The organism is Trinickia sp. LjRoot230, from assembly GCF_964253315.1.
Lineage (GTDB): Bacteria > Pseudomonadota > Gammaproteobacteria > Burkholderiales > Burkholderiaceae > Trinickia.
The window spans coordinates 3,931,031-4,042,707 of the sequence record NZ_CAXUQX020000001.1 but is presented as its reverse complement, the minus strand read 5'-3'; the positions used below and the strand labels follow the sequence as shown (position 1 = coordinate 4,042,707).

General features: G+C 62.2%; 107 protein-coding genes, 3 pseudogenes and 1 riboswitch (2 of these 111 running past the window's edge). Of the genes and pseudogenes, 43 read left to right on the top strand and 67 right to left on the bottom strand.

Annotated elements, in window-relative coordinates; genetic code table 11:
• From hslU to ACSQ20_RS18425, 10 genes and pseudogenes are all read right to left on the bottom strand, one after another.
• A protein-coding gene (hslU, locus tag ACSQ20_RS18470) for an ATP-dependent protease ATPase subunit HslU (protein ID WP_436022496.1) crosses the window boundary here: on the bottom strand, positions 1–1,040 show its 5' portion. Its footprint begins 298 nt before the window's first position; 1,040 of the gene's 1,338 nt are visible here — the first part of the coding sequence; it begins with the start codon at positions 1,038–1,040; its stop codon lies off the left edge, out of view.
• Positions 1,041–1,047: 7 nt separating this feature from the next.
• A complete protein-coding gene (gene hslV, locus ACSQ20_RS18465; RefSeq protein ID WP_436022494.1) occupies positions 1,048–1,584 on the bottom strand; it encodes an ATP-dependent protease subunit HslV in 537 nt (178 codons plus the stop codon).
• A gap of 253 nt (positions 1,585–1,837) precedes the next feature.
• Entirely contained in the window at positions 1,838–2,257 is a 420-nt protein-coding gene (gene dksA / locus ACSQ20_RS18460) for an RNA polymerase-binding protein DksA (RefSeq protein WP_028203189.1), read from the bottom strand.
• A 302-nt stretch (positions 2,258–2,559) separates the two neighbouring features.
• Positions 2,560–3,660: a CobW family GTP-binding protein gene (locus tag ACSQ20_RS18455; protein WP_436022492.1), complete on the bottom strand. Its 1,101-nt coding sequence runs from the start codon at positions 3,658–3,660 to the stop codon at positions 2,560–2,562.
• 150 nt (positions 3,661–3,810) lie between these two features.
• Positions 3,811–4,641: pseudogene (locus ACSQ20_RS18450) on the bottom strand (class I SAM-dependent rRNA methyltransferase); the annotation flags it as partial.
• A gap of 71 nt (positions 4,642–4,712) precedes the next feature.
• Positions 4,713–5,085: pseudogene (locus ACSQ20_RS18445) on the bottom strand (23S rRNA (cytosine(1962)-C(5))-methyltransferase RlmI); the annotation flags it as partial.
• Positions 5,086–5,149: 64 nt separating this feature from the next.
• Positions 5,150–6,079: a tyrosine recombinase XerC gene (gene xerC / locus ACSQ20_RS18440; RefSeq protein ID WP_436022490.1), complete on the bottom strand. Its 930-nt coding sequence runs from the start codon at positions 6,077–6,079 to the stop codon at positions 5,150–5,152.
• Between the two features lie 52 nt (positions 6,080–6,131).
• Positions 6,132–6,884, bottom strand: coding sequence for a DUF484 family protein (locus ACSQ20_RS18435; RefSeq protein ID WP_436022488.1), 753 nt, complete (start codon positions 6,882–6,884; stop codon positions 6,132–6,134).
• 76 nt (positions 6,885–6,960) lie between these two features.
• The gene (gene dapF / locus ACSQ20_RS18430) at positions 6,961–7,827 is read right to left on the bottom strand and encodes a diaminopimelate epimerase (protein WP_436022486.1); all 867 of its coding nucleotides are present in this window, start codon (positions 7,825–7,827) and stop codon (positions 6,961–6,963) included.
• Between the two features lie 76 nt (positions 7,828–7,903).
• A complete protein-coding gene (locus ACSQ20_RS18425) occupies positions 7,904–8,788 on the bottom strand; it encodes a lipid A biosynthesis lauroyl acyltransferase (protein WP_436022484.1) in 885 nt (294 codons plus the stop codon).
• Positions 8,789–9,062: 274 nt separating this feature from the next.
• On the opposite strand from ACSQ20_RS18425, the gene metK reads away from it, so the two are divergent.
• The 3 genes from metK to ACSQ20_RS18410 all read left to right on the top strand — a co-directional run bounded on the left by metK (position 9,063) and on the right by ACSQ20_RS18410 (position 11,928).
• Positions 9,063–10,250, top strand: a complete 1,188-nt coding sequence (gene metK / locus ACSQ20_RS18420) for a methionine adenosyltransferase (protein ID WP_436022482.1) — start codon at positions 9,063–9,065, stop codon at positions 10,248–10,250.
• Positions 10,251–10,879: 629 nt separating this feature from the next.
• On the top strand, positions 10,880–11,341 hold the full coding sequence (locus tag ACSQ20_RS18415) for a mobile mystery protein A (protein ID WP_436022480.1): 462 nt from the start codon (positions 10,880–10,882) through the stop codon (positions 11,339–11,341).
• Positions 11,332–11,928 (top strand): mobile mystery protein B, encoded by a 597-nt coding sequence (locus ACSQ20_RS18410; protein ID WP_436022478.1) that lies wholly within the window; start codon positions 11,332–11,334, stop codon positions 11,926–11,928. The genes ACSQ20_RS18415 and ACSQ20_RS18410 overlap by 10 nt, the downstream gene beginning before the upstream one ends.
• 53 nt (positions 11,929–11,981) lie before the next feature.
• Here ACSQ20_RS18410 and ACSQ20_RS18405 read toward each other — a convergent pair whose 3' ends face one another.
• The 5 genes from ACSQ20_RS18405 to ACSQ20_RS18385 all read right to left on the bottom strand — a co-directional run bounded on the left by ACSQ20_RS18405 (position 11,982) and on the right by ACSQ20_RS18385 (position 14,596).
• A complete protein-coding gene (locus tag ACSQ20_RS18405; protein WP_436022476.1) occupies positions 11,982–12,614 on the bottom strand; it encodes a LysE family translocator in 633 nt (210 codons plus the stop codon).
• A 135-nt stretch (positions 12,615–12,749) separates the two neighbouring features.
• The gene (locus ACSQ20_RS18400; RefSeq protein WP_436022474.1) at positions 12,750–12,938 is read right to left on the bottom strand and encodes a hypothetical protein; all 189 of its coding nucleotides are present in this window, start codon (positions 12,936–12,938) and stop codon (positions 12,750–12,752) included.
• Positions 12,939–13,020: 82 nt separating this feature from the next.
• Positions 13,021–13,680 carry a glutathione S-transferase family protein gene (locus ACSQ20_RS18395; RefSeq protein ID WP_436022472.1) on the bottom strand — a complete coding sequence of 220 codons (660 nt, stop codon included), beginning with the start codon at positions 13,678–13,680 and terminating at the stop codon, positions 13,021–13,023.
• 162 nt (positions 13,681–13,842) lie between these two features.
• The gene (locus tag ACSQ20_RS18390; protein WP_436022470.1) at positions 13,843–14,070 is read right to left on the bottom strand and encodes a hypothetical protein; all 228 of its coding nucleotides are present in this window, start codon (positions 14,068–14,070) and stop codon (positions 13,843–13,845) included.
• Between the two features lie 163 nt (positions 14,071–14,233).
• The gene (locus ACSQ20_RS18385; RefSeq protein ID WP_436022468.1) at positions 14,234–14,596 is read right to left on the bottom strand and encodes a hypothetical protein; all 363 of its coding nucleotides are present in this window, start codon (positions 14,594–14,596) and stop codon (positions 14,234–14,236) included.
• Between the two features lie 320 nt (positions 14,597–14,916).
• On the opposite strand from ACSQ20_RS18385, the gene ACSQ20_RS18380 reads away from it, so the two are divergent.
• Positions 14,917–15,678, top strand: a complete 762-nt coding sequence (locus ACSQ20_RS18380; RefSeq protein ID WP_436022466.1) for a phytanoyl-CoA dioxygenase family protein — start codon at positions 14,917–14,919, stop codon at positions 15,676–15,678.
• A 15-nt stretch (positions 15,679–15,693) separates the two neighbouring features.
• Here the strand turns inward: ACSQ20_RS18380 and ACSQ20_RS18375 are convergent, their stop codons facing one another.
• The gene (locus tag ACSQ20_RS18375) at positions 15,694–15,909 is read right to left on the bottom strand and encodes a DUF3185 family protein (protein ID WP_436022465.1); all 216 of its coding nucleotides are present in this window, start codon (positions 15,907–15,909) and stop codon (positions 15,694–15,696) included.
• 159 nt (positions 15,910–16,068) lie between these two features.
• Here ACSQ20_RS18375 and mgrA point away from each other — a divergent pair, with 159 nt between their 5' ends.
• On the top strand, positions 16,069–17,112 hold the full coding sequence (gene mgrA, locus ACSQ20_RS18370) for an L-glyceraldehyde 3-phosphate reductase (RefSeq protein WP_436022463.1): 1,044 nt from the start codon (positions 16,069–16,071) through the stop codon (positions 17,110–17,112).
• Positions 17,113–17,161: 49 nt separating this feature from the next.
• Here mgrA and ACSQ20_RS18365 read toward each other — a convergent pair whose 3' ends face one another.
• The 3 genes from ACSQ20_RS18365 to ACSQ20_RS18355 form a co-directional block, all read right to left on the bottom strand.
• Entirely contained in the window at positions 17,162–17,347 is a 186-nt protein-coding gene (locus ACSQ20_RS18365; protein WP_436022461.1) for a hypothetical protein, read from the bottom strand.
• Between the two features lie 120 nt (positions 17,348–17,467).
• Positions 17,468–18,676, bottom strand: coding sequence for an MFS transporter (locus ACSQ20_RS18360; RefSeq protein WP_436022459.1), 1,209 nt, complete (start codon positions 18,674–18,676; stop codon positions 17,468–17,470).
• 35 nt (positions 18,677–18,711) lie between these two features.
• Positions 18,712–18,963 (bottom strand): hypothetical protein, encoded by a 252-nt coding sequence (locus ACSQ20_RS18355; RefSeq protein ID WP_436022457.1) that lies wholly within the window; start codon positions 18,961–18,963, stop codon positions 18,712–18,714.
• A gap of 268 nt (positions 18,964–19,231) precedes the next feature.
• On the opposite strand from ACSQ20_RS18355, the gene ACSQ20_RS18350 reads away from it, so the two are divergent.
• Positions 19,232–19,447 carry a hypothetical protein gene (locus tag ACSQ20_RS18350; protein ID WP_436022455.1) on the top strand — a complete coding sequence of 72 codons (216 nt, stop codon included), beginning with the start codon at positions 19,232–19,234 and terminating at the stop codon, positions 19,445–19,447.
• A gap of 107 nt (positions 19,448–19,554) precedes the next feature.
• The gene (locus ACSQ20_RS18345) at positions 19,555–20,610 is read left to right on the top strand and encodes a serine/threonine protein kinase (RefSeq protein WP_436022453.1); all 1,056 of its coding nucleotides are present in this window, start codon (positions 19,555–19,557) and stop codon (positions 20,608–20,610) included.
• A gap of 30 nt (positions 20,611–20,640) precedes the next feature.
• Here ACSQ20_RS18345 and ACSQ20_RS18340 read toward each other — a convergent pair whose 3' ends face one another.
• From ACSQ20_RS18340 to ACSQ20_RS18330, 3 genes are all read right to left on the bottom strand, one after another.
• On the bottom strand, positions 20,641–22,059 hold the full coding sequence (locus ACSQ20_RS18340; protein WP_436022451.1) for a coniferyl aldehyde dehydrogenase: 1,419 nt from the start codon (positions 22,057–22,059) through the stop codon (positions 20,641–20,643).
• A gap of 26 nt (positions 22,060–22,085) precedes the next feature.
• Positions 22,086–23,825, bottom strand: coding sequence for an isovaleryl-CoA dehydrogenase (locus ACSQ20_RS18335; RefSeq protein WP_436023216.1), 1,740 nt, complete (start codon positions 23,823–23,825; stop codon positions 22,086–22,088).
• 153 nt (positions 23,826–23,978) lie between these two features.
• On the bottom strand, positions 23,979–24,893 hold the full coding sequence (locus ACSQ20_RS18330; RefSeq protein ID WP_436022449.1) for a LysR family transcriptional regulator: 915 nt from the start codon (positions 24,891–24,893) through the stop codon (positions 23,979–23,981).
• A 113-nt stretch (positions 24,894–25,006) separates the two neighbouring features.
• Between ACSQ20_RS18330 and ACSQ20_RS18325 the strand changes: the two genes are divergently transcribed.
• The 13 genes from ACSQ20_RS18325 to ACSQ20_RS18265 all read left to right on the top strand — a co-directional run bounded on the left by ACSQ20_RS18325 (position 25,007) and on the right by ACSQ20_RS18265 (position 38,451).
• A complete protein-coding gene (locus tag ACSQ20_RS18325) occupies positions 25,007–25,426 on the top strand; it encodes a CidA/LrgA family protein (protein ID WP_436022447.1) in 420 nt (139 codons plus the stop codon).
• Positions 25,427–25,468: 42 nt separating this feature from the next.
• Positions 25,469–26,206, top strand: a complete 738-nt coding sequence (locus tag ACSQ20_RS18320) for an LrgB family protein (RefSeq protein WP_436022445.1) — start codon at positions 25,469–25,471, stop codon at positions 26,204–26,206.
• A 56-nt stretch (positions 26,207–26,262) separates the two neighbouring features.
• Positions 26,263–26,375: riboswitch (S-adenosyl-L-homocysteine riboswitch) on the top strand.
• Between the two features lie 32 nt (positions 26,376–26,407).
• A complete protein-coding gene (gene ahcY / locus ACSQ20_RS18315; protein ID WP_436022443.1) occupies positions 26,408–27,829 on the top strand; it encodes an adenosylhomocysteinase in 1,422 nt (473 codons plus the stop codon).
• Between the two features lie 74 nt (positions 27,830–27,903).
• The gene (locus ACSQ20_RS18310; protein ID WP_436022441.1) at positions 27,904–28,257 is read left to right on the top strand and encodes a phage holin family protein; all 354 of its coding nucleotides are present in this window, start codon (positions 27,904–27,906) and stop codon (positions 28,255–28,257) included.
• Between the two features lie 21 nt (positions 28,258–28,278).
• The gene (gene metF, locus ACSQ20_RS18305) at positions 28,279–29,121 is read left to right on the top strand and encodes a methylenetetrahydrofolate reductase [NAD(P)H] (RefSeq protein WP_436022439.1); all 843 of its coding nucleotides are present in this window, start codon (positions 28,279–28,281) and stop codon (positions 29,119–29,121) included.
• Between the two features lie 158 nt (positions 29,122–29,279).
• The gene (locus tag ACSQ20_RS18300) at positions 29,280–30,941 is read left to right on the top strand and encodes an ABC transporter substrate-binding protein (protein ID WP_436022437.1); all 1,662 of its coding nucleotides are present in this window, start codon (positions 29,280–29,282) and stop codon (positions 30,939–30,941) included.
• Between the two features lie 325 nt (positions 30,942–31,266).
• Positions 31,267–31,461, top strand: coding sequence for a hypothetical protein (locus ACSQ20_RS18295; RefSeq protein ID WP_436022435.1), 195 nt, complete (start codon positions 31,267–31,269; stop codon positions 31,459–31,461).
• Positions 31,462–31,551: 90 nt separating this feature from the next.
• Positions 31,552–33,186 (top strand): ABC transporter substrate-binding protein, encoded by a 1,635-nt coding sequence (locus ACSQ20_RS18290; protein ID WP_436022433.1) that lies wholly within the window; start codon positions 31,552–31,554, stop codon positions 33,184–33,186.
• 125 nt (positions 33,187–33,311) lie between these two features.
• Entirely contained in the window at positions 33,312–34,322 is a 1,011-nt protein-coding gene (locus tag ACSQ20_RS18285) for an ABC transporter permease subunit (RefSeq protein ID WP_436022431.1), read from the top strand.
• An 11-nt stretch (positions 34,323–34,333) separates the two neighbouring features.
• Positions 34,334–35,251, top strand: a complete 918-nt coding sequence (locus tag ACSQ20_RS18280) for an ABC transporter permease subunit (protein WP_436022429.1) — start codon at positions 34,334–34,336, stop codon at positions 35,249–35,251.
• A 2-nt stretch (positions 35,252–35,253) separates the two neighbouring features.
• Positions 35,254–36,276 carry an ABC transporter ATP-binding protein gene (locus ACSQ20_RS18275; RefSeq protein ID WP_436022427.1) on the top strand — a complete coding sequence of 341 codons (1,023 nt, stop codon included), beginning with the start codon at positions 35,254–35,256 and terminating at the stop codon, positions 36,274–36,276.
• Positions 36,273–37,289, top strand: a complete 1,017-nt coding sequence (locus ACSQ20_RS18270; RefSeq protein ID WP_436022425.1) for a peptide ABC transporter ATP-binding protein — start codon at positions 36,273–36,275, stop codon at positions 37,287–37,289. The genes ACSQ20_RS18275 and ACSQ20_RS18270 overlap by 4 nt, the downstream gene beginning before the upstream one ends.
• Positions 37,282–38,451: a TraB/GumN family protein gene (locus tag ACSQ20_RS18265; RefSeq protein ID WP_436022423.1), complete on the top strand. Its 1,170-nt coding sequence runs from the start codon at positions 37,282–37,284 to the stop codon at positions 38,449–38,451. The genes ACSQ20_RS18270 and ACSQ20_RS18265 overlap by 8 nt, the downstream gene beginning before the upstream one ends.
• Positions 38,452–38,477: 26 nt before the next feature.
• On the opposite strand, the gene pxpA is transcribed toward ACSQ20_RS18265, so the two are convergent.
• The 3 genes from pxpA to pxpB are packed head-to-tail and all read right to left on the bottom strand — an operon-like array spanning position 38,478 to position 40,946.
• Positions 38,478–39,230 (bottom strand): 5-oxoprolinase subunit PxpA, encoded by a 753-nt coding sequence (gene pxpA / locus ACSQ20_RS18260; RefSeq protein WP_436022421.1) that lies wholly within the window; start codon positions 39,228–39,230, stop codon positions 38,478–38,480.
• Positions 39,231–39,252: 22 nt separating this feature from the next.
• Complete coding sequence (locus ACSQ20_RS18255) at positions 39,253–40,296, bottom strand: biotin-dependent carboxyltransferase family protein (protein WP_436022419.1); 1,044 nt, start codon at positions 40,294–40,296, stop codon at positions 39,253–39,255.
• Positions 40,293–40,946 carry a 5-oxoprolinase subunit PxpB gene (gene pxpB / locus ACSQ20_RS18250; protein ID WP_436022417.1) on the bottom strand — a complete coding sequence of 218 codons (654 nt, stop codon included), beginning with the start codon at positions 40,944–40,946 and terminating at the stop codon, positions 40,293–40,295. Before pxpB ends, ACSQ20_RS18255 begins: the two co-directional genes overlap by 4 nt.
• Positions 40,947–41,119: 173 nt before the next feature.
• Here pxpB and ACSQ20_RS18245 point away from each other — a divergent pair, with 173 nt between their 5' ends.
• Positions 41,120–41,632, top strand: a complete 513-nt coding sequence (locus ACSQ20_RS18245) for a winged helix DNA-binding protein (protein WP_436022415.1) — start codon at positions 41,120–41,122, stop codon at positions 41,630–41,632.
• Positions 41,633–41,680: 48 nt separating this feature from the next.
• Here the strand turns inward: ACSQ20_RS18245 and ACSQ20_RS18240 are convergent, their stop codons facing one another.
• Positions 41,681–42,280 (bottom strand): 5-formyltetrahydrofolate cyclo-ligase, encoded by a 600-nt coding sequence (locus tag ACSQ20_RS18240; protein ID WP_436022413.1) that lies wholly within the window; start codon positions 42,278–42,280, stop codon positions 41,681–41,683.
• Between the two features lie 20 nt (positions 42,281–42,300).
• On the opposite strand from ACSQ20_RS18240, the gene ACSQ20_RS18235 reads away from it, so the two are divergent.
• The 4 genes from ACSQ20_RS18235 to ACSQ20_RS18220 all read left to right on the top strand — a co-directional run bounded on the left by ACSQ20_RS18235 (position 42,301) and on the right by ACSQ20_RS18220 (position 47,321).
• Positions 42,301–44,271: a transglycosylase SLT domain-containing protein gene (locus tag ACSQ20_RS18235; RefSeq protein ID WP_436022411.1), complete on the top strand. Its 1,971-nt coding sequence runs from the start codon at positions 42,301–42,303 to the stop codon at positions 44,269–44,271.
• A gap of 59 nt (positions 44,272–44,330) precedes the next feature.
• Positions 44,331–45,287 (top strand): complex I NDUFA9 subunit family protein, encoded by a 957-nt coding sequence (locus ACSQ20_RS18230; RefSeq protein ID WP_436022409.1) that lies wholly within the window; start codon positions 44,331–44,333, stop codon positions 45,285–45,287.
• Positions 45,288–45,381: 94 nt separating this feature from the next.
• Complete coding sequence (locus tag ACSQ20_RS18225; protein WP_436022407.1) at positions 45,382–46,032, top strand: glutathione S-transferase family protein; 651 nt, start codon at positions 45,382–45,384, stop codon at positions 46,030–46,032.
• Entirely contained in the window at positions 46,029–47,321 is a 1,293-nt protein-coding gene (locus ACSQ20_RS18220; RefSeq protein ID WP_436022405.1) for a multifunctional CCA addition/repair protein, read from the top strand. Before ACSQ20_RS18225 ends, ACSQ20_RS18220 begins: the two co-directional genes overlap by 4 nt.
• Here the strand turns inward: ACSQ20_RS18220 and ACSQ20_RS18215 are convergent.
• Complete coding sequence (locus ACSQ20_RS18215; RefSeq protein WP_436022403.1) at positions 47,316–48,536, bottom strand: class I SAM-dependent methyltransferase; 1,221 nt, start codon at positions 48,534–48,536, stop codon at positions 47,316–47,318. The genes ACSQ20_RS18220 and ACSQ20_RS18215 overlap by 6 nt on opposite strands.
• 13 nt (positions 48,537–48,549) lie before the next feature.
• On the opposite strand from ACSQ20_RS18215, the gene ACSQ20_RS18210 reads away from it, so the two are divergent.
• From ACSQ20_RS18210 to glmS, 5 genes are all read left to right on the top strand, one after another.
• Positions 48,550–49,326: an SDR family NAD(P)-dependent oxidoreductase gene (locus ACSQ20_RS18210; RefSeq protein ID WP_436022401.1), complete on the top strand. Its 777-nt coding sequence runs from the start codon at positions 48,550–48,552 to the stop codon at positions 49,324–49,326.
• A gap of 34 nt (positions 49,327–49,360) precedes the next feature.
• A complete protein-coding gene (locus tag ACSQ20_RS18205; protein WP_436022399.1) occupies positions 49,361–49,762 on the top strand; it encodes a dihydroneopterin aldolase in 402 nt (133 codons plus the stop codon).
• On the top strand, positions 49,759–50,766 hold the full coding sequence (ttcA, locus tag ACSQ20_RS18200) for a tRNA 2-thiocytidine(32) synthetase TtcA (RefSeq protein ID WP_436022397.1): 1,008 nt from the start codon (positions 49,759–49,761) through the stop codon (positions 50,764–50,766). The genes ACSQ20_RS18205 and ttcA overlap by 4 nt, the downstream gene beginning before the upstream one ends.
• A 67-nt stretch (positions 50,767–50,833) precedes the next feature.
• Complete coding sequence (gene glmU, locus ACSQ20_RS18195) at positions 50,834–52,195, top strand: bifunctional UDP-N-acetylglucosamine diphosphorylase/glucosamine-1-phosphate N-acetyltransferase GlmU (protein ID WP_436022395.1); 1,362 nt, start codon at positions 50,834–50,836, stop codon at positions 52,193–52,195.
• A 53-nt stretch (positions 52,196–52,248) separates the two neighbouring features.
• The gene (glmS, locus tag ACSQ20_RS18190) at positions 52,249–54,069 is read left to right on the top strand and encodes a glutamine--fructose-6-phosphate transaminase (isomerizing) (protein WP_436022393.1); all 1,821 of its coding nucleotides are present in this window, start codon (positions 52,249–52,251) and stop codon (positions 54,067–54,069) included.
• Between the two features lie 75 nt (positions 54,070–54,144).
• Here glmS and ACSQ20_RS18185 read toward each other — a convergent pair whose 3' ends face one another.
• From ACSQ20_RS18185 to ACSQ20_RS18135, 11 genes are all read right to left on the bottom strand, one after another.
• Entirely contained in the window at positions 54,145–54,429 is a 285-nt protein-coding gene (locus ACSQ20_RS18185; protein WP_436022391.1) for a PAAR domain-containing protein, read from the bottom strand.
• Positions 54,426–55,394 (bottom strand): DUF6708 domain-containing protein, encoded by a 969-nt coding sequence (locus ACSQ20_RS18180; RefSeq protein ID WP_436022389.1) that lies wholly within the window; start codon positions 55,392–55,394, stop codon positions 54,426–54,428. The genes ACSQ20_RS18185 and ACSQ20_RS18180 overlap by 4 nt, the downstream gene beginning before the upstream one ends.
• Before the next feature lie 12 nt (positions 55,395–55,406).
• Positions 55,407–57,977 carry a T6SS effector BTH_I2691 family protein gene (locus tag ACSQ20_RS18175; RefSeq protein WP_436022387.1) on the bottom strand — a complete coding sequence of 857 codons (2,571 nt, stop codon included), beginning with the start codon at positions 57,975–57,977 and terminating at the stop codon, positions 55,407–55,409.
• 40 nt (positions 57,978–58,017) lie between these two features.
• Positions 58,018–58,821: a DUF4123 domain-containing protein gene (locus tag ACSQ20_RS18170; RefSeq protein WP_436022385.1), complete on the bottom strand. Its 804-nt coding sequence runs from the start codon at positions 58,819–58,821 to the stop codon at positions 58,018–58,020.
• Between the two features lie 7 nt (positions 58,822–58,828).
• Positions 58,829–61,381: a type VI secretion system Vgr family protein gene (locus tag ACSQ20_RS18165; RefSeq protein ID WP_436022383.1), complete on the bottom strand. Its 2,553-nt coding sequence runs from the start codon at positions 61,379–61,381 to the stop codon at positions 58,829–58,831.
• Between the two features lie 271 nt (positions 61,382–61,652).
• Complete coding sequence (locus ACSQ20_RS18160) at positions 61,653–61,994, bottom strand: hypothetical protein (protein ID WP_436022381.1); 342 nt, start codon at positions 61,992–61,994, stop codon at positions 61,653–61,655.
• 401 nt (positions 61,995–62,395) lie between these two features.
• Complete coding sequence (locus ACSQ20_RS18155; RefSeq protein WP_436022379.1) at positions 62,396–62,734, bottom strand: hypothetical protein; 339 nt, start codon at positions 62,732–62,734, stop codon at positions 62,396–62,398.
• Positions 62,735–62,817: 83 nt separating this feature from the next.
• Positions 62,818–63,711: a fatty acid desaturase gene (locus ACSQ20_RS18150; RefSeq protein ID WP_436022377.1), complete on the bottom strand. Its 894-nt coding sequence runs from the start codon at positions 63,709–63,711 to the stop codon at positions 62,818–62,820.
• 409 nt (positions 63,712–64,120) lie between these two features.
• Positions 64,121–64,807, bottom strand: a complete 687-nt coding sequence (locus ACSQ20_RS18145) for a Vgb family protein (RefSeq protein ID WP_436022375.1) — start codon at positions 64,805–64,807, stop codon at positions 64,121–64,123.
• A 51-nt stretch (positions 64,808–64,858) separates the two neighbouring features.
• The gene (locus tag ACSQ20_RS18140; protein WP_436022373.1) at positions 64,859–66,079 is read right to left on the bottom strand and encodes a helix-turn-helix domain-containing protein; all 1,221 of its coding nucleotides are present in this window, start codon (positions 66,077–66,079) and stop codon (positions 64,859–64,861) included.
• 192 nt (positions 66,080–66,271) lie between these two features.
• Positions 66,272–68,341: a hypothetical protein gene (locus tag ACSQ20_RS18135; RefSeq protein ID WP_436023214.1), complete on the bottom strand. Its 2,070-nt coding sequence runs from the start codon at positions 68,339–68,341 to the stop codon at positions 66,272–66,274.
• 557 nt (positions 68,342–68,898) lie between these two features.
• Here ACSQ20_RS18135 and ACSQ20_RS18130 point away from each other — a divergent pair.
• Together ACSQ20_RS18130 and infA are read left to right on the top strand one after the other, a co-directional pair.
• The gene (locus tag ACSQ20_RS18130; RefSeq protein ID WP_436022371.1) at positions 68,899–69,102 is read left to right on the top strand and encodes a cold-shock protein; all 204 of its coding nucleotides are present in this window, start codon (positions 68,899–68,901) and stop codon (positions 69,100–69,102) included.
• Positions 69,103–69,400: 298 nt separating this feature from the next.
• Positions 69,401–69,673 (top strand): translation initiation factor IF-1, encoded by a 273-nt coding sequence (gene infA / locus ACSQ20_RS18125; protein ID WP_436022369.1) that lies wholly within the window; start codon positions 69,401–69,403, stop codon positions 69,671–69,673.
• On the opposite strand, the gene ACSQ20_RS18120 is transcribed toward infA, so the two are convergent.
• The 5 genes from ACSQ20_RS18120 to ACSQ20_RS18100 form a co-directional block, all read right to left on the bottom strand.
• Complete coding sequence (locus ACSQ20_RS18120) at positions 69,660–69,782, bottom strand: hypothetical protein (protein WP_436022367.1); 123 nt, start codon at positions 69,780–69,782, stop codon at positions 69,660–69,662. The genes infA and ACSQ20_RS18120 overlap by 14 nt on opposite strands.
• Before the next feature lie 17 nt (positions 69,783–69,799).
• Positions 69,800–70,615, bottom strand: a complete 816-nt coding sequence (locus ACSQ20_RS18115; protein ID WP_436022365.1) for an alpha/beta fold hydrolase — start codon at positions 70,613–70,615, stop codon at positions 69,800–69,802.
• Positions 70,612–71,517, bottom strand: a complete 906-nt coding sequence (locus ACSQ20_RS18110) for a dienelactone hydrolase family protein (protein WP_436022363.1) — start codon at positions 71,515–71,517, stop codon at positions 70,612–70,614. The genes ACSQ20_RS18115 and ACSQ20_RS18110 overlap by 4 nt, the downstream gene beginning before the upstream one ends.
• A 238-nt stretch (positions 71,518–71,755) precedes the next feature.
• Positions 71,756–72,139 carry a hypothetical protein gene (locus ACSQ20_RS18105; RefSeq protein ID WP_436022361.1) on the bottom strand — a complete coding sequence of 128 codons (384 nt, stop codon included), beginning with the start codon at positions 72,137–72,139 and terminating at the stop codon, positions 71,756–71,758.
• 148 nt (positions 72,140–72,287) lie between these two features.
• Positions 72,288–72,707: a polyketide cyclase gene (locus ACSQ20_RS18100; RefSeq protein ID WP_436022359.1), complete on the bottom strand. Its 420-nt coding sequence runs from the start codon at positions 72,705–72,707 to the stop codon at positions 72,288–72,290.
• 191 nt (positions 72,708–72,898) lie between these two features.
• On the opposite strand from ACSQ20_RS18100, the gene ACSQ20_RS18095 reads away from it, so the two are divergent.
• Positions 72,899–73,210: a putative quinol monooxygenase gene (locus ACSQ20_RS18095; protein WP_436022357.1), complete on the top strand. Its 312-nt coding sequence runs from the start codon at positions 72,899–72,901 to the stop codon at positions 73,208–73,210.
• A gap of 105 nt (positions 73,211–73,315) precedes the next feature.
• Here ACSQ20_RS18095 and ACSQ20_RS18090 read toward each other — a convergent pair whose 3' ends face one another.
• Positions 73,316–74,755, bottom strand: a complete 1,440-nt coding sequence (locus ACSQ20_RS18090) for a PLP-dependent aminotransferase family protein (protein ID WP_436022355.1) — start codon at positions 74,753–74,755, stop codon at positions 73,316–73,318.
• A gap of 181 nt (positions 74,756–74,936) precedes the next feature.
• Between ACSQ20_RS18090 and ACSQ20_RS18085 the strand changes: the two genes are divergently transcribed.
• From ACSQ20_RS18085 to ACSQ20_RS18070, 4 genes are all read left to right on the top strand, one after another.
• Positions 74,937–75,353: a cupin domain-containing protein gene (locus ACSQ20_RS18085; protein WP_436022353.1), complete on the top strand. Its 417-nt coding sequence runs from the start codon at positions 74,937–74,939 to the stop codon at positions 75,351–75,353.
• A 147-nt stretch (positions 75,354–75,500) separates the two neighbouring features.
• Positions 75,501–76,808, top strand: coding sequence for a solute carrier family 23 protein (locus ACSQ20_RS18080; protein WP_436022351.1), 1,308 nt, complete (start codon positions 75,501–75,503; stop codon positions 76,806–76,808).
• Between the two features lie 241 nt (positions 76,809–77,049).
• On the top strand, positions 77,050–78,327 hold the full coding sequence (locus tag ACSQ20_RS18075) for a sensor domain-containing phosphodiesterase (RefSeq protein WP_436022349.1): 1,278 nt from the start codon (positions 77,050–77,052) through the stop codon (positions 78,325–78,327).
• A gap of 100 nt (positions 78,328–78,427) precedes the next feature.
• Positions 78,428–79,618, top strand: coding sequence for a branched-chain amino acid ABC transporter substrate-binding protein (locus ACSQ20_RS18070; protein ID WP_436022347.1), 1,191 nt, complete (start codon positions 78,428–78,430; stop codon positions 79,616–79,618).
• Positions 79,619–79,653: 35 nt separating this feature from the next.
• Here ACSQ20_RS18070 and ACSQ20_RS18065 read toward each other — a convergent pair.
• The 11 genes and pseudogenes from ACSQ20_RS18065 to ACSQ20_RS18015 form a co-directional block, all read right to left on the bottom strand.
• Positions 79,654–79,945 (bottom strand): annotated as a pseudogene (locus tag ACSQ20_RS18065) (type II toxin-antitoxin system RelE family toxin).
• Complete coding sequence (locus ACSQ20_RS18060; RefSeq protein WP_436022345.1) at positions 79,932–80,174, bottom strand: type II toxin-antitoxin system Phd/YefM family antitoxin; 243 nt, start codon at positions 80,172–80,174, stop codon at positions 79,932–79,934. The pseudogene ACSQ20_RS18065 and the gene ACSQ20_RS18060 overlap by 14 nt, the downstream one beginning before the upstream one ends.
• 201 nt (positions 80,175–80,375) lie before the next feature.
• The gene (locus ACSQ20_RS18055) at positions 80,376–83,984 is read right to left on the bottom strand and encodes an indolepyruvate ferredoxin oxidoreductase family protein (RefSeq protein ID WP_436022343.1); all 3,609 of its coding nucleotides are present in this window, start codon (positions 83,982–83,984) and stop codon (positions 80,376–80,378) included.
• A 156-nt stretch (positions 83,985–84,140) separates the two neighbouring features.
• On the bottom strand, positions 84,141–84,974 hold the full coding sequence (locus tag ACSQ20_RS18050; protein ID WP_436023212.1) for an ion channel: 834 nt from the start codon (positions 84,972–84,974) through the stop codon (positions 84,141–84,143).
• Between the two features lie 177 nt (positions 84,975–85,151).
• A complete protein-coding gene (locus tag ACSQ20_RS18045; protein WP_436022341.1) occupies positions 85,152–85,397 on the bottom strand; it encodes a hypothetical protein in 246 nt (81 codons plus the stop codon).
• Between the two features lie 20 nt (positions 85,398–85,417).
• Complete coding sequence (locus ACSQ20_RS18040) at positions 85,418–85,642, bottom strand: hypothetical protein (protein WP_436022339.1); 225 nt, start codon at positions 85,640–85,642, stop codon at positions 85,418–85,420.
• A 78-nt stretch (positions 85,643–85,720) separates the two neighbouring features.
• Positions 85,721–86,668, bottom strand: a complete 948-nt coding sequence (locus tag ACSQ20_RS18035) for a carbohydrate kinase family protein (protein WP_436022337.1) — start codon at positions 86,666–86,668, stop codon at positions 85,721–85,723.
• Complete coding sequence (locus ACSQ20_RS18030) at positions 86,665–87,972, bottom strand: AGE family epimerase/isomerase (RefSeq protein WP_436022335.1); 1,308 nt, start codon at positions 87,970–87,972, stop codon at positions 86,665–86,667. Before ACSQ20_RS18030 ends, ACSQ20_RS18035 begins: the two co-directional genes overlap by 4 nt.
• Positions 87,969–89,018, bottom strand: coding sequence for a LacI family DNA-binding transcriptional regulator (locus ACSQ20_RS18025; RefSeq protein ID WP_436022333.1), 1,050 nt, complete (start codon positions 89,016–89,018; stop codon positions 87,969–87,971). The genes ACSQ20_RS18030 and ACSQ20_RS18025 overlap by 4 nt, the downstream gene beginning before the upstream one ends.
• A 178-nt stretch (positions 89,019–89,196) precedes the next feature.
• Positions 89,197–90,495 carry a GGDEF domain-containing protein gene (locus ACSQ20_RS18020; RefSeq protein WP_436022331.1) on the bottom strand — a complete coding sequence of 433 codons (1,299 nt, stop codon included), beginning with the start codon at positions 90,493–90,495 and terminating at the stop codon, positions 89,197–89,199.
• A gap of 233 nt (positions 90,496–90,728) precedes the next feature.
• Positions 90,729–91,724 carry a bile acid:sodium symporter family protein gene (locus ACSQ20_RS18015; RefSeq protein WP_436022329.1) on the bottom strand — a complete coding sequence of 332 codons (996 nt, stop codon included), beginning with the start codon at positions 91,722–91,724 and terminating at the stop codon, positions 90,729–90,731.
• A 292-nt stretch (positions 91,725–92,016) separates the two neighbouring features.
• On the opposite strand from ACSQ20_RS18015, the gene ACSQ20_RS18010 reads away from it, so the two are divergent.
• The 3 genes from ACSQ20_RS18010 (at position 92,017) to icmF (ending at position 97,393) form a co-directional block, all read left to right on the top strand.
• Positions 92,017–92,502: a hypothetical protein gene (locus ACSQ20_RS18010; RefSeq protein ID WP_436022327.1), complete on the top strand. Its 486-nt coding sequence runs from the start codon at positions 92,017–92,019 to the stop codon at positions 92,500–92,502.
• Between the two features lie 271 nt (positions 92,503–92,773).
• The gene (locus ACSQ20_RS18005; protein WP_436022325.1) at positions 92,774–93,904 is read left to right on the top strand and encodes a porin; all 1,131 of its coding nucleotides are present in this window, start codon (positions 92,774–92,776) and stop codon (positions 93,902–93,904) included.
• 114 nt (positions 93,905–94,018) lie between these two features.
• Positions 94,019–97,393, top strand: a complete 3,375-nt coding sequence (gene icmF / locus ACSQ20_RS18000; RefSeq protein ID WP_436022323.1) for a fused isobutyryl-CoA mutase/GTPase IcmF — start codon at positions 94,019–94,021, stop codon at positions 97,391–97,393.
• 12 nt (positions 97,394–97,405) lie between these two features.
• Here the strand turns inward: icmF and ACSQ20_RS17995 are convergent, their stop codons facing one another.
• Positions 97,406–98,365 (bottom strand): NAD(P)H-dependent flavin oxidoreductase, encoded by a 960-nt coding sequence (locus tag ACSQ20_RS17995; protein ID WP_436022321.1) that lies wholly within the window; start codon positions 98,363–98,365, stop codon positions 97,406–97,408.
• 191 nt (positions 98,366–98,556) lie between these two features.
• Between ACSQ20_RS17995 and ACSQ20_RS17990 the strand changes: the two genes are divergently transcribed.
• On the top strand, positions 98,557–99,483 hold the full coding sequence (locus tag ACSQ20_RS17990; RefSeq protein WP_436022319.1) for an alpha/beta fold hydrolase: 927 nt from the start codon (positions 98,557–98,559) through the stop codon (positions 99,481–99,483).
• Between the two features lie 34 nt (positions 99,484–99,517).
• Here the strand turns inward: ACSQ20_RS17990 and ACSQ20_RS17985 are convergent, their stop codons facing one another.
• Entirely contained in the window at positions 99,518–100,054 is a 537-nt protein-coding gene (locus ACSQ20_RS17985) for an Lrp/AsnC family transcriptional regulator (protein ID WP_436022317.1), read from the bottom strand.
• 144 nt (positions 100,055–100,198) lie between these two features.
• Between ACSQ20_RS17985 and ACSQ20_RS17980 the strand changes: the two genes are divergently transcribed.
• Entirely contained in the window at positions 100,199–101,131 is a 933-nt protein-coding gene (locus tag ACSQ20_RS17980; protein WP_436022315.1) for a DMT family transporter, read from the top strand.
• A gap of 163 nt (positions 101,132–101,294) precedes the next feature.
• Here ACSQ20_RS17980 and ACSQ20_RS17975 read toward each other — a convergent pair whose 3' ends face one another.
• The 3 genes from ACSQ20_RS17975 to ACSQ20_RS17965 are packed head-to-tail and all read right to left on the bottom strand — an operon-like array spanning position 101,295 to position 103,803.
• Positions 101,295–101,855 (bottom strand): YbaK/EbsC family protein, encoded by a 561-nt coding sequence (locus ACSQ20_RS17975; protein ID WP_436022313.1) that lies wholly within the window; start codon positions 101,853–101,855, stop codon positions 101,295–101,297.
• Between the two features lie 40 nt (positions 101,856–101,895).
• Complete coding sequence (locus ACSQ20_RS17970) at positions 101,896–102,801, bottom strand: hydroxymethylglutaryl-CoA lyase (protein ID WP_436022311.1); 906 nt, start codon at positions 102,799–102,801, stop codon at positions 101,896–101,898.
• A 57-nt stretch (positions 102,802–102,858) separates the two neighbouring features.
• Positions 102,859–103,803: a 2-hydroxyacid dehydrogenase gene (locus ACSQ20_RS17965; protein WP_436022309.1), complete on the bottom strand. Its 945-nt coding sequence runs from the start codon at positions 103,801–103,803 to the stop codon at positions 102,859–102,861.
• Positions 103,804–104,014: 211 nt separating this feature from the next.
• Between ACSQ20_RS17965 and ACSQ20_RS17960 the strand changes: the two genes are divergently transcribed.
• Entirely contained in the window at positions 104,015–104,434 is a 420-nt protein-coding gene (locus ACSQ20_RS17960) for a fascin domain-containing protein (protein WP_436022307.1), read from the top strand.
• A 49-nt stretch (positions 104,435–104,483) separates the two neighbouring features.
• Here ACSQ20_RS17960 and bioB read toward each other — a convergent pair whose 3' ends face one another.
• From bioB to ACSQ20_RS17925, 7 genes are all read right to left on the bottom strand, one after another.
• Positions 104,484–105,512 (bottom strand): biotin synthase BioB, encoded by a 1,029-nt coding sequence (gene bioB, locus ACSQ20_RS17955; protein WP_436022305.1) that lies wholly within the window; start codon positions 105,510–105,512, stop codon positions 104,484–104,486.
• 69 nt (positions 105,513–105,581) lie between these two features.
• A complete protein-coding gene (bioD, locus tag ACSQ20_RS17950; protein WP_436022303.1) occupies positions 105,582–106,301 on the bottom strand; it encodes a dethiobiotin synthase in 720 nt (239 codons plus the stop codon).
• Positions 106,298–107,485, bottom strand: a complete 1,188-nt coding sequence (gene bioF, locus ACSQ20_RS17945) for an 8-amino-7-oxononanoate synthase (RefSeq protein ID WP_436022301.1) — start codon at positions 107,483–107,485, stop codon at positions 106,298–106,300. The genes bioD and bioF overlap by 4 nt, the downstream gene beginning before the upstream one ends.
• On the bottom strand, positions 107,485–108,849 hold the full coding sequence (gene bioA / locus ACSQ20_RS17940) for an adenosylmethionine--8-amino-7-oxononanoate transaminase (protein WP_436022299.1): 1,365 nt from the start codon (positions 108,847–108,849) through the stop codon (positions 107,485–107,487). Before bioA ends, bioF begins: the two co-directional genes overlap by 1 nt.
• A gap of 354 nt (positions 108,850–109,203) precedes the next feature.
• Positions 109,204–110,544 (bottom strand): dienelactone hydrolase family protein, encoded by a 1,341-nt coding sequence (locus ACSQ20_RS17935; protein ID WP_436022297.1) that lies wholly within the window; start codon positions 110,542–110,544, stop codon positions 109,204–109,206.
• Positions 110,545–110,927: 383 nt separating this feature from the next.
• Complete coding sequence (locus ACSQ20_RS17930; protein ID WP_436022295.1) at positions 110,928–111,383, bottom strand: YchJ family protein; 456 nt, start codon at positions 111,381–111,383, stop codon at positions 110,928–110,930.
• Positions 111,384–111,393: 10 nt separating this feature from the next.
• A protein-coding gene (locus tag ACSQ20_RS17925; RefSeq protein ID WP_436022293.1) for an acyl-CoA dehydrogenase family protein crosses the window boundary here: on the bottom strand, positions 111,394–111,677 show its end. It continues 847 nt past the right edge of the window; only the last 284 of its 1,131 coding nucleotides appear in the window; the start codon falls outside the window, past its right edge; it ends in the stop codon at positions 111,394–111,396.

Below are 111,677 nucleotides of genomic sequence, written 5' to 3'. Positions count from 1 at the left end.
ACCAGAATCGATTCGAAATCCTGCACGGAGAGCGAATCGAGTTCGACGCGAATCGGAAAACGTCCTTGCAACTCGGGAATCAAATCGCTCGGCTTCGATAGATGGAATGCCCCGCTGGCGATGAACAGGATGTGATCCGTCTTCACCATGCCGTAACGCGTATTGATCGTCGTGCCCTCGACGAGCGGCAGCAAATCGCGCTGCACGCCTTGACGCGAAACCTCGCCGCCGCCGACGTCGCCGCGCGAAGCAATCTTGTCGATTTCGTCGAGAAAGACAATGCCGTTTTGCTCGACATTTTGGACGGCCTTCGCCTTCACTTCTTCCTCGTTGAGCATCTTGGCAGCCTCTTCATCGGCCAACACCTTCAGCGCTTCCTTCACTTTCATCTTGCGGCGCGCCTTTTTCCCGCCGCCGAGATTCGCGAACATCGAGCGGATCTGTTCGGTCATGTCCTCCATGCCGGGCGGCCCCATGATGTCCATGCCGACCTGAGGCAGTTCCACGTCGAGCTCGATCTCTTTATCGTCAAGCAGCCCTTCGCGCAGCCGCTTGCGGAAGGTCTGCCGTGTGGTGTTGCCTTCCGCAGATTCGCTTCCCGGCGAGCCGAAACCGACGGGACGCGGACTGGGCAGCAAGATGTCGAGAATGCGGTCTTCGGCCTGGTCTTCCGCCTGCGAGCGCACCTTGCGCATTTCGGTTTCGCGAGTTTGCTTCAGCGAAATTTCGATCAAATCGCGCACGATGCTATCGACATCGCGTCCCACATAGCCGACCTCGGTAAACTTCGTCGCCTCGATCTTGATGAACGGCGCATCGGCAAGTTTCGCAAGCCGCCGCGCGATTTCCGTTTTGCCGACGCCAGTCGGCCCGATCATCAAAATGTTCTTCGGCGTGATTTCCTGGCGCAACGGTTCGGCCACCTGTTGCCTGCGCCAGCGGTTGCGCAGCGCAACCGCCACAGCCTTCTTCGCGTTGCCTTGCCCGATGATGTGCTTATCGAGTTCAGAGACGATCTCTGCCGGGGTCATGGTACTCATCGTGTCCTCACTCGATCGTTTCGATGATGCGGTTATGGTTGGTGTAAATGCACATGTCGCCGGCAATCGAGAGCGATTTCTCGACGATCTCACGCGGGGACAGATCGGTGTTGTCGACCAGCGCCCGGGCCGCAGCCTGCGCGTAGGCGCCGCCCGAACCGATCGCGCAGAGGCCGCCCTCCGGGTCGAGCACGTCGCCGTTGCCGGTGATGACGAGCGTCGTCACCGCATCTGCCGCGATCAGCATGGCTTCGAGGCGGCGCAGCATGCGGTCGGTGCGCCAATCTTTGGCGAGTTCGACGGCCGCACGGGTGAGATTGCCCTGATGTTTCTCGAGTTTCGCCTCGAAACGGTCGAGCAGCGAGAACGCATCGGCCGTGCCGCCCGCGAAGCCGACGAGCACGTTGTCGTGATAGATCCGCCGGACTTTCTTCGCACCGCCTTTCATGACGATGTTGCCAAGCGTGACCTGGCCGTCTCCGCCCAGCGCGACCTGGCTGCCGCGCCGCACGGAAACGATTGTCGTGCCGTGAAATTGCTCCATGCTTCGTTCCTTCAAAAAACGTCAAAAGCGCCGGCCGCGCCAAAGGGCGCCGCGCGGGCGAATTGGGGGGGGGCGGGCGACTCGGGCGTGCCCGTTCGACGCGCGTCGAATTCATTTTAGGGCGCACGCGGGTTTATCAAGGGCGAAGCGCGCTTTGCGCGCGCAAAAACAAAAAGCGCGCGGTAATCCGCGCGCCTCGTGATGAAGCAGCGTCAAGACGCGCGGCCGTTACCGCCGCGCATCGTCTGGTGGTTCAGTCGCCGAACAGCTTCTGGCGCAATTCCCGGCGTTCCTGCGCTTCGAGCGACAGCGTGGCCGTGGGGCGCGCGAGCAGACGCGGAATGCCGATCGGCTCGCCCGTTTCCTCGCACCAGCCGTAATCGCCCGAATCGATGCGCGCGAGCGATTGCTGCACCTTCTTGAGCAGCTTGCGTTCGCGGTCGCGCGTGCGCAGCTCGAGCGCGTGCTCTTCCTCGATCGTCGCGCGATCGGCCGGATCGGGCACGATCACCGTTTCGCGCAGGTTCTCGGTCGTTTGGCCGGCATTGCGGAGAATTTCCGCCTGCAACTGTTCGAGCCGGTTCTTGAAGAAGGCGAGCTGATCTTCATTCATGTAATCCTTGTCGCTCATCTTCAGGATTTCGGCTTCGGTCAAGAGTCGTTTGGTCGTCATCTGCGTGCTTCTTCATATGTGAGGCAAAACCCATACATATTGCCTGCACTTTCGTATTACCCGCAACCAGCGCACCGAGGGCGCAGATGCGGGGCCGAACTCCTCTGGAAACCGATGATGCCTGGGATGCTCGTTCCCGTTTCCTTCTCATTCTCCAGCGGGCACGTATTGTAACTGAATCGCCATTTCGCGCCGCAACAGAGAAAACCCTGTTGTAAAGGCCTCTTAGCACGAAAATATACCGCTGGAATTCATAAAAAGCGAACCTCCGACGCGTAGCAGGTGGGCGTTATCGCACGCAATCAGGCCAAGCACGCGTCCAAGCCGTCGGTAATCAGGTCCTGCGGCAAATCGATGCCGATAAACACCATCTTGTTCGTCTTCTTCTCCACGGGCAGCCATTTCGCGGCCAGATCGCTGCCCATCATCTGATGCACGCCCTGGAACACGACCTTGCGGTCGACGCCCTTCATATAGAGCACGCCCTTGTAGCGCAGCAGCCGCTCGCCGTAAATCTGCAGCACACCGCCGAGAAAATCCTCGAGCTTGTTCGGATCGAACGGCCGGTCGTTACGGTAGACGAATGACTTGATCCGGTCATCGTGATGCGCATGGTGATGGTGGTGTTCATGTCCATGCCCATGTTCGTGCCCATGTTCGTGCCCATGTTCGTGCCCGTGTTCGCCGTGTTCGCAATGGCCGTGATCGTGGTCGCATTGCGCATGGTCGTGTGCTTCGTGCGCGTGGTCGTCTTCGGCCAGGAAGTCAGGGTCGATCTCGAGCTTCGCATTGAGGTTGAAGCCGCGCAGATCGAAGATTTCCTTGATGTCGGTTTCACCGAAATTCACGACCTTGATTGTGGCTCTCGGGTTCATATGCACGAGCCGATGGCGCAAATCTGAAAGCGTTGCCTCGTCGACGAGGTCGGCCTTCGTCACAAAGAGCCGATCGGCAAAACCGACCTGGCGCTGCACCACTTCGTGCTGGTCGAGCTGCGCATTCGCGTGTTTGGCGTCAACGAGTGTGATGATCGCGTCGAGCAGGAATTCGTCGGCGATCTCGTTATCCATGAAGAACGTCTGGGCGACCGGGCCGGGATTCGCCAAGCCGGTGGTTTCGATCACCACGCGGTCGAACGCGATTTCGCCGGCGCGCTTTCGCGTTGCCAGGTCGCCGAGCGCGCGTGCGAGGTCACCGCGGATCGTGCAGCAAATGCAGCCGTTGCTCATCTGCACGATTTGCTCGGCTTCGCTCTGTACGAGGATTTCGTTGTCGATGTTCTCTTCGCCGAACTCATTTTCGATCACGGCGATCTTCATGCCGTGTTTTTCGCCCAGGATGCGCTTGAGCAGCGTAGTCTTGCCGCTGCCGAGAAAGCCGGTCAGGATGGTGACGGGAATCATGGAGTTAGCCTGTTGATCTGTCGATCTGATGATCGGGAAAATCGGGGCCGGTGCAAAACCGGCCGCTCAACTAGATATTGAAGCATACCTGTCAAGGCCCCCGCCGCGCTCGGCGCGCGAAAAGCCTGTCGGGCTCGCAAATGAGGGCGCTCACACGATTTGCAACAGCAGCCCTTTCAAATACTCGCCCTCGGGAAACGACGCTAGCAGCGGGTGATCGACGCCGGCCCCAAGCCGCTTGAGAATGCGGGCCTCGACGCGCGCATCGGCCGCCGCCGCGGCGACGATCGCCTGGAAGTGTTCCGCATCGATCGCGCCCGAGCACGAATAGGTGAAGAGCAACCCGCCCGGGCGCAGCAGGCGAAACCCCGACAGATTGATGTCCTTGTAGGCCCGCGCCGCCCGATCCACATGCTCGCGCGCCGGTGCGAATTTCGGCGGATCGAGCACGACGAGATCGAATTGCTCGCCATTGTCGACCAGGCGGCGTAGCGTGCGAAAGGCGTCGGCGTCGAGCCATTCGGCCCGCGCGGCGTCAAAACCGTTGGCGCTGACGTTCGCCTGCGCCAATGCGAGCGCCTCGCCCGAGGAGTCGATCGATACCACGCGCCGTGCGCCACCCGCCAGCGCGGCGAGCGAGAACCCGCCCGTGTAGCAAAAGCAATTGAGTACGTCGCGATTGGCCGCGTACGCCTGCACGAGGGCACGGTTGTCGCGCTGATCCACGTAAAAGCCCGTTTTATGTCCGCCGCGAACGTCGACGTGGTAGCGCACGCCGTTTTCGCGCGTGACGAACGTTTCGGTCGGTGCGGCGCCCGCCAGCACGCCTGTCGTTTGCTCAAGCCCTTCTTTTGCGCGGATCGACACGTCCGAGCGCTCGTAGACGTTCGGGCAGCCCGTCGCGCCTACGAGCGCGGCCACGATTGGCTCTTTCCATGCTTCGACGCCGGCCGCCATGAATTGGCAGACGAGCTGTCCGGACGCGGCGGCGGGTTCGCCCGGCTCGGGCAGCTGATCCTCGTTTGCAGGTTGGCTTGCCGATGAAGCGAAGCCCGCTGCCGCCGGGGCGGCGACGTAGTAGTCGACGACGAGCCCCGGCAGCCCATCAGCTTCGCCGAATATCAGCCGCACCGCGCCGGTATTGCGCACGAACGATCGCCGGTGTGCGAGCGCGCGCTGCACGCGGCGCTTGAAGAACGCGTGGTCGATGGGCTGCGCTTCATCGAAGCTCCATACGCGCAGGCGGATCTGCGAGTGCGGGCTGTAGGCGGCGCGCGCAAGAAAACGGCCGTCGTGGCTGCGCACGATGACGGTGGCGCCCAGCGCGGGCTTGCCCTCGACGTGCTCGATCGCGTTCGCATAAACCCACGGATGGCGGCGCAGCAACGATTTTTCTTTGGACGGCTTAAGCGTGACGGTATGCATGGGAAGTCGAGAAACGGATGGGCCAGCGGGCGCTGACGGTAGATCGGCTGACGGAGCTCAGTCCTCACTCGCGCTTTTTCGCGCGCGGGTGCGCCTTGTCGTAGATTTGCGCGAGGTGCTGAAAATCGAGCGAAGTATAGATTTGCGTCGCAGAGACGCTTGCATGCCCGAGCAGCTCTTGCACGGCCCGCAGGTCGCCGCTCGATTGCAGCAGGTGCGTCGCGAACGAGTGGCGCAGCACGTGCGGATGGACGTTGGTGGGAATGCCGGCGACGAGCGCCGCCCGCTTGACGCGCTCGCGCACGACGTTCGGCGACATCCGCGCGCCGCGCACGGAGATAAAGAGTGGATGCGGATCGAGCTTCACCCATTGCTCGCGCACCGCGAGCCAGGCTCTAAGCGCGTCGATGGCTTTGCGGCCGACCGGGACCGTACGCTGTCGCTTGCCCTTGCCGAGCACCCTGACCTCGGCGGCAGTCAGATCGAGCCAGCCGGCCGAGCGATAGCCATCGCTCTGTGCGAAGGCGACATCGAGCCCGACCAACTCGGCAAGCCGCAGCCCCGACGAGTAAAACAACTCGAGGATCGCGTGATCGCGCAGCCCTTCCGTGTTCGCGGGCGTGCCGGCTTCCATCAAGGCGGTAGCGTCGTCGACGGACAACGCCTTGGGCAGACGCTTGGGTTGCTTCGGTGCCCGTACGGTCGCCACCGGGTTGGCCGGCAGATCGACGCGCTCGGCGAGCCACCGATAAAACGCGCGCCAGGCCGACAGGCGATGCGCGATCGAGCGCGGCCCCAGCCCGCTCGCATGGGCGCGCGCCACGGCGGCGCGGATGTCGCTTGCCGTGAGGCTTGCCAGCGCGCGTTCGCCGGGTAGCGCCGCAAGCACCTCGAGCTCATGAGCGTAGCTGCGCAGTGTGTGCTCCGAGAGCCGTCGTCCGTGCGTAAGGCTCGTCAGATAGGCGGCGATCAGTTCGGTGTCGGCGGGCTGCACGGAAGCGGTCGCGAGCGGTGAGGGTGATGTAGGCGGCGTAGGCGGCCGATGCTCAACGCGCGAGCAAGCGGCTGAGCGCGGCGCTTGCGAGCGTGCCGATTTGCATCAGGAAGTCCGTCGCCATGCCTTCGTGAAAGCGACGCGCATCGGGCGAGCCCATCACGAGCAAGCCGAAACTTGGCGCGCCTTCGCCTGCCTGCGGATCGCGCAACGCCAGCAGCGCCACCGATTGAACGCCGCCTTGCGTTTCGCTCTGAGCGCCGGCCGCCGTTTCGCTGCCGCGGTCGCCGGCGCCGCCTGCCTGCGCAGGCACGGCGGCAACCGCGACGGCGCCAAGCCATTGCGCTGCTTCGAAGCCAGTGTTGGCACCGCAATACGGCGCCGTCAGACTATTGGCGAAGATGCGGACTTCCCCGCCGACTTGCCGCGCGAATTCCGCGTTCGCGTACGGTTCGGCCACGTCCCACAGGCGCAGCGCCGCATGCGGCACATCGAATATGTCAGTGAGGCCGTGCGTCACCGTGCGCGGCAATGCGTAAGCGTCGCGCTCGGCGATCACGCGCGCGGTCCAACGGTTGAATTTCGCTGCGATGCTGTCGTTTTCGTGACCATAGCGCACGAGCTCGGCCAGGCGCCGTTCGAGCAATTTATTCTTCTCGCGCAGCATTTCCATCTGTCGTTCTTGCAGCGAGACGGCAGCTTTGCCATGCGGGTTGGCGAGCCGCACCGCGGCAAGCAGTTCCGCATGCTGCGAGAAGAACTCGGGATGGGCGAGCAAATATTCGACGACTTCGCGATCGGTCATGGTTCGGCAGTTAAGGTCAAAGAAGTGCGGACAGAAAAAGCGCGGACCCCACGGCCGTGCCACCTTTGTTCATTCTTTAATCGGCCAGCTCGATCTCGCCCCGAAAGACGGTGACCGCCGGGCCGGACATCATCAGCGGGGCCGCCTCGTCGCGCGCGCCGTCCCAGGCGACAGTCAACGGGCCGCCGTGCGTGTGAACGGTCACCGGCGAATCGAGTCGCCCGCGCCGGATGCCCGCGGCGACCGCGGCGCAGGCGCCCGTGCCGCAGGCAAGCGTTTCGCCGGCCCCGCGTTCGAACACGCGCAGCTTGATCTCGCGACGCGAAACGATCTGCATGAAGCCGGCGTTCACGCGCTGCGCAAAACGAGGGTGGCGCTCGATTGCAGGGCCGACCGCCGCGACGGGATACGCCTCTACGTCGTCGACGAGCGCCACCGCATGCGGGTTGCCCATCGAGACCACCGAGATGTCGAGCGCATGCTCGGCCGCGCTCAAGGCCCACAGCGTGTCGGCGCCGTCGGGGCGGCCGTCAAGCCCGCTTGCGTCGAACGGCACGCGCGCCGGATCGAAGATGGGCCGGCCCATGTCGACGACGACTTCGCCGTTGTCTTGCATCGTCAGCGTGATCAGGCCGCCGTGCACTTCCACTCGCACGCTGCGTTTGTCGGTAAGCCCTGCGTCGCGCACGAACTTGACGAAGCAGCGCGCACCGTTGCCGCAGTGCTCCACTTCGCCGCCGTCGCAGTTGAAGATGCGGTATTTGAAGTCGGCGTCGGGACGTTGCGGCCGCTCGACGAGCAGCAGTTGATCGGCGCCGACGCCGAAATGGCGGTCGGCCAGGGCGCGCACCTGCTCAGCCGTCAATGAAAGCGCATGCGTGTAGCCGTCGAGCACGACGAAATCGTTGCCCGCGCCCTGCATCTTGGTGAATTCAAGTCTCATGATGGACGCTATTGTAGGCGAGACGGGGCGCATTCCCGAGTAAGGGCTTCGCCCAACTCTGGGCCGGCGAGCTGCATCAATAAACGCTCGGCATGCCGGGCGGACGGGTTTTGAAGCGCTTGTGAATCCAGTAATACTGCTCGGGTATGCGCGGAATCTGCTCTTCGAGGAAGGTGTTCATGCGACGCGCGTCGGTGTCGTCGTCGCCGCTCGGATAGTCGGGCCAGGGCTTGAAGACCTTGAGCCGGTAGCCTCGGTAGTTCGGCAGCACTTCGCCGATGAATGGCACGACCTGCGCGTGCCCGACTTTCGCGAAGCGGCCTACGGCGGTCAGCGTGCAAGCCGGCACGCCGAAGAACGGCACGAAGGTCGAATTGCGCATGCCATAGTCCATGTCGGCGCCGAGCATGACGGGCTTGCGATCGTGCAGCCAGCGCAGCACGATGCGCGCGCTGTCGGCGCGGCTCGCCATATCGGCGCCGAAACGACCGCGCGCTGCTTTCGCGACATCGTCGAGCAACGGGTTCGAGATCGGCTGATACAACGCACCGCAGCGTCGCCGCAAAGCGTGGTTGAGAAACACCGAACCGGCTTCGATGCCGACGAAATGCAGACCGAGCAGCAGCGTAGGCGGCATGTCGGGATCGGTCAGATCGATCTCGCTATCGACTTGCACGATTTTTTCGAGCTTTTCGACCGATCCGAACCATTGCACGCTGCGCTCGACATAACTGCGAATCGCATGGCGGAAGTGCTTTTGCGCAATGTCGTTGCGTTTTTCTTCGCTCCATTGCGGAAAACAGAGAGCGAGATTCGTATGTACGACGCGGCGGCGCCCGCTTGGAACTTGATAAAGCAGCCAACCGAGGGCGTCGCCGACGCGTGCGACGAAACCGTACGGCAAAATCGCGAAAAACTTGAGCAATCCGATGGCGAATAGTGTGCCGGCGCGGCTCAGCATGGGTGCTCCCACTGAAATGCGGGGCGGGCGTTATCGATATCGTAGGAAAGCATTGAAAAAACCGGACAGTGAAGAGGGTGAATCACGGCCGAACTCTGTGATATTTGAACAAAGCCGTTATAATACGACCTTCGCCGAGTTAATAGACAACTTGCGGGGCGAAGCCACAGCGCGCTACCAGCGTCGCTGCGGTGTGGAAATCCGCTAAAGCGTCGCCGCTTCAGGCTCCCGAAGCTGGCTACGTGAAAACAACCGTAACCATGGAGTCTGAAAAGTGGCAAACGACTATCTCTTTACTTCCGAATCCGTCTCCGAAGGCCATCCCGACAAGGTCGCCGATCAAATCTCGGACGCGATTCTCGACGCAATCTTCACTCAAGACAAATACTCGCGCGTCGCGGCGGAAACGCTCTGCAACACGGGTCTCGTCGTGCTGGCCGGCGAAATCACGACGACGGCCAACGTCGACTACATCCAGATCGCCCGCAATACCATCAAGCGCATCGGCTACGACAACACCGAGTACGGCATCGACTACCGCGGCTGCGCGGTGCTCGTCGCCTATGACAAGCAGTCGCCCGATATCGCACAAGGCGTCGACCGCGCGCATGACAACAATCTCGATCAAGGCGCGGGCGATCAAGGCTTGATGTTTGGCTACGCTTGCGACGAAACGCCCGAGTTGATGCCGCTGCCGATTCACCTTTCGCACCGTCTGGTCGAGCGTCAGGCGAGCCTGCGCCGCGACGGCCGTCTGCCCTGGCTGCGCCCCGACGCGAAGTCGCAGGTGACCGTCCGTTATGTCGACGGCAAACCGCATTCGATCGATACGGTCGTGCTCTCGACGCAGCACTCGCCCGATATCGATTTATCGGTGCTGCGCGAAGCCGTGATTGAGGAAGTGATCAAGCCGACGCTGCCGGCCGAGCTCGTGAAGGGCGACATCAAGTTTCTCGTGAATCCGACCGGCCGCTTCGTTATCGGCGGCCCGCAAGGCGATTGCGGCCTGACGGGGCGCAAGATCATCGTCGATACGTACGGCGGTGCCGCGCCTCACGGCGGCGGCGCATTCTCGGGCAAAGATCCCTCGAAGGTGGATCGCTCGGCGGCCTATGCGGGCAGGTACGTGGCGAAGAACATCGTGGCGGCGGGGCTCGCGTCGCGCTGCTTGATTCAGGTGTCTTATGCGATCGGCGTCGCGCAGCCGACCTCGGTCATGGTCAATACCTTCGGTACGGGCCGCGTTTCGGACACGACAATCACACAGCTCGTGCGCGAGCATTTCGATCTGCGTCCGAAGGGCATCATTCAGATGCTTGACCTGCTGCGCCCGATTTACGAAAAGACCGCGGCTTATGGTCACTTCGGCCGTGAAGAGCCGGAATTCTCGTGGGAAGCAACCGACAAGGCGCTTTCGCTGGCGCAAGCGGCGGGTACCGAGGCGGTGGCGGCGGTGGCCTAAAGGCTGCGCAGCACTGACGCGTGAAGGACTAGCAACCCCCGTTGCGGCGCGTCGCTATCCGTACCACAAAGGTGTTGGTTTTTGAGCTAATTAATGCTGAGACCCGCGTCCCAAAGGGGATTGCGGGTCTTTTTCTTGCCGGAGATATTTCCGGGAGATGGCGGCGCACGATTTCTCGACGTTGAGTCCGAGCATGGCGGGCCCGGAAAATGAGCTTCGAGACCAGACTCGCTTCCGAAAGACAGAGCAAACCGGCCGAGGGTGAAAGAATTTCGGCGGAGGAAATCCAGAGCTATGACCAAGTGCTACATGTGCAAAGCGTCAATGTTCGGGCGTTCTTATATCGGACCGGGCGACCGACATTCGAAGCAACTTGCCTAGGAAGCCGCTGGCTTGCAGTGCAGCAAATCAGAGGGATTTGCTTCTGCAAAATGAAGTAATTGTGTGAAATTTGATGTTGTATAGCGAATTCTTTGCTTTCTTATGATAAACCAAGTGATTCCGCCCTGCGTCACTATGTCGACGCAATACACAACCTACTTGCTTCACTTTAGTGAATCGGTATATTGATATTAGCTTCACTATAGGCTATCATTTGTTTCGTTCTTGATAGCCTATAGGCTGGCAAAATGGATTCCAGAATGAGGCAGCTGCGGCTTGAGCAGGTCCAGGCGTCGGTCGCAGCGTACTCGGATTTGGCCAACCGTCGGCCCCCGCCGCGTGGATGGCTGAAAGCCATCCGAGAGTCGTTAGGGCTCACCGAGCGACAGCAAGCCGACAGGTTAGGCATTACCGGTTCGACCCTGCACAAATCGGAGTTGGCGGAAGCTGAGGAACGAATCTCGCTCGGACAACTGCGCAAGTTGGCTGACGGGCTGAACTGCGAACTGGTCTATGCTCTGGTGCCCAGAAAGCCACTGACTCAAGTGGTCGAAGACCGGGCGCGCTCAATCGCCCTACAGGAAGTGAGTGGAGTGGCGCACACCATGAGTCTAGAAGACCAACGTCCGGCAACCGACCGACTTCGCAAACAGGTTGAGCAGCGAACGGCGGAACTACTCCGGGGCCGCTGGTCCGACCTATGGCGATAGATTTAGACGAACAGGACGGCCAGACACCGCTCGACCCTGACGAGCTTGCAGGGCTGATACCGACGCACCTGGCCACCAAGGGCGACCTGAATGACTGGGAGCAGGAGAACATCCTGCAAGCCGTGCAATGGGCTCGCCGTCAACGCAAGGTCGATGTCCTCAGTGAAGCGTTCTGTCGCAAGCTTCACAAGAAAATGTTCGACCAGACCTGGTCGTGGGCAGGCACCTTCCGTAAGTCCGACAAGAATATCGGATGTGACTGGACGCAAGTCAGCGTCAAACTGAGAAACCTTTTCGATAACATGCAGTGGTGGGTCGACAACGGCACATTCCCGCCCGATGAGATTGCCGCACGATTTCACCACGAGCTAGTGTGGATTCATCCCTTTCCAAATGGCAATGGTCGACACTCACGAATGATGGCCGATGCGCTCTTACGCAGCATGAAACAAGAGCCGTTTTCGTGGGGCGGCGGCGGGACATTGGTTAAAGCGGATAACGCCCGGTCGGATTACTTAACCGCCTTGCGTGCGGCGGATAAAGGTGACTACAGTTTGCTCTTAGTCTTCGTGCGCAGTACTGCTTAGCCGTCGCATTTTGTGGTGCGGGTAGGGCGCGCCTTGGCGGGGATGTTATGCATTCATGCGCTGTGACGACGATAAAGCGCGAGCGAGCCGGCCAGCGCGATCAGCATGCCGCCGCAGGCGCGTTCGAGCCACCGCGCGCCAGATTGCCGCAGCACGCGGATGGCCCGCGCGCCGAAAAGCGCATAGCCAAACATGACCGAAAGATCGAGTAGCGCGAACGTGACGGCGAGCGTCAGATATTGCGGTGCAAGTGGTGTCGACGGTGCAATGAACTGTGGCAAAAACGCCGAGAAAAACAAATAGCCCTTCGGGTTCGTCACGGCGGTCAGGAAACTCTTGAGAAAGATGGCACGATTGCGCTCGCCTGCGTGCGTCGGCCCCGTTTGCGCCATCTCGAACGTACCCTCGGACATCAACAGCCGCACCCCGACGTAGGCCAGATAGGCTGCGCCGACCCACTTGACGACGGCAAACCAGAACGCCGAGGCGGCGAGCAACGCACCCAGCCCGAGCGCCACGGCGAAGATCAGCACGAAGTCAGATGCGACAGCCCCCGCGAACCCGTAAGCTGCGCGGCGCAACCCATAGCGCGAGCCATTCGTCAGCGCGAGCAGCACAGTCGGCCCCGGCGTGGCAATGCCGACGAACGCGACTGCGGCGAAAATGAGCAGCGTGGTTTCATGCATGGTGGTCCGCCTTGGAGATACAAACGAGCGAACCAGTATAGGGCGAGCCCTTCAGCGAGCTGCGCGGCGATGCGGAACTCGTGCGGCTGCTGCGGCGCTCCGACTACGGAGAGCCGCGCACTGGGCGTGAGATGTTCAGCCGTCTTCGCCGACTTCGGCCGGGTCCGGCAACTCGGGCTGCTTCGGACGGTCGCGTTGCTGCTCGGGGTCCTCCGGCGGCCGGGTGGGCGCTTTGCGCGGCGGGGTTTCATCGTCGGACCCGGCGCCGCGGGGAAAGCGCCATACGGCGTCGGTTTCGGATAGAGGGGATGATGGCACGGGCATAGTCGGCTCCTCGGTCTCGATGTTGCCTGCAGTGGCGCATCGCACGTGCCGGAGCCCCCCGATCGATCTTGATCAATTGTGATCAATCGCGATCAGGCGCGCCGAGCGGGAAAAGCGGCCGATAGGGGCGCGCTTCGTCGACGGCCCGTGCGAACGAAGGGCGCGCCAGCAACCGTTTCCGGTACGCGATGACATGCGCGAACGATGGATCGATACGATGCGTCCAGTCGGCGTAAAAGAGGAATGGTGCGGCGCCACAATCAGCTAGGCTGAACGTGTCGCCGGCCGCCCATTCCCGTTGGGCCATCCTTTTGTCGAGCCAGGCATAAGCGGTTTCGAGTTGTTCGCGTGCATCGGCCACGCCGCGGGCGTCGTGCTCGCCGTCGGGGCGCAGCGAATCGAACACGATTTTCTGCTGCGGAGTGGAAATGTAATTATCGAAGAAGCGATCCATCTGGCGCACTTCGAGTGCCGCGCGCGGATCGGCCGGCAAAAGCCGCACCGGCCCCGGATGATGGAGACCAAGATATTCGATGACGATACTGGCCTCCGTCACGACCTGTTCGCCGTCGACGAGCAAAGGAAAGCGTTTGATCGGCCAAAGCGCAGCGAATTCCTGCAGAACTTGCGGCGCTTCTTGCGTCAGGGCTCGCCATTCGAACGGCGTGCCGTTCTCGTACAGCGCGACGAGGACCTTTTGCGAATACGAAGAAAACGGATGGGCGTAGAGTTTCAAAGACATTGCTGTACCTCGGATAGCGGATGAACGGTGCGGCTTCGCACTGCGGCAACGACATGTGCCGCTCGATCGTTCAATGTGACGACGATCGGCGCCGGCCGAAATCGACATCTATCGGCATCCGAGGTGTCACCGCATCCGGGCGAGCTTCTTTTTACTGGGGTTTCAGTCCCACAAATTGCGAAACGCGACGGCCACGATGACAGGCACGCAAAGCACAAGCGGAATGGCGAAGTACGGCACTTCGAGATCGACTTTCCAGGTATAGACAAGCCAGCCGATCCCGAGGCCGAGCGTGGCGAAGCCGACGAGGAAGGTCAAGATGGTGAGCGTCCGCTTCGAGGGCCCTGCGTGGCGCGGGTGCTTCGGCGGACCGGAAGGAGTCGTGTTCATGGCCACATTAAACCGCGTTCGCCCTCGGGGTACCAGGGTGGCTATGTGCGCATTGATACAGATGACCCCTTTGGTCCGATACCCGCTGCTGCGACAGGCGCTGCCGCAAGGAAAGCGCAAGCGGCAAGCCGGGCCGTCAGCCCCGGCTCGCCATCACCATCACTCAGCGAGCGGCAAAAGCAAACCAACCCGCGCTGGCCGCGAGCCTGCGCGGACGCCGCTCGAGCGCTCGTGGCGCAAACCGTGCTCGCGCAGCATGTACGCGGCGTACCGCCGGTTTCACGAACAACGCACGCAGCGAAAAGCGCCGGCTGGCGTTGCGTGCTTGCAGTGTCGCAAGCAGCGTCTGGAGCCACCCGCGCAGCATTCCACCGGCCGCTTGCGCCCGTCCGGCGGGTGCGAGGGGGCGTGCGATACGGCGTGCACGCGCCGCATGGTGCCGCAGCGCGCGGATAACGCCGCGCCGCGCGGGACGCGCCGCTTTGAGTGCAGCGTGTTTGAGGCGAATAGCAAATCGTCTGTACATGGCGGGGATATACGAGGAGGCAGGCAGGCAACAGTGCCGCAGGCGACACGGGCGCTGCGTTCAATGCAGCAAACGTGCCATCGCGCTGAAAGAGGCCTGCGAAAATCGAGCCGGGTGAAGGAAAGGCCGCAGCCGCCGTCTCGCGAGCTGGGAGGCATTGCAATCGACATGCGAGAGAGCCTACACGCGAATCGTGACGCGTGTAAGTCGGTATCCACCCGAGCGCAAAAATGCGCTGCGCTGGTGCGTGGGCACGCGATTGGCGTGCGCTTTACAATAAAACGTTTCGACCCACCGCTTTTCGGCGAACGGACCGTTTCATGTCAGAGCATTCAAAAAAAGAACAGGTGCAAGCGCTGCGCGAACGCGGCTTCGTTGTCGTGCCCGGGCTCGTCTCGGCCGAGCGATGCGCGGCGCTCAAGGCTATTGCGGTGCAACAGTTGGCCGAGGCCGCGGCACCGCTCGAGTACGAGGCCGACTTGCGCTATCCGGGCGCACCGGAATCGCGGGGCGCGCCGGGTGGGCATACCGCGCGTCGGTTGCTCGATGCCTATGCGCGGCACGCTCTGATGCGTGAATGGGCGGCCTCGCCCGAGGTACGCGGTTGGATGGAGCTTTACTTCGGCGAGACGCCGCATCTGTCGCGCGCGCATCACAACTGCATCATGACGAAACATCCCGCGCACGGCAGTTTGACCGGATGGCATCGCGATGCGCGGTATTGGTCTTTCGAGCGCGATGATCTGGTGTCGAGTTGGCTCGCGCTCGGCCCCGAGTTTGTCGACAACGGCGCCCTTTGGTTCGTGCCCGGCTCGCACGACATGATGTTCACGTCGGAACGTTTCGACGCTGCGAAATTCTTTCGTGCCGACCTGCCCGAGAACCAGGCGCTTATCGAAAGGGCCGTCTCGCCGGAGCTCAATCCGGGCGACGTCGTGTTCTTTCACTGCAATACGTTGCATTCGGCCGGCCGCAACGTGACGAATGACATCAAGTTTTCGCTCGTTTTCACCTACCACGGCGCGAGCAATGTGCCGCTGCCGGGCACACGGTCGGCCTCGAAGCCCGAGGTCGTGCTGTGAGCCGTGCAGCTCAGTTCAGCTCCTGCGGCCCGAGCCCGTCGACGAAATGAGCCCGATCACTCCGGCCAGCGTGGCGATGGCGCCGCCCGCCAACAGCCAGATGGTCTTATCGGTAGGGGCGCCCGTGAACATGCGCGACATGTCGTTGGCCAGCGAATGAAACGATTGGCCGCCAAAATAAAGCAGCACGACGCCGCCCGCAATTAACGCAATTGAAACTGCTTTGATCATGGATGATTTCCGTAGATGGGCGAACCCGGATTGTGCTGAGCCAACAACCGCGCAGTGTATGAAACTTGCGCTGCATATGTCCACCGCTCAGTTTTTCGATATCCGTATCAACACCCGTATCAGTTCTAGTTTTAGCCCAATTAGCTCGTGAGGACGCCAATGCGCTATGAAGCCGCTTCGAATCGCTATACCGACATGAAGTTCCGCACCTGCGGTCATTCCGGGCTCAAATTACCCGCATTGTCGCTCGGCCTGTGGCACAACTTCGGCGACACCACGCCGCTCTCGACGCAGCGCGAGATCTTGCGCACGGCGTTCGATCTCGGCGTCACGCACTTCGATCTCGCCAACAATTATGGGCCGCCCTATGGAACGGCCGAAACCAATTTCGGGCGCCTTTTCAAAGACGATTTCCGCCCTTATCGCGACGAATTGCTGATTTCGACGAAGGCCGGTTGGGACATGTGGCCCGGCCCCTACGGGCGAGGCGGCGGCTCGCGCAAGTACGTGCTGGCCAGCCTGGATCAGAGCTTGGCGCGCATGGGGCTCGATTATGTCGATATCTTTTACTCGCACCGCTTCGACGCCGACACGCCGCTCGAGGAAACCGCCGGCGCGCTCGCGAGTGCCGTGCAGCAAGGCAAGGCGCTGTACGTCGGCATCTCGTCGTATTCGGCCGCCAAAACGCGCGAGATGGCGCAACTGCTGCGCGAATACAAAGTGCCGCTGCTTATCCATCAGCCGTCTTACAACATGCTTAATCGCTGGATCGAACGCGGGCTGCTTGATACGTTGGGCGAGCTTGGAACCGGTTGCATCGCATTCACGCCACTTGCGCAAGGCTTGCTGACGTCGAAATATTTGAACGGCGTGCCGGCCGATGCGCGTGTCAACAAACCGGGCGGCGGCTCGTTGCAGCAAAGCCATCTGAGTGAACAAAACATCGAGCATGTGCGCAAGCTCGACGCGATTGCGAAGCGGCGCGGCCAAAGCCTCGCGCAGATGGCATTGGCGTGGGTGCTGCGAGACCCGCGCGTGACGTCCGCGCTGATTGGCGCGAGCCGCCCCGAGCAGGTCCGCGAGAACGTCGCGGCGCTGGGCAATCTGAGTTTTTCGGCCGAGGAACTCGCCGAAATCGACCGCGACGCAACGGAAGGCGGCATCAACCTGTGGGAGAAGCCGTCCACCGACCAGCCCATCTGATGAGCCCTGTGGCCCGCGCGGATGGGGGCGTCACTACGTCGCTATGCCGCTAAATCAGCGCGGGCAGCCCTTCAACAAGCACGACGGCGAACAACACGCCGATCAGCGCACCGATTACGCGCAAGACGTTGTGCAGGGAAGCGGATGAAGTGGGCAGCGCGCCGAGGAACAGCGCACCGGCGAGCGCCATCGGGATGATGAGAATGAAGTCGCTGATTGTGAAGTACGTCGACATGCGCGTCCCCTCCTTCTTTTAATCGCCGCACGTGCGAGAAAACGCGGCGCATTGATCGAGTATAGGAGACGCAGGTGCGGATGGCGGCAGCATCTGGCGATCTGGCGGTAGCGCGCTGGGTCACGCCGCCCCTACGCGTTCGCGCCTGTGCAGCCAGAGCGCACCGGCGCAGGCGGCCAACAGCAAGGCGGCCGCGAGCGCTGCCACGCCGCGCCAGCCGTAGGTGCTGAAACAATGGCCGCCGTACCACCCGACGAGGCTGGAGCCCAGATAGTAAGACAGCAAATAGAGCGCGGCCGCTTGACCTTTGGCGCTGGGCGCGAGCCGTCCAACCCATCCGCTAGCGAGCGCATGCCCGGCGAAAAAGCCGACCGTCACGCACGTAATGCCAGCGACGATCGCCGGAACGGGCGAGAAAAGCGTCAGCGCGACTCCGGCCAGCATCAGCGCGAGGCTCGCTCCAAGCACACGGGCGCGGCCGAGCGCGTCGGCCAGGCGGCCCGCCAGCGGCGAGGCTACGACGCCCGCCAGATAAACGACGAAAATCGCGCTGACTTGCGCTTGATCGAGCCCATAAGGCGGTGCCAGCAGGCGATAGCCGACATAGTTGTAAAGCATGACGAAGCTGCCCATCAGCACGAAACCCATCGCGAAGACGATACGCAGCGGCGGGTTTGCGAAATGCAGAGCGAGCGCGGCGCGATGGTGCGCGAAACCAAGCCCGTGCCGCGGCACGAAATGGCGCGACGCAGGCAGCAACGCGCGAAACGCGAGCACGGAAAGCAGCCCGAGCAGGCCAATTGCGGCGATAGCGATGCGCCATGTAAAGCACTGCGCGAGCACACCGGAGAGCACGCGCCCCGTCATGCCGCCGATTGCCGTGCCGCCGACATACAGCCCCATCGCGAGGCCCAGCCCGTCGGGGTGCACCTCTTCTGCGAGATACGCCATGGCGACGGCTGGCACGCCACCGAGCGCCACGCCTTCGAGCGCGCGCAGCACGAGCAGCAGCGACCACTGCGGCGCGGCCGCGGTGGCGAGCGTCAGCAGCGACGAAGCAACGAGCGAAGCTGTCATCAGCCGGTGCCGGCTCATGCCTTCAGAGACAAAACCGGCAGCGAGAATGGCCAGCGCCAATGAGGCCGTCGTAACCGATACGGCCAGGCTGCTTTGCGCGGGACTGACGCCAAACGAGGCCGAAAATGCGGGCAGCAGCGGCTGCACGCAGTAGAGCAACGAAAACGTCGCATAGCCGGCAAAAAGCAGCGCCAAACTCGCGCGCCAGTAAGACGGGGAGCCGCGTTCGAGAAAAGGCGCGCTGCTTGTCATGCGTACGCGAGCCGCCGATATTCAGCGTCTATTCGTCATCCTCGGGTGCCTGGCGGGATGACGTTAGCCGATGGGCCGCGCTCCCCAGGCGGCGCACTCGGTTCGGTGCCGCCTATGTTGCCGGGAGGCTGGGACGGCGGTTGGACGGCGTCGGAGGTGCTATCGGAGGCTTTGGCCGTCGTCGAGGTTGGCTTGACGTAGTCGGAGCCATGCACGCAACCGGCGAGTGTGCCCAGCGTGCCGACGCTGCAGACGAGCGCCATGGCGCGGCGCAGTAGCTTGCTCATGCGTTTCTCTCCTTCGCGAATCGCCGGACGCATCGCGCGCCGCGGCTGTTGCGGTTGCTCGTACCAGCCATCCTACAGCGCCGATCGGGCCGGTGCCTGCAAAAATCGACAGCGTTTCGTAAGGGTGATCGCTGGAAATGACGGCAGATCGCCCGTCACATTCCGCTTTCCTCGCCGGCCGCTTCCGGCAACAATGGCTTCATGTGCCACGGTTCCAACGAATGCGGGCAACCCACCATCCCACCCATTTCTGACACGGGGAGACATCATGCAAGTCGGTTCAATCGTCAGGTCCGTGCATATTGCAGTGCCCGCGGGTGCACGCGGCATCGTCATGCGCATACTCGGCGATATGGCGATGGTCGCCTGGTATGCCGGTGAGCCCGGCTCATCGCTGCAGCTCAACACGGAGCCCTTCTTTCTCGAAGACTTGATCGATACGGGCGAACTCGTCGCCCGCCCAGCCGGCGCGCTCGTTCACTGAGCTTCGGCGCGGTTGCGGTACGGTAGCAGCGGCTGATGCCGCAAACGGCGGGCCGTGGCGGGCAGCTTGTTCGTGTCGCCCGCCCGCCATTGCGGCACAATGCCGGCATGAGCGACTTTCCTTTCGATTCCTCCGATTCCGCCGAAGCCGCGGGCTCGTCGTCCGCGCATGCGTCCACGCACCCGTTCACCAGGCTCACGCCCGAGTGTGTGCTCGATGCGCTCGACAGCGTGCTCGCGCCCACGGGCGTGCGCACCGATGGCCGGCTATTGCCGCTCAACAGCTACGAGAACCGCGTCTATCAGGTGGGCGTTGAAGACGGCCCGCCCGTGATCGCCAAGTTCTACCGGCCCGAGCGTTGGTCCGATGAGGCGATTCTCGAAGAACACACGTTTGTTGCCGAACTCGTCGCACACGAAATTCCGGCGGTGCCTGCACGCACCATCGATTCGAAGACGCTCCATACATTCGACGGGTTTCGTTTCGCTGTGTTTGAGCGGCGCGGCGGCCGTGCGCCTGATCTCGATCGGCGTGACACGCTCGAATGGATGGGTCGATTCATCGGCAGAATTCATGCGGTCGGGCAGCGCATTCCCTATGTCGCGCGGCCTGCGTTTGAAATCGAGAGCTTTGGCTACGAGCCGCGCGATTTTCTGCTCGGGCACGCGTTCGTGCCAGCCGATCTGCGCGAGGCATATGCGGCGGCCGCGGCGCTCGCGCTCGAAGGCGTCGAACGCGCGTTCGACGCGGCCGGTGAAGTGAAGCGGCTGCGTCTGCATGGCGACTGTCATGCGAGTAACGTGTTGTGGACCGATAGCGGCCCGCATTTCGTCGATTTCGACGACAGCCGGATGGGCCCAGCCATTCAAGATCTCTGGCTGCTGTTGCCGGGCGAGCGTGTGGAGGCGGCGAACGCGCTTGGCGATCTGCTCGCGGGCTACGAGGATTTCTGCGAATTCGAGCCGCGCGAGCTGCATCTGATCGAAGCGCTGCGCACGCTGAGGCTGATTCATTACGCAGCGTGGCTCGCGCGTCGCTGGGATGATCCCGCGTTTCCCGCTGCGTTTCCGTGGTTCAACACGCAGCGTTACTGGGAAGCGCGCGTGCTCGAATTGCGCGAGCAGATCGGCGCGATGCAAGAGGGGCCGCTTTGGGCCGTCTGACTCAATGGTGAGTCGGCGGCTGCGGGTCTGTCAAAACCTGAGTATCAGATCGATGATTGCGCTGAAGCGTCGCCGATAAGGCGGTAGCAAGAGTCCTCGCGCGCTCAACCGGGACTGCATCAGCACGGGCTTCATTTGCGAAAAGGTCATGAAGCCTTCATACCCGTGATAAGCGCCCATGCCGCTCGCGCCGACGCCGCCAAACGGCAACCCCTCGCAGGCAATCTGCAGCAATGTCTCGTTGATAGCGACGCCGCCCGACACGGTCTCGCGCAACATGCGTTCGATGTTGGTGCGGCTGTCGTCGAAGAAATAGAGCGCGAGTGGGCGCGCGCGCGCGTTCACATAACGGATGGCATCGTCGAGTGTGTCGTACGGTACCAGCGGCAGCAGCGGGCCGAAAATTTCCTCGCGCATCAGCGCGCAGTCGGCCGGCGCACCCGTGGCGATGCACGGCGCGAAGATGCGGCGCGCGGCATCGCTCGGCGCATCGGCAAGCGCATGTAAGCAAGCGCCCGCGGTGGCGGCTTCGTTGGCCAGCCGCACGAGCCGCGCATAATGCCGCTGCGAAACGATCGACGTATAGTCGCGATTGCGCACGAGCGCAGGATAAAGCTTCGCGACACGAACACGAGCGCGCGCGATGAACGCCGCTTCGCTGCCGCGCGGCACGAGCACGTAATCGGGCGCGATGCACGTTTGCCCTGCGTTCAACAGCTTGCCGGCGATGATGCTGTCGACTGCGGTATCGAAGCGCGCGTTCGGCCCGATGATCGCAGGCGATTTGCCGCCAAGCTCGAGCGTCACCGGTGTCAGGTTCTCAGCCGCCGCGCGCATGACCTCGCGGCCCACCGCGCTCGAACCCGTAAACAGCAGATGATCAAAGGGGAGCGCGCAAAAGGCTGCCCCGATGCGCGCATCGCCATTGACCACCGCGACATGCTCGCGCGCGAAGCTGGCGGCGATCATCCGTTCGAACAGCGCTGACGTGCGCGGCGTGAGCTCGGGCATCTTGATGATGGCGCGGTTGCCGGCGCCAAGCGCGCAAACGAGCGGGCCGAGCGACAGCAAAATCGGATAGTTCCAGGGCGCGACGATCCCGATGACACCAAGCGGCTGCGGCATGATTTTGGCGCGGGCCGGTGCGAGCCAGATGCCGGTCGTTCGGCGTTGCGGCTTCATCCAGCGCTTGCCGTGCCTGAGTGCTGCGTCGATCTCGTTTTTCACGAGCCATAATTCTGAAAGCAGCAGTTCCGCTTTGGAGCGCTGGCCGAAATCGGCATCGAGCGCGACGGCAAGCTCCTCGCGGTGATCGAACAGCATCGCGCGCAGGCGCCTGAGATGCGCGGCGCGTTCGGCCCAGCTCGGATACGGCGCGCGTAAGGCGGCGTCACGTTGCGCGCGGAGCAAATCGTCGAGCGAAGCAACGCCCGGCAAGTCGTTTTTCATCTCGTCATGCTCCGGCATTCGCGCATTCACGTCACGAACGCACGCGCGATCACGGCGGCATGATTGAACGAGGTGGGCAACGTGCCGTAAACGCGGCCGCAACGCGCTGCCCCCACACTCGTTTGTGCATCGCCGAGCCGCGTCGCGATGAACGCCTCAGCGTTGTCTGCCGGCGCGGCGTCCAGCATCAGCGTTGCTTGCGCGCATAGCACCAGTTGCTGCGCGATGCGGCGTGCAAGCGCTGCGCGCGTCTCGGGCGAAGCGGCGAGCAGCGCCTCGAGTTCATCGAGCGCGGCGGCGAGTGCGTTGTTGCCGTTGCTCATCTCGCGCCATTGCGCCAAGAGCGCTCGCGCGCCGTGCGCATCGCGCTCGATCGCGCGCAGGACATCGAGGCACATCACGTTGCCCGAACCCTCCCAAATCGAGTTGACGGGCGCTTCGCGATAGAACCGCGCCATCGGGCTTTCTTCGACATAGCCATTGCCGCCCAGCACTTCCATCGCTTCGCCCGTGAATTCGAGCGCGCGCTTGCAGACCCAGAACTTCGCGGCAGGCGTGACGATACGTCGCCAAGCACGCTCGATCGGGGGCGCCGCTGCTGCGTCGCCGGGTTCACCGGTTTCGTTGGTTTCGCCGGACGCGCACTCGTGCGCATCGAAGGCGCGCGCAAGCCGCATGAAGAGCACGGTGGCCGCCTCCGATTCGAGCGCGAGGTCCGCAAGCACATTGCGCATCAGCGGCTGCTCGGCCAGCAGCCTGCCGAACGCCATGCGATGACGCGCATGATGAATCGCCTGCACGAGCGCCGCACGCATCAGCGCCGCACTGCCGATCACACAATCGAGCCGCGTGTAATTGGCCATCTCTATGATTGTCGGCACGCCGCGTCCCGGCTCGCCGATCAGCACGCCGTACGCGTCGAGGAATTCGACTTCGCTGCTCGCGTTCGAGCGGTTGCCGAGCTTGTCTTTGAGCCGCTGCACCCGAATCGCATTGCGCGTGCCGTCCGGCGAAAAGCGCGGAACGTAAAAGCATGAGATTGCTTCGTCATCGTCGGCATGGGCCAGCACCAGATGCGCGTCGCTTTGCGGCACCGAGAAAAACCACTTATGGCCGACGAGCCGGTAGGCATTGCCGCGCCCCGGTGCATCGAGCGCGAAAGCTCGCGTTTGGTTCGACCGCACGTCGGAGCCGCCTTGCTTTTCCGTCATCCCCATGCCGACCAGCATCGAGCGCTTGCCGGCCAGCGGCACGTCGCGCGGATCGTGTTCGCGCGAGTAGAGCTTGTCGGCAAGCGTCGCGAACAGCGCCGGTTCGCGACGCAATACCGGAATGCTTGCGAACGTCATCGTAAGCGGGCAGAGCGAGCCCGATTCGAGTTGCGCGTGCAGAAAGTAGCCGGCGCAGCGCGCGACCATCGCGCCGGGGCGCGGATCCGAAAACGGCAGCGCATGCAAACCTTGCGCACGTAACAGTTCGAGCAACCGATGCCAACTCGGATGGAATTCCAGCGTATCGATGCGTTCGCCGCGCGGGCTGTACGTGAACAGTTCGGGAGGATGCCGGTTCGCCTGGCCCGCAAGCGTGAGTACATCGGGCTCGCCGAGCAATGCACCGTCGCGCAGCAGCGCTTCGCGGTGCCAACCGGCGCCTTCGCGTTCGAGCGCGGCCGTCAGCACCGCATCGGAGGCATACAAGTTGTAGCTGTCAAGCGGTGGTGCCTGATTCGTGACCTCGTGCGTGGCCGGTGGGGCCTGTGGTTTCATCATCGATGTCTCCGATATCGACGGCGTCGCACGTTTGGCGCGTGCCTCGCTCTGGGCTTGCCGCGTGAGCGCGATCCCTCTGCATGATAGGTGGACACTGACCGAGCTGTGTAGAGGAACCGCTCTTCGGACAAGCCCGCGCGGCGCTGCCTACTACGTGTGCGTATAGCCGAAATCGTCGCCGGCCTGCCCCGGCAGCGTCTCGCGCGCGACGTCGAGCCACGCGCGGGCGGCGTGCGTGAGGTATCCGTTGCGGCGCCAGCCAATCGCCATTTCCCATGGAATTTCCGGATCGTTGAGCGGGCGACACGTGAAATGTGCCGTGTCGAGCCGGCGGCAGTAAGGCGCGGGCAACAGCGCGATGCCGAGCCCCGCATGGACGAGCGCCGCCATGAAATCCCAATGGCTGCTGCGGGCGACGATGGTGGGCGAGAAGCCCGATTCGCGACAGGCGCGCGTGACGACGTCGTTGAGCGCCAGGCTCTCGCCATAAAAAACGAACGGCTCGCCGGCCAGATCGGCGAGCCTCACTTCGGCGGCGTTATCCCAGCGCGAGCCGCATCGCGCGACGAGCCAGAGCAACTGGCGCGACATCGGCAACACATCGAAGCGTTCGTTGTCGACGGGTAAAAGCAGGCCACCCAATTCCAGTTCGCCCGCCGCGAGCGCGGCTTCGATGCCGCGCGATCCCTGCTCGAAGAGCTTGAGCTCGATCTTCGGATAGCGCCGCTTGAACTCGGCGATGGCCGGCGTGAAGAGCGAACCGCCCATCGGCGGAATGCCGATCGTGAGCTCGCCGCGGCCGAGCGTACTCATATCGTCGAGTTCGGCTTGCAACTGCGCGTGGGCGGCGAGCACCGCTTGGCCCCGCTGAAACACGATCCGGCCTTCGTCGGTCAACCCCATCTGCCGCCCATCGCGCAGCAACAACGGCGCGCCGATTTCGTCCTCGAGCGCTTTGACCATCTTGCTGATGGTGGGCTGGGTGACGAACATGCGCTCGGCCGCGAGCGTGAAGCTCTGTTGCCGCACAACCTCCACGAAATATCGCAACGCGCGCAGTTCCATCAGCCGCTCCCGGTGAAGTTCCAAATTGGAATGGAAGCAATGAGTTTAAGTCATTTTATTTATAAGTAAGCAGTAATTACAATTTGATCATGAAGTCAATAGGGAGTTTTGCCATGATCCTCAAACGTATGGGCTGTCTCGTGCAGATCTGCGCGCAAAGCGCGTTGCTCGCCGCGCTGTGGTTCGTGGCCGACTTCGCCTCGCGGCATTTAGGGTTACCGGTGCCGGGCAGCGTTGTGGGGCTGGCGGTATTGCTCGTGCTGCTGTTCACAGGCGGCATTGCGCCGCGCTGGGTTAAAGCTGGCGCCGAGTGGCTGCTCGCGCACATGCTGCTCTTCTTTATTCCGGCCGCCGTGGCCGTGGTTCAGTACGGCGGGCTTTTCAAGGCCGATGGCTGGCGGCTAGCTCTCGTCATGGTGACGGGGACGCTGACGGTCATGGTGGCAGTCGCGCTGACGGTCGAGCAGGCGGCGCGGCTTGAGCGCCGGTTGGCGGTGCGCCGCACGCGGCTGGCGCGCGCCTCTGCCCATTAATGGCTTGCTTCACCGGTTTCACCGGCTAAAAGGAGAAAGCGCATGTCCGCCTCGTTATTGTCGTCGCCGCTGGCCGCATTCGGGCCGCAATGGGTTGCGGCGGCGTGCTTCGTGCTGACGATCGCGCTGTATGCCGCCGGCAAGCGCCTTTATGCGCGCTTCAATCGTCCGTGGCTGACACCGCTGGTTGTCGTGCCGGCGCTGCTCGCGGCCGTCGTGCTCGTCGCGCGTATTCCCTACCCTGTTTATCTCGCCGATACGCGCTGGCTCATGTGGCTGCTCGGCCCCGCGACGGTCGCGTTCGCCGTGCCGATCTACGAGTATCGCGCGCTGATGAAGCGGCATTGGTTGTCGCTCGCCGCGGGCGTCATCGTCGGCATCGTCGTCGCGATGAGCGGCTCGTTTGCGCTGGCCAAGCTGCTGCATCTGTCGCCCGACGTCGCCCGCAGCTTGCTCACGCGCTCGGTCTCGACGCCGTTCGCGCTCGCCGTCTCCGACGCCATCCACGCGCCGAAGCAACTGACTGCCCTCTTCGTGATCGGCACCGGCATCTGCGGGATGCTGCTCGGCGAACTCGTGCTCGCCTGGTTGCCGTTGCGTTCGCGGCTGGCCCGCGGCGCGCTTTTCGGCGCCGCTGCACACGCGGTCGGCACGGCGAAAGCACGCGAGCTCGGCAGTGAGGAAGGCGTGATAGCAAGCCTGACGATGATGATCGCGGGCATCGTCATGGTGCTTCTGGCGCCCGCCATCGGCGCACTGCTCGGCGGCGCTTTCGGCTAAAGCGCGCTTGCCGGCGGGCGCTGCGCGCGGCAATCATTTTTTGCTACAATGCCCCGTCTTCCGAGGAGCGTTGCGACGGGTTGTCCCGCCAGGCTCGGAGACTTCAATCGGACCCTCGTGCAGCAGCACTCAAGCACGGCGCGGTCCCATCGAACGGCGCTCACGTCTAATTTCTAGAACTCATTTAGAAAGGAGGGCGTGATGAACGCCGCAGTTTTCGATTCGAAGCCATCCTCTGATTTTGTCGTCGCCGATCTCTCGCTTGCTGACTGGGGCCGCAAGGAACTGAACATCGCCGAAACGGAGATGCCGGGCCTGATGCAGATCCGCGACGAATACAACGCGGCCCAGCCGCTCAAGGGCGCGCGCATTGCGGGCTCGCTGCACATGACGATTCAAACGGCCGTGCTGATCGAGACGTTGAAGGCGCTCGGCGCCGACGTCCGCTGGGCATCGTGCAACATCTTCTCGACGCAGGATCACGCGGCGGCCGCGATTGCGAAGGGCGGCACGCCCGTCTTCGCGTTCAAGGGCGAATCGCTCGACGAGTATTGGGAATTCTCGCATCGCATTTTCGAATGGCCGAACGGCGAATTCGCCAACATGATTCTCGATGACGGTGGCGATGCGACGCTGTTGCTGATTCTCGGCTCCAAGGCCGAAAAAGACCGCAGCGTGATTGCGAAGCCGACCAATGAAGAGGAAGTGGCGCTCTTCAAATCGATCGAGCGTCATCTGGCGATCGACCCCACCTGGTACTCGACGCGCCTCGCCCAAATTCGCGGCGTGACCGAGGAAACGACGACGGGCGTGCATCGTCTTTATCAGATGGAAAAGGATGGCCGCTTGCCGTTCCCGGCCATCAACGTCAACGATTCGGTCACGAAGTCGAAGTTCGATAATCTGTACGGTTGCCGCGAGTCGCTCGTCGACGGCATCAAGCGTGCAACCGATGTGATGATTGCCGGCAAGGTCGCGCTCGTGGCCGGTTACGGCGACGTCGGCAAGGGTTGCGCGCAATCGCTGCGAGGGCTCGGCGCGACAGTGTGGGTGACCGAGATCGATCCGATCTGCGCGTTGCAGGCCGCGATGGAAGGCTACCGCGTCGTGACGATGGAATACGCTGCCGACAAGGCCGACATCTTCGTGACGGCCACCGGCAACTATCACGTGATCTCGCACGATCATATGAAGGCGATGCGCAACAATGCCATCGTCTGCAATATCGGCCATTTCGACTCCGAGATCGATATCGCCTCCACGCGCCAGTACACGTGGGAAAACATCAAGCCGCAGGTCGATCACATCGTGTTTCCCGATGGCAAGCGCATCATCTTGCTCGCCGAAGGCCGGCTCGTGAACCTCGGGTGCGCCACGGGGCATCCGTCGTTCGTGATGTCGAATTCGTTCGCCAATCAGACGCTCGCGCAAATCGAGCTCTTCACGCGCGGCAAGGAATACGGCAACAAGGTGTACGTACTGCCGAAGCACCTCGACGAAAAGGTGGCACGTTTGCATCTGGCGCGCATCGGCGTGCAACTGACGGTACTGTCGGACGAGCAGGCGAGCTATATCGGCGTGGACAAGAGCGGCCCGTTCAAGCCGAATCATTACCGTTATTGATCGCATCGGTCTTTCGGCCGCGTCCGAGCGCGTCTCGTAGCGGCCGATAAACGAACCCGACAGGAGCGTAAGACATGACAATATTGCTGACCTGGTTGATCAACGCGCTGGCATTGTTGATCATCACCTACCTCGTGCCATCGATCCACGTCCGCAGTTTCGGCACGGCGCTCGTCGTCGCGCTCGTGCTCGGGCTCATCAACGCGTTGTTGCGGCCGGTGCTGATTTTGCTGACGCTGCCTGTCACGATCGTCACGCTCGGGCTGTTCATTCTCGTCGTCAACGCGCTTTGCTTCTGGCTTGCTGCGTCGCTGCTCAAGGGCTTCGAGGTTTCGGGGTTCTGGTCGGCCTTTTTCGGCTCGATTCTTTACAGCATCGTGTCCTGGCTGCTGTCGGCCCTGATTTTCGGCAATCGCAGCCTTGGCTGATTGCCGTTTTTTCGTCGCATCATGACACCCATCGAAATCTCGTTCGAATTCTTCCCGCCGAAGACGCCCGAGGGCGTCGAGAAGCTGCGGGCCGCGCGCATGCAGCTCGCGCCGCTCGCGCCGAAGTTCGTCTCCGTCACCTTCGGCGCCGGCGGCTCGACGCAGCAAGGCACGCTCGATACCGTACTCGAAATGGCCGAGGATGGGCTCGAAGCCGCACCGCATCTATCGTGCATCGGTTCGTCGAAAGAGAGCCTGCGCGCGATTCTCGAACGCTATCGCAGCCATGGCATTCGCCATATCGTCGCGTTGCGCGGCGACTTGCCCTCGGGCATGGGCGCAGTGGGCGAGCTGCGCTATGCCTCCGAGCTCGTGGCGTTCATTCGTTCGGAATACGGCGACTGGTTCCGCATCGAAGTGGCCGGCTATCCCGAATATCACCCGCAGTCGCGTTCGCCGCAGCAAGACCTTGCTAACTTCGCGCGCAAGGTGAAGGCGGGCGCTAATTCGGCCATCACACAGTACTTCTATAACGCCGACGCGTATTTTCGTTTCGTCGATGATGTCCGCAAGCTTGGCGTCGACGTCCCGATCGTGCCCGGTATCATGCCGATCACGAATTATTCGCAACTGATGCGCTTTTCCGATATGTGCGGAGCCGAAGTGCCGCGCTGGATCGCACGCCGGCTCGAAAGCTTCGGCGACGACCGCGAGGCGATCCGTGCGTTCGGTCTCGATGTCGTGACGCGGCTTTGCGAGCGTCTCGTCAGCGAGGGGGCACCGGGGCTGCACTTTTACACGCTCAACGCGGCGACGGCCAGCAAGGCGATTTGCGAGCGGCTCGCGCATACCCGCCGCGGCTGAAGCATCATCGGCTGCACCGGTGCACTGAGACATACACGGTCAAACGATCAAACGATTCCAAGCAAGCGGCGGCAGACGATGCTCCGGGCGCAAGCGGCCCGAGTTCGCGGCTGATCGGCGCGCGAGACCTTCATCGGGGTTTTGATCCAGGAGCGATCATGCTGGTTCGTCGTTGCGTGTGGCCCGTTCGTTTGGTCTCGTTGTTTGCCGTGTTCGTTGGCGTTGCCCTGATCGGTGCAGGCGAGCGCGCGCACGCGGCCGACGCCCCCGCCGCCAGCGCCACTCCCACGCTCACCAAAACGCTCGTCTACTGTTCCGATGCGAGCCCGGCCGGGTTCGATCCGGCGCAATACACGACGAGCGTGGAGAATTCTGCGGCGGCCTACACCGTCTATAACCGGCTCGTCGAATTCGAGCATGGCGGCACGAAAGTCGAGCCGGGGCTGGCGCAATCGTGGGACGTCTCCCCAGACGGCAAGGTTTATACGTTTCATCTGCGCCGCGGGGTCAAATTCCAGACGACCTCGTTTTTCAAGCCGACGCGCGAACTCAATGCCGACGACGTCGTGTTGACGTTCGAGCGCATGCGGGACCCGGATAACCCGCTGCGCCGGGCCTATCCCGTCTCGTTTCCGTATTTCGTTGATCTGCGGCTCGACAAGAACATCGAGAAGATAGAAAAACTCGACGACTACACGGTCCGCTTTACACTCAGGGCGGTGAATGCACCGTTCCTGTCGGAGCTGGCGATGCCGTTCACGTCGGTGCTCTCGGCCGAATACGCCGACGCTCTGATGAAGGCCGGCAAGGCGTCGGATCTGAACAACTATCCACTCGGCACGGGGCCGTTCATTTTTCGCGGCTACACGAAGGATGCGTCGATTCGCTTCGACGGCAATCCGGACTATTGGAAGCCCGGTACGGTGCATCTGCGCAAGCTGATTTTTGCGATTACGCCGGACGCCGGCGCGCGCGAGGCGAAGCTGCGCAGCAACGAATGTCAAGTGATGAGCTACCCGCGCCCGGCTGACGTGGCGTCGCTGAAGGCCGACCCGGATTTGCAGGTGCCGTCGAAGGTCGGCTACAACCTGGGCTACCTCGCTTACAACACGACGCATAAGCCGCTCGACAATGCCGGCGTTCGGCGTGCGCTCGATATGGCCATCGACAAGCAGGCGATCGTCGCCGAGGTTTATCAGGGGGCGGGCCAGGCGGCGAGCCACCCGATGCCGCCGACGCAATGGTCATACGACGAGCATCTGAAAGATGCGCGCTACGAACCCACGAAAGCGAAACGGCTGCTCGAAAAAGCCGGTTTCCCGAGCGGTTTCGAACTGACGCTGTGGGCGATGCCGGTGCAACGGGCTTACAACCCGAATGCGCGCTTGATGGCCGAGATGATTCAGGCCGATTGGGCGAAGATCGGCGTGAAAGCGAAGATCGTGACTTACGAGTGGGGCGAGTACGTTAAACGTGCGCGCAGCGGCGAGCACGATGCGTTGTTGATCGGCTGGACGGGCGACAACGGGGACCCGGACAATTGGCTCGGCGTATTGCTCGGCTGCGCGGCGGTCAACGGCGGCAATTTCGCGAAGTGGTGCTATAAGCCGTTCGACGAACTGATCGTCAAAGCGCGCGAGACGACCGATCACGCGCTGCGTGTGAAGTACTACGAGCAGGCGCAGAAGATTTTCGCCGATGAGCGACCGTTCACGCCAATTGCGCATTCGCTCGTCTATCAGCCGCTGCGCCAGGAGGTGACAGGTTTCAAGATCGACCCGTTCGGCCCGACGCAGTTTTGGGGCGTGGGGCTGCGATAGGCAGGGGATACGCTCGTCGTCAGCACAACGGCTTACCGTTCGCCCCGCAATGCTGGTCGGTCGCCACGATCGGGCCGCTGGCCAGCGTCTTTGTGATCGCTTAATCCGTGGCAAAGCGTTGCGGCTAAGCCCGCCCGCATCGCGTGGCCGGCGAAGCGGGCGCGAGCGGAGCTAGCCCGATGGCCACCAAATGGGTATCGGAAAACTAAACAGCACGGCACCAATGCGCAGCCCGCCCGGGATTTTGCGCAACCCCAACCCCTTGGTCATTGGAATCCCCGATTATCTAAATGAATCCGGATTGCCGTGATTGGCAGATGTGTCGATGAACTACGTCATCGCCATAAGCGGTTCAAGCGATTTGCGCGTGCTTTTCCGCATTAGCTGCAGCGATTTTAAAAAATCCCGGATATTGAAATCGGCATCGAAATTGCATCAAAGCCAACGACGTGATTGCGACGAGGCCGCCGTCGCCATGGTCCCCGCGCTGAAGGTTCGGGACCTTCGCAGGCAAACCTGACATTATCTATTTTCGACCGCTTGTTCGGGTAATCAAAGGTCAGTAATATCCGCGTACGCCGGCCATGCCGGACTACGACTTGGAGGGAACATGAAACAAAACAAGCTGCTGCGCGCCGTGCGGGTCACCACCTGCGTGGCCGCAGCCGTGACGGCGACGCTTGCTGCCGCGACGATCTCGCACGCGGCGACGATTCCCAATAAAACGCTGGTTTACTGCTCCGAGGGCAGCCCGGCCGGTTTCGATCCGGCGCAATACACGACCGGTGTCGACTTCACCGCCAACACGTTTCCCGAGTACAACCGCCTCGTTGAATTCGCGCGCGGCGGTACAAAAGTAGAGCCAGGCCTCGCCGAAAAGTGGGATGTGTCGCATGACGGCAAGACCTACACGTTCCATCTGCGCCACGGTGTCAAATTCCAGACGACATCGTACTTCAAGCCGACGCGCGAATTCGACGCTGATGACGTCGTATTCACGTTCGAGCGCATGCTCGACCCGAATCAGCCGTTTCGCAAAGCTTACCCCGTCGCGTTCCCGTACTTTTCGGATATGGGGCTCGACAAGCTGATCAAGAGCGTCGAGAAGGTCGACCCGTACACGGTCCGCTTCACGCTGAACGAGGTCAGCGCGCCGTTCATCCAGAATCTGGCGATGGAATATGCATCGATTCTTTCGGCCGAATACGCCGATCAGCTCCTCAAAGCAGGCAAAGCTGCCGATATCAACCAATACCCGGTCGGCACCGGTCCCTTCATTTTTCGCAGCTATACGAAAGATTCGACGATTCGCTTCGATGGCAACCCCGACTATTGGAAGCCCGATACGGTCAAGGTGTCGAAACTGATCTTTTCGATCACGACCGATGCGAGCGTGCGCACGCAGAAGATCAAGCGCAACGAATGTCAGGTCATGATCTACCCGAAGCCACAGGATCTGGCTACGCTCAAGAGCGACAGCAACATCAACTTGCTCGCGCAAGCGGGCTTCAACCTCGGCTATCTCGCCTATAACGTGCAGCATAAGCCGCTCAATAACGTCGAGGTGCGCCGCGCGCTCGATATGGCGATCAACAAGCACGCGATTGTCGAGTCGGTCTATCAAGGTGCGGGTCAGCCTGCAACGAATCCGATGCCGCCGACGCAGTGGTCCTACGACAAGAACCTGAAGATGCCGGCGTATGACCCAAAGAAGGCCAAGGCGCTGCTAGCGAAGGCTGGGTTCCCGAACGGTTTCGAGATCCATTTGTGGGCGATGCCTGTGCAACGGCCGTATAACCCCAACGGCAGGCTGATGGCCGAGATGATCCAGAGCGATTGGGCGAAGATTGGCGTGAAAGCGACGATCGTCACGTACGAATGGGGCGAGTACATCAAGCGTGGGCACGCGGGCGAGCAGGACGCCTACTTGGTCGGCTGGACTGGCGACAACGGCGACCCGGATAACTGGCTCGGCACCTTGCTCGGTTGTTCGGCCATCAACGGCAACAACTTCTCGAAGTGGTGCTATAAGCCATTCGACGATCTCGTGCAAAAGGGCCGCACGACGACGGACCAGGCTCAGCGCACGAAATACTATGAAGAGGCCCAGAAGATCTTCGCGGATCAAATCCCGTTCTCGCCCATCGCCCATTCGACGGTCTATCAGCCGACCACGAAGAACGTGATCGACATGAAGATCGACCCGCTCGGCTATTCGCGCTTTGACGGCGTCAGCATGAAGTAACGCGCGAAGCGCACCGCTACATTGTTCGCGGCGCTGATAGCCAAGCCGCCACCGATCCGGCGACAGAGGACGCGTGCCTCTCGTCGCCGGTTGCATTTTCCCCCACGCAGATAAAGGGACGAACCATGTTCCGATTCGTTTTGCGCCGCATCGGCATGGTGATACCGACCTTCCTCGGCATTACCGTGCTCGCGTTCGCGCTGATCCACCTGATTCCGGGCGACCCGATCGAAGTGATGATGGGCGAACGCGGCGTCGACCCGGCCATGCACGCCGCCGCGCTGCATCGGCTGGGCCTCGACGAGCCGTTACCGCTGCAGTACATCCATTACGTCTGGCGGGCGCTGCACGGCAATCTCGGTATGTCGATCATCACCAATACCAGTGTGATGGGAGAATTTCTCGCGCGGTTTCCGGCTACCGTTGAGCTGTCGTTGTGCGCGATGCTGTTCGCGCTGATCGTTGGTTTGCCGGCTGGCGTGTTCGCTGCGCTCAAGCGCGGCACGGTGGTCGATCACGGTGTGATGGGCACGGCGCTGGCCGGTTATTCGATGCCGATCTTCTGGTGGGGCCTGATTCTGATCATGGTGTTTTCGGTGACGCTTGGCTGGACCCCGGTATCGGGCCGTATCGCCGTGGAATATGACATTCCGCACGTGACGGGTTTTCTGCTGATCGACGCGCTGCTGGCCTCCGACGAGGGGTCGTTTCGTTCGGCGCTGAGCCATCTGATCCTGCCATCGATCGTGCTCGGCACGATTCCGCTGGCGGTCATTGCGCGCATGACGCGCTCGTCGATGCTGGAAGTGCTGCGCGAAGACTACATCCGCACCGCGCGTGCGAAGGGGCTGTCGCCGGCGCGCGTCGTCGTCGTGCATGCGTTGCGCAATGCGTTGATCCCGGTGGTGACGGTGATTGGGCTGCAAGTCGGCACGCTGCTGGCCGGCGCGGTGCTGACCGAAACGCTCTTTTCGTGGCCCGGTATCGGCAAGTGGCTGATCGATGCGATCAGCCGGCGCGATTATCCCGTCGTGCAAGGCGGCATCTTGATGATTGCGACACTTGTGATCGTGGTGAATCTCGTCGTCGATCTGCTGTACGGCGTGTTGAACCCGCGCATCCGGCATACGCGTTAAAGGAACAAGATATGGCAGACCTGCAAAATGCAATCCCGGAGGCCGTCACGCCGGCCGGCGGGCGCGCAATCGCGGCACGCGAATTCTGGGCCAACTTTGCGCGTAACCGCGGTGCCGTGGCGGCCGGCGCGATTGTGCTGGTGCTCGTTATCGTGGCGCTCGCGGCGCCGTGGGTCGCACCGCACAGCCCTGTCGAACAGTATCGCGACTTCGTGAAGATTCCGCCCGCCTGGCTCGCGGGCGGGCACTGGGGCTTCGTGCTCGGCACCGACGAGGCGGGCCGCGACATCCTTTCGCGCCTGGTCTACGGCGCGCGCATGTCGTTTTGGATCGGCTGCGTGTCGGTCGTCCTTGCGCTGATACCGGGCATCGCGCTCGGGCTCGTTGCCGCGTTTTTCGACAAATGGGCCGATACGCCGATCATGCGTCTGATGGACGTCCTGCTGGCCTTGCCTTCGTTGCTGCTGGCCGTGGCGGTCGTGGCGATCATCGGCCCGGGCCTCGTCAATACGATGCTTGCGATCGCCATCGTGGCGCTGCCCGGCTACGTGCGGCTCACGCGTGCGGCAGCGCTTGGCGAGCTGCACAAGGAGTATGTAACCGCTTCGCGCGTGGCGGGCGCCGGCACACTGCGTCTGATGTTCTCGCAGGTCTTGCCCAACTGCGCCGCGCCGCTGATCGTGCAGGCGACGCTCGGTTTTTCCTCGGCCATTCTCGATGCGGCCGCGCTCGGTTTCCTCGGGCTCGGCGTGCAGCCGCCGACCGCCGAATGGGGCGCCATGCTGGCCTCGGCGCGCGATTACATCGACAATGCCTGGTGGATCGTCACGATGCCGGGTCTTGCAATCCTCGTCTCCGTGCTGACAATCAACCTGCTCGGCGACGGCTTGCGCGACGCGCTCGATCCCAAACTGAAACGGATGGCCTGACCATGAGCGATCTTTTGACCATCCGCAATCTGGCGGTCAGCTTTGGCGGCGCGCCTGTCGTGGACCGCGTGAATTTCGGCATTGCACCGGGCGAGGTCGTCGGCGTGGTCGGCGAGTCGGGCTCGGGCAAGAGCGTGACGATGATGGCCATCATGGGGCTCATCGACGCGCCCGGCATCGTGACGGCTGACGAGATATCGTTCAACGGGCACGACCTGATCAAGGCCTCGGCGAAAGCACGCCGCAGCATCGTCGGCAAGGACATCGCCATGGTGTTTCAGGACGCGCTGACAAGCCTCAACCCGAGCTACACCGTCGGCTATCAGATCCAGGAAGTGCTGCGGCTGCATGAGAAGCTGCGCGGCGCGGCGCTCGATGCGCGCGTGCTGGAGCTGCTCGACCAAGTCGGCATTCCGGATGCCAAAAACCGGGTGAGCGCGTTCCCCCACCAGCTCTCGGGCGGGATGAACCAGCGCGTGATGATCGCGATGGCCGTTGCTTGCAACCCCAAGCTGTTGATTGCAGACGAGCCGACCACTGCGCTCGACGTGACGATCCAGGCCCAGATCATGGACCTGCTCGTCGCACTGCAAAGGGAACGGGGCATGGCGCTCGTGCTGATTTCGCACGATCTGGCGGTCGTTTCGCAAGTCGCGCAGCGCGTCGCGGTGATGTATGCCGGCGAAATCATCGAGACCAATGACGTGCCCGATATCTTCGCGAGCCCGCATCATCCTTACACCGAGGCACTGCTCGCAGCCATTCCCGAGCATAATTTCGGGGCCAAGCGTCTTGCGGCGCTGCCGGGCATGGTGCCCGGGCGCGACGACCGTCCGATCGGGTGTCTGTTCGCGCCGCGCTGCAAGTACGTCGTCGACGATTGCAGAAAGGGTCGGCCCGCGTTGGCGCAGCTCGATGAACGCAACGAAGGCACGCGTGCGCGCTGTATCAAGCCGCTCAACCTCGATTCACTCGGCGTGCCGGGCACAACCCCGCATACGCACACGCACGGAGGCGCACGATGAATGCAGTACCCAACGCGCCGCGCGAACCGTGGCGCGACGACGAAGTGCTGGTGGCGCACGGGCTGACGAAGCACTATTCGGTGCGCCGCGGCCTTTTTGGCCGCGGCACGGTCAAGGCGCTCAACGGTGTGTCGTTTTCGCTTGCGCGCGGCAAGACGCTCGCGGTGGTCGGCGAGTCGGGCTGCGGCAAATCGACGCTCGCGCGTCAGCTCACGATGATCGAGCCGCCCACGGCGGGACGGCTCGTGATCGAAGGCGAGGATGTGGCCGGTGCGGGGCGCGCGAAAATTGCCGAGCTGCGCCGCCGCGTGCAGATGGTGTTCCAAAATCCGTTCGCGTCGCTCAATCCGCGCAAGACGGTCGAGCAAACGCTTGGCGAGCCGCTTGCGATCAACACGTCGCTCGATGCCGCGGGGCGGGCCGAGCGCATCGCTCGGATGATGCGTACCGTGGGGTTGCGGCCCGAACATGCGAAACGCTATCCGCACATGTTCTCGGGCGGGCAGCGCCAGCGCATTGCGATCGCACGGGCGATGATTCTCGAGCCGCGTATCGTCGTGGCCGACGAGCCAGTGTCCGCGCTCGACGTATCGATTCAAGCGCAGATTCTCAATCTGTTCATGGATCTGCAGGAGCAGTTCAAGACGAGCTATGTGTTCATCTCGCACAATCTGGCGGTGGTTCAGCATATTGCCGACGACGTGATGGTGATGTACTTCGGCGGCGTGGCGGAGCTTGGCGACAAGAAGACGATCTTCGCCAACCCGCGCCATCCGTATACGCGCTCGCTGATGTCGGCCACGCCGGCCATCAACGAGTCCGACCGCCGCATTCAGATCAAGCTGCAAGGAGAACTGCCGTCGCCGCTCAACCCGCCGACGGGCTGTACGTTTCATCAGCGCTGTCCGTATGCGATCGAACGCTGCCGGCTCGAGGAGCCGCTGCTGCGTGAAGTGGACGGGCGTCTCGTGTCGTGCCATCGCGCCGAGGAGGTGGGGGACGCGGATGCGTGAAGCGCAGGCGGCGCGGCCGGTGCGTCGTCTTCCGCCTGGCGGCTCGGCCGTCGGCGGGCGAGCTCCGGCGCGCTGCCTCGCGCGCTTGTTCTGGTGGGTCGTGCCGATTTTGCCGGTCGCGCCGATTACACGGACTCCGCGAATCGTACGCATCGTACTGATACTCGCGCTGACGCTCGGTCTTGCCCCGACCGGTCTGTTGCGCATCGCGTACGCAGGCGGCCCTCGGGTTGCCGCGCCGAGCGCGCCTTATTCGGCGATTCCCGGTTTTCACGGCCCACCGGCCGCCTCATCGGGCACGAGCGTGAGTGGCGCGGTGCGGGCCGAGCCCGCGCATATGCCGTTTTATGTGGCGACCAAGGGCACGACGACGATTTATTTGCTCGGTACGCTGCATATCGGTGACCCGTCCGATTACCCGCCCAATCAACCGTTCAGAAGGCCGATCCTCGCAGCGCTGGCGGCGTCGCCCACGCTTGCACTGGAGCTTTCGCCCGACGATCTGATCCAATCGCAGGACGATGTTTCGAAGTACGGCGTGTGCACCTACGCTTGTTTGCCGCGACTGTTGCCGCCTCCGCTCTGGCGCAAGCTCGAAGCGCGCTTGCGCGGCAATTCCGCGGCGCTCTCGGAGATTCGAAAGACGCGGCCGTGGCTTGCGGCGCTGCTCGTCGAAACCTACAGTTCGCTGAGCGCGGGGCTGCAAACCGAGTACGGGACCGAGGCGCAACTGCAGAACGTCTATCTGCGCACGCCCGGCAAGGTGGTCGGGCTCGAGACGCTTGCCGAGCAGATGCGCGCCTTCACGAATCTGACACTCGCCGAGCAGCGCGAAATGTTGGCGCAGGATCTCGAGCAGACCCCTGAGCAAACGGCAGCTGACGTGAAGGAGCTGCACCGGCTGTGGCGTGCGGGCGATGCCGATGCGATCGCTGCGTGGTCGACGGCGAAATCGGAACGGCTGGCTACTTCAGCGGCGGTGGGCCGCGCGCTCGACAACAAGATTGTGTTCGAGCGAAACCGGCGTTTCACGGTGCGCTTGCAGCAGCTCGCGGCGCCGAACCGGCCTGTGTTCGTGGCGGTTGGGTCGCTGCACCTGGGCGGACCGAAAGGTGTGTTGGCTTTGCTGCGACAGCGTGGTTTCATCGTCGAGCCGAGTTGATGCGGGGTTGGACTCAGCGTTGGTTGTCAGGCCCCCAGCACCGAAGCCGGCCTCACTGCAATGCCGTTCGCTGTCAGCGTCGAGCGCAGCCGATGCGCGAACGCCACCGCATGCGCGCTGTCGCCGTGCAGGCAAAGCGTGCGCACGTTGATCGGCACCCAGTGGCCGTCGACTGCGCGAACGCGGTGATCGCGCACCATCGAAAGCACGTGCTCGAGCATCTCGTCTTCCGATTGAATCAGCGCGCCGGGCTCGTTGCGCGGCACCAGCGAGCCGTTAGCGCGATAGCCGCGGTCGGCAAAGCCTTCTTCGATCGCGGCGAGCCCCGCGCGGCGCGCCGTCTCGATGAAACCGCTGTTGGCAAGACCGAACACGGCAAGCGACGGATCGAAGTCGTGCACGGCTGCCACCACTGCGTCGGCGATGGAAGTATCGCGCGCGGCCTGGTTATAGAGCGCGCCGTGCGGCTTGACATGCGCGACGCGCCCGCCCTCGGCCTGTGCGATTGCCGAAAGCGCACCGAGCTGGTAGAGGATGCCGGCATAAATGTCGTCGGCCGGCAGGTCCATTTCCTTGCGGCCGAAATTGTCCGGGTCCTGAAAACTCGGGTGCGCGCCGATCGCGACTCCCTTGGAGATCGCAAGACGAACGCAGTCGCGCATCACGTTCGAGCCGCCTGCGTGCCAGCCGCAAGCAATATTCGCCGAACTGACGAGATCGAGCAGCGCCTCGTCGGAACCGCTGCCTTCCCCAAGATCGGCATTCAGATCAATCATCATGACTTCCTCGTTCAACGCTGCTTTAGGCGGCGCGCTTCGATCGTTGCAACCGCTCTTCATGCATGGCCATCGCGACATCGATCTGTCGCAGATAAGCACGCTCCTCGCCGAGTGCGAACAGCGCTTCTTCGCGCGAACTCGGAACGAAACGAATGCTGCCGTTCAGGCGGACTTGCGCGAGCTTCCATAAATCGGCGCGAATGACGGAGCCGATGCGTGCATAACCGCCCGTCGTCTGCCCGTCGCCCATCAGCACGATCGGCTGCCCGTTGGGCGGCACCTGCACGGTACCGGGCAGCACCGCATGCGACAACAGCTCGTTGCGTGCCTCGCGCGCCAGCGTACCGCCCGCGAGGCGATAGCCCATGCGGTTGCTCTGCGGCGTCACGCGCCATTCCTCCGACCAGAACGCGCGATGCGCCGCGCTCGTGAAGCTTTCGTATTCCGGGCCGCGCAGCAAGCGGATTGTCACGGCGCGCTCGGCGCCGGCCGCGTGTGTGCCGCGCCGTACGGGCGCTTGCGCCACGGCGGCAAAGCGGCACCATTCGGGCGCCTTCACGCCGAATGGCGGCGCGTCGAGTGCGATGCCGGCGCGCAGCGCCGGGGCGCCAACCGCGAGCCGATCGCCCTCGCGCAGCGGACGACCGCCCAGACCGCCGAACCGCGCGCAAAGATCGGTGCTGCGCGAACCCAGCATTGGTAAGACGTCGATGCCGCCACGCACGCAAATGTAGCTGCGCACGCCGCGCGTTGCGCCGCGCAGCACCAGCTCCTGGCCCGCGCGTACGGGCAGGCTCCACCACGAGTGCACCGGCTCGCCGTCGAGCGTGGCGTCGAATTCGGCGCCGGTGATGGCAAGCCGCGTCGGACGCGCGAAACGCAGCACCGTGGGTCCCATCGTCACTTCGAGGGCCGCTGCTTGCGGCAGATTGCCGACGAGACGGTTGCCCACTTCCAGCGCGAGCGTGTCGAGCGCGCCCGCCGTCGCCACGCCCAGATGGCGAAAACCGGGGCGACCGAGGTCTTGCACCGACGTGAGAATACCTGCGCGAAGCACTTCGATCATGGCTCGATTCCGGCAATCGTAAAGCGGACCCGGTCGCCCGGTTGCAGCAGCGAAGGCGGGTTGTTGCCCGGATCGAAGAGCGTGAGCTCGGTGCGTCCGATCAATTGCCACCCGCCGGGCGAGGCAGCGGGATAAAGCCCTGTCTGCGCACCGCCGATGCCGACCGAACCGGCCGGCACCTCGATGCGCGGCACGGCACGGCGCGGCGTGTGAAGCGACGCGTCGAGCCCGCCCAGATACGCGAAGCCCGGCTGAAAGCCGATGAAAAAGACGACGTATTCGCCAAGCGCGTGCCGTTTGACGACTTCCTCGGCGGCGAGGCCCGTGTGCTGCGCGATATCGGCGAGGTCGGGCCCGCATTCGCCGCCGTAACGCACCGGAATCTCGATTTCGCGTGCCTGCATGTTCGTACCTTGCTCGCGTTCCCAAGTGTCGACAAGCGCGGCGGCAAGCGCTGTGACGTCCGCTGCCATTGGGTCGAAGACAATCGTCAGATTGTTCATGCCCGGCACGACTTCGACGATATGCGGCCAGTGCCGCGCCGCTTCGGCCACTGCCCATACCCGTTGCTGACAGGCAAGCGTCGCCGGCGGCGGCATTTCGCAAACCAGGGCCGTATCGCCGAACGGGTAAATGCGGGGCTCAGTCATCTTTGGAAGTCTCGATGCGTAAAACGGTGGCGCGCAGCAAAGAGAACGCGTCTTAGAAGCGTATTATCGACAAAATGTCGACGTTTTACAAATAAGTGTTTATGCCGAGCGCATGTGGGCGGCGCGCGTCGTACACTGCGCACCGTCACATCATCTACTTTCAAGCTGCTGCCATGTCGCGCCATCCGACCAAGATTGTGTCCTCAGAGCATCTCGTGTCCGAGGACAGTGCGGAATTATCCGAATTCGAATACGGCCTCATCATGGCGAGCAACGCGTTCAACCGCTGGATGGTGCGCTGCATGGCCGCCGCGGGCGGCAAGGACATGACGCCAATCGAGGTGTCGCTGCTGCACCATGTGAGCCACCGCGAGCGCAAGAAGAAGCTCGCCGATATTTGCTTTGTGCTGAACATCGAAGACACTCACGTTGCCACGTACGCGTTGAAAAAACTCGTCGCCAGAGGGTACGTAAAAAGCGAAAAAATAGGTAAGGAAGTGTTTTTCGCCGCAACGCCTGCCGGGCGCGACCTGTGCGGCAAGTACCGCGAGGTGCGCGAGCGTTGCCTGATCGCCGCGCTCAAGGAGAGCGGGCTGGTCAATGAGCAGGTCGGCGAGGCCGCGCAATTGATGCGCAACGCATCGGGGCTTTACGATACGGCCGCGCGCGCGGCGGCGTCGCTGTAATCGCATCGCTGCAACGGGGGCGCTGCAACCGCCTCGCCGGACGTGCGATTACCGTGCGAAGTTCGCGCGCACGCTTTTTTCGGTGACGATGGCGTCGAGCGGCAGATCGTGCTGCTCGCGCGGCAACGCAGCCAGCCGGCATGCCTCATAGGCGACACCCACCGTGAGCGGTCTGGTCGTGCCGGGCCAGCCGGCCAGCGTGCGATCGTAGTAGCCGCCGCCATAGCCCAGCCGATAACCGTCATCGTCGAAACCCACGCATGGCACGAGCAGCATGTCGGGCAGCAATACCGCCGTGCCTTGCGGCTCGGCAATACGATGGTGGCCGATACGCATGGGCGTGTCGGGCGACCAACCATGAAAGACCAGCGCGTGGCCCTTCACGGCGATGACGGGCAGTGCCGCTTGCCGCTTTGCGTCGTGACTGAGCCACTCGGCGAGCGTGGCGCGCGCATCGAATTCGCCCGGCAACGGCCAATAAAAGCCGACCGCGCGAGGCGTTGCCCGAGCGAGCAGTTCGAGCACGCCGGCGGCAATCGCCTCGTGTGCGCCATTCGCCTGAGCCGCCGCGAGACGGGCTTCACGCAAGGCTTTACGCAGCGCGCCTTTCGAATTTTTCGCAACGTTGCGTGCTATGCTGTCGCTCAATTTTTGCTCCACGAACCACGATGTCGAAACGCCTTGTTCGAGTATATCGCGCGGCTTGCTCCGCCTTGGCTGCCGTGGCGCTCGTCGCGTGCGGCACGGCGTCCGCAGGGCGTCACGCCGGCGCTTCGGCGCTGTCGAGCGACGATCAAATCTTCGTGCAGTTGCGCGAGGCGGCACGCAATAATGATGCACCGCGCGCGGCTCAACTGGCGGCCATGATTCCGGACTATCCTGCGCCGTCTTACCTCGAGTATTTCCAGCTCAAACCCCAGCTTTTCGATGGCGAGGGCCACGCGCGGCTCGATGCGCCTGATGCACCGGTGCTTTCGTTCTTGCAGCGCCACGATGGCGAGGCGCTTGCCGACCGGCTGCGCAACGACTATCTGACGGTGCTCGGCGCACGCCATGATTGGCGCAACTTCGACGCACAATACGCGCGCTTCGTGCTCGACGACGACACGCAAGTCAAATGCTATGCGCTCGAATCGCGGGCCGCGCGCGGCGAGAACGTCGCCGATGCCGCGCGTGCGCTGCTGATCGAACCGCGTTATTACGGCGATGGCTGCGTCGACTTGGTTACGGCGCTGGCCACCACGCACCAGTTCACGCCAGACGATGTCTGGCAGCAGATCCGCACCGCTTACGAACAAGGCGCGACCACCACGGGCAGCCGTCTTGCCGATGCACTCGGCGCCACGCGCCCGGAGCCGACGCGCTTCGATCAGGCGACGAGCGCACCGCCGCTCTTGTTGGCACGCGGCGTCGGGGCTGATTCGGCCGCGCACCAATTGGCGCTGCTTGCGCTCACGCAGATGGCGCGCAACGATGCCGCGGCCGCTGCGGCGACGTTCGCGAGCATCGCGCCGCAGCTTTCGCTCGCTGAGCGCGCGATCGGCTGGGGCACGATCGGTTATCAAGCGGCCATCCGGCAGGTTCCGGGCGCGCTCGATTGGTTCCGGCTGTCGGCGAACGCCCCGCTGTCGTACCCGGCTTATGAGTGGCGCACCCGCGCAGCGCTCGTCGCTGGAGATTGGACGATGGTGCGCTGGTCGATCGAGCAGATGCCGGCTGCGCTACGCGCTCGGCCGGCGTGGGTTTATTGGCACGCGCGCGTGCTCAAGCAGGCGGGCGATACGGCCACCGCAAACGAAGCGTTCGAGCGCCTCGCGACGAATTTCGGCTTTTACGGTCAACTGGCCACAGAGGAATTGGGCCGCAAGATTACGGTGCCGCCAAAGACGGCCGTCACCGATGCCGAAGTCGTGGCCGCCGGGAAAACGCCGGGCTTGGAACTTGCACGGCGCTTTTACGCGCTGAATTTGCGCCTCGAGGGCAACCGCGAATGGAACTGGCCACTGCGCAACATGACGGATCGGCAACTGCTGGCGGTGGCCGAGTACGCGCGTCGCATCGAGCTTTACGACCGCACTGTGAACACGGCCGACCGCACGCAAAACGAACATGATTTTTCGCTGCGTTACCTGTCGCCGTTTCGCGATATCGTCGAGCGCGACGCACAGACCAACGGTCTCGATGTCGAATGGGCCTATGGGCTGATCCGCCAGGAATCGCGTTTTATCATCGACGCGCGCTCGGGCGTCGGCGCGGGCGGCCTGATGCAATTGATGCCGGGCACGGCGAAGATGGTCGCCAAAAAGATCGGCCTGGGTTCGGTTTCGCAGGCCCAGCTCAATAACATCGATACGAACATCTTGCTCGGCACGACCTATCTGTCGATGATCTACAATCAGTTCGACGGTTCCGCCGTGCTGGCGACGGCCGGCTATAACGCGGGGCCGGGGCGCCCGCGGCAATGGCGAGCGGTATTGCCGCGCGCAGTCGAAGGCGCTGTTTTTGCGGAGACGATTCCGTTTAACGAAACGCGCGATTACGTCAAAAACGTGCTGTCGAATACGGTCTACTACGCGGTGCTGTTCGAAGGTCGCCCGCAATCGCTGAAGGCCAGGCTCGGCGCCATCCTGCCTGAATGACGCCTTCGGCTCGGGCCGCGTGTTTCACCGGTGCGGCGGCCGCTTGCAGGGAGTCGAAGATGCGACATCAATCGGTAGCATTGATCGGCGGTTCCGGCTTTATCGGGTCTCATCTGGCCAACCTGCTCGTGGCCGCGGGCAAGAGCGTGCGCGTCGCGACGCGGCGGCGCCAGAATGCGAACCATCTCACGCTGCTGCCGCTCGACGTGAGCGAAACCGATGTCTTCGACCCGGTGGCGCTCGCACGTTTTGTCGAAGGCGCCGATGCCGTCATCAACCTGGTTGGCACGCTGCATGGCCGGCGCGGCAGCCCGTACGGCCCCGAGTTCGCAAAGCTGCATGTCGAGTTGCCGACGCGAATTGCCGCTGCTTGCGAAGGCAAGGGGGTGCATCGGCTCATTCATCTGAGCGCACTGAATGCGGACCCGCGCGGACCGAGCATGTATCTGCGCTCGAAGGGTGACGGCGAAAAAGCGGTGCTGGCCGCCTCGCGTTTGGCGACGACGGTTTTTCGTCCGTCGGTCGTCTTCGGCCCGGAAGACCGTTTCCTCAATACGTTTGCAGTGCTGCAGCGCCTTTTCCCGGTTATACCGCTTGCGAAGCCTGACGCGAAGTTTCAGCCCATTTTCGTCGGCGATGTCGCGAAGGCGATCGTCAACGCGCTCGATCTCGATGCCGCCACCGGGCGCGCTTACGAGCTTGGTGGCCCGACGGTTTATACGCTCGAGGCGCTCGTCAGATTCTGCGGAGAGGCCATCGGCCGTCACGCGCGCATCGTGCGTCTGCCGGATGCCCTTGCCTATATGCAGGCCATGACGTTCGAGATGATGCCGGGCGCACCCGTGATCACGCGCGACAATCTCGATTCGATGTCGCAGGATGCGGTGTTGACGGGGCCGCTTGCGCCCGAGCTCGACATCGATCCGATCAGCATCGAGGCCAGCGCCCCCGCGTATCTGGGCACGGCCTCGTTGCGCTCGCGTTTCAGCGTGTTTCGCACGACCGCGGGACGTTAGCGTCGTATCCTGAGGCCTGCTGCGGTCTGCGGCACCGCCGCGGTTTTATTCGTTTGTACCACTGACTATTAATTGATTGGATTGCCTCGACAACATGAAACTCGTAATCGGTGACAAAAACTATTCTTCGTGGTCGATGCGGCCGTGGGTGATGATGCGCCACGCCGGCATTGCATTTGACGAAATTGCAATCGAACTGGGCGAGCCTGGCACGGAAGCTCGCATTCTCGAACACTCCCCGTCGGGCAAAGTGCCTTGTCTCGTGACCGATGACGGTCAATCGATCTGGGAATCGCTTGCGATTCTCGAGACGATCGCCGAGCGCTATCCGAACACGCCGCTGTGGCCGCGCGACGCGGCAGCGCGCGCGCATGCCCGCGCGGTGGCATGCGAGATGCATGGCGGCTTTGGCGAGGTGCGTTCGTCGATGTCGATGAATATTCGCGCCAAGCGCCCCGGCACCGTCACGGCCCCGGCGGTATTGAGCGAAATTGCGCGCATCGACGCGATCTGGCGCGAGTGTCTCGCGCGTCACGGCGGCCCATTCTTGTTCGGCGAATCGTTCGGCATCGCCGATGCAATGTATACGCCGGTGGTCATGCGTTTTAACACGTACGCGCCGAAGCTCAGCGATGCGGCAATGGGCTACGCCGAGCGGGTGACGGCGCTGCCGGCCGTGCGCGAATGGATCGAAGCCGCACTGCTCGAAACGCATCGGCTCGCGAAATACGAAGACGTTGCATGAAGATTTACGCCGTAGGCGGGGCGATTCGCGACGCGCTGCTGGGCATGCCGGTATCCGACCGCGATTACGTCGTGGTCGGCGCCACGCCCGAGCAAATGATCGCTCAGGGCTTTCGCCCCGTCGGCAAGGATTTCCCGGTGTTCCTGCATCCGTCGACACAGGAGGAATACGCGCTCGCGCGCACCGAGCGCAAGACTGCGGCCGGTTATCACGGCTTCCAGTTCTACTACGCGCCCGATGTGACGCTAAAAGAGGATCTCGCCCGCCGCGATCTGACGGTCAACGCAATGGCGCGCGAGTTGCGGCCCGATGGCGAACTGGACGGCCCAGTGATCGACCCCTTCGGTGGGCAACGGGACCTGCAGGCGAAGCGGTTTCGCCATGTCGGGCCCGCGTTTGGCGAAGACCCGGTGCGGATACTGCGTCTGGCACGCTTTGCCGCGCGCTTTGATGACTTCGAGGTCGCGCCGGAAACGCTCGAACTGATGAAGCAGATGGTTGCCGCGGGCGAGGTTGATGCGCTCGTGCCCGAGCGGGTCTGGCAGGAAATCTCGCGCGGTCTGATGGAGAAAAAACCGTCTCGGATGTTCACCGTGCTGCGCGAGTGCGGTGCGCTTGTCCGCGTGCTTCCCGAGGTCGATGCGTTGTTCGGCGTCGCGCAGCGAGCCGATTACCATCCCGAGGTCGATACCGGCGTGCACGTAATGATGGTCGTCGATCACGCCGCGTCGCGCGGTTATGCGCTCGCCGTGCGTTTCGCCGCGCTCACGCACGATCTGGGCAAGGCAACGACGCCGGCCGACGTGCTGCCTCGCCATATCGGTCACGAAACGCGCAGCGTCGATCTGCTCAAGCCGATGTGCGAGCGGCTGCGGGTGCCGAACGAATGTCGTGATCTGGCGCTGCTCGTCGCGCGCGAGCACGGCAATATTCATCGTTCGATGGAAATGGGGGCGGCGGCGCTCGTGCGCCTGCTCGAACGCGGCGATGCGCTGCGTAAGCCCGCGCGTTTCGCTGAGGCGTTGCAGGCATGCGAGTCCGACGCGCGCGGCCGGCTTGGCTTCGAGTTGCGCGAGTATCCCCAACCCGAACGGCTGCGTGTCGCATTGACCGCGGCGCGGGCTGTCGATGCCGGCGCCGTCGCGCAGGCATTCGCCGAGCAGCCCGACAAAATCAAAGATGCCGTGCACCGTGCCCGCGTGCAAGCGGTGGCCGCGGCACTTGGTCAGGACTCCGAAACAAATAAAACGAATCCCGACATGGGCACCGGCACCGGCTCGGGTTCATAAGGAGTGCGAACGATCGCCGCGCGCGAACACGTCGAGCGTTTTGTCGATGCCGCGCGAGAACGCAACGACTTTGAAAAGCTCGCCCATCTCAGCTTCCGATAACAGCTTTTGTACCGCGTTGGCAGCGGGCAGGTAGTGTGCGACATCGGCCGGATCGAGTTGTGCGAGCGCGTCCGTGATGCCGGCATTCATCAGAAAGCGGGCTTGCGACGTATAGCCGAGCAGATCGGCCCCCGTATCGACACCGGCCTCGGCCATCGCCGTGAATTCGACGTGAGCGGTAATGTCTTGCAGCCCCGGGTGGAAAAACGGATCGCCGTGCGCGTAGTGGCGGTAGTGGCACATCAGCGTGCCTTCGGCGCGATGCGGATGGTAATACTCGTGGCGCGGAAAGCCGTAGTCGACGAAAAACGCCGCACCGCGCTGCAGCAGCGTGCAGACCGTGCGCACGAAAGCCGCGGCGGCCGCGTGCGTTTCGGTGACATAGTCGATGTCGGCGGCTGCTTCGGTATCCATTGCAGCCAGTGCGGCGGCGTCGTATTCGGCAAGCGCCATGCCGTCGCTGCCCACGATGCGGTCCGCGAACGTCAGCGAACCATCGGCGGCCGTGGCCACACCGCGTTCGTGCCAGACTCCTTGCGTGCGTGCAAATAGCTTGACCGGCATCGCGTCCAAGACTTCATTGCCGAGCGCGACGCCGGCGAATTGGTCGGGCAGCGCATCGAGCCAGCGTACGCGTTGCGCGAGCGGTCCCGCGAGCGCTTCGATGGTTTCGCGCTGACGTTCGCGCAGCTCGCCTGACAGTTCGACGATGGCGTAGCTGTCGAATTCGACACCGAGCGCGGCGAGCGCGGTCATGAGTCCGGCGGCCAGCCTGCCGGTGCCGGCCCCAAACTCGATCAGCGCGCGTGTGCCGCTCGCCGCCATGGCCTGGGCAATGGGGCGCGCCAGCGTCGCGGCGAACAGCGCGGAGAGTTCCGGCGCGGTGACGAAGTCGCTGCCGTCGTCTGCGCGCAGGCCGAATTTGCGCGCGCCGCCGCTGTAATAGCCGAGGCCCGGCGCGTAGAGCGCGCGTTCCATATAGCGATCGAACGGCAGCCAGCCGCCTGCTGCGGCAATTTCGTCGCGAACGAGCGCGACGAGCGCTTCGGAGGCGGCGAGCGCATCGGTCCCGGGAACGGGTAAACTGCGGGGTTCGTGAGCATTCTGATTCATCCCGGCATTGTAAATGAGCGCCTTTTCCGATTCACACGCCGGCGTTGGCGCCGCATCTGGCGGCCGCGTCGTGCTGATCACCGGCGCCGCCGGCCGGGTCGGCCGTGCATGTGCGCTGGGTTTCGCCGCACGCGGCTGGGACGTGGCCGTGCATTACAGCGCGTCGCACGCCGAGGCCGCTGCGATCGTCTTGCAGATCCGAGCGCTTGGCCGGCGAGCTTGCGCGTTGCATGCCGATCTGGCCGTCGAAACAGACACCGCGCAGCTCGTGGCGGCCTGCACGGCTGCGTTGGGCCGCCCGCACTGCGTCGTCAACCAAGCGTCGCTGATCGCGGAAGATACGGCGTATGAGGTCGGTTACGACACGCTTTTGCATTCGATGTCGATCAATCTGGCCGCGCCCCTCGTGTTGGCGCGCGCGCTTTATCAAGCCACGCCGGAGGGTGCTCGCGACGACGAATCTCAGCGTGCCGTCGTCGTGAACATGCTGGCGCAGAAGCTTTACAACCCGAGTCCCGATCATTTGTCGTACACGTTGTCGAAGGCGGCACTGCAAACAGCGACGATAGCGCTCGCGCAGGCGCTGGCTCCTAAGGTGCGGGTCGTGGGGCTGGCTTCGGGCCTGACGCTGCAGTCGGCCGATGGTACGCCCGACGATGTTGCCGCCCGACCTGAAGCATCGCGGCTCGAAGATGTCGTTGCGGCGGCTTGCTATCTCGCCGACGCGCGCAGCGTGACCGGCACGACGCTGATCGTGGACGGCGGCCGGCATCTGGTGCCGCTGAGTTGACGTCGCCGCTGCGCACTTTTGAACTGGAACGATTATGGCTGCCGCTTTGTTGCATCCTCGCCTTGCCGATTGCCGCAAGCTTTTTCTGCGCAATTACGAGGTTTTCATCAATATCGGTGTGCACGAGTTCGAAAAGCGTGGCGAGCAGCGGGTGATCATCAACGTCGAGCTGTTCGTGCCGCTTGCGAATTCGACGCCCGTCGACGACAAATTGCGCGAAGTGCTCGATTACGACTTCATGCGCTCGACGATCGCCGATCGGATGAACCAAGGGCATGTCCATCTGCAAGAAACGCTGTGTGACGATATTTCGAAGACGATGCTTGCGCATCCGCTCGTGCGGGCGGTGCGGGTATCGACCGAAAAGCCGGACGCTTATCCAGACTGCGACGCCGTTGGGGTCGAAGTCTTTCGTATCAAAGAGGAATCAGCATGAATGCGCCAGAAACCGCAGCGAATGTGAATGCGGATGCGGGCACCGACCGACGCGTACACAACGAGCCACAGGCGCTGACGCGTCGCGAACAGAAGCAAGCCTACGAGAACAACAAGCTTTTCAAGCGGCTCGCGCGCCTTGTCGGCCAGGCTATCGGCGACTTCGGCATGATCGAAAACGGCGACAAGGTGATGGTCTGCATGTCCGGCGGCAAAGACAGCTATGCGATGCTCGACATCTTGCTGCGTTTGCGCGAGCGTGCGCCGATCGAGTTCGATATCGTCGCGGTCAATCTCGATCAGAAGCAGCCGGGTTTTCCCGAGCATGTGTTGCCCGACTATCTGAGAAGCCTCAACGTCCCGTTCCACATCGAGAATCAGGACACATACAGCATCGTCAAGCGGCTCGTGCCCGAAGGGAAGACCACCTGCTCGCTGTGCTCGCGGCTGCGGCGCGGCATTCTTTACCGCGTGGCGGACGAACTCGGTGCGACGAAGATCGCGCTCGGCCATCATCGCGACGACATCTTGCAGACGTTGCTGCTCAATCTGTTTTACGGCGGCAAGCTCAAGGGCATGCCACCGAAGCTGCAATCGGACGACGGCAAGCACATCGTGATTCGCCCGCTCGCGTACGTGAAGGAGGTCGATCTCGAGAAATATGCGGCATTGCGTGCGTTTCCAATCATTCCATGCAACCTCTGCGGTAGCCAGCCGAATCTGAAACGTGCGGAAATGAAGGCATTGATTCGCGATTGGGATAAGCGCTTTCCGGGGCGTGTCGACAACATGTTCAGTGCGTTAGCGAACGTGGTGCCGTCGCACTTGATGGACGCAAAACTGTTTCCGTTTGCGGGCCTGCGCGCGACCGGCAATGCTGATCCGCTCGGCGATATCGCATTCGACGACGACCCGTGCACGAGTAACGATGCGGCTGATACATCCGGTGGGTCAGATCGCGCCGGCATGCAGCGGATTTCGTTTGCTCAATTCGACGATCTTTGAGTGTGTATAGATCATAAATAGCGCGATGTTAGAATCGCGCACTTAATACCGACATTCGGCCGATGCAATGAATATCGTCATTCTCGCTGCAGGCGCCGGCAAGCGCATGCGTTCGGCGTTGCCGAAAGTGCTTCATCCCCTTGCAGGCCGGCCGCTGCTTTCGCATGTCATCGATACGGCGCGCGCGCTGAGCCCTGCGCGCATCGTCGTCGTTATCGGCCATGGCGGCGAGGCCGTGCAACAGGCCGTTGCTGCGCCGGACGTGCAATTTGCGGTGCAAAGCGAGCAACTCGGCACCGGTCATGCCGTCCAGCAGGCGCTGCCGTTGCTCGATCCCGCGCAACCGACGCTCGTGCTTTACGGCGACGTGCCGCTGACCAAAGCCTCGACGCTCAAGCGGCTTGTCGATTCCGCGGTCGACGGCCGTTACGCGTTGTTGACCGTGATGCTCGACGATCCGCACGGCTACGGGCGCATCGTGCGCGACCCAGCTGGCTACGTCGTGCGCATCGTCGAACAGAAGGACGCCACGCTCGAGGAGCTGCGCATTGCCGAAGTGAATACGGGCATCGTCGTCGCGCCAACCGCGCAGCTTGCGATGTGGCTCGGTTCGCTGAGAAACGATAACGCGCAGGGTGAGTTTTACCTGACCGATGTCGTCGAGCGCGCGATCGAAGCCGGCTTCGACATCGTCACCACGCAGCCTGACGAAGTGTGGGAAACGCTAGGCGTGAACAGCAAGGCGCAATTGGCCGAACTCGAACGCATCCACCAGCGCAATATCGCCGACGCGCTGTTGCAAGCGGGCGTCACGCTTGCCGATCCGGCGCGGCTCGACGTTCGCGGCGCGCTCTCGTGTGGCACCGATGTTTCGATCGACATCAACTGCGTATTCGAAGGACGCGTGACGCTTGGCGACGGCGTGTCGGTCGGCGCGCATTGCGTGCTGCGTGACGCGACGATCGGCGCCGGCACCCGTATCGAGCCGTTCACGCATATCGACGGCGCCATCGTTGGCGAGCGCGTCGCGCTGGGTCCGTATGCGCGTTTGCGGCCTGGTGCTGCGCTTGCCGACGACGTCCATATCGGCAACTTCGTCGAAGTGAAGAATGCCGTGCTCGGACAGGGTTCGAAGGCGAATCACCTGAGTTATGTCGGTGACGCCGATGTTGGTGCACGCGTGAATATCGGTGCCGGCACGATCACCTGCAATTACGACGGTGCCAATAAGCATCGCACCGTGATCGAAGATGACGTGTTCGTCGGCTCGGACACGCAACTCGTGGCGCCGGTACGCATAGGGCGCGGTGTCACGATTGCGGCCGGCACGACAGTATGGAAAGACGTACCCGAGCATACGCTTGTGCTGAACGAGAAGACGCAGCGAACACGAACCGATTACGTGCGTCCTGTGAAGAAGAAAGGTTGACGCGGCCTTTCGAATAGAAGCATAGAAGCCATCATCGGCGGAGGATCGAACCCATGTGCGGCATAGTCGGCGCGGTTGCGCAACGTAATATCGTCTCTGTTCTTATCGAAGGGCTTCGCCGCCTCGAGTATCGCGGCTATGACTCGTGCGGGGTGGCCGTGCTGAACGGCGGCGGCGAGCCGCGCCGTGCGCGCAGCGTGTCGCGTGTGGCCGATCTCGATGCACAGGTGAACGGCGGGCGCCTTGAGGGGCCGACCGGGATTGCTCATACGCGTTGGGCGACGCACGGGGCACCTGTTACCGATAACGCGCATCCGATTTTCTCGCGCGATGCCATCGCACTCGTGCATAACGGCATTATCGAGAATTACGAGCAATTGCGCGACATGCTGCGCGGCAGGGGTTACGAGTTTGTTTCGCAGACCGATACCGAAGTCATTGCGCATTTGATTCACAGCCTTTATCGCGACAGTTTGTATGAGGCAGTGCGCGAGGCCGTGAAGCAATTGCATGGCGCTTATGCGATTGCGGTCGTGCATAAAGCCGAGCCGCATACGGTGGTGGGGGCGCGGCAGGGCTCACCGCTCGTCGTTGGATTGGGCGAGGGCGAGAACTTCTTGGCGTCCGACGCATTGGCGCTTGCGGGCAGCACCGAACGATTCATGTTCCTTGAAGAGGGCGATGTTTGCGAATTGACGCTCGATGGCGTGCGAATCAACGACCGCGAAGGGCATAGCGTTGCGCGCGAAGTGCGGACGGTGCAGTCATATGGCGGCGCAGTGGAGCTCGGGCCATATCGGCATTTCATGCAAAAGGAAATCTTCGAACAGCCTCGTGCGATTTCCGACACGTTACCGCAGGGTGACAGCTTCGATTCGTCGCTGTTTGGCGAGGCCGCCGAGACAGCGTTTCGTGAAATCGACAGCTTGTTGATTCTCGCTTGCGGCACGAGTTATTACTCGGGGTTGACGGCGAAGTATTGGCTCGAATCGATTGCAAAAATTCCGACGCAGGTCGAGATTGCGAGCGAGTATCGTTATCGCGAGTCGGTGCCGAACCCCAAGGCATTGGTCGTGGTCATTTCCCAGTCGGGCGAGACGGCCGATACGCTGGCGGCATTGAAGCATGCCGAGGCGTTGGGGCATCGACATACGCTTGCGATTTGCAACGTTTCGACGAGCGCGATGGTGCGCTTGACGAAGATGGCGTTCTTGACGCGGGCGGGCCGTGAGATTGGTGTCGCGTCGACGAAAGCATTCACGACGCAGCTGGTTGCGCTTTTTGTGCTGGCGGTGACGCTTGGCAAGCAGCGCGGGCATGTGTCGGCTGAGCTTGAAGCGGAGTATGTGAAGCGCTTGCGGCATTTGCCTGCGGCGTTAAATAGCGTGCTCGCATTGGAGCCGCAAATCATTGCGTGGTCGGAGGAGTTCTCGCGCAAGGAGAATGCACTTTTCCTTGGGCGCGGAATGCATTATCCGATTGCGCTGGAAGGCGCATTGAAGCTCAAGGAGATTTCGTATATTCACGCGGAGGCTTACCCGGCAGGGGAGCTAAAGCACGGCCCGCTCGCGTTGGTGACCGAGGCGATGCCTGTGGTGACGGTGGCGCCGAACGACACGTTGCTCGAGAAGCTGAAGTCGAATATTCAGGAAGTGCGGGCGCGAGGGGGGCAACTGTATGTGTTTGCCGATGCGGATACGCGGATCGTGAATGATGAAGGCATTCACGTGATTAGGATGCCTGAGCATTATGGAATGCTCTCGCCGATTCTTCATGTGGTGCCGCTGCAGATGTTGGCATATCACACGGCTTGTGCGCGTGGGACTGATGTCGATAAGCCAAGGAACTTGGCGAAGTCGGTGACGGTGGAGTGAGGGGGGCGGGCGAAGTTATCGCCCTCTCGCATGCGCTCGACACCCGCTGAAAATTTCACCGGACTGATTACGTTGTTACGTTGTTAGGGAGCCAAGCGCTTGTGATGCTATGAGCTTCGGCAACGGGTTACATTTGCATTGGCATAGGTCGTTTTCGAGAGCGACTTGCTTGCCCATGACGGTCATCGTGCGTGAGGAGCCGTCACTAATGATGACGCCCTCTGTCCCGCACGCGGGACACTGCACGGGAGCGCCGAGATAAGCTAATGGCTGGCCTTGTAACGACGAATTTCCAATACCGTCCGTGACGACGCCGTTGCGGTCAGTTTTGTCTCCCTTGCGAATGAATCGGCGGCTCATGAGGCGAGTCCTTCCGTCTGTCCCGGAGGGGACATGCAAGCGCGCTCGACGTCGTCAGGCCATACGGGCTCGCGGCAAGTCAACTGCGCGAGGTGATATGCGAGCGCGAGAATGAATGTCGGTATCGCTGCGACGATGCCAAGCAACGTTAGAAAACCGTTTCTCGAACTTAACATGTCCCACAAACCTTCGAACTGCAGTTTCAAAGAGTTTCGAAAGGACACTTTTGTCGATAGGAACTCGGCTACCGGTGGCAACGAAGCAGGGCCGTCCTCCATGAACCGCCGGTAATACTCGAAGTCCTCATAAAGCGCGGCCATGACCTGCCTACCGAACTCACCTTGTTCCGAAGAGGCGAGTACTACCCGCTTGCCGATCGGGACGCTGTCGGCGACTCGCCCCTGCTCATCAAGGACGAGGCAGCGAACAACGCGAGGTGCAGTCGACGTCAGGCCGGCTTTGGGCTGCCGTTCGACATAAAGGAAAGCGTCGTCCCACGGTACGGAAACAACACCACCAGGGCCGTTGTGGCGAAATGCATAAATCGTTCGGTCGCTGCGGTTGAACCGAATCGGCCTGCGAGTGTAGTTGAAACAGTCGCCCAATAGAGAGCGGACAGACAACGTAAAAACGCCAAACGCTGCTAGCGCAAGGAAGCCGAACCCCCAATGAGCCGCGTTTGCATCTCCCTTTTGCTGTATTGCAGGAAAGACGTTGACCGCCATCCAAGAGAGCATCGCCGTCAAACACAGCGCTCCTATACCGGCAGTGAAGAATGCGAGCACCCCCCGGCCTTTCTCGCGATAGAGGCCGTCACACACCTCAAGGTAGCTGTCGGTGGCCTTAAAGACGGTGCCGCTGCTCTTCGCGGTTTCGGCGCACGGTTTTCTTTGCGGCAAGCGAGCTGACACCTCAGCTTCGGTTACGGACCGATTCGCGCGACGCCAGATTCCGTTCGAAATCATGCTTGCCCCTGGTCACGAAATGATAGATCCAAGCGCCTTTCGGTCCTCCGCCAGCGTCTGAAACCGCTCCTTCGCCTCCTTTATCCCGAAGTAGCATTGCTCCAGCCAATCATTGATTTCTCGTTCCTTGAAGTAGTTAACCACCGCACCAAGTATCGCGGCGATCACAAGAAGCGGAAGCGCGAGTACGGGACCACTGAAAGCAACCCATACCAGCGCGACGCTGACCACTGCAGACCCACTATAGAGAATTGCTAGCAAGTAATTTCCATGTTTGCCCTCGTCCCAAGCGTGATAACCGTCGATGGCTGACGAAACTAGCCCGACCACCGCGCCGCCGAGCATCCCTACAATTTCCATAATTCTGCCGAGCTTGAGCCAGCGAGCTCCGACTTTGGCCCCGGACTTCTCGAACGATTCTATCGCCGCATGTCCATACTGCGCGACACTAGCCACGAGCCCAGCCACCGCATTGTCGAACTTGATGGCATTCTCCGTTGCGTTGAACCGGTTCGACTTCCTCAGCTCTTCCCGCGCCAACCGCAGATTGATCGCATTAAAAATCGCCCCGATGCCCGCAAATGCCGGTTCACCTTTGGCCATCAGCCGAAACTTCGGCATGTAGATATTTTCAACGACATCCGGCGTCAGCATCGACGCGGCCATTTGCTTGGACACGCTAGGCGTGCCCTTGACGCTGGACAGCGCCGCCGCTTCCTGCTCAGCGCTTTGAACGGGTATGAACTGCTTGACCTTCACCTCCCAATCCTTGTCACCCGCAGGCGCCGCCTTCTCGCGCAGCTTCGTTTGCAAATCCCGCACATCGATTTGTTGCCGTCCCGGCATCATCTCTTGCATCTGCCGCGCGACGTAGTTCACCCACTGATCGGGCGAACCCCATAGCGCTTTGAACTCGAACAGCTTTTTCGTGCGCATGCACATCGTCGCGTAGATTATTTTGGCGACCGTTGCGTCCACGCCAGCGCTCACCGCTTCGACAATCGGGCCGCCCGCCTGTTGCAGAAGACGAGCGACCGAGCCGGCGAGGGCGCCTGACAAGCGAGGGTCCGCCTGTTTCGCAACGTCCTCGATTTGGCTATACGACTCGATGAGTTTTGCCACCGACTCGCGCATCTCGATGTACGGATAGCTCGACGCTTGCTTGACCTTCTCGGCCAGAACGGGATGGTTCAGCACGAGCGCGCGCAGCAGCGGGTTGCGCGTATCCGAAACATCGCCCTTTGCCCATTTGACGAGCACATCGACCGTTTCCTTGCGGTCCGCCGCGCCTTCGATGCAACCGGTGAACGCGTTCGTGTAGTTGACGCCGCTGCGGCAGTTGCCCTGTTCGTAGTCGAATTGAAAGACATTCAGCAACGCAGGACTCGTCAACCAGGCCTGATGGTCCTGCGATAGAGGCACGAGCGTGCTCGCCTGCTCGTGCTTGAGCACCTCGGCCATGCGCTCTTTGAAGTCGACGATGGCCTGCTGCCGATAATGCGTCGTGTACGGCTTCCACGCTTCGGGACCCGCGCTGACGAGGTCCGCTTGCTTCATTGCCTCGATGCTTTTGAGTTGCTTGTCGAGCAGCTTGCCGCCGTCGAATATCGCACTGGCGCCCAGCCCTTGGTACGTGTTGGCCTGCATCAACCGAGCGCCACTTTCCGCGTCCTCCTTCGCCGACGCAATCACAGCGTCGTGCAGCGCATCGATGGCGCTCGTGGCCCAGATACCGTGTTCGTACGGTTCAAGCGTGGCGCCGAACGCGAGCCGCTGCTCGAAGTTCAGCTCTTGCGTGATGCCGACCGGATCCCACAGCGCGAAGATGAGCCCCTTGTCAGGTGTAATGGAGTCCATCGCCTGCTTCAGCGCGGGCCCTTGCCCGGTGCGATGGTGGTATGTGAAGCAAGCGTTTGACAAAGCCTCGGGCGGGCTGCCTTTGTATTCGCTGAGCAGGTCCGCGACGTGTGTCACGGTCTCCGTGTGAGGCTGCTGCGTGCTGCCGTTGAGCCATCCCGCCGCGTCGAATGTTTGCATTCGCTTGTCGCGGCAGCCCATGAAATTGGTCGCGTATAGGTCGCGCACCTGCTTAGTCCAGCGTTCCTCGCTGAAAGCCAAGTAGACCACGCCCGCCCTTTGCGCATCCTCGATGGTGATGCACTGAGCGAGTTGAGCATGCTCGGGCTGATGACAGTTGAAGGGCCGCTCGACGCTGCGGTCGATATTCATCTCTATCGGGTACTCATACAGGTAGCCCTCGGCGGTCACCGCATAGGCCTGCCATCGTCCGGTCTTCGGGTAGAACACGTACACGTAACCGTAGCGCAGCGTGCGCAACGTGTATTTCGCCTTTCTCAGTGCGATATCCGTTACGCCGTCGCCGAACGTACCGCCCATCAGCCTCATCGCACCGGACGAACCATGGGCGTTCGTATCGGCGAAGGCGGAGTATCGGGCCGGCAGAATCGGCAACCCCTTTTTCTGGCACATTGAGCACTGGTTCCCGGTGCGCGTGCTCATCTGCATTACCGTGCGATTGAGCTCGGCCATGTCAGAGAAGTCGAAATCGAGATTCGTGGTCATGCGTTTACCTCGTTAATGTCCTTGTGCGCCGGGTGGCATGCTACTGGTATTGGGCGCTTTCTCGCGCTATCGCCGTCCACTCGTGTACATCCCAATTCTGGACCGCAGCCATGTACGACGTTTTCCCTCGCATCGTGAGCACAGCCTGAACGCGTGGATGACGGTCGAAGTAGGGCGATGTTTTTACCCCATGGACGGCAAACCCGACCAAGTCATTCCCTTCGAGACCATAGGCTTCCCCTCTTGCTAGATGCGCCTCGACCCATCGAGGCGTGTCCGCTTTCAGCGCGAACGAGCGCACACGCAGTATCGACAACACGCGCTCGACCAATTCGATACGCGTGATTTGGCCGTATTGGTTCTGACTGACCGCCAAGCCTTCGTTCTGGGTTTCGGCCCCCTTGACGGTTACCCATTCGCCGCCGCCGTCGAGATAAGTCCACCGAGCTGCAGGCCCCATCAGCGCACCCAGTTGTTCGGGTTTCAGTATCCATTGCAGATGCGCAAACACGCGTGGGTCGTAGAAGCGGAAGATTGCAGTCCCTTCCGTTGGCTTCGGCAATACCAGGCGCTCAGCAAGATGCCGCTGCAGCCGATGGCCTGCTTTGTCACATTCGAGAATGGCGCAGATGACCGGCGGCGCACCTGACGCATGGCGTTGCTCGGCCTGCCCGCGCAATGCCGGCAATTGCTCGCCGGGATGCTCGGCGCAATAGAGCACCGGCACCGCCCCTGCCAATTCGGGCCGCGCTTCGGGAACGAGCTCACCGACCTCATAGACCGGCGGCACATTGGAAAGCTCGAGCTTGCCATTGAGGGGCTCGACGATAACGTAGTGAATCATGCGTGGCCTATACGAGTGGCGTGCCAGACTGTGCAGCGGCCCCCAGTTGCTGGGCACACGATTTGGCTGCTGCAAGTTGCGCCGAAGCATGCTCACTCGCCGCCTCATCGACCACGAACTGTGCACCCTTGACCTCGACCCTCCCGGGCGCGTGCACGTAGATATTTCCACCGGCGAGCCGGATAATCGCGCCGCCCGCCTTGAGCGTGATTTCCTTTTGCGCCGCCACGTCAACAGCGTCAGCCGTGGAGACAATCTTGACGGTCTTGTCAGCCGTTATTTCGATGTTGTTCGACTGCGCCTGCAATTCGACTTTGCCTCTGCCTGCGAACAAATTGATGCCGCCGTTCTGTACAAAAAAGCTGAGCTTCTCGCCCACGCTCGCAATCCATGACTTCGCGGCCGAGAGATAGGTGCTCGAACCACTGACGAGATTGACATGTTCGGAGGCCGCCGCATGCAGCGAGTGCTGCGTCGACAAACCGATGCCAGCCGGGCTTGCGAGCAGCATGATCGGCTGCGCAAACGCGTTGGCACGCCCATTGCCGCCGCCGGCGGTGCGGCCGCCGTTCACGCTGCCGTGCACTTCGCTTTGCGCGGACAACGCAAAATCGTTGATCGCGCGTTGGGCCTCGTCGAGCCCCTGCGCGGTGCCATCTGCCGCGGCCAGCGAGCGTCGCTGAATGACGTCGCCCGAATCGATCAGATGCCGAACCGCCTCTTTGACATCCAGCGGCTGATCCGACGTGCCGGCGCGCGCATAGGTCGAAACATAAAGCCCACGTGCTGCCCGCAACGTGCCCCATGCGTCGGTCTTCAAGTCGAAGCCCGTGCCGAGGTAATTCCCGCGCGTGCTGCCGCTGTGATCGATCAGATAGCCGATGTGCAGGTAGGAGTTGGCCGTCGAGCTATAAAGCTGGGCGCGATTCTGGCAAGTCGAGTCATCAAACATGAGCTGGCTAAAACCCGAACCGCCATACTCTTTCGACTTGAACCCGGACAGCAGGCCGTTCGTATGCCAATGCGGCGTATTGCCCCCATTGAAGAGGGCGCCTGTGACGATGGGTCTATCGCAATCCCCATCGACGTAGTCGATGGCGACCTCATGGCCCACCCGCGGCACGAATACGCCACCAAAGCCGCCACCCGCATTCGGCGAAACCACTCGCATCCAGCACGATGACGATTGATCATTAGTGCCGAGTCGGTCCCAATGCATCTGAACCTTCACGCGGTTCAACACGTCCGTATATATCTCTTCGTCCGCAGGTCCGACGACCGTCGCCGTCTGCATGTGCATAATCGGCTTCTTGTGTTCGAACGGGCTGCGATAGGGAACGCGTCGCCGTTGCGCTTCGATTTCCACTAGGTAGAAGCTTTCGCTGCCGCTTGGGTCCCTCGATGTGAACACCGTGTGCTGGTCTTTGTACTCGGCCCGCACGCGCGCCATTTGCTTTTGCAAGCTGTGGGCAAACGGGCGGGTGTTACCGAGCGGCAGATTGTTCTGGAGATGCCATCGCACAGCGATGGTCGCGAATTCCCGGTCTTCGTCGTTATCCGTTTCGTGCTCAGGATGGTTTTGCAGGCGGAACCATCGGCCGGCGTCCATGCAAAGCACGCTGCCCACGCCAAAGAATCGCTTGCTTCGAGCGTCGAGTTCTTCAATACGCAAGCGCACGGCATGCTCGCCACGGTCTTGGCGCTCCTGCGCCGGAGGGAAGCTGTAAGGCCCCGTGTACTCGTAAGTTCGCAGTTCATCGGGTATATCGCCGCGGTTGGCCTTCGATGCACCTGCTCGCTCCTTCGGCTGGGGCGGGCGCTTATAGTCGGGTGTGCGCGTCGAGTATCCGACGCTTTCTATGGAGCGCTCGCTGCCCCACTCCACTAGCGCATCGACCTCATCGCTTCTATCGCCGCGATAAAACGTGACGCTTCGCGTGTCGAGCGGCTTGCATCGATAGATGTCGTCGGTGATGACGACCGTATGTGATTTGCCGTCACCGGCCTGCTCGACGTAGGTGAACCAACCTTCGGATTCCATCAATCGATGGACGAAATTGTGGTCGGTTTCGTATTGCGTGCAGTAGGAATGCTTGGCACCACGGTCGGTGAGATCGAACCGATAGTGGCCTCTCGCCAGCGAATGACCATCGAATACCTGGGTCAGGATATTGGCGGTGGTGAGGTCCTGAAAGATTCGTGCGTCCTTGCGATGCCGCAGAAATCGCATCCATGACGAGAATGAAAGCTGGTAGTAGGTGAAGCCACCCTCGGAGCCGAGCCGTCGCGTTGCAAAAACGAAGCCGTGATAGGGAACAAAAGCGTCGTGGCGTTGGCGGACCCATAACGTGACGGGCTTCGCCATCAGTTTCTTCAATTCGATGGCGCGCTCACGCGACACCACATCGACCGTCAATTCGAAGTCCCGCCCGATACGAGACTCGCCGACAACTCGCTGCGGTAAGAGCACCTGCGCTCCCAAAGGAGACTCCAGTATCAGCGCTCTGTTTACCTGCTCGATGCCCGCGGCGATTGCGAGCGTATGAGCGAGCCTCCCCATATCGATTACCCCTCTTTCAATCGCGTCGGCGAATTAAAAGAGCGGCATCATAAGTTAAAAAATGGAGCAATTACAACGACGCGCTAATTTTAAGACTATCTCGCAATTCATTATGGATAAGTCGGGAATTTGTGCCGAAGAAAACGTTTCTATTTTCGAGATAGTGTCGATTGCAAGTAGCTTTTACGCAAACGAAATCGAGGGCAATCAATGGGGTTCGTGGCGAGTCCATTCGCTAAAGAGAGAGAAGCGATGAGAAAGTTGCGTAGATTTAGTCGTGGAGTCTAAGCGATACGATCGCCAGCATATTTATTATGCGAGTGTGAGCGTCGCTGCTAATCCGACCAGCTGCGCAGTCGGCCAAGGCATCATCACGAATAGCGCTCGCTAAGGCGTGAAGTTCATTTCTGTTCTCTTTACGGAAAAAGGGTGCGTCAAAGCGCTCAAAGCGAACCCGATACATCTCGGCGCGCTGTTGCTGCTCTTCCGACGTGCCCGGTGCGTGACGTATGGCGAAAAGGTGCATGCCAGAATTCGGGCCGCCCGGTGGCAATTGCCGGACCTGGTCGGCGATCTGCGGCGCGCTGAAGACCTGATACGCCTGCGGACTCATTTGTGGCATCTCGGGCCAACCGATTCTCGTCCTACCGGCGTTGGAAAAATCAATCCCGCTTTCGGCAACGCCCCGGCGGCGTCTAAGCTCGCTTAAAACTGCCAGGACGGTTTGGCCGGACGGATTGGTGGCAGTGCGATCGGGCGTCTTATCTGTGTCGACGCGGGCTTGATACGGATGCGCACCGCTAGACGGGCCTACGGCGCCTGGTCCAGTAACAGCCATGATCACCTCCGCAGAAAAGACTTGGATGCTCGAACACTGACATACACCAAAAGCATCACGCGCTTCACGGACGAAAGGCTGTCATCGCATCCGAATCGCGGTCGGATTCACAAATTGATTTTGTAGGCGGCTCAACGAAAGCGATCTATGAATTGCCTGTCGCAACCCGCCACCGCTCAGATCGTAGAAAAAACAACCGCTGCAGTATCCCCCACTTGCGTGAACGTGCGAACGAAGCGATAGACCTGGGTGCCGATTTGCATTTGGTTGAGGCCGGAATGCGTTAGCTCGAGCATGTCGTCGGCGAGCGATGTCGCAATCGTTCCGGATTTCTTCAACTCGTCGGGAAGGCCCGCCGGGTCGCCAATATAGACAGTGCAAATAGCGGCCGTGTGACGCATCATCACCACGCTCATCGCGCGGTCGAGGGACAGTTCAAGATATTCCGCCAGCGTCTGCAGTGATTCCGGCGCTTGCCCGTGGCCGCCCGGTAGGTGTTCGGTCAGTTTCGCCATCTCGAGTCTCCCCGTTTTGCTCTGCTTCCACTATACGAGCTTCCGGCTCGAAGCGACATGGCTTGCAGCGCCGCGTCGACTCTTCAAAAATCATAGGTGATGAACGAAATATTCATAATGACGCCACGGTATTCATCCATGACAAGGCGTCCCTGTACCAGCGACGGACGCCCGATGTCCTGATAGATGCGCCGAACGCGATTGCGGTGGTATCCAACGAGCAGTTCGCGCAGCAAAATGCATTGTGTATTGGCGGCCAGCCCCAGCGTTTCATGGATTCGCGGCAGCTCTAGCCAATGCGCAGCCGGACGGACATGGTGCGCATTGTGATACCCATAATTGAGAAAGAACCAATTGAGCCAGGCATGCTTTCGGCTGATCAGCGACGAATACGTATTCGATTGTTCATAGTGGCGATCGAGTTTTGGTGGCGGCGTGCCAGGCGGCAAAACATCGAACGTATGGTGAAAGCAGTCGTAAACACGCAACAGGTTCAACATGCCAAGCCACGCCAGAAAAACCCACGCAATGCTCATCGGCGCGACGCGCCAGAGAACGATATAGCATCCGGTGCGTGCGAGGAAAATCAATAAGATTCTTGCGCGCAGGTGCCCGAGGTTCGGCGATATAAATGGAATGGACAAGGAGCGAATACGACTGATTACGCTGAGCACCGGAATGTACAGGTATTCCATCGTGACGAGCAGCTTCTGCAATGGCAAAGGCAGCGAAATCACCCAGCGGGTAATCGAAAATCCATCGTAGCCGACTTTGACCCGGTGATGTTTGAAGTGCTGCTGCTTCAACCCTTCATAAGGGAAATAGCATCCAGCGCTGATCAACATCATCAGGCGTCCGAGCCAATCGTTGAGCCGTGCATGACGGAAGAACGTCTGATGCATGAGTTCGTGCGTCAGCAAAGCACTATAGGTGGTCGTATGCATCAACAAAAGCATGCCGATCAACGGCACCACCATACCGAGCTGCGTTACGCAATAGAGGCCGTATACGAAACCGATCAATGCATAGCCGACGACGAGGACGTCGATCGCTATGTGCAGCGCGGCAGTTCTAATGCGAACGAACGATAAAGCGTCCGTAACATCGCGTGGCGAGCGCTCGCCGCGATGCGGTGTATTGAGGCGGGTCACGACGTTCTCCCGAAGCACTGCGGTGCAACGGCAGGATTTCACCGCGCCTTCATTGTTGTCGCTCGCAAGCGCGTGAGTGATGCACATCCGCGTAGGCGGCAGCAAGCGCTGTTCGAATAAACTACGCTGCCACCACGACAGCGTTATTTGTCTAATTAATGCTGCGAATGCGTAATGTCATTTTCATTTTTTCACCGCCGTATCTAGTTGTGCGCGCAACTAAATACCAGGGCGCCTATGTATCCGACGAAACATCCGCCGGCCGACGGCGTTCACCGGCGGCGGCATCGGCTTTCGGTCGGCGAACAGCTCGCACCTTGCCGCTGTTGCCGCCGCCGCAAAAGAATTGATCGCCGCCGTCCGACTCGAGCCCTGACACAATCGTCCCTGCCGGCATCTCGAGTCGCTCGAGCACGTCGCCGGTTTCAGGATCGATCCGCATCAGCCCGCTTTCATCGCCTTCCCATGTGCCGTGCCACAGCGCGCCGTCGACCCAGGTGACGCCGGTCACGAAGCGATTCGATTGGATCGTGCGCAAAATCGCACCCGTTTCAGGGTCGATCTGATGGATCTTCTTCTCGCGATATTGCCCGACCCAAAGCGTGCCTTCGGCCCATGCCAGACCGGAGTCCGCTCCGCCGCCCGGGGCTGGGATCGTGGCCAGTACCCGACCCGTTGCCGGATCGATCTTCTGAATGCGGTCTTCCGCGATCTGAAAGAGGTATTGCCCATCGAATGCCGTTCCGGCGTGCGCCGGCACATCGATCGACTGCAGCGTCTGGCCGCTGGCCGGGTCCAATGCATTGAGCTTGTCCCCTGCGGCAAGCCAGACTCGCTGGCCGTCGTAAGTGACACCGTGCACCTCATCGACGCCTGGAAAGGGACCATATTCGCGGATGATTTCGGCTGCTGATCGTTTCATCGTTTCATCCTGTTTACCGGTTCGTTTTTGAGACCGTTTGGCGCTTGCATCCTAATCGCTTGGTAGCGGTGCTGGGAGTAACAATGCCGTCGTGAATCCGGGGGCGGGCGAAGTCGTCCAGCGGCGCGCCCGCCCTCGGCCGAACGACTGAATCTTGCCGGCCGCCGCAAGCGAATCGAGCGCGCGCTGGGCAGTGCGCTGACTCGCGCCCAATGCCAGCGAGAGCGCCGAACTGGACCACGCTTCGCCGTCGGAAAGAAAAGCCAGCACAGCCGCATACTTCTCTTCAAGAGGACGCGCCAGCACCGCCACGGCTTGCGCATGATGCGGCACGAGCGCAAACCCTGCCTGCGTGGCGCGCACGTCGGCCAGCATTCGCAGCGCGTGGCGAAGCCGTCCGAGTTCGACGCGCAACCGTGCACGATGAGATTCGTCGGCGGTCTTCGCGCGAAAAGCGGCAGCGACGAGCTCGGCTCTCGATACGTCCGCAGGCCACGCCTCGCCAAGCGCACGCGCCAGCGTGAACAGCACCGGGCGCTTCGCCAGCGAGATGATCGTGTCAGCATAGCGCACGACGTGACGGCAAGCATCCACGATCAGCGCCTTCGACGCGAGCAGCACTTCAACCTCGTCGAGCACGAGCGGTCGCTCTTCGCCATGCGTGATCAGGCGCGCAGCGGGTGCGTCGAGGACGTGAGCGGCGCTTTCTATTTCGGCCGTCAAGGCCGGAATACCGGCGTGAAATGCGGCGCGTTCGGCGCGAGCCAGCGAAGCGCGCGCGGCTCGGGCGCGAACATGGCGTATCGCGATTCCCGTGGCGAGCAACGCGTGCGCTGCCTGCGACGCGGGCGGAAGCCGTGCGGGGTCAAGCTCGGCAAGCATGCGTTCGGCTTCGTTCAGATGTCCGACCAAAAGCAGACGCCGAATCTGGAGATACCGCGCATGGGCGGCATTGACGCTATCGCCGTGCGTTTCGAGCGTCGCACGGGCTGCCTCGAGCGTCTTCTCCGGCCAGCCGAGGTCGCGCGAGACCAGCGCGATCTCGGCCTCGGCCACCACGCACCGCGCGCGTGCGACGGCCTCCTTGGGACCAAAGGCGCGCGCGGCCCGCTTGACCAGCGCTTTGGCATGCGTGAAGTCCCCGAGCTGAGCCATGGCAATGCCTCGCAGCGCGAGCGCGGGCGCGTCGTCGCGCAAGGCGACGCGGTTCAGCGCGCCAAGGGGGTCACCCGCCGCAAGCGCACGCGCTGCGGCCGTGATCAAAGAATCCATTTGAATGGCGCCACACTTCTCGCTCCCGTCGTCGATAGCGAGCGCTAATCTAGCACGGCGCGAGGCTGGCGCGCTGTATCGCCAACCAAGCAAAATGTGAGCGCGCCGTCGCCTGCCCGGCAGAGGTAGCGCCACGCAAGCCAACGGCGGAAGCATCCGCGACGTCTAACGAAACAAGCGATGCAGCCACGCTTAATGTGTGCCGCTGAGCGCTTGCCACCAGAACCTGCCGGTGCTCAAGTGCGGGTCTTGTATCGCGAGGTACGTGGTGCTCCACAATTGCGCCGCGTTGGCTTCCGTTGCGTCGGCGCTATGCGTGCCAAATGCCTCGCTCTGATAGTGGCCGTTCACATAAGACCACGTCCACATTTCCGAAGCGCGCATGTCCGCCGCATTGGCAATGACTTGCCACACTTGCAGACGAGCGTTGCTGAGCAACGTCCTCACGTTGGCGGGCAGGTCCTGCCGGGCCAATTGCCTATCGAGCCCTGCTATCCACATCGCCTGTTGCCACGACCAGACGACGGTGCCGTGATACGCGGCGTTGGTGAAGTTCGGCCATAACGACGTGCTGGCGTAAGCGGGGTTCGCGATCAACATGCCTGCGTCGGTAATGAGGCCGGTTGGGAAAGGCTGCACGGCTGACGTGACGACTCGCTCGAGAACATCAGTCGATGGCGTGCCGAACAACAATGCAAAGCCGCCGTCGGAATTCATGACGGGAATCGGCGTGCCGGATTCGTCGAGCGAGACGGCATAGAAAGACAGCGGTGCCGTGGGCGGCGTGCCGGCCGGTACGCCCGCTTGCGCGGCATAGGCGGACACTTGCGTGGCCGCTTGCGCCGGCGTGACGTTCACCGCGAACAGCGCCGGCGCGGCCGCTTCCCACACTGATGCCTGTTGCGCGGTATCGGAAAGCGCGCTGCGTTGATCGCCGCTCAGATACGGATCGAGTAGCCCGCTCGCAAGGAAGCGGCTCGTCGCGCGTAACGCCGCGGGCACCTGTACCGCATTGACGTCGTATGGGTAGACGCCGCCGGCGAGCCCGTTCGTGCTGTCGCGCCAGTTGCCGACGATTTCGCCGGCGCGCAGATGGATCAAATTCGACGCGATGCTTTGGGCAGAGAACGGGCGCGCGGTATTGGCCACCCGCAGCAGGTTGGTCACGAAGCGGCTGCCGTTGGTTTGCCCGCTGCCGTCGGTCTGCGCGAGGTAGGCGGCCGCGCGCGCCGCGCCGCGTGAATCGTCGATCAGCCATGCCGCCATGATCGGCGAGAGCAGGTAGTCCCCGTCGATCATCTTGTAGTCGTAGCTCGGCGTAGGATCATTGGGGCGGCCGTTCCTGCGGTTATCGATCAGCGCGAATTCGCCAATGCCCTCCTCGTGCGCGACCTTGCCGTCTGCCGACAATCGCGCCAGAACGGAGCTCAGGCCGGCCTCGATCGCTGTTGGCTGCAATACCGGCATCAACATCCGTACGGAGATGAGCGTGTCGCGTCCGAAATAGGTGTCGTACTGCCATGAACCGGCGAGCAGTTTGTCCTGATAGCTGAGAAACTCGACGATATTCTGGCTTTGCGTATCGGGATTCACCGACGTGTTGAACAGATTCGCGTGCGTGATCGGCGTCATCGGGGGCTCGCCGCTGACCGCCCGAATGCGCATATGCAAGGCGCTCGCTCCGGGCGCTGCATGAAGCGTGAATGTGCCGTTAGGCCCTGCGGTGACGGTGCCGCCGTCCGTCATCGTGAGTGTCAGCGCATAGCCCGGCGCGCCGTCCACGCGCACGTGCTGCCAGTTGATGGTATTGCCGAACACGGCGCTCAGCGGTTGAATCTCCGGCGGCACCGAGTTGCCGCCGTTGTAGTCGCGCAAAAAGCGCACGGAGCTCAACAGCGCTTGATGAATCGTCAACTGCGCGGCGTCGACGGAGACCTGCCCAGAAACGCCGTAGAGGTTGCGGCCTATCGCGTCCTGGCCCACCGCCGGCGAGAGCGGTGCATCGAGGGTCCAGTTCACGGCCTGCGCGGTATCGTCGAACCACAAGCCGGTGCCGCTGTTGCCTGCGGGGAAGATCACGAGCAGCCGCGGCTTGTTCGACGAGCGCATCAACAGATGCGCCGAGACATTACCTTGCCGATAAAACGCGTTGAGCTGGCCGCCGGCGTTCATTTGAAAGGCGAGCACATCGGAACTGCCAGTGGCAGCGTTACCGCTACCACTGTCGCCGCCTGAGCAACTCGCAAGCAAGCCAGTAAGCATCGTCAGCAAGCAAATGACGCGCGCACGAAACGTTGCATTCACGGATGCCTCCATGTCTCTTGTTGGTTTTTGAATGGCGAGCCTCTGGCCGCCAATGGCGATGCCGGCGATTGTGGCCGTCACGTAGCAAGACGAATGCCTCGGCGATGTGGAAGATAGAAAAAGGAGGTGAGGCCTGCGCGGCGCGTGCGATGAGAACAACGAGCGATTGATCAGCGCGCCGCCGCCGTTATTCGTTTTGGCTGGATCGTCAGGACACCTAACTACCGTTGCGGCTGCGGGCGATGCATAAACTGCAGGCGATATGTAGCGATAACCGATTGGGTGGGCAATTGACTATCGGCTTCCATTTAGCGAGTCGGGGACCGGCAATCCCTCTCACTCGCAAAATCCCTTGACATGCCGCCCCGCACAACGTACTGTGGGCGGCGAAGTCGTCTGGAAGCTCGATTGCTCATCATTAACCGCAATCTGCGGTATTCGTTGTTCTCTTTCTCCTAGATTCTTCGTCTGTGCTCCCGGTTGGGGGCCGTCTTTACTTGTCCTCAAGGGATCTCATGCAAACTGGTACTGTCAAGTGGTTCAACGATAGCAAGGGTTTTGGTTTCATCACGCCGGACGCCGGCGGCGAGGACCTGTTCGCCCACTTCTCGGAAATTCGTGGTGAAGGCTTCAAGACGCTCGCCGAAAACCAGAAGGTAAGCTTCGAAACCAAGCGCGGTCCGAAGGGCCTGCAGGCGTCGAACATCACGCCGCTGTAAGGCACCAAGCGTTACCCGGCAACACTGAATGTCAGCGTTGCCGGTTATTATTGATGTTGTATGTGCAGTGTTGTGTCGTTGTACATCGCACCCGCATTCGTGCCAGTCGCGCACGTTTCACGCCCCGCACAGCTTTCACGTCTTTCCGACGTGCAGACATGACGTGTGTCCATGAGGCCCCGCCTCCCCGTCGGTCCTGCGCATTGAGACAGCTCGACCGCTCAAGCTCGCTCGGAGCAAGTCGTGTAGCTCTACCCTCGCGGCGGGTGCCGCCTATCGCAGTGTTTTGGAGAACGATTTGGCAAAGGAAGAATTGCTCGAATTGGATGGCGTCGTGGATGAAGTCCTGCCCGATAGCCGCTATCGTGTCACGCTCGAAAACGGCGCAGTCGTCGGCGCTTATGCGTCGGGCCGTATGCGCAAGAACCACATCCGTATTCTCGCGGGCGATCGCGTGACGCTGGAATTGTCGGTCTATGACCTGACCAAGGGCCGTATCAACTTCCGTCATAAAGACGAACGCGGCAGCGCACCGGCTCGTCCGCGCAACGGCAATTTCAACCGTCGCTGATTTCCAGCGAGGCCAGTATCCGGTGCCTCGCCTGCTTGGGCTCGAAGCCCGTGCGAACGGATTCGAGCATGCGCACGCAAAGCCGCGTCGTCAGCTCGATGTCATCCATGTCTTGATTTCGGCACGTTAAGCGCCATCGATATCGCGCGCTGATTCGGCTGTCCGATCATTCGGACTCCTAACGGGAAGCTGCGCGATCGCGTCGCTGACGAGCCGGCAAAAGATATCGGGCGCTTCGAGCATCATCATGTGGCCGGCGCCCTTTTGAACGGTATCGTAACGCGTTGCCCGCCTCACCCACTGCGGCACATTCCATCCCGACGCCGAGCGTTCGCCGGCGATGAGCCCAATCGCTATCCCTGTATCGACCACGGCACGCACCGCTTTCAGATAACGCGCGTCCCCGGTCTCGGCGACGACAGCCTGCGCCATCGCACGGATCGTCTGCGCCGATTGATGGTGAAGCGTGGCTTCGGCCCATCGGAGCCGCTCGTCGCTGACTGCGATGGCGCTTTGCGCGAGCCATGCAGCCGGGTCCGCAATCATCCGCGCGTGCGTCTCGCGCCACGCGTCCTCGCTTAGCGAGGCGATGTGCTTACACCAGAACGCATCGTCCAGCGTGAAGTTGCCCTCGACGCTGATGAGCGCGCGCACGCGCTCCGGCGCTGCTGCGGCGACGAGCATCGCCACGGCGCCGCCCACGCTATGACCGAGCAGCACGCAAGGCTCGGCGACATGCTCGCGCAAATACTGAATGATCGATGCGGCTTGGCTGGCCAGCGTAATGCGTTCGTGCGGCGGGTGCGTTTTGTGCGCCAACTGACCATAGCCGATCAGATCGGGGGTATGAACGCGCGCGATGTCGATGTGCGCCGCGGGCGCGTAAAAATGCTGGGAGCCCATCAGGCCATGGATCATCACAAGCGGAACGGTTGTTTTCATCGCGTCATCAGAGAAGAGGGGCCTTTCAAGTAGCCCGCCAAATACCGGGTCACACGTTCGATCGCGTCGTTGCGCGCCGCTTGGTTCGTGCCTGTGATCGGCACGGTGCCCGTGCGAGGATTCGCAAACTCCGGGCGCGAACGGACCGGCAAATGCGGGAAATCGAAATCATGATACGCGTCCGCGTAGACGTGCAATTCGACCGGCGCGTTGCGCTCGCGTACCGTCTGCACGAACGCATCGCATGGCGCGGCTGGCGTCCATACGTCGCGCTCGCCAGTGAGAATGAGCAGCGGCACGCTCGTGGTCCACTGCGCGCTGTGCTGAGCCGTGCTGTTGCACCAGCCCGGATAGAAAGCGACGGCCGCGCGGAAGTCGGGAAGCGCACTGGCCTCGCTGCGGGCGGGGCTCGATGAAGCGATTGCGAACAGTACCGTGCCGCCGCCGTGCGACCATCCGATTAACGCCACCCGATCGGGTTCGACGTCGGCGCGGCGTTGCAGGAACCGCAACGCGCCGTAAGCGTCGAGCGCGCGTTCGACTTGCGGGCGCACCGGGCCGCCGCGCGCGCATTCGCTGGCTTGACCGCGAGTGGTGAAGCTGTCCGCGGCAAGCACGACATAACCCTGGCTCGTCAGCCGCTGCGCCCAGTCCGCTTCGCGCGACATGACCTTTCCCGAACGCGTCAGCAATCCGCTGCATCCGTGCATGAGAACAACGGCCGGATAGCGCGCGCCCGGCGCGTCATGTTGCGGAACATAGAGGTATCCATCGAGCATCACGGGCGGGCCCGATGCGCTTCGATCGAGCGACGCAAAGGTGACCTTCTCTTGCGCCAACGACATCGAGACGGCTACGGCGCAGGCCAATGCGATAACGACGCGACAAAGGAAGATGCGCATGGTTCAAGGGCGTGGGAAGTGGTTAGGAGCCGTGCATCAAGAAAGACAAAGCACCGGCAAATGATAGAAGATCGTCAATAGTGTGACGGCATGCAACGGCGCGCGACGCGTCGGGCGTGGTTTTATATAGCAGCTCAATCATCTTTCGTTCATGCTGTTGCGTCCCGACACAACCGGTAACGTGTCGGCCGGCAGTGCCTTCATAGAATCCTCTCACCGCAACTTGATTTAGGAGTATTCACATGAAGGCGAAGCGTTGGACTCTTTTGGCAGCAACGGGTGTGACGGTGCTTGCGTCGTCGATGGTTTTCGCTGCAGGTAGCGATACGGGCGCCGGCAGCAGCCTCGGTGGGACGAGCACGATGAGCACGACGGCAGGCAGTGGCAACGGCGGCACGAGTGGGGGTACGAGCGGTGCCGCTGGCTTGAATGCCGGGACCAGCACCAGCACCGGCACGAACGGCGCTGCAACCGCTGGAACCTCTGCCGGCGCAGGCACGGGTATCAGCGCTGGCGGCGCAAACGGCCTGAGTTCGAACGCGAACGCCGGCTCCAACTCCAGCGATAGCGACAAGGGCATGGCAAATGCCGACGGCAGCACGAGCACGCAGGCATCGAGCAAGACCGATGCGCGTGCGCATACGAAGCATCATCGCGTCGCAAAGCCGGCGACCGCACCGAGCGGTTCATGATTGATTGCCGTCTTCTGCGATAGTTCGGATTCCTGACTATAAGGACTCCTAATCGGCTCGGGCGAATAAGCGCACATCTTATTTGCCCGAGCCGTGCAAAACCAGTTTCTTCAATGCATCGAGGTCGCGTCGCACCCAAGCGGTATCCGCTTTGAATTTTTCATCGGACATGTCGGGCTGCCGAAAGAGCGTGAGCGTAACCTCGGCACCCGCGTCATTTTGAATGACCCGCATCGGGACGTAGATTTCTAGTCCATTTCCATTTCCGTTTCCGACTTCGACGTGGTGATCCATGACGCCGAATGCGTTGTGATCGGTGAAGCGAATTTTCACCGTGCCATCCGGGCCTTGTGCCTCCCAGTAGCCATCGTGTGGCACGAGCGCGGAATGCGCCAGGCCCGATGCCCATCGAGGAAACACTTCGGGACGCCAGATGGCCTCGTAGACCTCGCGCCACTCGCGCGCGATCGATACCGAAACGGTTCGGACTTCGAACATATGTCATACCTCCACGAGAAAACGGCGCGCGGTGCCGCCGTCAAGTACCGCGATGGTATCAGCGCTGCACGAGCGGCGGTTCCTCTGCGCTGACCTGGGGTGCGTTCATTGGTGCACTGCGCGAGCGTCCGGCTTCGGTTGATGGCAGAATCGGTGGGCCGCCCGGTACCGATCAACAACGAGGAGTTGGAATGAGTGCCTATATCATCGCCACGATTACACCGAAGCTCGAACATTTTGCCGACGTCGAGAAAGCACTGCGTCATATGGTCGAGGTGACGCGCAAGGAGCCCGGCAACCTGCGTTATGACCTTTTTCGCGAGGAAAAGGAGGGCCGTGCCTCGGCACTGCATCTGTATGAGATTTACGTCGACAGGGCCGCTTTCGATACGCATATCGCGAGCGCGCATTTCCAGGCATTTCGCAGCCAAATCGGAGATTGGGTAGCCGAGCCGCCGCAGGTGAGAGTGCTTCAAAAGATCGATGTGGCGCCGGAACGTTAAACGTGATCGATGCGGTGTGAATGGGCGCGGCACGCGAGCGTTTGATGATTGTCGTTGGCGGCGCCTATACCCGTATCGGTAGCGATAAATGCTTCGTACTGCTAATCAACGCAGTAACTCCTTCCCCGCCAGCGCGCCGAGCTTGCGCACACCGTCTTCGATCCACGCATTCCAGCTATGAGCCGCGGAAAGTCGCAAGCAGTCGCGAAACCGCCCGCTCGCTGAAAACACTTCGCCGGGCGCAAAGCAGATGCCGTTTCTAAGCGCCGCATCGAAAAGCGCCCGCGCTTCGAGCCGCTCGGGCAACTGAACCCACAGCGCGAAGCCGCCTTCGGGGCGGCTGATTTTCGTGCCGCGCGGAAAGCTCTCCTCAACGGCTCGCGTCATGCGCATCAAGTTGTCGCGAAAGATTCGACGAATGCGGCGCAGGTGCGTGTCGTAACTGCCCGACGCGAGAAATTCCGCCAGCGCCTGCTGTACGAGCACCGCGTTGGTCAGGCTGAAAGCGAGCTTGCGCTCGAGAATGCGCGGCAAATGTCTGCCCGCTGCAAGCCATCCCACTCGATACCCCGGTGCGAGGCTTTTCGAAAACGAGCTGCAGTAAACCGTATTGGCGCCGCCGTCGAAGGCAATAAAGGGCTTCGGCCGCTCGTCGCCGAAATAGACTTCGCCGTAAACGTCGTCCTCGATGAGCGGCACGTCGTGTCGGGCGAGCACCGCAAGAACGGCGCGCTTCTGCTCATCGGGCATCGTGGACCCAAGCGGGTTATTGAAGCTCGACGAAAACACGCAGGCTGCGACTGATTCGCGCTCGAGCAGCCGCTCGATCGTGCTCGGATCGACACCCGTCAACGGGTGGGTCGGCAGCTCGAAGGCCTTGAGGCCAAGGACTTCGAGGGTATGTAGGAGTCCGAAATAAGTTGGCGATTCGATCGCCACCGCGTCGCCGCGCTCGGTCAGCGACGACAACGCGAGCGTCAGTGCTTCGGTGCATCCGCAGGTGATTGCGATGTCATCGGGCGACAGTGCATGCTTGAAGCGCGAAGCCCGCTTTGCAATCTCGCGCCGCAAGGCCGGCTCGCCGCACGGCTCGGAATAGACGTTGTATTGCTGGCCTTTCGTGCGTGCGGCACGCGCAAGCATACGGTCCAAGCGGCCCGCTTGCAGCAACGCGGTGTCGGGCACCGCGCAGCCGAGCGGAACGAGCGCCGGATTGGCCGCATGCTCGAGCAACGTCGCCATCATGCCGCCGAGCGACACGGTCGTCGCCTTCGTCGGGGGACGCGAAATGGCCGGCAGCGCCAGCGAGCTTGCGTGCGTGTGGCTGACGTAAAAGCCCGACTGCGGTTTCGCGACGAGCACGCCGCGATCCTCGAGCAGCCGATACGCCTGCAACGCACTCGACAAGCTGATGCGGTGCTGCACGCTGATCTCACGCAGCGAAGGCACGCGCGTGCCAGGCACGAGGGTGCCGTTGTCGATGAGACCGGTGATGAAATCTGCGAGTGCTTCGTAGCGGTGTTGCGGCGGTGCGTTCACGGGCATAGAGCGATGGGCGCGTCAGGAGATCACGGTGATTATCGACGCATGTCCTGCCGTTCGACAAGAAATTGTTATGGTTGAAAACGTTGTTGACTGTGACTGTTATGGTCGATCCATGCCGGCTATGATCGGTTGTCGTCGCCGTTCATTCCGACCCGCATCGACAAGACAACCGGAGCACATCATGTCCCAGCAGCATGACAGCAACGCAGCAGCAGCCGCCGCCCGCACGCGTGGGCACGACGTCGTGAATTTGCGCGAGAAGCTGACACTGATCGGCGATCAATGGAAGCCGCGCGTCGTCGCACAGATGAACGACTACCAGTTCAAGCTCGTCAAGATCCAGGGGGATTTTGTCTGGCATAGCCACGCGGATACCGATGAGGCATTCTTTGTCCTTGATGGCGAGGTGCGCATCGATCTGCGCGACGAAGCCGTCGTGCTGCGTGCGGGCGAATGCTACGTCGTGCCACGCGGCGTGGAACACAAGCCGTTCGCCGAAAACGAAGCGAGTCTGATGCTGATCGAGCCCAAAGGCGTGCGCAATACGGGCGATGGGAAGCCAAGCGAGCGGACGCAACCGAACGATGTCTGGGTTTAGATAGCGCCGGTAACCGGGTTTCATGCACTGACGTTAGAGGAAGCTTGTCAGCGCGGACGGCGCTCCGTACACTCGCGCGTGATTTCAACAACCGGGCGCCAGGCGTCAAGCGGTGCGCCTCACCCGATAAAAAGGAGCGCAACGAGCATGGCCGATTCCTATTTCCCGCGCTGGCGCTTGGCGCCCCGCGCTGTCGAGGGCAGCGTGGTGGGCCCGGACGAACGGCTTGCATGGCCGCAGACGTTCGCCATGGGCGTGCAGCACGTCGTCGCCATGTTTGGCTCGACGGTACTCGCGCCGTTGCTGATGGGCTTCGACCCGAACCTGTGCATTCTGATGTCGGGCATCGGCACGCTGATCTTCTTTGTGCTCGTGGGCGGCCGGGTGCCCAGCTACCTCGGCTCGAGCTTTTCGTTCATTGGGCTCGTCATCGCCGTGACGGCCTACAGCGGCCACGGCCCGAACCCGAATATTGGCGTGGCGTTGGGCGGCATCATCGGTTGCGGCGTCCTCTATGTGTTGATCGGCCTCGTCGTCGCCGCCATCGGCACCCGATGGATCGAAACGCTGATGCCGCCGGTCGTGACCGGCTCGATTGTCGCGGTGATCGGGCTGAACCTCGCGCCGATCGCGGTCAAAGGCGTCAGCGCATCGAATTTCGATTCGGGGATGGCGCTGCTGACGGTGCTCAGCGTCGGCGTCATCGCCGTCTTTGCGCGCGGCGTGGTGCAGCGGCTGTTGATTCTGGTCGGCTTGCTCGTCGCCTATGCGATCTACGCCGTATTGACGAACGGCCTCGGGTTTGGCAAGCCGATTGACTTCTCGATCGTCGCCAATGCCGCTTGGTTCGGCATGCCGCACTTTCGCTCGGCCGTTTTCGATGCCCATGCCGTGTTGCTGATCGCGCCCGTGGCGGTCATCCTCGTCGCGGAAAACCTGGGCCATATCAAAGCGGTGAGTGCGATGACGGGGCGTAACCTCGACCGCTTCATCGGCCGCGCTTTTATCGGCGATGGCATCGCAACCGTCGTATCGGGCTTCGCCGGCGGCACGGGCGTCACGACCTACGCCGAAAACATCGGGGTGATGGCGGTCACCAAGATCTATTCGACGATCGTTTTCGTCATGGCGGCCGTGATTGCGATAGTGCTGGGCTTTTCGCCGAAGTTCGGTGCGCTGATCGAAACGATTCCCGGCCCGGTGCTCGGCGGCGTGTCGATCGTCGTATTCGGCCTGATTGCCGTGACGGGCGCGCGCATCTGGGTGGCCAACCGCGTCGATTTCACCGATAACCGAAACTTGATTGTGGCGGCGGTCACCCTCGTGCTGGGCGCCGGCGATTTCTCTCTCAAGTTTGGCGGCTTCGCGCTCGGCGGTATCGGCACGGCCACCTTCGGCGCCATTATTCTCTACGCATTGTTGCGACGCGAAGCGGTGCCCGGTCCGGTGCTGTAAAGACGCGCGGGGTCTGCATGATTATGGCGAAAGTGCACTAAAACGGTGCGCCTGGGCCAACGGCGAAAAGCGGAGTGGCACGCTCCAGCAGCGCAAGATCAGCCCGGGGGCGCGTGCGCGGCATCGAGCACGGAGCTTGCTTAAAGGGCGGCGGCACGATCAAAAAAATGATTCCGAGGAGCCGTTGTCCCATGAACCCGTTTGCTTTTGTTGTTAGTCGAAACATCCGCCGGAGGTTGCCATGATGAGCGCGTTGCAAGACGTGGCAGCGGCGCCCCCGGCGGGGCTCGAATTCGATATGGTCTCGGGCCGGCAACGTTATGCGTTGCGGCATAAAGACCTGACATTGACGAGCGTATTCCAGCCCATTTTCAGTCTTTCGCATATGCGCGCCGTCGGTTACGAGGGCTTGCTGCGGGCTCACGATGCGTTCGACTGCGCCGTTCCGCCGCTCGATGTTTTCGGCGAGGCATCGCGGCAAGGCGAGTTGCATCACGTCGATCGGCTTGCGATGACGCTGCATCTGGAGAACTTCAAGATGCTTGGCGCCGAGCGCGAGTGGCTGTTTCTGAACGTGCACGCCGGGGCGTTGACCGATTCGTATCACGCGGCGGCATTTGCCGCGGGCCTGGCGCGGCTCGGCTTGCCGCAAAGACGCATCGTGCTCGAGATGCAGGAAGTGCGCATGTGCGACTTCGACCGCCTGGCCGACGAGGCACGTCATTTCCGCGAGCAAGGTTTTCTGATCGCGCTCGACGGCTTTGGCGCCGGTGATTCGAATCTCGAGCGAATCTGGCAACTCGATCCCGACATCGTGAAGATCGACCGCATGATGCTTTCGCACGCGGCCCACCGGACGCAGGCCGCCACCATCCTGCCGAGCTTTGTTTCGCTGCTGCACGAGGCGGGCAAGCTCGTGCTGATCCAGGGCATCGAGACCGAGCATGAAGCGCAGCTTGCGTTTGCGTGCGACGCCGATTTCGTACAGGGCTTTCACTTCGGCAGGCCCAGCGGGGGGCTGGCCGACAGCGTCTACGCGGCCGCCCGCATTGGCGAATTGGCGGAGCACCACCGGACGCAAAGCGAAGTGCGCGAGCGTCGCCTCGCGGCTCGGCTTGCGCCCTATATGCGTGCGTTTGCGCGGGCCGGCGAGCGGCTGGCTGACGGCGAAACGCTCGAAGAGGTGTGCTGGAACTTTCTATCGCTCGATCAGGCGGCACGCTGCTTTTTGCTCGATGCACAAGGGCGGCAGATGGGCCGCAATGTCGTGTTGCGCGCAGATCGACCCGGCAACGAGGCGCGCTTCATGCCGGTGGCGGATGCCCAAGGCGCAAATTGGATGCGGCGGCCCTATTTCCGCGCGGCCATTGAAGCGCCCGATCGTGTTCATGCGACCAAGCCTTATCTGTCGATCAACGAGGCGCGGCTTTGTGTGACGCTTTCGCTCACGGTGCGTATCGGCGAGCGGTTATGCGTGCTGTGCGGCGATATCGACTGGACCCAGGACGACGATCAGTGACCCGCTGACGATGTATGGGTTTTTGCCCATCAAGCTGTCAGGCGACTCGGCCGATAAATACTCGACGACGCACAATGTCAGCGCCGTCGAGGAGTGAATAATGATTGTTCTGAAAGACAGCGCGTGGCGGCGTGCAATGTGTATTTGCGCGGCCGCGAGCGTCATTGCGGCGGGGAGCGCGCCGGATATCGCATCGAGCGCGCCGGTGGCGCACGCGCCTGTCAGGATCGGCGTGCCGATTCCACTATCGGGCCCGTATGCCGAAGCGGGCCTCGATATTCTCAACGGCGCGAAACTTGCCGTGAGCGAAGTGAACCGCCGCGGCGGCGTGATGGGCGCACCGCTTGAACTCGTGGTCGAAGACGATGCCTGCGATGCCAATACCGGCGCAATTGTCGCGCTCAAGCTCGTGCGTGCTGGCGTGAGCGTAGTGGCAGGCGGCTACTGTTCGGGTGCGGCGTTGCCCGAGCTGACCGTGCTTCATCGCGCCGGCATTCCCTTTGTGCTCGATGCCTCGACGAACCCGCGTCTGACCGACATGGGTTATCCGGAAGTGTTTCGCACGATTGGGCGTGACGATCACGAAAGCTTGTTCGTAGCCGATTTCATCGCCAATTCGCTTCGCGCGAAGCGCGCGGCTGTGATCGACGACAGCACGACCTACGCGAAAACACTGGCCGAAAGTTCCGTTGCCGCGCTGAACGGGAAGGGCGTGAGCGTGGTGTTTCGGGAGGCGGTCACGCCGGGCCAGGACGACTATCAGTCGACGCTGCGCCGCGTCGCCTTGCAGCGCCCCGATGTGCTTTACTACACGGGCTACTTCCCCGAGGCGGCGCGACTCGTCAAGCAGGCGCGCTCGCTCGGCTTGGCATTCACGTTCATGGGCGGCGGAGCGACGAACGACCCGATGCTGATGAAGCTCGGGGGAATGGCCGTGGAGGGCATGATCGTCACGAGTGAGCCATTGCCGGCATTCATGCCGTCGGCGCGGCGATTTATTCAGGACTACAGAAGAGCGTACGGCAAGACACCCGGACCGTACTCCGTCTATGAATACGACGCGATCCTGGTGGCGGCGAACGCTATGCAGCATGCGAAGTCGACGAAGCCCGCCGATATTGTCTCGGCGCTCGGCCACCTTTCCGGCTATAAAGGTGCGACGGGTGAAATTAGCTTTGACCAGAAGGGCGATCGATACAATATGCGCTATATGACCATTATCGTGCGCGATGGCGCGTTCGAAACGTATAGACAGCGCGAGCGACACGTTACGTGGAGCGATTCGAGGTAGGCGGGTGTGGTGCCATTGTTGCCGCCGTGGTTGCGTTAGTGAATTCGCAAAAGCGCTGTGTGATAAACGAGATTGTGCTCACGTTTTCCGACGGCGATGACAACCACAGAAATGGTTTCGTCGACTACGCGGTAGACGAGCCGATAGCCAAACCGCGTTGAGTTTGATCTTGTAGCAATCCGGCATGGTTCGCAGTCGGGCCGATTCGATGCGGGGGTTTTCCAACCGCGCAGCCAGCTTGCGCTTGAACTGCTCGCGCGTGGTTTTATCGAGCCGGTGCCATTCCTTCAGCGCCGACGGTAAGAAACACAATTCATAGCTCGTCAAGTTTTACGCTCACCGCTTGCTCGCCGCTGCGCGCTTTGATGATTTCGGCGAGTTCCAGATCATCCAGCCGCTCGCAGATTGCCTCCCATGCGCGAGCCGGAATCAGATAAGCGACGGGCTTGTTGCGGTTCAGTATCGCGACCGGACCTTCGGCCTTTTCGATCGTTGCAGTCGGATTGATCTTTAGTTCGCTGATGCCAATCGAGGCGCGGGCGAGAATGTTTTCCATGATGGTCTCTTCGGTGTCTGCGCGAAGCGCGTTACAGACACTCTTCAATAGGCAAGTATGCGGCCCCGAACGCGCCGCGCGAATATGCCGTTTGGCCAGGTCTGGTCTGATAGGGGGCTGGCTAAGGTGCCAATTATTGGTCTGTTAATTGGTCTTGTAAATGGTCTTTTAGTGTCGACATGGGGCACTGAGCCGCAAAAACTACTTCGCCACCACCGTCACCGGAATGCCGCGTAGCGCACCCGCTGCGCTGCCCGCCTCGGCGAGCGCGCGCTGCACGTCCTGGCTCGTCGCCGCCTCGATCGACAGGCGCGCGGCGACCTCGCGTTCCCGGCGTTTGACGTCGATCAGGCTCGCCAGCTTGATGTGGCCATAGCCGCGCACGCGCGCGTGCAGCGCGGCAAGCTGCGCCACGTCCTCCGCATTCGAAGCATCGAGATGGGCAAACGCGCGCTGCATCGTCTTTTCGTAATCGTCGGCGAGCGCGCGCTCCATCCGGCGCTCCAGCGTGCGGCCAAACGGATCGAACTTCGTGCCGCGCAACCCGCGCCCCTTCGCGAGCACGCGCAGCACGGGCCACAGCCATTGCCCAAACGCCATCTTGCGCGGCACGCCGCCCGCCTTTGCTTTGGCGAGCGCGGGCGGCGCGAGGTTGAAGCGGATGCGAAAATCCTTGCCCGCGGTGCCTTCGAATTGCGCTTCGAGCGCCGCGCGAAAATCGGGTTCGCTGTAAAGCCGTGCGACTTCGTATTCGTCTTTGATCGCCAGCAGCCGATAAAACGTCGTAGCCACAGGTTCCGCAATCGCAGCGCCCGGCACGCGCGCCTGCGCCTCGCGGGCCGCATGCACGAGCGCGCGATAGCGCTCCACGTAGCGCGCACCGCCATACGCCGCCAACCGCCCCTCGCGATCGGCGATGAGCGATGCTAAGCGGTCGTTCGCCGAATGTGCCTCGCGTGCAGGCCGTGTTTGGCCCGGCGCATGCCGCTCGGCCCAAAGCGCGTCGAGCGCGGCCGGCTCGCCCGCAGCCAGCCGGCCGACCGAGAAAGCGAGCCGATTCATCGGCACGGCCACGTTGTTGAGTTCGATCGCGCGCATCAGTGCGTCGAGCGCGACGGGCACAAGGCCCAGTTGCCAAGCGAAGCCGAGCATCAGGATATTGGCGCCGACGGTGTCGCCGAGAAACCTGGCCGCGAGGCTTTGCGCGTCGCAGGTCGACATGAACTCAGCGCCCGCGGCATCGCGCATCTTGTCGAGGAGTGCCTCGGCGTGCAAGCTCGCATCGGGATTGCGCACGAACGCCGCGTTTGGAATCGGGTGCGTGTTCACGACAATGCGCGAGCGGCCGTGCCGCACCGTTTGCAGCGCCTCGGCGCTTGCGCCCACGACCATGTCGCAGGCCAGCAGCACGTCGGCCTGCTGCGTATCGATGCGCACCTGGTTCAACAATGCATCGCGTGCGGCGAAGCGCACGAACGAGAGCACGGCGCCACCCTTTTGCGCGAAGCCCATGAAATCGAGCACCGAGGCGCTCTTGCCTTCGAGATGGGCAGCCATGCTGATCAGTGCACCCACCGTCACCACGCCGGTGCCCCCGACCCCGGTGACGAGAATGTCGTAAGGCGCGGCATCGAGCGAGGTGGCGGGCAACGGCAGTGCATCGACGCGCTCGGCCATTGCCGCTTCGTCGAACGCAACGCCGGCGGTTTTTTTCAGCGTGGCGCCCTCGACAGTTACGAAGCTGGGGCAAAAGCCGTTGACGCACGAAAAGTCCTTGTTGCAAGAGGACTGATCGATGCGGCGCTTGCGCCCAAGCGGTGTTTCGACGGGCTCGACCGACAGACAGTTCGATTGCTGGCCGCAATCGCCGCAGCCTTCGCAGACGGCTTCGTTGATAAAGAGCCGCTTGTCGGGGTCGGGATAAGCGCCTTTCTTGCGGCGCCGGCGCTTTTCAGCGGCGCAGGTCTGATCGTAGATCAGCACGCTCACGCCTTGCACTTCGCGCAACAAGCGCTGCACGGCATCGAGCTCGCTGCGATGATGAAACGTCGTGCCCTTCGGAAAGAGATCGTGATGATGGTCGTACTTTTGCGGCTCGTCGGAGACCACGACAAAGCGCGAGACACCTTCGGCTTCGACCTGTCGCGCAATCTGCGGCACCGAGATGCTGCCGTCGACAGGCTGGCCGCCCGTCATCGCGACCGCATCGTTGTAGAGAATCTTGTAGGTGATGTTCGTTTTGGCGGCAACCGCTTGCCGAATCGCGAGAATGCCCGAATGAAAATAGGTGCCGTCGCCGAGATTCTGGAAGACGTGGCGCGTTGCCGTAAACATCGAGTGCGACGCCCAATCGACGCCTTCGCCGCCCATTTGAATCAGACCTGTCGTGCTGCGATCCATCCACGAGGCCATGAAATGGCAGCCGATGCCGGCCTGCGCAATCGAACCTTCGGGCACCTTCGTCGAGATGTTGTGCGGGCAGCCGGAACAGAAATACGGCGTGCGCTTGACCGCATCGGCGACGTTCGACAGGATGCTCGGCGCAACGAGGTCGACTACGCGTTCGCGACGATCGAGCGCGGGCTTGTGCCGTGCAAGCCACTGCGCGAAGACGGGCAGCACGCGCGAAGGCCGCAGCTCCCCGAGCGCCGGGACGAGCGGCGCATCATGTGCGTCGAGCTTGCCCAGCACTACCGGGCGGGCCCCCACCGGGCGATTGTAAAAGTGCTCCTTGATCTGCTGCTCGACGATCGGGCCTTTTTCTTCGATCACGAGCACTTCCGCGAGGCCATCGGCGAACGCATCGATGCGCGTCATTTCGAGCGGGAACGACAAGCCGACTTTATAGATGCGCACCCCCGCGGCGTCGAGATCGGCCACGGACAGATCGAGTCGGCGCAGCGCTTCCATCAGGTCGAGATGTGCCTTGCCGCAGGTGATGATGCCGACGTTCGCGTGTGCGCTGGCGGCGATCCATTTGTCGATGCTGTGGGTGCGGGCGAAGGCGCGCACGGCTTCCAGCTTCGCGGCGAGCCGCGTCTCAATGGCAAGGCTCGGCAAGTCTGGCCAGCGGTTATGCAGACCGTCCGTGGGCGGCGCGAAATCGACCTGCCCGTCCCAGCATGTGGCGAGTGCGTCGAGATCGACTGTCGCGCCCGATTCGACCGTCTCCGAAATCGCCTTGAAGCCCACCCATGCGCCGGAAAAGCGCGAGAGCGCGAAGCCGTAGAGGCCGAATTCGAGCATGTCGGTGATATTCGACGGATTCACGATCGGCATGTGCCACGCCATCATGGCGAAGTCGCTTTGATGCGGCATCGATGACGAGACACAGCCGTGGTCGTCGCCGGCAACCACGAGCACGCCGCCGCGCGGCGAGGCGCCGTAGGCGTTGCCGTGCTTGAGCGCATCGCCGGCCCGATCGACGCCGGGACCTTTGCCGTACCACATCGCGAACACGCCATCGACGGTACGGGCCGGGTCCGCTTCGACGCGTTGCGTGCCGAGCACGGCGGTGCCGCCGAGTTCTTCGTTGATGGCGGGCAAAAACCGCACGTCGTGGGCGTCGAGCAGTTTGCCCGCTTTCCACATTTGCTGATCGACCATGCCAAGCGGTGAGCCACGATAGCCGCTCACGAACCCGGCCGTGTTGAACCCGCGCAGACGATCGAGTTGACGCTGCATCAGCATCAGTCGCACGAGGGCCTGAGTGCCGGTCAGAAAGATGCGGCCACGGGTGGCGGTCAGATTGTCGGTGAGCCGATAGTCGGACAGTACGGGCGTGCCGTCGACCGGCAAGCGAGCGTTCATGGGGGGCCTGGCTGGTGGCGCGCCGACGCACCGGCGCAATCCCCCATTTTTGAGCGCCAATAGCAGCGTTTTTTTGCTTTCTCGCCGCTATCGGCTGATTTTCGCGCCGCTTTTTGCGCGTTTTAGCAGGCGTTCGAGCGAATTGTTCTTATGCGCTCAACGCGTCGCCGACGGCTCGTTCGCGTCGAGGGCAACGACGTCGTGAAAGTGCGTGTAGTCGATATGCCGCCTGCCTTCATCGTCATCGTGCAACAAGTCGATAAAGCGGTGCTGCCAGCGAATCTCGTCGTGCGACCAGACGTGGCGGGCTTCCATCGATTGCGTCGTCGTTTCGTCGGACCCTTCGATGTAGATCATCAGCGAGGCGCGCGAGGCGGCCAGGCTCTCGGCCGTCTCGCCGTAAAGCGGGCTCGTTTCGTTGACGACATGCATCAGATTCCAGCCGAGCAGGAAGATCGGATGGCGATCGCGCTCGAGCTTCAGATCGGTGATGCGCCAGAGAAAGTAGCCTTCCGGCGTCGATTCGTAACGCATCAACCGAAGCTTCGCGCCGGCCTCGACGATGACATTTTGGCGCGCATTGGCCGAGCGAACCATCAGCGTGCTGCGCCCGTTGAGCGGGCGTATCACGGCGTAACGCGAAAAGATGATGCGCGCGCGCGGACGCGAAAAGCGCACAAAGATCATGCCCGTTGCCAACGCGATGCTCGACATGCCCGTGAAAATTTCAAGCGTGGTGATCACGTGCGCATAGACGGTCTGCGGATGCATGTCGCCGTAGCCCACCGTCGCGAGCGTTTCGACGCTAAAGAAAAACGCGCCGAGAAAGCCCGCAGGCGACTGATTGGCAATCGGGGCGTGGCCGGCCAGATAAAGCGCGGCGAATGCTGCGTTCAGTAGTACGAAGAATGCAGCAAGCGTGGCGAAGAAGACGGGCCAGCTCGCTGTCAATGCCCGGTGATAGATATCGAGAAAATTGTAGCCAGGCATGCCGTGCGAGATGACTGTGCCCGATTGCGTGCGCACGATGCGGCCGCGGCGCCGGCGGTGGGCCCGATGCGGCTGCGCGGCGATGTCAGCAGCGGGGCCGGTGTTCGCGCGAGCGCCAGCGTTCATATCAGCGTGTTGTTGCAGATCGGCTTGCATCGCGCGCGTGGCCGTGGCTGTTCAGGGAAACGCTTTGGGCTTGGGTACGCCGGCACCGTCTTCGATATCGGCCACCGCCTGCCGATGCGCTGCATCGAGCGCTTGCGCTTCGCTCTCGTAGCCGCCATCGCCACCGATGGTGGTCCACCGCTGCACCGGGTTGTCCTGGTGACGAATTTCATACTCCGCGTCCCAACGCGCGTCTTGCAGTTCGAGCGGGCGCACGTGGATCGAATACACCCCGTACAAGTAGAGTTGCTCGGCCATATTCGCCTCCTGCCGCTTGATCAAAGTTCCAACGCGCCGAGAATCCGATGCGCGAGCGCCTTACCTTCCTCGAGCGCTTCCGAAGCCGTGGGATTCACCGCATCGACCTCGTAGGACGTCGTCTCTACATTGCTGCTCCCGTCGTCGCGAGCCAGCGACACGACGCCCTGGAACGACCCGTCGTCGATCTGGCGCACCGTTACGGTCGCCGTGTAGATGCCCTTGGTGTAAGTGACGTCGTCCATGATGCGGCTCCAAAGCGGTCGAACGGATGCTTTTCATGCTAGCACGCGTTCGAAAAAACGCGATGCGGCGTGATCAGATCACTCGGCCCGCAGCAGCGCCACGACCTCGTCGAGCGTCGGGGAGTGCGCGCCGGCACGCCGGCACGCCGCCGCGCCCGCCGCGAGCGCAAACGACAGGTGCTCGCGCCAACTGCGTTGCGGCCAGCGCATCAGGCTGAAAAGAAAGCCGCCGATCGAGGCGTCGCCGGCGCCGACCGTATCGGCGACTTCCACGCGCGGCGGCGAGGCTTCGATCGTTTCGCCCGCGGCGATGAACGTGGCCATCTGCGCGCCCCGTGTGACGAGGACGGCCGCGACCGGGTTCATCGCGCGCAAGGTAGCGAGCGCCGCCGTCTCGTCGGTGCCGAACAGGCACTGCAAATCCTCGTCGGATACCTTGATGAAATCGGCGAGCGCGGCCATCGCTTCGAGCGTCGGGCGATAGCCATGTGCCATCAAGCTGCGATAGTTCGGATCGAAGCTGATTTTCACGCCGCGCGCGCGCAAGTCCGCCGCGAGCGTGACAAGCGTCGCGCCGAGCGGCTGACGCGCGAGGCTGATGCCGCCGAAATGCGCCCATTGCACCGCATGCATCCAGCCCTCGGGCAAGCGCTGCGGATCGAAGGCGAGATCGGCGCTCGCTTCGCCGATAAAGAAGTAAGCGGGCGGGCGCGTCTCGAAAACGATGGCAAGCAGCGGGGGGCGATCGTTGCGCTGGATGAAGCGCATGTCGAGTTCGGCGGCCACACTGGCCTGCCAGAGTTCGTCGGAAAAACAATCGGTGCCGATGGCGCCCGCAAACGCGCTGGGTACGCCGAGACGGGCGACCGCACGCGCGACGTTCCAGCCCGCGCCGCCCGGGTGCGACAGCCATTGCGACGGCGAGCTCCCCGTGTTTGCTTGCGTACCGGGTTCGCGTACGAGATCGGTCAGGATGTCGCCCGCGCTGACGAAGAGCGGGAAATAGGAAGCGTGCGGCGTGCTCATGCGCTGTGGTCCGGTTGCGGCGCGGCCTGTGTCTCGTCGAGCCCGTTCAGCGCTTCGTAGCAGGCGCCCATCGTATGGTAGTCGGTCTTGCCGGCCGGGCTCTTTTCGTCGCTGTACTTGCGGTTGTCGCAAGTCAGAATGCGGTACCAGGCCCCGTATCGATGATCGACGAAATGCGTCCAGCTATAACGCCATAGCTCGTCGTACCAATCCCAAAAGCGCTCGCTGCCCGTGCGGCGTGCGAGCAGCGCCGCGGTCGCGAGCGTCTCGGCCTGGACCCAGAAGTATTTGTCGTGATCGCACACCGTGCCGTCGGGCGCGAAGCCGTAGCACAGGCCGCCGTGCTCGTCATCCCAGGCATGCGTGAGCGCGGCATCGAACAGCTCGACCGCTCGCGGCACGAGCCACGGCAGCGGCCGGTGCCGCTCGAGAATCAGCAGCAGCTTCGCCCATTCGGTTTGATGGCCGGGCTGAAAACCCCACGGCCGAAAGATGTTCGAGCTGTCGTCCTCGTTGTAGCGCCAGTCGACTGACCAATCCGCGTGGAAATGCTCCCAGACGAGCCCATGCGAAAGCTTGGCTTGCCGCTGGGTGATATTCGTCGCAATACGCTCGGCTCGGTCGAGGTAGACGAGATGCCCCGTCGCCTCGTAGGCGGCAAGCAACGCCTCGGTGGCATGCATGTTCGCGTTTTGGCCGCGGTAAGTGCTCACGTGCCAGTCGGCCGTCGCTTCGTCGGCGTAAAGACCCGCGGCCGGGTCCCAGAAGCGGTGCTCCATTAGCTCAAAAGTTTCGGCGATCTGCCGGCGTGCGTCGTCGATGCCGACCGCGGCTGCATGGGCCTGCGCCAGCAGAACGAAGGCTAGGCCGTAGCAGTGCCGCGTGGCGTCGAGCGTGCGCTTTTCGCGATTGCGCCACTCGATCTCCCAGTCGTAGCCGCCGTGCTCGGCGTCCCAATGCGCATCGCGCAAAAAGGCGAGCGCGTGGCGGGCGTACTCCAGATATTGAGGGTCGCCGAAGTGGCGGTAGGCCATCGCATAGTTGAATACGAACCGGCAACTGCTGACGAGATGGCGGCTCGTACGGTTATAGACGCTGCCGTCGTCTTTGAAGTAGTGATAAAAGCCGCCGGACGGGTCGTGTGCCGTCGGCGCATAGAACGCGAGGGTATCGGCGACATGCCCGAGCAGGAACTCGCGGTTGCGGAAATCTTCGACCGGCGGCACCGTTTCGTTCGTATGAACCGGGCCCGGTACCAAGCTGGCCGGCTTAAACGCCTTATTCGTATTCGGTAGTCTCGTCATGGTGTCGTTTCCGATGGGACGTCGACCGCTTCCAGCATGCGCACGGTGCCCGCAGTACCCATGGCGCCCACGGTGCTTGCACGCACCACAAGCTCGACGGGCAGGCGCACATCGATGTCGGCGGGGGAATCGTCGAGCAGCAATTCGACGCCGCGTACGCCGAGCGCTTCCTTGTCGGCGGCAATCGTCGTGAGCGGCGGTGCGGCATGGGCCGCGGCGGGAATATCGTCGAAGCCAACGATGGCGACGTCCTCCGGTACACGTAACCCGCGCGCCAGGCACACCCGCATGGTTGCCAGGGCTGCTACGTCGTTGTAGGCGAACACGGCGTTGGGCGCGTCATGTTCGGTGCAGGACTCGAAGAGACGTTCGACTGCTCGCGTGGCGGCGAGTTCGGGCGGCAGGCTCGCGTCGATCGTCGCCTCGAGCGAAGGGTCGAACAGCAGGCCCGCCTCGAAAAACGCTCGCCGATAGCCCAGTGCGCGCTGCGCGATGCTGTAGTGAGCCAGCGAGCCGCCAATAAATGCGACACGGGTTCGATTCATCGAAAAAAGGTGCTGCATCGCGAGCGTGGCGCCGGCGCTGTTATCGAGATTGACGCAGCGCAAGTTCGGGGCCCACAGGTCGATCAGCACGAGCGGGCGGCCTGTAGCGACGAGCGCGGCCAGGGTCTCCGGTTCGACGAACCCGGCGACGGCAATGGCGTCGGGCGCATGCAGGCGCAACTGCTCGGCCACGTCTTCGGTCGGCCCGGCGGTCAGCAGCGACGGCACGATGCCACGCGCGCGGCAGGCGCTTTCGACGCCGTGCAGCACATGCGAGAAAAACGGGCTCGCGGCGAAATTGTTGTGTTGGCGATGCAGCAAGAACGTGAGGCGGCGGATGCGCGGGCGCAACTGCGCGGCATCGTAGCCGAGCCGGCGCGCGGCAGCGACCACGCGCAAGCGCGTGGCCTCCGACAGGCCCGGCTGATTTTTCAGCGCCCGCGATACCGTGCCGATCGACACGTTTGCCGCGCGCGCGATGTCGCGAATGGTCGTAGCCATCGTTCGTGCGCCTTCGATTTCACCGATTCGGAGTTCCGGCGATTGTATAGTAAAAATTACGCCAGGCTGCTCTGAAAACGTTCGGGAAATCCCTCTAACGACCGATTGGAAAGGCTATGCGGAACATCTAATTGTTTAGTAAAACGTGCTAAACAGGCAAATCATCAATTCATGGCCGTCACGTACCCCTCAGCCCACCTGCTGCGGCCAATTGCGGTTCGACCTGCCCGACACGCATCTCGTCCGGCAAGTTAATGAAGGCGTAGGCTTCGCGTCTAGGGAAAGGCCCGTTGCTGTTCGTGCGCGCAAATGGGTCACGCGCGGCGCGCTGGCGCTGTGCCACAACGACGCGGTTGCGCCCTCCGCCCTTCGCATCCAGCAAGGCCGTATCCGCATGCCGAATCACGCGGTCGATCTGCTCGCCGGGCATATGCTGCGCGACGCCGATGCTGATCGTGAGCGGCACGTCGAAATGCCGTACGTCTTCGACACGCTTGCGCAGGCGTTCGGCAACGCGCGCGGCGTCCTGCGCGTCGGTGCCGGGCAGCAATGCGACGAATTCCTCGCCGCCGAAGCGGCCGCAGACGTCAGTCGGCCGCAAGCCGTCCTGAATCTCGCGCGCCAGCAGACGCAAGGCGCGGTCGCCGGCATCGTGCCCGAGCCGGTCATTGACCGATTTGAAGTGGTCGGCGTCGATGTAAAGAATCGAAAACGGCTGCGCATGGCGTTCGGCGCGCTGCAAGATGCGGCGGCCGAGTTCGAATATGCGTCGACGGCGCGGTAGTTGTGTGAGGTCGTCGATATCGGCGAACGCCCGCAATTGTCGCTCGAGCCGAAAGTTCTTTTTTTGCGAACGCAGCGCGAACAGATTGGTGACGAGACTCGTCGCGATGGCGACGATCATCGACAGCATGACGCCGAAGCGCTCCCCGGCCGAGGGCGCCCCGAACGAGACGAGCACGAGCGGACCCGCGAGGGAGAGGGCGGCGGCCGCCGCGAAATCCCAGCCGCGCAGCAGTGCGGGGCTGAACGCGAGCGGAATCAGCACGAAGGCGGGCAAAATCAGGGACGCTCGATCGTCCCATTGCAACGCATGCCAGGCCAAGCCTGCTTCGAGCGCGGCGATCAGCGCAAGTGCGGCGATGTTGGCTCGCAGCGCCCCGCGGCGGCTCCAGGCGACGACGAGTGCGGCCCCCATCGGCATGACCGGCAACGCACCTGCCAGCACCGCGGCGCCCCCGGTCGGGTGCGTGCCGAACCAGGCATCGCCGGCGACGAATGCGAGGTAGCCGAAGAGTGCGGTCGTCAGTTGCGCGCACAAGAACGACCACAGACGTTGCGCCGCATAGTCGTCGAACGATTCGTTTTCCTGTGATGCGTCCGTCGTCGCGGCGCGCCGCCCCCGCCAGCGCCGTTTTCGGCGCGGCCAAATAGCCGTGCGCTGACGATTTTCGCCAGACCCATCCTCGCTGCTCATTTATTGTCTCGCTTGAATGTGGCAACTTCGGCTTTCATAAAACGGAGCGTGGCTCGTTCCGCGGTGCCATTCTAATAGTGCTCAATATCGGGTGGCATGGTTTTTACGATATTTAGTAATTGGAGCTGCAGTACGCGTGCCGATAATCAACCGAATTGGCAAACGTTTGCGTGTCGACGCATCGGTAATAACATCTCGTAGGTTTTTGTGTGAGGCAGAAAATACGATTTCATTTATCTGATGATTTGCTCTTTTGCCGCGTCGCGGCGCTCGCCCCAACGTTGCGCGAGTGCCGCACAGACCATCAATTGCATTTGATGGAAAAGCATCAGCGGCAAAACGATTGCACCGACTGCTTGAGCCGAGAAGATGACCTTGGCCATCGGAATACCGGAGGCGAGGCTTTTTTTGGAGCCGCAAAAGACAATCGTGATCTGATCTGCGCGATTGAAGTGCAAGTGTTTGCCGACCCATGCGGTCGTAGCGAGCGCTGCGGCGAGCAATATGCCGTTCACGACGAGCAGTGAAACGAGCGCCGTGAGCGGCACGTGGTGCCACAACCCTTTGTTGACGGCCTCGCTGAAAGCCATATAGACGACGAGCAGGATCGAGCCTTGATCGACGAAGCGCAGCACGCGACGATTGCGATCGAGCCAAGGGCCGATGACAGGCCGTAACAGTTGCCCCGCGACGAAAGGCACCAGTAATTGCAAGACGATGTCGCTGATCGTATGCCACGGCGAACGCGCGCCGCTCGTCTGGTTCGTGATCATCAGGCTGACTAGTGCCGGTGTCACGAAGATGCCGATCAGGCTCGACGCCGAAGCTGCGCAAACGGCCGCGGGCACGTTGCCTTTGGCGATCGAGGTGAAGGCGATCGACGATTGCACGGTGGACGGCAGCGTGCAGAGAAAAAGTACGCCCATATAGAGTGTCGGCGTGACGAACGGCGACACCAGCGGCTTGAGTGCGAGGCCGAGCAGCGGAAAGAGAATAAACGTACTGGCGAGCACGAGCATGTGCAGCCGCCAATGCGTCGCGCCCGCCAGCACGGCTTCGCGCGAGAGTTTCGCGCCGTGCAAAAAGAAGAGCAGCCCGACCGCTACATTGGTCAACGCGTTGACGGCGAGTGCGACGTTCCCTTGGCAAGGCAGCAGGCTCGCGAACACGACGGTGCCGATGAGCGAGAGCGTGAAATTATCGGGAACCACGAGAGGCAGGCGAGGCATGAAAGGGCGTGTTGAATGACGAAGACCGAGCGAAACCGCCGACGAAAATGGTGCCAAAGGCGCGCGATACGCGCCGCGCAAGCCGGCGGCTCGCGCCAGCTTTGCGCAAAAACACGCCACAGTAACACCACGTTACAACGGCGTCGCCCACCTAACACTTTTTGGCTCGACACCTCCCGGCAGCGGCCCATAAATTACAGCTGGACGCGGCCCTTGCCGCCATTCTTCCGATCTCCTTGCGGTAAAGATGGCATGCGGCGCAGTTGGCCGCGGGCAGGACGATTGAGCGAACATGGCGGATTTGCGTTTCGACACTATCTTACGTTGGGCAATGGCAGCGCTTGGCGCTGCCGTGGTGTCGCTCGCGCTCGCGCAACCGCATGCCGTGAGCTTTCGCCCGCCCGACAACGGGTTCGCTATCAATGCGCCGCCACGCGAAGCACCGCGACTGCAGGAACCGGCCGCCGCCATGTACAAGACCGCCCACACGATCAACGTCGAGCACCGCGGCAAGCCTGGCGCCGGTGTGCGTTCGCTTCGACGCTTGGGCGGTGGGCGCCAGGGTAGTATGCCCGTTGCATCGGGCGGCATTCCCTATCGTCCGGTTGGAGACGCACGGAGCGTGCCGCGCCCCCGCGGTAATGCCACTTACTTGCGGGCCGGTTCGATCCGCGACGCCATCACACGTTACAACGAAGAGCGCGACACGAGCCGTCCGGCGGTGCGCCAACCCGCGCCGAGTACCCGTCTTCCCGACCCTTCCATCTATCGTAACTGAGCGCGCTCGCGCTTTTAGCGGCGTTGTTCCGACGAAACAATTTGGACGCCGTGCCATGGTGCACCACTATCACGGTGTGCCTGAAAAACAACGCGCCGCCGTTCGGTTGATCGAAACGCTATACCCGCCATAAGCAAACGTATTTTTGTCCGGAAAAATGGTCCGTAACGATGGTTGCGCCCTGGGGCAAAGCATCGAGGACGAAGGCAACCCGACCGGTTCGCACAAGCGCTTCGCGACGCTTCATTTTTCGACAAAATTTGGAGAATCCATGACAAGTATCGCCAGCCGTGCGCTGACAACACGTTCCCGACCCTTGCGCTCGTTCCGATTGTTCCGCTTGGCCGCGGCCGCGGGCCTCGTTGCGGCGGGTTCCGCCGCCTACGCGCAGTCGAGCGTTCAACTGTATGGCCAGGTCGATACCTGGGTCGGCATGCAGCAGTTTCCGGGCAGCCAGCGTGCCTGGACCGTCGGTGGCGGCGGCATGTCCACTTCATATTGGGGCATGAAAGGCGCGGAAGATCTCGGTGGCGGTTTCAAGGCGATATTCACGTTGGAGGATTTCTTCTTGCCGCAAAACGGCCATTACGGCCGCTTTACCGGAGATTCATTTTTCTCGCGCAATGCTTATGTCGGCATTCAATCTCCTTACGGCACATTTACGACCGGGCGGCTGACCACGCATCTATTCGTTTCAACAATTCTTTTTAATCCATTCATCGATTCATATACGTTTTCGCCGATGGTCTACCACGTGTTCCTCGGCAACACCGCGGTGCCATCGGGAGCAACTTATGCAACCGATATTGGCGTGGTCGGCGATTCCGGCTGGAACAACGCCGTGCAGTATTCGACGCCTGACTATAACGGCCTGTCGGGTAGTGTCATGTATGGCCTCGGCAATCAGGCCGGCAGTAATGGTGCGAAAAAATGGAGTGCGCAGTTTCTCTATTTCCATGGTGCCTTTGCTGCCACCAGCGTATTTCAATACGTGAACTTCAACAATAGCCCGGGCGATCTGGTTACGCCGGCGCCCTTCGGCAGCGTCGTCTCGTTCAAGAGTCAGAGCGTCGGTCTGCTCGGTGCCAGCTACGACATGAAATTCGCGAAGCTCTACGCGCAATACATGTACACGAGCAACGAAAAGGTGGGGGGCGGCAGTTGGCACGTCAACACGGGGCAAGGGGGCGTGACGGTGCCGGCTGGCCCCGGCAGCATCATGGCCTCGTTTGCCTATTCGCGTGACGGCGGCGGCTTCGACCAGACACGCCGCACCTGGGCGCTCGGCTATGACTATCCGCTGTCCAAGCGCACCGATATCTACGCCGCTTATATGTACGACAAGCTGAGCAGCCTGTCGACGGGCCAGACCGTCGGCGCCGGCATTCGCGCAAAGTTCTGAGGGTCCGAGGGCCGAACTGGACGCCTCGCTTGAGCCTCCCCGAGGCGTCCGGTCGAACGCGGTTGCCTATACTGCGAAGAGCACCCGCGCGAGTCGTGCGAGAACGGGGGAGACATGACCGATCTATCGACGCCGCAACCACGCGGCGCGACGCAGCCGGCGACGGCGCCCGCCGCATCTGCCACATCCGCGCGGCTACGTTTCGTCACCGCCGCTGCGCTCTTCGACGGCCACGACGCGGCCATCAACATCGTGCGGCGCATCCTGCAGGCGAGCGGCGTCGAAGTCATCCACTTGGGCCACAACCGCTCGGTCGACGAAGTGGCCCAGGCTGCGCTGGACGAAGATGCCGACGGCATCGCCGTTTCGAGCTATCAGGGCGGCCATGTCGAATATTTCCGCTACCTGGTCGAATGCTTGCGTGCGCGCGGCGGCGAGCGAATCAAAGTGTTCGGCGGCGGTGGCGGCGTCATTGTTGCCGACGAGATCGCCGCACTCGAGCGCGCGGGCGTCGAGCGCATATATTCGCCGCAAGACGGTCAGCGGCTCGGTCTGCAGGGAATGATCGAAGACATGATTTCGCGCTGTACCCGCAGCAGCGCCGCAATCGCATGGCTTGACGAGCTCGATCTCATCGACAGCGCGGCAGAGCATGGCAGATGGCGCGCGCTTGCGCAGCTGGTCACGGCACTCGAAAACGGCGCGGTGGATGCACCGACGCACGCGGCGCTCGGCGCGCGTGTGGCGGCCACGCGCACGGTGCCGGTGCTTGGCGTAACGGGTACCGGCGGCGCGGGAAAGTCGTCGGTCACCGACGAGTTCGTGCGGCGCTTGCGGCTCGATTTCGGCGACACGCTGCCGATCGCCGTATTGGCCGTCGACCCGTCGCGCCGTAAGTCGGGCGGCGCGCTGCTCGGCGACCGGATTCGCATGAACGCGATCGGCGACTGGGGGCACGGACCGCGCGTGTTCATGCGCTCGCTTGCCACGCGCGACGCGGCAAGCGAGGTACCGGATGTACTGCCCGATGTAATCGCTGCCTGCAAGGTGGCCGGCTTCGCACTAATCATTGTGGAGACGTCCGGCATCGGCCAAGGCGACGCCGCCATTGCGGGTTACGCTGACCGCTCGCTTTACGTCATGACGCCCGAGTTCGGCGCCGCAAGCCAGCTCGAGAAAATCGACATGCTCGATTTCGCTGATTTCGTCGCAATCAACAAGTTCGATCGCAACGGCGCACTCGATGCGCTGCGCGATGTCGCGAAACAGGTTCAGCGCAATCGCGAGGCGTGGGGCGAGCCGCCGGAGGCGATGCCTGTTTTCGGCACGATTGCCGCGCATTTCAACGATGATGGCGTCACGGCGCTTTACCAGCGCATCGTCGCGTCACTGCAGGAGATCGGCCTGCCGCAACATGCTGGCGGCGCGCGGCTGGCGCCCACGCAGGTGCGCCATTCGAGCGCGCGGCATGCGATCGTTGCGGCGGCACGGGTGCGCTATTTGTCGGAGATCGCAGAGACGGTACGCGGCTATCGCGCGCGTGCCGAGGCGCAAGCGGTCATTGCACGCGAGCGATGGCAGTTGAGCGAGGCGCGGCGCATGCTCGCCGAATCGAGTGACGCTTCGAGTGATGCTTCGCCGCCAACCGGCCAGACCAACGCAAACACCCTCAGACACCTCGACTCCCTCGCGGCCGAGCGCGATGCGCGCCTTGGCGAGCGTGAGCACGCGCTACTTGAAGCGTGGCCGCAGATGGCGGCCGCCTATGCGGGCGACGAGTATATCGCGACCGTACGCGGCCGCGAATTGCGTCACAAGCTGACCGTGACAACGCTTTCGGGCACGACGTTGCGCAAGGTGTCGCTGCCGAAGTTTGCCGACCCGGGCCAGACGCTGCGCTGGCTGGCGCTCGAAAACTTGCCCGGCCATTTTCCGTTTACCGCGGGCGTATTCCCGTTCAAGCGTGAAAACGAAGACCCGACGCGCATGTTCGCGGGCGAAGGCGACCCAGCGCGCACCAACCGGCGTTTCAAACTGCTGTCGCAAGGCATGCCGGCAGCACGTCTATCGACCGCATTCGATTCGGTCACGCTCTACGGCGAAAACCCCGACGAGCGCCTCGACATCTACGGAAAGATCGGCAACTCCGGCGTATCGGTTGCCACGCTCGACGACATGAAGCAGCTCTATGACGGCTTCGATCTATGCGCTCCCACCACATCGGTATCGATGACGATCAACGGCCCCGCACCGACGATTCTCGCGATGTTCTTCAACGTCGCGATCGATCAAGCGCTTGATCGGCTTGGCGCGCGCCATGCCGAGGCCGGCACCACCCCGAGCGCGGACGAGCTCGCGGCAGCACGCGCGCAAGCGCTCCAGACCGTACGCGGCACGGTCCAGGCCGATATCCTCAAAGAGGATCAAGGGCAAAACACCTGCATTTTTTCGACCGAATTCAGCCTCAAGATGATGGGTGACATTCAGGCCTATTTCGCTCGGCACGGCGTGCGAAATTTCTATTCGGTCTCAATCTCCGGCTACCACATTGCCGAAGCCGGGGCGAACCCGATCACGCAGCTTGCCTATACGCTTGCCAACGGGTTCACCTATGTGGAGGCGTATCTGGCGCGTGGCATGTCGATCGACGAATTCGCGCCGAGCCTGTCGTTTTTCTTCTCGAACGGCATGGAGCCCGAATACACGGTGCTGGGCCGCGTCGCGCGGCGCATCTGGGCCATCGCGCTGCGTGAACTATACGGCGCGAACGAGCGCAGCCAGAAGCTCAAATATCACGTGCAGACGTCGGGGCGCAGCCTGCATGCTCAGGAGATCGCCTTCAACGATATCCGTACGACGCTGCAAGCGCTGATCGCCGTCTACGACAACTGTAACTCGCTGCACACGAATGCCTACGACGAAGCGGTCACGACGCCGAGCGCCGAATCAGTGCGGCGCGCTCTTGCAATTCAGCTGATCATCAATCGCGAATGGGGGCTGGCGAAGAGCGAGAACCCGAACCAGGGCAGCTTCGTCATTGAAGAGCTGACCGATCTCGTGGAAGCAGCGGTGCTGGCGGAGTTCGATCGTCTCACCGAGCGGGGCGGCGTGCTCGGCGCGATGGAGACGGGATACCAGCGAGGCCGGATTCAGGATGAATCGATGCAATACGAGCGCCGCAAGCACGACGGGTCCTACCCGATCGTCGGCGTGAATACGTTTCTCGGCAACGATGCCAGTTCGTCACCGCCGCCTTTGGCGCTGGCTCGCTCGACGAGCGAGGAAAAGCAAAGCCAGCTTGCGCGTCTTGCTGCGTTTCACGATCGGCATCGCGCGGAGGCCCAGGCGATGCTCGCTCGCTTGCAGCAAGCGGTCATCGATGACGAAAACGTCTTTGCCGTGCTGATGGATGCCGTGCGCGTATGCTCGCTCGGGCAGATTACACACGCGCTATTCGAAGTGGGCGGGCAGTATCGACGAACGATGTAAGGGGCCGGCCGGTCAGCCCCGCATGCCGAGACGCGCACGCGCTTCGTTGTATTCGCATGTCAGACGTTCGACGAGCTCGGCCACTGTCGGAACATCATCCATCAGGCCGACGCCTTGGCCCGCGCCCCAGATATCCTTCCACGCTTTCGCCTTGTCGCCGGCAAAGTTCATCGCGGTCTTGTCCGACGAGGGCAGTGCATCGGGATCGAGCCCTGCGTTGACGATGCTTTCGCGAATGTAGTTGCCGTGCACGCCCGTGAAGAGGTTCGTGTAGACGATGTCGGCGGCCGTCGCGTTGACGATCGCATGTTTGTAGCTCGCCACCGCGTGAGCCTCTTGCGTGGCGATGAAGCGCGTGCCGATATAGGCGAGATCAGCGCCCATCGCCTGCGCGGCGAGAATCGAGCCGCCATTGGCGATCGCGCCCGAGAGCACGATCGGCCCGTCGAACATGCGCCGCACTTCGCCGACGAGCGCGAACGGCGAGAGCATCCCCGCGTGTCCGCCCGCGCCCGCTGCCACCAGAATGAGCCCGTCGACCCCCGCTTCGAGCGCCTTTTGCGCATGGCGCAGATTGATGACGTCGTGCAGCACGATGCCGCCATAGCTGTGCACGGCATCGATCATTTCCTTGACCGGTGCGCGCAGACTGGTGATGAAGATCGGCACTTGATGGTCGACGCATACCCGCACATCGTGCTCGAGGCGTGCGTTCGACTGATGAACGATCTGATTGACGGCCACGGGCCCGATGTTCGCGCCCGGGTGGGCTGCCCGATGTGCGGCGAGCCCCTCGTCGATTTGCGTGAGCCACTCGTCGAGCTGCTCGGCCGGCCGGGCATTGAGCGCCGGAAATGATCCGACGATGCCGGCTTTGCATTGCGCGAGCACGAGTTCGGGATAGCTGACGATAAACATCGGCGATCCGACCACAGGCAACGTCAGATTTTTGAGGACGGCGGGCAGGGCCATGACGCGGATCTCCTTCGACGGAACAGTAAGAGCACGATCGTTCGATTATAAGGAGCTGCGCTGCCGGGCGTTGCGTTTAACGTTGGAGGGAGTGCTCAGGTTCTACGTTTCGTGGCCGCGCGAACGAGCGCGCATCGGCTGCGTCCGTAGAATGCGCGTTATCTACAACGACAAGAGGCAGGAGCGAACCGATGACATTCGCTGACTTTACTCCGTTTCATCTGACCACCGACGGCGTCGAGATCCACGGGCTCAAGGGCGGGCAGGGTGCGCCGCTGCTGTTGCTGCACGGGCATCCGCAGACGCATTTGATTTGGCATCGGTGCGTCGAACGGTTGGCTCGGCACTTCACGGTCATCGCGACCGATTTGCGCGGCTATGGCGCCTCGGGCAAGCCCGCGAGCGACGAGGCGCATACGCCATACTCGAAGCGCGTGATGGCTGCCGATCAACTGGCGGTCATGCGTCATTTTGGCTTCGAGCGTTTTCTGGTGTGTGCGCATGATCGCGGCGCGCGGGTTGCGCACCGCTTGGCGCTCGATCATCCGGATGCGGTCGAGCGGTTGATGCTGCTCGACATTGCCCCAACGCTTGCCATGTACGAAGGCACGACACGCGCCTTCGCGACGGCATACTTTCACTGGTTCTTTCTGATTCAACCGGCACCGCTGCCCGAAACGCTGATTGGAGCCGACCCGAAGGTGTATGTCGAAAGCGTGATGGGCTCGCGCCATGCGGGACTCGCGCCGTTTGCGCCCGAAGCGATCAAGGCATACGTGGATGCGTTGCGGCAGCCAGGCGCCGTGCGAGCGATGTGCGAGGACTATCGCGCATCGGCATCGATCGATCTCGAACACGACCGGGCGGACCTCGAACGTGGCCATCGCGTGGCTTGCCCGCTACGCGTGCTGTGGGGCGCGGAGGGGACGGTGGCCAAATGCTTCGATCCGCTCGCCGAGTGGCGGCGCGTGGCGCGCGACGTAAGTGGGCGCGCACTTGCCTGCGGTCACTATGTCCCGGAAGAAGCGCCCGATGAACTCATCGCGGAAATGATCGACTTTTTTGAGGCGGCGGAACCTGCGGAGCCGGTTGCGGTTGGGGGGCGGCGGGCGCGTTAAATTGCGGGGGGCGATGGGGCGCTGCGGTCGCGATTCAATCATCAGCGCGTCCCTTCGCCCTTTTCACCGCACGCACCGCAGCCTCCTCACCCACTTCCAGCGGTGGCAAGCGACGCTCGACGGGTGTCGCTTTGACGATGGCCGTGCTCGTCTCCGCTCGGTCCGTGACCTTCGACAGAATTTCGTCGAGCTCTTCAATCGAACGCAAATAGAGCCGGCAGATGAAACAATCATCGCCGGTCACCTTGTCGCATTCCACAAATTCGGGAATACGCCGGATCGCCTCTTCGACGAGATGAAGCTGCCCCGGCTGCGGCCTTACGCGCACGATGGCCTGCATCGTATAACCCAGCGCGCGCGGATCGATGGCGATGGTAAAGCGCCCGATCACACCTTGCGCCTCGAGCCGTCTGATCCGCTCGGTGGTGCTCGGGCCGGACAGCCCAATCTCGCGCGCCAAATCGGCCACTGCGGCGCGGCCATCTTCCGAGAGCAGGCGCAACAACTTCCGATCGATGTCATCGAGCGGGGCACCGCTCTTCGCCGCACCCTCAAAAAGGCGTTTCACCATTTTCCCCTTCGTTTCAAAGAAAGAATTGCATTTTCGCCAAAGTTTAGCCGTGTCGAAGCGCGTATGGAATCAGTAAACTCAATCCCATCGAAACACGAAACACAAAACACAAAACACAAAACACTTTCGTTGATTGGAGGACTTATGGCCATGCATGAAACTCGGCGCGGCGCGATCGAAATGACTACCGCCATGCTGATGTCGGGCACGATCGGCTGGCTTGTCGTGACATCGGGGCAATCGCCGCTCAATGTCGTATTCGTTCGCTGCGTGCTCGGTGCGATGACGCTCGCGCTGGTCTGCGCACGCTTCGGTCTGCTGCGACGCGACGTGTGGTCATGGCGCGTCGTCGGGCTCGCGGCGGCCGGTGGTGCTGCCATCGTCGCGAACTGGGTGCTGCTGTTCGCCGCTTATTCGCGCGCATCGATCTCCATGGCCACCGCAGCGTACAACACGCAGCCGTTCATGCTCGTCGCGCTGGGCGCACTCATTTTTCGCGAACGGGTGAGCGCATCGACGGCGCTCTGGCTCGTGCTGGCGTTCCTTGGGCTCGTGTTCGTCGTGAAAGTGGAGCCGAGTGTGCTGGCCGTGCCCGGTGAATACCTCGAAGGCATCGGCCTGTCGCTCGGCGCGGCATTTTGCTACGCGATTTCGTCCATCATCACGAAGCGCCTCAAGGGCACCACGCCGCATCTGATCGCGCTGATCCAGGTCACGCTCGGCGCGCTGATGCTGGCACCCTTCGTCGACTTCCACGCGTTGCCGACGACTGCAGGCCCCTGGGCCAACTTGGCCACGCTTGGCATCGTCAATACCGGGATCATGTATGTGCTGCTCTACGGTGCGATTCAGAAATTGCCGACCGCGATGACGGGCGCGCTGTCGTTCATCTACCCGGTGGTCGCGATTGCTGTTGATCGCTTCGCGTTCGGTCAAACGCTCGGATGGATTCAAGTGCTCGGCGCGGCATTGATTCTCATCGCGGCCGCCGGCGTGAATCTCGGCTGGCGCATCGTGCCGCAGCGGCGCGCCGCGGCACTGCCGAGCGAGGCGTCGGGCGCGTGCCAATCTGATTGAAAGCCGCTTGTCGAAAACTTGCAGGGAAATCACCGATGCGCCGAATCAATGTGCATCGGTATCATGTTTATGACGCTGATCACGTCGACAATTGTGCCGTTCGCCATTCGTGACGAGCGGCTTTCTTTTGTCTGCGCCACGCGAATCAGCGCTTGGAGACCCCTTAGCTTCGCAGCGCCACATCGGCTGTCGGCGCGCCCGTGAGCGCGAGCAGTTCGTTCGGCGACAAGTTGAACACCGCATGCGGATGGCCCGCAGCTGCCCATAAGCTGTCGAGTTGCAACAAGTCCTCGTCGATGAGCGTGACAGGCGCCGTCGCATGTCCGATCGGGCAGACGCCGCCAATCGCATAGCCCGTTTTCTCCCGCACAAATTTGGCGTCGGCGCGAGCGATCGCACCCACCTGCTGCGCGACCTTTTGTTCATCGACGCGGTTGGCGCCGCTCGCAACGACGAGCACCGGCACATCGTCATCGCGTCGGCGAAAGAGAATCGACTTCGCGATTTGCGCCACCGAGCAGCCGAGCCCGGCTGCCGCTTCGGCCGACGTCTTACCCGTTTGCGGCAGCATGACGACCGGTTTGTAATGGCCGCGCTCGCGCAACAGCAACGCGACGCGACGTGCCGACTCAGGCAATGCGGCAAGCGGCTCTAATGCGTTCGAGATGTCGGGCGTATCGTGCGTATCGGGCGTGCCGGCTGGCAGAATTCCTTCGTTGTCCATACCAAATTATTTAGGTCTTCTAACTAATTGGAGATGCACGTTACCGTGCCTTCGCCAGCAAGGCGCGACCGGCGCGCGAGGCGTTGGTCCGGCCAATCGAACTCGAAATGAATTCGCCGATCGCAACCACCTGCGCGAGGTCGATGCCGGTTTCGATGCCGAGCCCGTGCATCAGATAAAGCACGTCCTCAGTCGCGACGTTACCGGTCGCACCGACCGCATAGGGGCAGCCGCCAAGCCCCGCCACCGAGGCATGAAAAATCTCGATGCCTTCGAGCAGCGATGCGTAGATGTTGGCAACGGCCTGCCCGTAGGTGTCGTGGAAGTGCCCCGAGAGTCGCTCACGCGGAAACACCTTGGTGACGGCGGAAAATACTTCCCGCGTGTGCTTGGGCGTGCCCACACCGATGGTGTCGGCAATGTCGATTTCATCGCAGCCGAGATCGGCAAAGCGCTGCACGACGTCGACGACCGCCAGCACGGCCACGTCGCCCTGATAGGGGCAGCCGAGCGCGCACGAAACACTGCCGCGCAAGCGCAACCCGTTGTCCTTCGCCGCGCGGGCAACCGGCTCGAAGCGCGCGATGCTTTCGGCGATGCTGCAGTTGATGTTTTTTTGCGAGAACGCTTCGCTTGCTGCACCGAAGATGACGATCTCATCGGCGTGCGCCGCGAGTGCGCCTTCATACCCTTTTAAATTGGGCGTAAGCGCCGAGTAGATGGTCCCGGGCTTGCGCGCAATGCCTGCCATAACTTCGGCGCCGTCCGCCATCTGCGGCACCCATTTCGGCGAGACGAACGACGCTGTCTCGATGTTTTTGAAGCCGGCCCCCGAAAGACGATCGACAAGCTCGACCTTCACGGCCGTCGGAACGAATTCCTTTTCGTTTTGCAGGCCGTCGCGTGGGCCGACTTCGACGATCTTCACTGCGCGAGGCAAAGACATAGCGTGTCTCCGATGCGATTGCGATTTGGTTTGCGATTTTTGCTTGAGGAATGCTGATCAATATCCCCGTGCGACGTCAACGATGCCGCTGATCGGCTCTCCGCGTTCAAGTGCTCCAATTTTCTCCGCGATTTGCGCCACGGCGGGTTCGCACAACGTCAAAGCCGAGATATGCGGCGTAATCGTGATGCGCGGCTCGCGCCAGAAGCGATGCGTCGGCGGCAATGGCTCGCTGGCAAACACATCGAGCGTGGCGGCGGCGAGCTGGCCGTCTTGCAGCGCGACCAGCAAATCGTCTTCGACCAAGTGTACGCCGCGCGCGAGGTTCACCACATAGGCCCCGCGCGCGAGCCGCTCAAACGCTCGCCGATTCAGGATGCCGTCCGTATCCGGTGTGCTCGGGAGCAAATTCACGATGACTTTCGCGCCATCGAGGCAAGCGTCGAGCGCTTCTCCTGCGAACGTGTCGATACGATCGAGCATTTTCTTGCTGCGGCTGTAGCCGCGCACCGGCAGGCCAAACGAAGCGAGCGTCGCGGCCACCTGCGTACCGAGCACGCCAAGCCCGAGCACCGCGACGATGAAGGTGTCGTGCCGATGCGGCTCCAGCACGTGCCATTGCGGCACGGCGCTGCGCTGCGCGATTTCGTATTCGTCGAAGCGGCGCAGGTAGCGCAATACCGCGTACGTCGCGTACTCGTTCATTTGCGCCGCCATGCCGGTGTCCTCCAGCCTGACGACGGGTACATTGCGCGACAGCGTGCCGGGTGCCTCGCGTTCGAAACGTAGGATCGCGTCGACGCCGGCGCCCAGATTGAAAATGGCTTTGAGCCCCTCGCGCGCGCGAAGGACGTCGCGCTCGGGGCGCCAGACGACGGCGTAATCGGCAAAGGCCGTGTCGCCCGGTTCCCACGTGCGGACCTCGGCACCCGGGAGTGCCTGCGAGAGCGCATTGAGCCATCTGGCATCGCCCCCTTGGGGAGCGGCGAATAGAACTTTCATCGGGATTGGAGGATGCGGTGCGAGCGGCGATGGCAAGTGGCCACCATTTTACGTTTTTGTCTCGACCCTCGCAGTCCGAGATTTGGCGAATTATGCCGAATCGGGCGGCGCCGATGGTTTGCTTGCGTCTTCGCGTGCTCACCTTTCGTGCAATTCGGGCGGGTCAATTTGGCTGGCGCGCGAATTCTATTCTTTCAATGGAGTGATATTGATGCGTATCGAAACCACTTACCTGGTAGCAGACAACGGGCGCTTTGTGTGCGCCGATCCCGTATCGGGCTACTTATTCGCCGATAAAGAGCGTGCCGATGCGCTCTGCAAATTCGAGGCGACGTTCGACGATGCGGCGTCCACCGTCGCGTTCCGCAACCCGACAACAGGCAGGGGCTGGGTCAAGTTCGACGAGGATTGGGTGACGCCGGACTTGAATCATGTGGTCAGAGGGAGGATGGACGAAAGCGAGAACTTCAAGTTCAGTTTCGTCGACGAGACGAAAACCCTGGTCACCTTGCAAGACCGCAACGGCGATTACCTGTCGCGCAGCGTTTTTCGTGACGAGAATTATCTTATTGCCGACCAGACGGCGCATGGCGCGTCCTCGCAGTTCAGGTTCGTCCACATTACGCCCTGAAATTGCGAACGAAGCACGCGGGGCGCCGGCCCCGCTCTCGTTAGCAGTCCTAATCAAGCTGCGTGTTCGGCGCTGACGCCTGCGCCGCGCCTTGCGCGCGCATGCCGAGCCGTGCGAGCAACGCGCGGTCAGCGTCGGCCTGCGGATTGCCGGTGGTCAGCAGCACGTCGCCGTAGAAGATCGAGTTCGCGCCGGCCACGAAACACAGTGCCTGCAACGCCTCGTTCATCTGTTGCCGGCCCGCCGACAAGCGCACCATCGCACGCGGCATGGTGATGCGGGCAATCGCGATGGTGCGCACAAACTCGAACGGATCGATTGGCTCGGTGCCGGCGAGCGGCGTGCCTTCGACCTGCGCCAGATTGTTGATCGGCACCGATTCCGGATAGGGCTCCATATTCGCCAACTGCGCGATGAGGCCGGCTCGCTCGCGACGCGACTCGCCCATGCCGACAATGCCGCCGCAGCAGACGTTGATCCCCGCATGGCGCACGCGTTCGAGCGTATCGAGCCGGTCCTGATAAGTGCGCGTCGAGATGATCTGGCCGTAGAACTCGGGCGATGTATCGAGATTATGGTTGTAGTAGTCGAGACCTGCGTCGCGCAGCGCCTGCGCTTGATGATTTTCCAGCATGCCAAGCGTGACGCAGGTCTCGAGCCCCATCGCCTTCACGCCGCGAATCATGTCCTTGATCGGCTCGAGATGGCGGTCCTTCGGGCTGCGCCACGCCGCACCCATGCAAAAGCGCGTGGCGCCGTTGTCCTTCGCGACGCGTGCGGCGGCCAGCACGTTATCGACATCCATCAGCTTTTCGGCCTTGAGCCCGGTGTCGTAATGGGCCGATTGCGAGCAGTACTTGCAGTCTTCCTCGCACCCGCCCGTCTTGATGGACAGCAGCGTGGAAAGCTGCACAGTGTTGGCATCGAAATGCTCCCGATGCACCTGCTGGGCGCGAAACAGCAGATCGTTGAACGGCAGCTCGTAAAGCGCGACGATATCGGCGACGCGCCAGCGTGCGGCGGCGTCAGAGCGCGCGGCCGTTGCGATGGGCGTGGCTGCGCTTTGGGCTTGAGTCATGTCGTCAGTCCTCGTAGGCAATGAGCGGTAAGTAAGCAGTAAGCAGTAAGCGGTAATGGCAAAGCGTCGTCACCGCGTTTCGCGCAGCGTACGCAACAGCGTTGAGATGTCGAGCCGCGATGCGGCGCCTCGCGGTGAAGCGGGTGAAAACCGTGGCAGCGAGCCGAGTAGCGGCGCGTGATGTTCGCGGGCGAGCCGGCTTCGAACGGTGTCGATATTCTCTTCGGCAAAACGCATATCGGCTTCGATGCGGTTTGCCACCCAGCCGGCGATGACGAGCCCGCTTTTCGCAATCGCATCGGCTGTGAGCAGCGCGTGATTGATGCAGCCGAGACGCACGCCGACGACGAGCACCACTGGCAGCCCGAGCGCGTGCGCGAGGTCTGCAGTATCGCTCGTATCGTCGAGCGGCACACGAAAGCCGCCTACGCCTTCGACTACGACGATGTCGGCGCGTTGCATCGCTTTGCGATGGCAATCGACGATATGCGCGATATCGAGCGTGACGCCAACCTGCGCCGCGACGATATGCGGTGCCGCTGGTGCTTTGAGCAAATACGGGGTGCGTATCTCGGGCGGCAGCACCACGTTTGCCGCCGCGTCGAGCGCATCGGCGTCCTCGTTGTGCCATTGCCCGTCGCGTTCGAATGCGCCTGCCGCCACGGGCTTCATCGCGGCTGCGCGCAAGCCCGCGTCGGCGAAGCCGTGCAGCAACGCACACGACACGAAGGTCTTGCCGATCTCCGTATCGGTGCCCGTGACGAAGAGTGAACGTGCGGTTGTACTCATGGCCGCGCTGCTGCATCGATGCGCATAAGCGCCGCCTCGAGCCGGGCGAGATCGTCGAGCGTATGGCCGGCTGACAACGAAACCCGTACGCGCGAGGTGCCGACAGGCACCGTCGGTGGACGGATCGCGGGCACCCATAACCCTTCGGCATCGCAGCGGGCTGCCAACGCGAGCGTTGCTTCGTTATCGCCAATGATGAGCGGCTGAATCGCCGTATGGGAATCGATGGGCAGCCACTGTGACGCGCGCAACATCGCGCGCGTGCGCTCGATCAATACACCGAGATGAGCGCGCCGCGCATCGCCTTCGTCGCTCGCGATCAATGCGAGGCTGGCCGATGCTGCATGCGCGACGGCCGGGGGCGATGCCGTCGTGAAGATGTAGGGCCGTGCACGCTGCACGAGCCATTCGATGACAGTCTCGTGCGCGAGCGCGGCCGCACCGGCCACGCCTGCCGCCTTGCCAAGCGTACACAGGTAGACGAGATGCGGCGAGCGCAACCCAGCTTGCGCCAACACGCCGCGCCCCTGCGGGCCCAGTACGCCGAAGCCATGCGCATCGTCGACGATGAGCCACGCGCCATGTCGCTCTGCCAGTTCGAGCAACGCAGCCAATGGCGCGATATCGCCATCCATGCTGAATACGCCATCGGTCACGATAACTTTGACGCTGGCATCGGACGCATCGAGCATCGCCGCGAGCGCTTCGGCATCGCCGTGCGGATAGATTTGCACTTCGGCGCGGGCCAAGCGTGCGCCGTCGATCAGCGAGGCGTGATTGAGCGCATCGGAAAAGAGCGTCGTGCCGCGTCCCGCGAGGGCCGTCAGCACGGCGAGATTCGCCATATAGCCGGTACAAAAGCTGAGCGCCCGCGGCGCATCGACGAAGCCGCCGCACAACGCCGCCAGATCGTCTTCGAGTTGCGCGTGCGCGCGTGAGTGGCCACCCAGCAAATGCGAGCCGCCACTGCCGGCGCCGTACCGTTGCGCGCCTTCGGCGAGCGCCGCAGTCAGTGCCGGGTGCGCCGCGAGTCCGAGGTAGTCGTTGCTCGCGAATCCGATGATCGGGCGGCCGTCGACCGTCATGTGCGCTGCGCACGCGGTATCGGCGATACGGCGGCGCCGTGTGAGGCCACGCCGATCGAGATCCGCCAGCCCATCGCGAAGCGTATCGAGCAAAAACATCAACGGTCTCCGTCGGCGAGGGTGGCCTCTAACGTCTCGAGCGTGCGCGCAGCGAGCAGATCGATTGTTTCGGAGTCCAAAATATATGGCGGCATCAGATAGACCGTGGTGCCGATTGGGCGAAGCAACAGCTCGCGCGCAAGGGCCTGCGAGAAAAAGCGGCGAGAAAACGTGCGCGCGGCTTCCCCCTCGAGTGCAGCGTCGAAAGCGATGATCGTGCCGCATTGCCGCAGGTTGCGCACCGCGTCGTATTCATTGAGCGGCGCCAGTGCCGCAAAAAGCGCCGCCGACTTGTGATGGTTTTCGGCCAGCACGTTATCGCTTTCGAATATGTCGAGCGTGGCGAGCGCGGCGCGGCAAGCCAGCGGATTGCCCGTGTACGAATGCGAGTGCAAAAAGCCGCGCGTGGTATCGTCGTCGTAAAAAGCCGCGAAAATCGCGTCGCGCGACAGCACGATAGACAGCGGCAGATAACCGCCGCTGATGCCTTTCGAAAGACAAAGGAAATCAGGCCATATACCCGCTTGCTCGCACGCGAAGAAAGTCCCGGTGCGTCCGCAGCCTACTGCGATTTCATCGGCAATCAGGTGCACGCCGTAGCGGTTGCATAGCGAGCGCAGCCCCGACAGATACGACGCATCGTGCATCGCCATGCCGCTCGCGCATTGGACGAGCGGCTCGACGATCAGCGCCGCAATGCGCGGCGCGTGCGATTCGAACAATGTGCGCACGTCGTCGAGCGCGCGATTTGCCACGTCGGCTGCGGTTTCCCCGGCTCGCGCGCCGCGCGCGTCGGGCGAAACCACGACATGTGCACGGCGGATCAGCGGATCGTAGGCGTCCTTGAACAGTGCGACGTCGGTCACGCCCAGTGCGCCGATCGTTTCGCCGTGGTAACCGTTCGCCACGCAGACGAATTCGCGCTTCTCGCCATGTCCGGTGTTGCGCCAATAGTGAAAGCTCATTTTTAGCGCGATCTCGACGGCAGAGGCGCCGTCGGATGCGAAAAACGCATGGCCGAGCGTGCGCTGCGTCAGCGTCGAGAGCCGCTCGGCCAGTTCGACCGCCGCAGTGTGCGTGCAGCCCGCGAGCATCGCGTGTTCGAGCGTATCGAGCTGCGCGCGCAGCGCTTCGTTGATGCGGGGGTTGGCATGGCCGAACAAATTGACCCACCACGAGCTGATCGCATCGAGATAGCGGTGGCCGGCATGATCGAAGAGCCAGGCGCCTTGCCCTCGTGCGAGCGCGACGAGCGGCATGCGCTCGTGGTGCTTCATCTGCGTACACGGATGCCATACCGCACGCAGACTGCGTGCGACCCAGTCGCTATTCGCTTCGGCTTGAATGCGCACGTCTCTTTCCAATCGACACTCCAGATCTCGAAAACGCCTATACGTCTGTCGTTTTAGCGAATCAGCATCGCAACGCCAGATGACAAAAACGGACGTGAGAGTAACGCGTTCCGCGAGCCGATGCACGCATTCGACGCCCGCTCGAAAACGCGCGACTTGGCGCGCGTTCGGTGTAGCTCGCGACGCTTCGCATCAGATCGACAGCGTTAGGTGCCGTTGACGACGCCAGAGTGAGGCCGCCGGCTGAAAAAAACTGCTGGCGGGCGGGCTTTTGGGCTTATTTTGGGGACTTTGTTTCGACGAGCGGACACAGCTTCGCGGGGGGAAGCAGGGGAATCGAAAATCGAAACTCGAAACCAGAGACGGTCAGCGGCTTGCGATCGAGCGATTGGCACTCGCTGCAGCGACGGCGGTGGTGTCGCCGGCATCGGCATCGGCATTAGGCGCGTCGTTGGCCTGTGAGGCCTTGCTTGTTGACGACGATGCAGTCCGCGCGCCGTCGTTCCACACAACGGAATCGTTGAGCGCATAAAGGCCGCACGGCGTGCCGTGGTTTTCGCGCCGGCAGTTGGCGAGCGCGACGGAGACGGGGTCATCGCCGCCCTCGGCCCACGACCAGGCACCTGACGACGCAACCGCAAACGCGCGGCTCGGGAATTGGTGCAGGAACTTGCGATAGGCCGCGCGCCCGGCCGCATCGACGTACGGCACCGCATTGATCGAATCGACGGCGGCATAACCGCTCGGCTGCGGTGCGTTCGGGCTGTCGACGCGATATTGCGTGCGCGTCGGCATCCCGATGCGTGTGAGGAATGCGTCCACCGCCGGCCACCAGAGCGGCACGCCATCGCGATCGATCACGAGCCGATGCGCGTCGTTCTTGTACGAGCCGAAATCGACCATGCGTGCGTGAGCGCCATGTTCGACATAAGCCGAATACATCCGCGTGATCAGGTCGCCGGGCCAGATCGAATCGTTATCGCCATAGAGCCAGAGCGACGGCACCCGCGCTCGTTCGCCATAGGTTTCGAACGCGTGGGTGAGGTTTTCTTGCCAGCCCGAGCATGCGTCTTGGCGCAGGCCGCCCGAGAAGTTGAGCAGGCCGCGCACACCCGGTGCCGCCTCGACGCCGTAGGCGATCGTCGTCAAGCCGCCGTGCGACGTGCCGGCCACCACGACGTGCGCGGCGTCGACGTACGATTGCTTCGACATGTAGGCGATGGTTGCGGCCACGTCCTCAGCTTGCGCAGCGCCGTTTTTCTGGACGTCGCAGCCTTCCTGGCGATAGCTGCCGCCCGAATCGGCGAACCCTTCGCGGTTGGGCGCGACGACGATATAGCCGCGGCGCACAAACTCGCGCGCAAACGCGAGGGGGCGGCTGCGCGACTGCGCGCGTGTATCGCCGGCCATCTTGCCGTGATTGAAGACGACCATCGGGAACGGGCCGGGGCCGTCGGGCTTGAAGATTGTGGTCTCGAGTGTGATCGAGCCCACAGTGTCGACGGGGATCCGTACGATACGCTCATTCAGGTCAGAAGCGAGGTGCGGCAGGTTGTCGTCGCCGAACTCGAGTCGTGCGACATTGGCGGAAGAAAGCGGCCCAGGGCTGATCGAGGCGAGCGTGGCGTCTTGCGCCGGTGCGCCTGCGTGGGCGCCCATCCATGCGTACGCGCACAACCCTGAAATCAAAAAATTCTTCCAACTCATGCACGTACCTGCTCTGAAATTCGACAGCGTCCCCGACGAGGGTCATTCTTTCTTGTCCGCCCAGCGAATACCCCGATTTGCAGTATCCGTGGTGCCTGCCGATTGCAGTTGGTCAAAAAGAAGGCAACAACGGCTGCAATTCGCCCCATGGGCTGATCGACGCGGGCCGATAGTCTGAGAGGCAGGGAAAACGCGGGGGTGCGGCGCACGACTGGCATGGGAATGGATAGGAGTCCTATCTATTGCCCGGGAAGCGCTCGGCAATCGTCTGAACGATATGTGCCGCAAATGAGGCTCATGCTAGCCGGACAGAAGTCGCTTGTGCAATGCAGGCGAACCCCATCTTGCGGGCGCAAACGTTTGAGAGCAGGTGGTACGCGTAGTCAACGCTCGCTTAAATCGCCATCGATATACCGCCAGCGCCCGTCTTCGCTGCGAATGAAGCGGCTCGTCTCGTGCAGGCGGTGCCCGCGTGCGCCTTGTTTGAATCGTGCGACGAATTCGACGATGGCATGACTATCATCGATTGTCTCGAACCGTTTAATTAGGAGTCCTATCCAGCGGGGGGCGTCGGGTGCGCTACGGTCGATGTCGAGATCGGGCGGACAGCTCGACGCATCCCATGTCGCACGCAGGTACTCGGTGTCGCCGAGCACGTAAGCGGTGTAGCGCGAACGCATCAGTTCGAGCGCACGCGGTGCAAATGCGGTACCGGCGAGATAAGGGCCGCAGCAAGCGCAGAACGCAGGCGGTTTGGCCCCGGAGGGCAAGCCGGGTGCCGCGCCGCCGCAGGGGCATGGCGCGGAGGGTGTAGGCAGGGATTTGGATGCGGCCGCCATATTGTCTGTTTTAAGCGAGCGCTCGTGCGATCAGGATCTTCTGAATATCGCTTGTCCCCTCATAAATCTGGCAGACGCGCACATCGCGATAAATCCGCTCGACCGGGAAATCGCTGACATAGCCGTAGCCGCCGAACGCTTGGAGCGCCGCCGAGCAGATGCGCTCGGCCGCTTCGGAGGCGAACAGCTTCGCCATGGCGGCTTCGGTCAGGCAGGGCAGGCCTGCGTCCTTCATCGAAGCCGCGTGCCATACGAGTTGGCGCGCGGCTTCGAGCTGCGTTGCCATCTCGGCGA

Bases quoted from the DNA above. Each gene is read 5' to 3' on its own strand.
- ACSQ20_RS17935 (WP_436022297.1), bottom strand. From the start codon at position 110,544: ATGAGTTGGAAGAATTTTTTGATTTCAGGGTTGTGCGCGTACGCATGG.
- ACSQ20_RS18310 (WP_436022441.1), top strand. From the start codon at position 27,904: ATGACAATATTGCTGACCTGGTTGATCAACGCGCTGGCATTGTTGATC.
- ACSQ20_RS18160 (WP_436022381.1), bottom strand. From the start codon at position 61,994: ATGAGTCCGCAGGCGTATCAGGTCTTCAGCGCGCCGCAGATCGCCGAC.
- ACSQ20_RS17970 (WP_436022311.1), bottom strand. From the start codon at position 102,801: ATGTCTTTGCCTCGCGCAGTGAAGATCGTCGAAGTCGGCCCACGCGAC.
- ACSQ20_RS18015 (WP_436022329.1), bottom strand. From the start codon at position 91,724: ATGCCTCGCCTGCCTCTCGTGGTTCCCGATAATTTCACGCTCTCGCTC.
- ACSQ20_RS17985 (WP_436022317.1), bottom strand. From the start codon at position 100,054: ATGGTGAAACGCCTTTTTGAGGGTGCGGCGAAGAGCGGTGCCCCGCTC.
- ACSQ20_RS18355 (WP_436022457.1), bottom strand. From the start codon at position 18,963: ATGAGCAAGCTACTGCGCCGCGCCATGGCGCTCGTCTGCAGCGTCGGC.
- ACSQ20_RS18380 (WP_436022466.1), top strand. From the start codon at position 14,917: ATGTCAGAGCATTCAAAAAAAGAACAGGTGCAAGCGCTGCGCGAACGC.
- ACSQ20_RS18435 (WP_436022488.1), bottom strand. From the start codon at position 6,884: ATGACCGATCGCGAAGTCGTCGAATATTTGCTCGCCCATCCCGAGTTC.
- ACSQ20_RS18170 (WP_436022385.1), bottom strand. From the start codon at position 58,821: ATGATTCACTACGTTATCGTCGAGCCCCTCAATGGCAAGCTCGAGCTT.
- glmU (WP_436022395.1), top strand. From the start codon at position 50,834: ATGAATATCGTCATTCTCGCTGCAGGCGCCGGCAAGCGCATGCGTTCG.
- ahcY (WP_436022443.1), top strand. From the start codon at position 26,408: ATGAACGCCGCAGTTTTCGATTCGAAGCCATCCTCTGATTTTGTCGTC.
- ACSQ20_RS18025 (WP_436022333.1), bottom strand. From the start codon at position 89,018: ATGGCTACGACCATTCGCGACATCGCGCGCGCGGCAAACGTGTCGATC.
- ACSQ20_RS18325 (WP_436022447.1), top strand. From the start codon at position 25,007: ATGATCCTCAAACGTATGGGCTGTCTCGTGCAGATCTGCGCGCAAAGC.
- ACSQ20_RS18350 (WP_436022455.1), top strand. From the start codon at position 19,232: ATGCAAGTCGGTTCAATCGTCAGGTCCGTGCATATTGCAGTGCCCGCG.
- ACSQ20_RS18405 (WP_436022476.1), bottom strand. From the start codon at position 12,614: ATGCATGAAACCACGCTGCTCATTTTCGCCGCAGTCGCGTTCGTCGGC.
- ACSQ20_RS18295 (WP_436022435.1), top strand. From the start codon at position 31,267: ATGAACTACGTCATCGCCATAAGCGGTTCAAGCGATTTGCGCGTGCTT.
- dapF (WP_436022486.1), bottom strand. From the start codon at position 7,827: ATGAGACTTGAATTCACCAAGATGCAGGGCGCGGGCAACGATTTCGTC.
- ACSQ20_RS18215 (WP_436022403.1), bottom strand. From the start codon at position 48,536: ATGAATCAGAATGCTCACGAACCCCGCAGTTTACCCGTTCCCGGGACC.
- ACSQ20_RS18035 (WP_436022337.1), bottom strand. From the start codon at position 86,668: ATGAGCACGCCGCACGCTTCCTATTTCCCGCTCTTCGTCAGCGCGGGC.
- ACSQ20_RS18055 (WP_436022343.1), bottom strand. From the start codon at position 83,984: ATGAACGCTCGCTTGCCGGTCGACGGCACGCCCGTACTGTCCGACTAT.
- ACSQ20_RS18095 (WP_436022357.1), top strand. From the start codon at position 72,899: ATGAGTGCCTATATCATCGCCACGATTACACCGAAGCTCGAACATTTT.
- ACSQ20_RS18390 (WP_436022470.1), bottom strand. From the start codon at position 14,070: ATGAACACGACTCCTTCCGGTCCGCCGAAGCACCCGCGCCACGCAGGG.
- ACSQ20_RS18245 (WP_436022415.1), top strand. From the start codon at position 41,120: ATGTCGCGCCATCCGACCAAGATTGTGTCCTCAGAGCATCTCGTGTCC.
- ACSQ20_RS18345 (WP_436022453.1), top strand. From the start codon at position 19,555: ATGAGCGACTTTCCTTTCGATTCCTCCGATTCCGCCGAAGCCGCGGGC.
- ACSQ20_RS18320 (WP_436022445.1), top strand. From the start codon at position 25,469: ATGTCCGCCTCGTTATTGTCGTCGCCGCTGGCCGCATTCGGGCCGCAA.
- ACSQ20_RS17975 (WP_436022313.1), bottom strand. From the start codon at position 101,855: ATGGACAACGAAGGAATTCTGCCAGCCGGCACGCCCGATACGCACGAT.
- dksA (WP_028203189.1), bottom strand. From the start codon at position 2,257: ATGACGACCAAACGACTCTTGACCGAAGCCGAAATCCTGAAGATGAGC.
- ACSQ20_RS18080 (WP_436022351.1), top strand. From the start codon at position 75,501: ATGGCCGATTCCTATTTCCCGCGCTGGCGCTTGGCGCCCCGCGCTGTC.
- ACSQ20_RS18285 (WP_436022431.1), top strand. From the start codon at position 33,312: ATGTTCCGATTCGTTTTGCGCCGCATCGGCATGGTGATACCGACCTTC.
- ACSQ20_RS18230 (WP_436022409.1), top strand. From the start codon at position 44,331: ATGCGACATCAATCGGTAGCATTGATCGGCGGTTCCGGCTTTATCGGG.
- ACSQ20_RS18175 (WP_436022387.1), bottom strand. From the start codon at position 57,977: ATGACCACGAATCTCGATTTCGACTTCTCTGACATGGCCGAGCTCAAT.
- ACSQ20_RS18385 (WP_436022468.1), bottom strand. From the start codon at position 14,596: ATGTACAGACGATTTGCTATTCGCCTCAAACACGCTGCACTCAAAGCG.
- ACSQ20_RS18205 (WP_436022399.1), top strand. From the start codon at position 49,361: ATGGCTGCCGCTTTGTTGCATCCTCGCCTTGCCGATTGCCGCAAGCTT.
- ACSQ20_RS18020 (WP_436022331.1), bottom strand. From the start codon at position 90,495: ATGAGCAGCGAGGATGGGTCTGGCGAAAATCGTCAGCGCACGGCTATT.
- ACSQ20_RS18275 (WP_436022427.1), top strand. From the start codon at position 35,254: ATGAGCGATCTTTTGACCATCCGCAATCTGGCGGTCAGCTTTGGCGGC.
- mgrA (WP_436022463.1), top strand. From the start codon at position 16,069: ATGCGCTATGAAGCCGCTTCGAATCGCTATACCGACATGAAGTTCCGC.
- ACSQ20_RS18070 (WP_436022347.1), top strand. From the start codon at position 78,428: ATGATTGTTCTGAAAGACAGCGCGTGGCGGCGTGCAATGTGTATTTGC.
- ACSQ20_RS18180 (WP_436022389.1), bottom strand. From the start codon at position 55,394: ATGATTTCGAACGGAATCTGGCGTCGCGCGAATCGGTCCGTAACCGAA.
- ACSQ20_RS18150 (WP_436022377.1), bottom strand. From the start codon at position 63,711: ATGGTGGTGCCGTTGATCGGCATGCTTTTGTTGATGCATACGACCACC.
- ACSQ20_RS18220 (WP_436022405.1), top strand. From the start codon at position 46,029: ATGAAGATTTACGCCGTAGGCGGGGCGATTCGCGACGCGCTGCTGGGC.
- pxpB (WP_436022417.1), bottom strand. From the start codon at position 40,946: ATGACTGAGCCCCGCATTTACCCGTTCGGCGATACGGCCCTGGTTTGC.
- ACSQ20_RS18360 (WP_436022459.1), bottom strand. From the start codon at position 18,676: ATGACAAGCAGCGCGCCTTTTCTCGAACGCGGCTCCCCGTCTTACTGG.
- ACSQ20_RS18455 (WP_436022492.1), bottom strand. From the start codon at position 3,660: ATGATTCCCGTCACCATCCTGACCGGCTTTCTCGGCAGCGGCAAGACT.
- ACSQ20_RS18090 (WP_436022355.1), bottom strand. From the start codon at position 74,755: ATGCCCGTGAACGCACCGCCGCAACACCGCTACGAAGCACTCGCAGAT.
- ACSQ20_RS18075 (WP_436022349.1), top strand. From the start codon at position 77,050: ATGATGAGCGCGTTGCAAGACGTGGCAGCGGCGCCCCCGGCGGGGCTC.
- ACSQ20_RS18400 (WP_436022474.1), bottom strand. From the start codon at position 12,938: ATGCCCGTGCCATCATCCCCTCTATCCGAAACCGACGCCGTATGGCGC.
- ACSQ20_RS18255 (WP_436022419.1), bottom strand. From the start codon at position 40,296: ATGATCGAAGTGCTTCGCGCAGGTATTCTCACGTCGGTGCAAGACCTC.
- ttcA (WP_436022397.1), top strand. From the start codon at position 49,759: ATGAATGCGCCAGAAACCGCAGCGAATGTGAATGCGGATGCGGGCACC.
- ACSQ20_RS18120 (WP_436022367.1), bottom strand. From the start codon at position 69,782: ATGGATGACATCGAGCTGACGACGCGGCTTTGCGTGCGCATGCTCGAA.
- ACSQ20_RS18155 (WP_436022379.1), bottom strand. From the start codon at position 62,734: ATGGCGAAACTGACCGAACACCTACCGGGCGGCCACGGGCAAGCGCCG.
- metF (WP_436022439.1), top strand. From the start codon at position 28,279: ATGACACCCATCGAAATCTCGTTCGAATTCTTCCCGCCGAAGACGCCC.
- ACSQ20_RS18060 (WP_436022345.1), bottom strand. From the start codon at position 80,174: ATGGAAAACATTCTCGCCCGCGCCTCGATTGGCATCAGCGAACTAAAG.
- ACSQ20_RS17930 (WP_436022295.1), bottom strand. From the start codon at position 111,383: ATGGCGGCCGCATCCAAATCCCTGCCTACACCCTCCGCGCCATGCCCC.
- ACSQ20_RS18415 (WP_436022480.1), top strand. From the start codon at position 10,880: ATGGATTCCAGAATGAGGCAGCTGCGGCTTGAGCAGGTCCAGGCGTCG.
- ACSQ20_RS18210 (WP_436022401.1), top strand. From the start codon at position 48,550: ATGAGCGCCTTTTCCGATTCACACGCCGGCGTTGGCGCCGCATCTGGC.
- ACSQ20_RS18050 (WP_436023212.1), bottom strand. From the start codon at position 84,974: ATGCCTGGCTACAATTTTCTCGATATCTATCACCGGGCATTGACAGCG.
- ACSQ20_RS18010 (WP_436022327.1), top strand. From the start codon at position 92,017: ATGGCGGATTTGCGTTTCGACACTATCTTACGTTGGGCAATGGCAGCG.
- ACSQ20_RS17995 (WP_436022321.1), bottom strand. From the start codon at position 98,365: ATGGCCCTGCCCGCCGTCCTCAAAAATCTGACGTTGCCTGTGGTCGGA.
- pxpA (WP_436022421.1), bottom strand. From the start codon at position 39,230: ATGATGATTGATCTGAATGCCGATCTTGGGGAAGGCAGCGGTTCCGAC.
- ACSQ20_RS18340 (WP_436022451.1), bottom strand. From the start codon at position 22,059: ATGAAAAACGACTTGCCGGGCGTTGCTTCGCTCGACGATTTGCTCCGC.
- ACSQ20_RS18110 (WP_436022363.1), bottom strand. From the start codon at position 71,517: ATGCGCATCTTCCTTTGTCGCGTCGTTATCGCATTGGCCTGCGCCGTA.
- ACSQ20_RS18130 (WP_436022371.1), top strand. From the start codon at position 68,899: ATGCAAACTGGTACTGTCAAGTGGTTCAACGATAGCAAGGGTTTTGGT.
- ACSQ20_RS18225 (WP_436022407.1), top strand. From the start codon at position 45,382: ATGAAACTCGTAATCGGTGACAAAAACTATTCTTCGTGGTCGATGCGG.
- ACSQ20_RS18300 (WP_436022437.1), top strand. From the start codon at position 29,280: ATGCTGGTTCGTCGTTGCGTGTGGCCCGTTCGTTTGGTCTCGTTGTTT.
- hslV (WP_436022494.1), bottom strand. From the start codon at position 1,584: ATGGAGCAATTTCACGGCACGACAATCGTTTCCGTGCGGCGCGGCAGC.
- ACSQ20_RS18425 (WP_436022484.1), bottom strand. From the start codon at position 8,788: ATGCTGAGCCGCGCCGGCACACTATTCGCCATCGGATTGCTCAAGTTT.
- glmS (WP_436022393.1), top strand. From the start codon at position 52,249: ATGTGCGGCATAGTCGGCGCGGTTGCGCAACGTAATATCGTCTCTGTT.
- ACSQ20_RS18375 (WP_436022465.1), bottom strand. From the start codon at position 15,909: ATGATCAAAGCAGTTTCAATTGCGTTAATTGCGGGCGGCGTCGTGCTG.
- ACSQ20_RS17965 (WP_436022309.1), bottom strand. From the start codon at position 103,803: ATGAAAGTTCTATTCGCCGCTCCCCAAGGGGGCGATGCCAGATGGCTC.
- ACSQ20_RS17960 (WP_436022307.1), top strand. From the start codon at position 104,015: ATGCGTATCGAAACCACTTACCTGGTAGCAGACAACGGGCGCTTTGTG.
- bioD (WP_436022303.1), bottom strand. From the start codon at position 106,301: ATGAGTACAACCGCACGTTCACTCTTCGTCACGGGCACCGATACGGAG.
- ACSQ20_RS18335 (WP_436023216.1), bottom strand. From the start codon at position 23,825: ATGAAACCACAGGCCCCACCGGCCACGCACGAGGTCACGAATCAGGCA.
- ACSQ20_RS18280 (WP_436022429.1), top strand. From the start codon at position 34,334: ATGGCAGACCTGCAAAATGCAATCCCGGAGGCCGTCACGCCGGCCGGC.
- ACSQ20_RS17980 (WP_436022315.1), top strand. From the start codon at position 100,199: ATGGCCATGCATGAAACTCGGCGCGGCGCGATCGAAATGACTACCGCC.
- ACSQ20_RS18330 (WP_436022449.1), bottom strand. From the start codon at position 24,893: ATGGAACTGCGCGCGTTGCGATATTTCGTGGAGGTTGTGCGGCAACAG.
- icmF (WP_436022323.1), top strand. From the start codon at position 94,019: ATGACCGATCTATCGACGCCGCAACCACGCGGCGCGACGCAGCCGGCG.
- ACSQ20_RS18030 (WP_436022335.1), bottom strand. From the start codon at position 87,972: ATGACGAGACTACCGAATACGAATAAGGCGTTTAAGCCGGCCAGCTTG.
- ACSQ20_RS18410 (WP_436022478.1), top strand. From the start codon at position 11,332: ATGGCGATAGATTTAGACGAACAGGACGGCCAGACACCGCTCGACCCT.
- ACSQ20_RS18005 (WP_436022325.1), top strand. From the start codon at position 92,774: ATGACAAGTATCGCCAGCCGTGCGCTGACAACACGTTCCCGACCCTTG.
- ACSQ20_RS18040 (WP_436022339.1), bottom strand. From the start codon at position 85,642: ATGGACGACGTCACTTACACCAAGGGCATCTACACGGCGACCGTAACG.
- ACSQ20_RS18145 (WP_436022375.1), bottom strand. From the start codon at position 64,807: ATGAAACGATCAGCAGCCGAAATCATCCGCGAATATGGTCCCTTTCCA.
- ACSQ20_RS18085 (WP_436022353.1), top strand. From the start codon at position 74,937: ATGTCCCAGCAGCATGACAGCAACGCAGCAGCAGCCGCCGCCCGCACG.
- ACSQ20_RS18100 (WP_436022359.1), bottom strand. From the start codon at position 72,707: ATGTTCGAAGTCCGAACCGTTTCGGTATCGATCGCGCGCGAGTGGCGC.
- ACSQ20_RS18395 (WP_436022472.1), bottom strand. From the start codon at position 13,680: ATGTCTTTGAAACTCTACGCCCATCCGTTTTCTTCGTATTCGCAAAAG.
- ACSQ20_RS18270 (WP_436022425.1), top strand. From the start codon at position 36,273: ATGAATGCAGTACCCAACGCGCCGCGCGAACCGTGGCGCGACGACGAA.
- ACSQ20_RS18165 (WP_436022383.1), bottom strand. From the start codon at position 61,381: ATGGGGAGGCTCGCTCATACGCTCGCAATCGCCGCGGGCATCGAGCAG.
- ACSQ20_RS18045 (WP_436022341.1), bottom strand. From the start codon at position 85,397: ATGGCCGAGCAACTCTACTTGTACGGGGTGTATTCGATCCACGTGCGC.
- bioB (WP_436022305.1), bottom strand. From the start codon at position 105,512: ATGACTCAAGCCCAAAGCGCAGCCACGCCCATCGCAACGGCCGCGCGC.
- ACSQ20_RS18135 (WP_436023214.1), bottom strand. From the start codon at position 68,341: ATGCTTACTGGCTTGCTTGCGAGTTGCTCAGGCGGCGACAGTGGTAGC.
- ACSQ20_RS18365 (WP_436022461.1), bottom strand. From the start codon at position 17,347: ATGTCGACGTACTTCACAATCAGCGACTTCATTCTCATCATCCCGATG.
- ACSQ20_RS18265 (WP_436022423.1), top strand. From the start codon at position 37,282: ATGCGTGAAGCGCAGGCGGCGCGGCCGGTGCGTCGTCTTCCGCCTGGC.
- ACSQ20_RS17990 (WP_436022319.1), top strand. From the start codon at position 98,557: ATGACATTCGCTGACTTTACTCCGTTTCATCTGACCACCGACGGCGTC.
- ACSQ20_RS18115 (WP_436022365.1), bottom strand. From the start codon at position 70,615: ATGAAAACAACCGTTCCGCTTGTGATGATCCATGGCCTGATGGGCTCC.
- bioF (WP_436022301.1), bottom strand. From the start codon at position 107,485: ATGTTTTTGCTCGATACGCTTCGCGATGGGCTGGCGGATCTCGATCGG.
- ACSQ20_RS18235 (WP_436022411.1), top strand. From the start codon at position 42,301: ATGTCGAAACGCCTTGTTCGAGTATATCGCGCGGCTTGCTCCGCCTTG.
- ACSQ20_RS18140 (WP_436022373.1), bottom strand. From the start codon at position 66,079: ATGGATTCTTTGATCACGGCCGCAGCGCGTGCGCTTGCGGCGGGTGAC.
- ACSQ20_RS18290 (WP_436022433.1), top strand. From the start codon at position 31,552: ATGAAACAAAACAAGCTGCTGCGCGCCGTGCGGGTCACCACCTGCGTG.
- ACSQ20_RS18185 (WP_436022391.1), bottom strand. From the start codon at position 54,429: ATGAGCCGCCGATTCATTCGCAAGGGAGACAAAACTGACCGCAACGGC.